General features: G+C 69.1%; 117 protein-coding genes, 1 tRNA gene and 1 pseudogene (1 of these 119 running past the window's edge). 44 read left to right on the forward strand and 75 right to left on the reverse strand.

The annotated features are described in order from the left end of the window. Nucleotides 1-73: 73 nt before the first annotated feature. Nucleotides 74-868: a phosphatase PAP2 family protein gene (locus tag EUA94_RS12005; protein ID WP_129427123.1), complete on the reverse strand. Its 795-nt coding sequence runs from the start codon at nt 866-868 to the stop codon at nt 74-76. Between the two features lie 567 nt (nt 869-1,435). Between EUA94_RS12005 and EUA94_RS12010 the strand changes: the two genes are divergently transcribed. Both EUA94_RS12010 and EUA94_RS12015 read left to right on the forward strand, forming a co-directional pair. Then, a complete protein-coding gene (locus tag EUA94_RS12010) occupies nt 1,436-1,675 on the forward strand; it encodes a helix-turn-helix transcriptional regulator (protein WP_129427124.1) in 240 nt (79 codons plus the stop codon). A 483-nt stretch (nt 1,676-2,158) separates the two neighbouring features. Further along, nucleotides 2,159-3,073, forward strand: a complete 915-nt coding sequence (locus EUA94_RS12015; RefSeq protein WP_165356873.1) for a tyrosine-type recombinase/integrase — start codon at nt 2,159-2,161, stop codon at nt 3,071-3,073. Nucleotides 3,074-3,479: 406 nt separating this feature from the next. Here the strand turns inward: EUA94_RS12015 and EUA94_RS12020 are convergent, their stop codons facing one another. The 3 genes from EUA94_RS12020 to EUA94_RS12030 all read right to left on the reverse strand — a co-directional run bounded on the left by EUA94_RS12020 (nt 3,480) and on the right by EUA94_RS12030 (nt 5,893). Beyond that, complete coding sequence (locus EUA94_RS12020; protein ID WP_129427126.1) at nt 3,480-4,202, reverse strand: SDR family oxidoreductase; 723 nt, start codon at nt 4,200-4,202, stop codon at nt 3,480-3,482. Nucleotides 4,203-4,267: 65 nt separating this feature from the next. Then, a complete protein-coding gene (locus EUA94_RS12025; protein WP_129427127.1) occupies nt 4,268-5,065 on the reverse strand; it encodes an IclR family transcriptional regulator in 798 nt (265 codons plus the stop codon). 9 nt (nt 5,066-5,074) lie between these two features. Next, the gene (locus EUA94_RS12030; RefSeq protein ID WP_129427128.1) at nt 5,075-5,893 is read right to left on the reverse strand and encodes an alpha/beta fold hydrolase; all 819 of its coding nucleotides are present in this window, start codon (nt 5,891-5,893) and stop codon (nt 5,075-5,077) included. Between the two features lie 102 nt (nt 5,894-5,995). Between EUA94_RS12030 and EUA94_RS12035 the strand changes: the two genes are divergently transcribed. Genes EUA94_RS12035 through EUA94_RS12045 form a run of 3 tightly spaced genes read left to right on the forward strand, consistent with a single transcriptional unit; the run spans nt 5,996 to nt 8,510 of the window. Continuing rightward, nucleotides 5,996-6,841: a 2-keto-4-pentenoate hydratase gene (locus EUA94_RS12035; RefSeq protein ID WP_207210519.1), complete on the forward strand. Its 846-nt coding sequence runs from the start codon at nt 5,996-5,998 to the stop codon at nt 6,839-6,841. Further along, on the forward strand, nt 6,841-7,056 hold the full coding sequence (locus tag EUA94_RS12040; RefSeq protein WP_129427129.1) for a 2-hydroxymuconate tautomerase: 216 nt from the start codon (nt 6,841-6,843) through the stop codon (nt 7,054-7,056). Before EUA94_RS12035 ends, EUA94_RS12040 begins: the two co-directional genes overlap by 1 nt. Then, complete coding sequence (locus tag EUA94_RS12045; RefSeq protein WP_129427130.1) at nt 7,053-8,510, forward strand: aldehyde dehydrogenase; 1,458 nt, start codon at nt 7,053-7,055, stop codon at nt 8,508-8,510. The genes EUA94_RS12040 and EUA94_RS12045 overlap by 4 nt, the downstream gene beginning before the upstream one ends. A 2-nt stretch (nt 8,511-8,512) precedes the next feature. On the opposite strand, the gene EUA94_RS12050 is transcribed toward EUA94_RS12045, so the two are convergent. From EUA94_RS12050 to EUA94_RS12090, 9 genes are read right to left on the reverse strand one after another with little or no spacing between them, the layout of a single operon-like run. Then, on the reverse strand, nt 8,513-9,481 hold the full coding sequence (locus EUA94_RS12050) for a PDR/VanB family oxidoreductase (RefSeq protein ID WP_129427131.1): 969 nt from the start codon (nt 9,479-9,481) through the stop codon (nt 8,513-8,515). Continuing rightward, entirely contained in the window at nt 9,474-10,139 is a 666-nt protein-coding gene (locus tag EUA94_RS12055) for an HAD-IA family hydrolase (protein ID WP_129427132.1), read from the reverse strand. Before EUA94_RS12055 ends, EUA94_RS12050 begins: the two co-directional genes overlap by 8 nt. After that, a complete protein-coding gene (locus EUA94_RS12060) occupies nt 10,139-10,435 on the reverse strand; it encodes a hypothetical protein (RefSeq protein WP_207210520.1) in 297 nt (98 codons plus the stop codon). Before EUA94_RS12060 ends, EUA94_RS12055 begins: the two co-directional genes overlap by 1 nt. Next, nucleotides 10,428-11,684 (reverse strand): aromatic ring-hydroxylating oxygenase subunit alpha, encoded by a 1,257-nt coding sequence (locus tag EUA94_RS12065; RefSeq protein ID WP_129427133.1) that lies wholly within the window; start codon nt 11,682-11,684, stop codon nt 10,428-10,430. The genes EUA94_RS12060 and EUA94_RS12065 overlap by 8 nt, the downstream gene beginning before the upstream one ends. Before the next feature lie 59 nt (nt 11,685-11,743). Then, a complete protein-coding gene (locus EUA94_RS12070; RefSeq protein WP_129427134.1) occupies nt 11,744-13,555 on the reverse strand; it encodes a PEP-utilizing enzyme in 1,812 nt (603 codons plus the stop codon). Between the two features lie 45 nt (nt 13,556-13,600). After that, complete coding sequence (locus EUA94_RS12075) at nt 13,601-14,704, reverse strand: PEP/pyruvate-binding domain-containing protein (RefSeq protein WP_129427247.1); 1,104 nt, start codon at nt 14,702-14,704, stop codon at nt 13,601-13,603. Between the two features lie 5 nt (nt 14,705-14,709). Then, nucleotides 14,710-15,759 carry a histidine phosphatase family protein gene (locus EUA94_RS12080; RefSeq protein ID WP_129427135.1) on the reverse strand — a complete coding sequence of 350 codons (1,050 nt, stop codon included), beginning with the start codon at nt 15,757-15,759 and terminating at the stop codon, nt 14,710-14,712. An 8-nt stretch (nt 15,760-15,767) separates the two neighbouring features. Then, nucleotides 15,768-16,679 (reverse strand): catechol 2,3-dioxygenase, encoded by a 912-nt coding sequence (locus EUA94_RS12085; protein WP_129427136.1) that lies wholly within the window; start codon nt 16,677-16,679, stop codon nt 15,768-15,770. Next, nucleotides 16,676-17,758 (reverse strand): catechol 2,3-dioxygenase, encoded by a 1,083-nt coding sequence (locus EUA94_RS12090; protein ID WP_207210522.1) that lies wholly within the window; start codon nt 17,756-17,758, stop codon nt 16,676-16,678. The genes EUA94_RS12085 and EUA94_RS12090 overlap by 4 nt, the downstream gene beginning before the upstream one ends. A gap of 98 nt (nt 17,759-17,856) precedes the next feature. On the opposite strand from EUA94_RS12090, the gene EUA94_RS12095 reads away from it, so the two are divergent. From EUA94_RS12095 to EUA94_RS12105, 3 genes are read left to right on the forward strand one after another with little or no spacing between them, the layout of a single operon-like run. Beyond that, nucleotides 17,857-18,510 (forward strand): hypothetical protein, encoded by a 654-nt coding sequence (locus tag EUA94_RS12095; RefSeq protein ID WP_129427137.1) that lies wholly within the window; start codon nt 17,857-17,859, stop codon nt 18,508-18,510. Then, nucleotides 18,507-19,286, forward strand: coding sequence for an IclR family transcriptional regulator (locus EUA94_RS12100; RefSeq protein WP_129427138.1), 780 nt, complete (start codon nt 18,507-18,509; stop codon nt 19,284-19,286). The genes EUA94_RS12095 and EUA94_RS12100 overlap by 4 nt, the downstream gene beginning before the upstream one ends. Then, nucleotides 19,274-19,669, forward strand: coding sequence for a Rieske (2Fe-2S) protein (locus EUA94_RS12105; protein WP_129427139.1), 396 nt, complete (start codon nt 19,274-19,276; stop codon nt 19,667-19,669). Before EUA94_RS12100 ends, EUA94_RS12105 begins: the two co-directional genes overlap by 13 nt. Here the strand turns inward: EUA94_RS12105 and dmpG are convergent, their stop codons facing one another. From dmpG to EUA94_RS12120, 3 genes are read right to left on the reverse strand one after another with little or no spacing between them, the layout of a single operon-like run. After that, entirely contained in the window at nt 19,670-20,695 is a 1,026-nt protein-coding gene (gene dmpG, locus EUA94_RS12110) for a 4-hydroxy-2-oxovalerate aldolase (protein WP_129427140.1), read from the reverse strand. It lies immediately after the preceding gene. Then, on the reverse strand, nt 20,692-21,666 hold the full coding sequence (locus EUA94_RS12115) for an acetaldehyde dehydrogenase (acetylating) (RefSeq protein WP_129427141.1): 975 nt from the start codon (nt 21,664-21,666) through the stop codon (nt 20,692-20,694). Before EUA94_RS12115 ends, dmpG begins: the two co-directional genes overlap by 4 nt. Nucleotides 21,667-21,670: 4 nt before the next feature. Beyond that, nucleotides 21,671-22,465 (reverse strand): 2-keto-4-pentenoate hydratase, encoded by a 795-nt coding sequence (locus EUA94_RS12120; protein WP_129427142.1) that lies wholly within the window; start codon nt 22,463-22,465, stop codon nt 21,671-21,673. A 69-nt stretch (nt 22,466-22,534) separates the two neighbouring features. On the opposite strand from EUA94_RS12120, the gene EUA94_RS12125 reads away from it, so the two are divergent. Further along, nucleotides 22,535-23,305 (forward strand): IclR family transcriptional regulator, encoded by a 771-nt coding sequence (locus EUA94_RS12125; protein WP_242494828.1) that lies wholly within the window; start codon nt 22,535-22,537, stop codon nt 23,303-23,305. Between the two features lie 28 nt (nt 23,306-23,333). Here the strand turns inward: EUA94_RS12125 and EUA94_RS12130 are convergent, their stop codons facing one another. The 5 genes from EUA94_RS12130 to EUA94_RS12150 all read right to left on the reverse strand — a co-directional run bounded on the left by EUA94_RS12130 (nt 23,334) and on the right by EUA94_RS12150 (nt 28,827). Further along, the gene (locus tag EUA94_RS12130; protein ID WP_129427143.1) at nt 23,334-24,128 is read right to left on the reverse strand and encodes a 2-keto-4-pentenoate hydratase; all 795 of its coding nucleotides are present in this window, start codon (nt 24,126-24,128) and stop codon (nt 23,334-23,336) included. A gap of 69 nt (nt 24,129-24,197) precedes the next feature. Continuing rightward, entirely contained in the window at nt 24,198-24,878 is a 681-nt protein-coding gene (locus EUA94_RS12135) for a GntR family transcriptional regulator (RefSeq protein WP_129427250.1), read from the reverse strand. A gap of 126 nt (nt 24,879-25,004) precedes the next feature. After that, nucleotides 25,005-25,946: a 3-carboxyethylcatechol 2,3-dioxygenase gene (locus tag EUA94_RS12140; protein ID WP_129427144.1), complete on the reverse strand. Its 942-nt coding sequence runs from the start codon at nt 25,944-25,946 to the stop codon at nt 25,005-25,007. After that, nucleotides 25,943-26,923 (reverse strand): alpha/beta fold hydrolase, encoded by a 981-nt coding sequence (locus EUA94_RS12145; RefSeq protein ID WP_165356876.1) that lies wholly within the window; start codon nt 26,921-26,923, stop codon nt 25,943-25,945. Before EUA94_RS12145 ends, EUA94_RS12140 begins: the two co-directional genes overlap by 4 nt. Nucleotides 26,924-26,955: 32 nt before the next feature. Continuing rightward, a complete protein-coding gene (locus EUA94_RS12150) occupies nt 26,956-28,827 on the reverse strand; it encodes an FAD-dependent monooxygenase (RefSeq protein ID WP_129427145.1) in 1,872 nt (623 codons plus the stop codon). 385 nt (nt 28,828-29,212) lie between these two features. On the opposite strand from EUA94_RS12150, the gene EUA94_RS12155 reads away from it, so the two are divergent. Further along, the gene (locus tag EUA94_RS12155; RefSeq protein ID WP_129427146.1) at nt 29,213-29,809 is read left to right on the forward strand and encodes a cysteine hydrolase family protein; all 597 of its coding nucleotides are present in this window, start codon (nt 29,213-29,215) and stop codon (nt 29,807-29,809) included. 112 nt (nt 29,810-29,921) lie between these two features. Then, nucleotides 29,922-31,052, forward strand: a complete 1,131-nt coding sequence (locus EUA94_RS12160; protein WP_129427147.1) for an alcohol dehydrogenase catalytic domain-containing protein — start codon at nt 29,922-29,924, stop codon at nt 31,050-31,052. Nucleotides 31,053-31,250: 198 nt separating this feature from the next. Here the strand turns inward: EUA94_RS12160 and EUA94_RS12165 are convergent, their stop codons facing one another. The 5 genes from EUA94_RS12165 to EUA94_RS12185 all read right to left on the reverse strand — a co-directional run bounded on the left by EUA94_RS12165 (nt 31,251) and on the right by EUA94_RS12185 (nt 36,058). Further along, a complete protein-coding gene (locus EUA94_RS12165; RefSeq protein WP_129427148.1) occupies nt 31,251-33,098 on the reverse strand; it encodes a hypothetical protein in 1,848 nt (615 codons plus the stop codon). A gap of 702 nt (nt 33,099-33,800) precedes the next feature. After that, complete coding sequence (locus EUA94_RS12170) at nt 33,801-34,136, reverse strand: hypothetical protein (protein WP_129427149.1); 336 nt, start codon at nt 34,134-34,136, stop codon at nt 33,801-33,803. Nucleotides 34,137-34,219: 83 nt separating this feature from the next. After that, nucleotides 34,220-35,182 (reverse strand): hypothetical protein, encoded by a 963-nt coding sequence (locus EUA94_RS12175; protein WP_129427150.1) that lies wholly within the window; start codon nt 35,180-35,182, stop codon nt 34,220-34,222. A 16-nt stretch (nt 35,183-35,198) separates the two neighbouring features. Continuing rightward, nucleotides 35,199-35,468, reverse strand: coding sequence for a hypothetical protein (locus EUA94_RS12180; protein WP_129427151.1), 270 nt, complete (start codon nt 35,466-35,468; stop codon nt 35,199-35,201). Continuing rightward, complete coding sequence (locus EUA94_RS12185) at nt 35,468-36,058, reverse strand: hypothetical protein (protein ID WP_129427152.1); 591 nt, start codon at nt 36,056-36,058, stop codon at nt 35,468-35,470. The genes EUA94_RS12180 and EUA94_RS12185 overlap by 1 nt, the downstream gene beginning before the upstream one ends. 61 nt (nt 36,059-36,119) lie before the next feature. Between EUA94_RS12185 and EUA94_RS12190 the strand changes: the two genes are divergently transcribed. From EUA94_RS12190 to EUA94_RS12205, 4 genes are all read left to right on the forward strand, one after another. Beyond that, nucleotides 36,120-36,581, forward strand: a complete 462-nt coding sequence (locus tag EUA94_RS12190; RefSeq protein ID WP_129427153.1) for an excisionase family DNA-binding protein — start codon at nt 36,120-36,122, stop codon at nt 36,579-36,581. Nucleotides 36,582-36,661: 80 nt separating this feature from the next. Further along, complete coding sequence (locus tag EUA94_RS12195; protein ID WP_129427154.1) at nt 36,662-36,955, forward strand: helix-turn-helix transcriptional regulator; 294 nt, start codon at nt 36,662-36,664, stop codon at nt 36,953-36,955. Nucleotides 36,956-37,009: 54 nt separating this feature from the next. Further along, nucleotides 37,010-38,248 carry a tyrosine-type recombinase/integrase gene (locus EUA94_RS12200; RefSeq protein WP_129427155.1) on the forward strand — a complete coding sequence of 413 codons (1,239 nt, stop codon included), beginning with the start codon at nt 37,010-37,012 and terminating at the stop codon, nt 38,246-38,248. Between the two features lie 441 nt (nt 38,249-38,689). Further along, nucleotides 38,690-38,911: a hypothetical protein gene (locus EUA94_RS12205; protein WP_129427156.1), complete on the forward strand. Its 222-nt coding sequence runs from the start codon at nt 38,690-38,692 to the stop codon at nt 38,909-38,911. Nucleotides 38,912-39,216: 305 nt separating this feature from the next. Here EUA94_RS12205 and EUA94_RS12210 read toward each other — a convergent pair whose 3' ends face one another. From EUA94_RS12210 to EUA94_RS12220, 3 genes are read right to left on the reverse strand one after another with little or no spacing between them, the layout of a single operon-like run. Beyond that, nucleotides 39,217-39,663, reverse strand: coding sequence for a ubiquitination-like system serine protease family protein (locus EUA94_RS12210; RefSeq protein ID WP_129427157.1), 447 nt, complete (start codon nt 39,661-39,663; stop codon nt 39,217-39,219). After that, nucleotides 39,660-40,901: a ThiF family adenylyltransferase gene (locus tag EUA94_RS12215; RefSeq protein WP_129427158.1), complete on the reverse strand. Its 1,242-nt coding sequence runs from the start codon at nt 40,899-40,901 to the stop codon at nt 39,660-39,662. Before EUA94_RS12215 ends, EUA94_RS12210 begins: the two co-directional genes overlap by 4 nt. After that, nucleotides 40,876-41,199: a multiubiquitin domain-containing protein gene (locus tag EUA94_RS12220; protein WP_165356877.1), complete on the reverse strand. Its 324-nt coding sequence runs from the start codon at nt 41,197-41,199 to the stop codon at nt 40,876-40,878. The genes EUA94_RS12215 and EUA94_RS12220 overlap by 26 nt, the downstream gene beginning before the upstream one ends. 127 nt (nt 41,200-41,326) lie before the next feature. On the opposite strand from EUA94_RS12220, the gene EUA94_RS12225 reads away from it, so the two are divergent. After that, entirely contained in the window at nt 41,327-41,701 is a 375-nt protein-coding gene (locus EUA94_RS12225; protein WP_129427160.1) for a helix-turn-helix domain-containing protein, read from the forward strand. Nucleotides 41,702-41,723: 22 nt separating this feature from the next. Further along, nucleotides 41,724-42,266 (forward strand): ImmA/IrrE family metallo-endopeptidase, encoded by a 543-nt coding sequence (locus tag EUA94_RS12230; protein ID WP_207210524.1) that lies wholly within the window; start codon nt 41,724-41,726, stop codon nt 42,264-42,266. 488 nt (nt 42,267-42,754) lie between these two features. Here the strand turns inward: EUA94_RS12230 and EUA94_RS12235 are convergent, their stop codons facing one another. From EUA94_RS12235 to EUA94_RS12255, 6 genes are all read right to left on the reverse strand, one after another. Continuing rightward, the gene (locus EUA94_RS12235; RefSeq protein WP_340640861.1) at nt 42,755-44,296 is read right to left on the reverse strand and encodes an anti-phage dCTP deaminase; all 1,542 of its coding nucleotides are present in this window, start codon (nt 44,294-44,296) and stop codon (nt 42,755-42,757) included. Nucleotides 44,297-44,624: 328 nt separating this feature from the next. Continuing rightward, a complete protein-coding gene (locus EUA94_RS12240) occupies nt 44,625-47,591 on the reverse strand; it encodes a type I restriction endonuclease subunit R (protein ID WP_129427163.1) in 2,967 nt (988 codons plus the stop codon). Then, nucleotides 47,588-48,763 (reverse strand): restriction endonuclease subunit S, encoded by a 1,176-nt coding sequence (locus EUA94_RS12245; protein WP_165356878.1) that lies wholly within the window; start codon nt 48,761-48,763, stop codon nt 47,588-47,590. The genes EUA94_RS12240 and EUA94_RS12245 overlap by 4 nt, the downstream gene beginning before the upstream one ends. Nucleotides 48,764-48,810: 47 nt before the next feature. After that, nucleotides 48,811-49,335, reverse strand: coding sequence for a hypothetical protein (locus EUA94_RS22680; RefSeq protein ID WP_242494829.1), 525 nt, complete (start codon nt 49,333-49,335; stop codon nt 48,811-48,813). 18 nt (nt 49,336-49,353) lie between these two features. Then, a complete protein-coding gene (locus tag EUA94_RS12250; protein ID WP_242494830.1) occupies nt 49,354-50,589 on the reverse strand; it encodes a type I restriction-modification system subunit M in 1,236 nt (411 codons plus the stop codon). A 180-nt stretch (nt 50,590-50,769) separates the two neighbouring features. Continuing rightward, nucleotides 50,770-50,842 (reverse strand) — tRNA-Thr (locus tag EUA94_RS12255). A 135-nt stretch (nt 50,843-50,977) separates the two neighbouring features. Here EUA94_RS12255 and EUA94_RS12260 point away from each other — a divergent pair. Next, nucleotides 50,978-51,421: an OsmC family peroxiredoxin gene (locus EUA94_RS12260; RefSeq protein WP_129427165.1), complete on the forward strand. Its 444-nt coding sequence runs from the start codon at nt 50,978-50,980 to the stop codon at nt 51,419-51,421. Between the two features lie 4 nt (nt 51,422-51,425). Here EUA94_RS12260 and EUA94_RS12265 read toward each other — a convergent pair whose 3' ends face one another. From EUA94_RS12265 to topA, 5 genes are all read right to left on the reverse strand, one after another. After that, a complete protein-coding gene (locus EUA94_RS12265) occupies nt 51,426-52,982 on the reverse strand; it encodes an alpha/beta hydrolase (RefSeq protein WP_129427166.1) in 1,557 nt (518 codons plus the stop codon). After that, complete coding sequence (locus EUA94_RS12270; RefSeq protein WP_129427167.1) at nt 52,979-54,154, reverse strand: DNA polymerase III subunit delta'; 1,176 nt, start codon at nt 54,152-54,154, stop codon at nt 52,979-52,981. The genes EUA94_RS12265 and EUA94_RS12270 overlap by 4 nt, the downstream gene beginning before the upstream one ends. Then, nucleotides 54,151-54,789 carry a dTMP kinase gene (gene tmk / locus EUA94_RS12275; RefSeq protein ID WP_129427168.1) on the reverse strand — a complete coding sequence of 213 codons (639 nt, stop codon included), beginning with the start codon at nt 54,787-54,789 and terminating at the stop codon, nt 54,151-54,153. Before tmk ends, EUA94_RS12270 begins: the two co-directional genes overlap by 4 nt. Before the next feature lie 119 nt (nt 54,790-54,908). Then, entirely contained in the window at nt 54,909-55,616 is a 708-nt protein-coding gene (locus EUA94_RS12280) for a hypothetical protein (RefSeq protein ID WP_129427169.1), read from the reverse strand. A 28-nt stretch (nt 55,617-55,644) separates the two neighbouring features. Further along, entirely contained in the window at nt 55,645-58,359 is a 2,715-nt protein-coding gene (gene topA / locus EUA94_RS12285) for a type I DNA topoisomerase (protein WP_242494831.1), read from the reverse strand. 293 nt (nt 58,360-58,652) lie between these two features. Here topA and EUA94_RS12290 point away from each other — a divergent pair, with 293 nt between their 5' ends. Further along, nucleotides 58,653-59,420, forward strand: coding sequence for a hypothetical protein (locus tag EUA94_RS12290; protein ID WP_129427171.1), 768 nt, complete (start codon nt 58,653-58,655; stop codon nt 59,418-59,420). Here EUA94_RS12290 and EUA94_RS12295 read toward each other — a convergent pair. Both EUA94_RS12295 and EUA94_RS12300 read right to left on the reverse strand, forming a co-directional pair. Further along, nucleotides 59,417-60,901: a DUF7059 domain-containing protein gene (locus EUA94_RS12295; protein ID WP_129427172.1), complete on the reverse strand. Its 1,485-nt coding sequence runs from the start codon at nt 60,899-60,901 to the stop codon at nt 59,417-59,419. The genes EUA94_RS12290 and EUA94_RS12295 overlap by 4 nt on opposite strands. Nucleotides 60,902-60,942: 41 nt before the next feature. After that, entirely contained in the window at nt 60,943-61,419 is a 477-nt protein-coding gene (locus EUA94_RS12300; RefSeq protein WP_129427173.1) for a hypothetical protein, read from the reverse strand. Nucleotides 61,420-61,575: 156 nt separating this feature from the next. Between EUA94_RS12300 and EUA94_RS12305 the strand changes: the two genes are divergently transcribed. The 3 genes from EUA94_RS12305 to EUA94_RS12315 all read left to right on the forward strand — a co-directional run bounded on the left by EUA94_RS12305 (nt 61,576) and on the right by EUA94_RS12315 (nt 64,542). After that, nucleotides 61,576-62,259: a response regulator transcription factor gene (locus EUA94_RS12305; RefSeq protein WP_129427174.1), complete on the forward strand. Its 684-nt coding sequence runs from the start codon at nt 61,576-61,578 to the stop codon at nt 62,257-62,259. Beyond that, the gene (locus tag EUA94_RS12310) at nt 62,256-63,575 is read left to right on the forward strand and encodes a sensor histidine kinase (protein ID WP_129427175.1); all 1,320 of its coding nucleotides are present in this window, start codon (nt 62,256-62,258) and stop codon (nt 63,573-63,575) included. The genes EUA94_RS12305 and EUA94_RS12310 overlap by 4 nt, the downstream gene beginning before the upstream one ends. A 73-nt stretch (nt 63,576-63,648) precedes the next feature. After that, the gene (locus EUA94_RS12315) at nt 63,649-64,542 is read left to right on the forward strand and encodes an aminoglycoside phosphotransferase (protein WP_129427176.1); all 894 of its coding nucleotides are present in this window, start codon (nt 63,649-63,651) and stop codon (nt 64,540-64,542) included. Nucleotides 64,543-64,653: 111 nt separating this feature from the next. Here EUA94_RS12315 and EUA94_RS12320 read toward each other — a convergent pair whose 3' ends face one another. Both EUA94_RS12320 and EUA94_RS12325 read right to left on the reverse strand, forming a co-directional pair. Beyond that, nucleotides 64,654-66,990 carry a sodium-translocating pyrophosphatase gene (locus tag EUA94_RS12320; protein ID WP_129427177.1) on the reverse strand — a complete coding sequence of 779 codons (2,337 nt, stop codon included), beginning with the start codon at nt 66,988-66,990 and terminating at the stop codon, nt 64,654-64,656. A 164-nt stretch (nt 66,991-67,154) separates the two neighbouring features. Then, entirely contained in the window at nt 67,155-67,490 is a 336-nt protein-coding gene (locus EUA94_RS12325; protein WP_129427178.1) for an anti-sigma factor antagonist, read from the reverse strand. A gap of 179 nt (nt 67,491-67,669) precedes the next feature. Between EUA94_RS12325 and EUA94_RS12330 the strand changes: the two genes are divergently transcribed. Together EUA94_RS12330 and EUA94_RS12335 are read left to right on the forward strand one after the other, a co-directional pair. Next, on the forward strand, nt 67,670-70,018 hold the full coding sequence (locus EUA94_RS12330) for a DEAD/DEAH box helicase (RefSeq protein ID WP_242494832.1): 2,349 nt from the start codon (nt 67,670-67,672) through the stop codon (nt 70,016-70,018). Between the two features lie 9 nt (nt 70,019-70,027). Further along, nucleotides 70,028-70,342, forward strand: coding sequence for a hypothetical protein (locus tag EUA94_RS12335; RefSeq protein WP_129427180.1), 315 nt, complete (start codon nt 70,028-70,030; stop codon nt 70,340-70,342). A 138-nt stretch (nt 70,343-70,480) separates the two neighbouring features. Here EUA94_RS12335 and EUA94_RS12340 read toward each other — a convergent pair whose 3' ends face one another. From EUA94_RS12340 to ssd, 7 genes are all read right to left on the reverse strand, one after another. Beyond that, nucleotides 70,481-70,837 (reverse strand): Rv3654c family TadE-like protein, encoded by a 357-nt coding sequence (locus tag EUA94_RS12340; RefSeq protein WP_242494833.1) that lies wholly within the window; start codon nt 70,835-70,837, stop codon nt 70,481-70,483. After that, entirely contained in the window at nt 70,834-71,196 is a 363-nt protein-coding gene (locus EUA94_RS22940; RefSeq protein ID WP_129427181.1) for a TadE family protein, read from the reverse strand. The genes EUA94_RS12340 and EUA94_RS22940 overlap by 4 nt, the downstream gene beginning before the upstream one ends. Continuing rightward, nucleotides 71,196-71,381, reverse strand: a complete 186-nt coding sequence (locus tag EUA94_RS12350; RefSeq protein ID WP_129427182.1) for a DUF4244 domain-containing protein — start codon at nt 71,379-71,381, stop codon at nt 71,196-71,198. The genes EUA94_RS22940 and EUA94_RS12350 overlap by 1 nt, the downstream gene beginning before the upstream one ends. 141 nt (nt 71,382-71,522) lie before the next feature. Next, nucleotides 71,523-72,212 (reverse strand): type II secretion system F family protein, encoded by a 690-nt coding sequence (locus EUA94_RS12355; protein WP_242494834.1) that lies wholly within the window; start codon nt 72,210-72,212, stop codon nt 71,523-71,525. Further along, nucleotides 72,209-72,880, reverse strand: a complete 672-nt coding sequence (locus EUA94_RS12360) for a type II secretion system F family protein (protein ID WP_242494835.1) — start codon at nt 72,878-72,880, stop codon at nt 72,209-72,211. Before EUA94_RS12360 ends, EUA94_RS12355 begins: the two co-directional genes overlap by 4 nt. Continuing rightward, nucleotides 72,877-74,037 (reverse strand): TadA family conjugal transfer-associated ATPase, encoded by a 1,161-nt coding sequence (locus EUA94_RS22690; RefSeq protein WP_242494836.1) that lies wholly within the window; start codon nt 74,035-74,037, stop codon nt 72,877-72,879. The genes EUA94_RS12360 and EUA94_RS22690 overlap by 4 nt, the downstream gene beginning before the upstream one ends. Beyond that, nucleotides 74,034-75,044 (reverse strand): septum site-determining protein Ssd, encoded by a 1,011-nt coding sequence (gene ssd, locus EUA94_RS22695; RefSeq protein ID WP_242494837.1) that lies wholly within the window; start codon nt 75,042-75,044, stop codon nt 74,034-74,036. Before ssd ends, EUA94_RS22690 begins: the two co-directional genes overlap by 4 nt. Nucleotides 75,045-75,178: 134 nt before the next feature. On the opposite strand from ssd, the gene EUA94_RS12370 reads away from it, so the two are divergent. Further along, the gene (locus EUA94_RS12370) at nt 75,179-75,970 is read left to right on the forward strand and encodes an HAD family hydrolase (protein WP_129427184.1); all 792 of its coding nucleotides are present in this window, start codon (nt 75,179-75,181) and stop codon (nt 75,968-75,970) included. A gap of 404 nt (nt 75,971-76,374) precedes the next feature. Here the strand turns inward: EUA94_RS12370 and EUA94_RS12375 are convergent, their stop codons facing one another. After that, entirely contained in the window at nt 76,375-77,091 is a 717-nt protein-coding gene (locus EUA94_RS12375; RefSeq protein WP_129427185.1) for a Fic family protein, read from the reverse strand. An 11-nt stretch (nt 77,092-77,102) separates the two neighbouring features. After that, nucleotides 77,103-77,831, reverse strand: coding sequence for a hypothetical protein (locus EUA94_RS12380; protein WP_129427186.1), 729 nt, complete (start codon nt 77,829-77,831; stop codon nt 77,103-77,105). A 52-nt stretch (nt 77,832-77,883) separates the two neighbouring features. Here EUA94_RS12380 and EUA94_RS12385 point away from each other — a divergent pair, with 52 nt between their 5' ends. Genes EUA94_RS12385 through EUA94_RS12410 form a run of 6 tightly spaced genes read left to right on the forward strand, consistent with a single transcriptional unit; the run spans nt 77,884 to nt 83,897 of the window. Beyond that, nucleotides 77,884-78,735, forward strand: coding sequence for a class I SAM-dependent methyltransferase (locus EUA94_RS12385; RefSeq protein WP_129427187.1), 852 nt, complete (start codon nt 77,884-77,886; stop codon nt 78,733-78,735). 20 nt (nt 78,736-78,755) lie between these two features. After that, nucleotides 78,756-80,117, forward strand: coding sequence for a calcium-binding protein (locus EUA94_RS12390; RefSeq protein ID WP_129427188.1), 1,362 nt, complete (start codon nt 78,756-78,758; stop codon nt 80,115-80,117). Nucleotides 80,118-80,150: 33 nt separating this feature from the next. After that, entirely contained in the window at nt 80,151-81,281 is a 1,131-nt protein-coding gene (locus EUA94_RS12395) for a sensor histidine kinase (RefSeq protein WP_129427189.1), read from the forward strand. Beyond that, on the forward strand, nt 81,278-81,997 hold the full coding sequence (locus EUA94_RS12400) for a LytR/AlgR family response regulator transcription factor (RefSeq protein WP_129427190.1): 720 nt from the start codon (nt 81,278-81,280) through the stop codon (nt 81,995-81,997). The genes EUA94_RS12395 and EUA94_RS12400 overlap by 4 nt, the downstream gene beginning before the upstream one ends. Next, entirely contained in the window at nt 81,994-82,386 is a 393-nt protein-coding gene (locus EUA94_RS12405) for a hypothetical protein (RefSeq protein WP_129427191.1), read from the forward strand. Before EUA94_RS12400 ends, EUA94_RS12405 begins: the two co-directional genes overlap by 4 nt. Beyond that, on the forward strand, nt 82,383-83,897 hold the full coding sequence (locus EUA94_RS12410) for a sodium/solute symporter (protein WP_129427192.1): 1,515 nt from the start codon (nt 82,383-82,385) through the stop codon (nt 83,895-83,897). The genes EUA94_RS12405 and EUA94_RS12410 overlap by 4 nt, the downstream gene beginning before the upstream one ends. 296 nt (nt 83,898-84,193) lie before the next feature. Here EUA94_RS12410 and EUA94_RS12415 read toward each other — a convergent pair whose 3' ends face one another. The 4 genes from EUA94_RS12415 to EUA94_RS22420 are packed head-to-tail and all read right to left on the reverse strand — an operon-like array spanning nt 84,194 to nt 87,367. Next, nucleotides 84,194-84,979, reverse strand: a complete 786-nt coding sequence (locus EUA94_RS12415; RefSeq protein ID WP_129427193.1) for a PIG-L deacetylase family protein — start codon at nt 84,977-84,979, stop codon at nt 84,194-84,196. Then, nucleotides 84,973-85,647, reverse strand: a complete 675-nt coding sequence (locus EUA94_RS12420; protein WP_165356880.1) for a VOC family protein — start codon at nt 85,645-85,647, stop codon at nt 84,973-84,975. The genes EUA94_RS12415 and EUA94_RS12420 overlap by 7 nt, the downstream gene beginning before the upstream one ends. Nucleotides 85,648-85,656: 9 nt before the next feature. Beyond that, complete coding sequence (locus EUA94_RS12425) at nt 85,657-86,322, reverse strand: cysteine hydrolase family protein (protein ID WP_129427194.1); 666 nt, start codon at nt 86,320-86,322, stop codon at nt 85,657-85,659. A 58-nt stretch (nt 86,323-86,380) separates the two neighbouring features. Beyond that, the gene (locus tag EUA94_RS22420; protein WP_207210525.1) at nt 86,381-87,367 is read right to left on the reverse strand and encodes a winged helix-turn-helix domain-containing protein; all 987 of its coding nucleotides are present in this window, start codon (nt 87,365-87,367) and stop codon (nt 86,381-86,383) included. Between the two features lie 159 nt (nt 87,368-87,526). On the opposite strand from EUA94_RS22420, the gene EUA94_RS12435 reads away from it, so the two are divergent. Then, nucleotides 87,527-87,802 (forward strand): iron-sulfur cluster assembly accessory protein, encoded by a 276-nt coding sequence (locus EUA94_RS12435; RefSeq protein ID WP_129427195.1) that lies wholly within the window; start codon nt 87,527-87,529, stop codon nt 87,800-87,802. Between the two features lie 66 nt (nt 87,803-87,868). Here EUA94_RS12435 and EUA94_RS12440 read toward each other — a convergent pair whose 3' ends face one another. Next, complete coding sequence (locus EUA94_RS12440) at nt 87,869-88,921, reverse strand: S-adenosylmethionine:tRNA ribosyltransferase-isomerase (RefSeq protein ID WP_129427196.1); 1,053 nt, start codon at nt 88,919-88,921, stop codon at nt 87,869-87,871. Further along, nucleotides 88,921-89,604, reverse strand: a complete 684-nt coding sequence (locus EUA94_RS12445; RefSeq protein ID WP_129427197.1) for an SDR family NAD(P)-dependent oxidoreductase — start codon at nt 89,602-89,604, stop codon at nt 88,921-88,923. Before EUA94_RS12445 ends, EUA94_RS12440 begins: the two co-directional genes overlap by 1 nt. A gap of 70 nt (nt 89,605-89,674) precedes the next feature. Between EUA94_RS12445 and soxR the strand changes: the two genes are divergently transcribed. Beyond that, on the forward strand, nt 89,675-90,130 hold the full coding sequence (gene soxR, locus EUA94_RS12450) for a redox-sensitive transcriptional activator SoxR (RefSeq protein WP_242494838.1): 456 nt from the start codon (nt 89,675-89,677) through the stop codon (nt 90,128-90,130). Between the two features lie 85 nt (nt 90,131-90,215). Here soxR and EUA94_RS12455 read toward each other — a convergent pair whose 3' ends face one another. Then, nucleotides 90,216-90,614 carry a VOC family protein gene (locus tag EUA94_RS12455; RefSeq protein ID WP_129427199.1) on the reverse strand — a complete coding sequence of 133 codons (399 nt, stop codon included), beginning with the start codon at nt 90,612-90,614 and terminating at the stop codon, nt 90,216-90,218. A 726-nt stretch (nt 90,615-91,340) separates the two neighbouring features. Here EUA94_RS12455 and EUA94_RS22945 point away from each other — a divergent pair. From EUA94_RS22945 to EUA94_RS12480, 5 genes are read left to right on the forward strand one after another with little or no spacing between them, the layout of a single operon-like run. Continuing rightward, nucleotides 91,341-92,984, forward strand: a complete 1,644-nt coding sequence (locus EUA94_RS22945) for an NAD(P)/FAD-dependent oxidoreductase (protein WP_129427200.1) — start codon at nt 91,341-91,343, stop codon at nt 92,982-92,984. Next, entirely contained in the window at nt 92,981-94,378 is a 1,398-nt protein-coding gene (locus EUA94_RS12465) for a sensor histidine kinase (RefSeq protein WP_129427201.1), read from the forward strand. Before EUA94_RS22945 ends, EUA94_RS12465 begins: the two co-directional genes overlap by 4 nt. 37 nt (nt 94,379-94,415) lie before the next feature. After that, nucleotides 94,416-94,820 (forward strand): VOC family protein, encoded by a 405-nt coding sequence (locus EUA94_RS12470; RefSeq protein WP_129427202.1) that lies wholly within the window; start codon nt 94,416-94,418, stop codon nt 94,818-94,820. Next, complete coding sequence (locus tag EUA94_RS12475; protein ID WP_129427203.1) at nt 94,817-95,125, forward strand: winged helix-turn-helix transcriptional regulator; 309 nt, start codon at nt 94,817-94,819, stop codon at nt 95,123-95,125. The genes EUA94_RS12470 and EUA94_RS12475 overlap by 4 nt, the downstream gene beginning before the upstream one ends. A 10-nt stretch (nt 95,126-95,135) precedes the next feature. Next, nucleotides 95,136-95,927: an aldo/keto reductase gene (locus EUA94_RS12480; RefSeq protein WP_129427204.1), complete on the forward strand. Its 792-nt coding sequence runs from the start codon at nt 95,136-95,138 to the stop codon at nt 95,925-95,927. Here the strand turns inward: EUA94_RS12480 and EUA94_RS12485 are convergent. Genes EUA94_RS12485 through EUA94_RS12500 form a run of 4 tightly spaced genes read right to left on the reverse strand, consistent with a single transcriptional unit; the run spans nt 95,924 to nt 98,391 of the window. Then, nucleotides 95,924-96,733, reverse strand: coding sequence for an SDR family NAD(P)-dependent oxidoreductase (locus tag EUA94_RS12485; protein ID WP_129427205.1), 810 nt, complete (start codon nt 96,731-96,733; stop codon nt 95,924-95,926). The genes EUA94_RS12480 and EUA94_RS12485 overlap by 4 nt on opposite strands. Before the next feature lie 44 nt (nt 96,734-96,777). Next, nucleotides 96,778-97,656: an alpha/beta fold hydrolase gene (locus EUA94_RS12490; protein ID WP_129427206.1), complete on the reverse strand. Its 879-nt coding sequence runs from the start codon at nt 97,654-97,656 to the stop codon at nt 96,778-96,780. Nucleotides 97,657-97,675: 19 nt separating this feature from the next. Next, nucleotides 97,676-97,981, reverse strand: coding sequence for a hypothetical protein (locus tag EUA94_RS12495; protein WP_129427207.1), 306 nt, complete (start codon nt 97,979-97,981; stop codon nt 97,676-97,678). Next, the gene (locus EUA94_RS12500) at nt 97,978-98,391 is read right to left on the reverse strand and encodes a tetraspanin family protein (protein WP_129427208.1); all 414 of its coding nucleotides are present in this window, start codon (nt 98,389-98,391) and stop codon (nt 97,978-97,980) included. The genes EUA94_RS12495 and EUA94_RS12500 overlap by 4 nt, the downstream gene beginning before the upstream one ends. Before the next feature lie 157 nt (nt 98,392-98,548). Here EUA94_RS12500 and EUA94_RS12505 point away from each other — a divergent pair, with 157 nt between their 5' ends. Together EUA94_RS12505 and EUA94_RS12510 are read left to right on the forward strand one after the other, a co-directional pair. Further along, nucleotides 98,549-99,196 (forward strand): response regulator, encoded by a 648-nt coding sequence (locus tag EUA94_RS12505; RefSeq protein WP_242494839.1) that lies wholly within the window; start codon nt 98,549-98,551, stop codon nt 99,194-99,196. A gap of 3 nt (nt 99,197-99,199) precedes the next feature. After that, nucleotides 99,200-100,942 (forward strand): sensor histidine kinase, encoded by a 1,743-nt coding sequence (locus tag EUA94_RS12510; protein WP_129427210.1) that lies wholly within the window; start codon nt 99,200-99,202, stop codon nt 100,940-100,942. 23 nt (nt 100,943-100,965) lie between these two features. On the opposite strand, the gene EUA94_RS12515 is transcribed toward EUA94_RS12510, so the two are convergent. Further along, complete coding sequence (locus tag EUA94_RS12515; RefSeq protein WP_129427211.1) at nt 100,966-101,244, reverse strand: excalibur calcium-binding domain-containing protein; 279 nt, start codon at nt 101,242-101,244, stop codon at nt 100,966-100,968. Nucleotides 101,245-101,360: 116 nt separating this feature from the next. Here EUA94_RS12515 and EUA94_RS12520 point away from each other — a divergent pair, with 116 nt between their 5' ends. Beyond that, nucleotides 101,361-102,068, forward strand: a complete 708-nt coding sequence (locus EUA94_RS12520) for a thermonuclease family protein (protein ID WP_129427212.1) — start codon at nt 101,361-101,363, stop codon at nt 102,066-102,068. A gap of 10 nt (nt 102,069-102,078) precedes the next feature. On the opposite strand, the gene EUA94_RS12525 is transcribed toward EUA94_RS12520, so the two are convergent. Continuing rightward, nucleotides 102,079-103,005, reverse strand: coding sequence for a sensor histidine kinase (locus EUA94_RS12525; RefSeq protein ID WP_165356881.1), 927 nt, complete (start codon nt 103,003-103,005; stop codon nt 102,079-102,081). After that, nucleotides 103,002-103,724, reverse strand: a complete 723-nt coding sequence (locus tag EUA94_RS12530) for an MEDS domain-containing protein (RefSeq protein ID WP_129427214.1) — start codon at nt 103,722-103,724, stop codon at nt 103,002-103,004. Before EUA94_RS12530 ends, EUA94_RS12525 begins: the two co-directional genes overlap by 4 nt. 77 nt (nt 103,725-103,801) lie before the next feature. Here EUA94_RS12530 and EUA94_RS12535 point away from each other — a divergent pair, with 77 nt between their 5' ends. Continuing rightward, a complete protein-coding gene (locus tag EUA94_RS12535) occupies nt 103,802-104,104 on the forward strand; it encodes a hypothetical protein (protein ID WP_129427215.1) in 303 nt (100 codons plus the stop codon). A 72-nt stretch (nt 104,105-104,176) separates the two neighbouring features. On the opposite strand, the gene EUA94_RS12540 is transcribed toward EUA94_RS12535, so the two are convergent. Beyond that, nucleotides 104,177-104,380: a cold-shock protein gene (locus EUA94_RS12540; protein ID WP_091198989.1), complete on the reverse strand. Its 204-nt coding sequence runs from the start codon at nt 104,378-104,380 to the stop codon at nt 104,177-104,179. A 256-nt stretch (nt 104,381-104,636) separates the two neighbouring features. Between EUA94_RS12540 and EUA94_RS12545 the strand changes: the two genes are divergently transcribed. After that, nucleotides 104,637-105,236 carry a hypothetical protein gene (locus EUA94_RS12545; RefSeq protein ID WP_129427216.1) on the forward strand — a complete coding sequence of 200 codons (600 nt, stop codon included), beginning with the start codon at nt 104,637-104,639 and terminating at the stop codon, nt 105,234-105,236. 29 nt (nt 105,237-105,265) lie between these two features. Here EUA94_RS12545 and EUA94_RS12550 read toward each other — a convergent pair whose 3' ends face one another. After that, complete coding sequence (locus EUA94_RS12550; RefSeq protein ID WP_129427217.1) at nt 105,266-105,721, reverse strand: SRPBCC family protein; 456 nt, start codon at nt 105,719-105,721, stop codon at nt 105,266-105,268. 72 nt (nt 105,722-105,793) lie between these two features. Between EUA94_RS12550 and EUA94_RS12555 the strand changes: the two genes are divergently transcribed. Beyond that, complete coding sequence (locus tag EUA94_RS12555) at nt 105,794-106,201, forward strand: GNAT family N-acetyltransferase (RefSeq protein ID WP_129427218.1); 408 nt, start codon at nt 105,794-105,796, stop codon at nt 106,199-106,201. On the opposite strand, the gene EUA94_RS12560 is transcribed toward EUA94_RS12555, so the two are convergent. From EUA94_RS12560 to EUA94_RS12580, 6 genes and pseudogenes are all read right to left on the reverse strand, one after another. Next, nucleotides 106,191-107,165 carry an aldose epimerase family protein gene (locus EUA94_RS12560; protein ID WP_207210526.1) on the reverse strand — a complete coding sequence of 325 codons (975 nt, stop codon included), beginning with the start codon at nt 107,163-107,165 and terminating at the stop codon, nt 106,191-106,193. The genes EUA94_RS12555 and EUA94_RS12560 overlap by 11 nt on opposite strands. Before the next feature lie 14 nt (nt 107,166-107,179). Beyond that, nucleotides 107,180-108,190, reverse strand: a complete 1,011-nt coding sequence (locus EUA94_RS12565) for an App1 family protein (RefSeq protein WP_129427220.1) — start codon at nt 108,188-108,190, stop codon at nt 107,180-107,182. A gap of 5 nt (nt 108,191-108,195) precedes the next feature. Then, nucleotides 108,196-109,188, reverse strand: a complete 993-nt coding sequence (locus EUA94_RS12570) for an aldo/keto reductase (protein WP_129427221.1) — start codon at nt 109,186-109,188, stop codon at nt 108,196-108,198. A 30-nt stretch (nt 109,189-109,218) separates the two neighbouring features. Beyond that, nucleotides 109,219-109,527 (reverse strand): NAD-dependent epimerase/dehydratase family protein, encoded by a 309-nt coding sequence (locus tag EUA94_RS22710; protein WP_242494840.1) that lies wholly within the window; start codon nt 109,525-109,527, stop codon nt 109,219-109,221. A gap of 142 nt (nt 109,528-109,669) precedes the next feature. Then, nucleotides 109,670-110,131: pseudogene (locus EUA94_RS23130) on the reverse strand (NAD-dependent epimerase/dehydratase family protein); the annotation flags it as partial. Continuing rightward, nucleotides 110,128-110,255 carry the end of a phosphatase PAP2 family protein gene (locus EUA94_RS12580; RefSeq protein ID WP_165356882.1) on the reverse strand. Its footprint extends 532 nt past the window's final position, so only the last 128 of its 660 coding nucleotides appear in the window; the start codon falls outside the window, past its right edge; it ends in the stop codon at nt 110,128-110,130. The gene EUA94_RS12580 and the pseudogene EUA94_RS23130, both read right to left, overlap by 4 nt.

Consider the following 110,255-nt stretch of genomic DNA (forward strand, 5'->3'; position numbering starts at 1 on the left):
CGCAGTGGTCTTTCGAGGCGGCGTCGTCTTGGCCGCGATCATGCTCTGGCTGGCATGACTTCAGAGACACGCCCTAGCTGTCGATCATCCGAGGAATTCGACGAGCTACCTCCGGCGGGTACAGCGCAAGCATCGAGTAGACCCAGATTCCAGCGACGGCATAGCCGGCGACGACGTCGGAGAGGTTGTGCACTCCGAGCAGGATCCGATCCGCGCCCACCATCACGACGAGCACGGCGGCCGCCGCGAGTATCGCGCGACGCACCGAGGTCCGGTGGACGTACAGGGTCACGAGCACGATCAGCACTCCCATGCCGGACGCGATCCCTGAGGCATGACCGGAGGGGAACGAATAGCTCGTCAGCGTGTGGACCGAGTCGTCCCACTGCGGTCGTTGACGGCGGAACAGCAACTTCGACGCGGTGGTGGTGACCGAGGTCCCCACCATCACCGAAGCGCTCCAGACGACTGCCCGGCGGTGCTCGTGGAGCCACAGCACGATCAACAGGACGGACACGTAGAGGACGGTGCCGAGTGTGCCGAACACGGTTTCGATCGCGAGCAGGACTCTCACCGCGACCACGTGCTGGAGGGACCACGCCTCGGCCGGGGCGCCGACATCGCTGTCGACAGCCTGAAGTGGGCTCCAGGCGAGGTGGACCAGGCCGGCAAGAAGCACGAAGACAATGAGGCATGAACCAGCCGCGGCCACAAACAGTCGCCGGCGATCACTGTCCACATGATCGACGAAGTTCGTGAGTCGACCTGCTCCGGTCACGAGGCGAGGCCCCTTCCAGTCACGCGCATGGATGCTCACCACAAGGTTCTGTGCGGGCACCACCGCCTGGGTCGCACGTCGCTCGCGCACCGGGCCGTCGTGCCGCCGCTATTGGACTAATGCTGGCTCCCTTGTGGGCGGCTCGGGAACCGGGGTCCGACGCTAGTAGGCGCTTGCTGTGAGGACGCTGAGAGACGACCGGGGGCTCTTGGTCCGATCGTGACCGGATGCCGGTGGGTCAACGCGCGTGCATCCGATACGCGTCTGTCCAAGCTCGAAGCCACTCCGTGTCTGAGATGCGGTGTCAGCACTTGGCCATAAACGGACGTCGTGACGCACCCGATGTCGCTTTCGCAATCGGCGACACACGCGCTCACTGAATCGCCCTGGGTCTGATGGAGACTCCAACCAACCCAGGGCGATTCAGTCAGCCACGCCGGCAGTTCGACATACTTGCAAAGTCACGTTCTGTTCTGACGCGAGCGGACATCTCATACCGGACGGTCCGCTCCCGAGGCTAGGGGCCGAGGCGTTGCACGGTCCCGGCACAGACTCCATTCGTCGCGCAGGTGCTCGAACCGGTTGCACTTGTCCGGACCGCTGCCGCAGCGGTTGCTAGTCCTTGCGTCACTTTCAGTCGCATCAAGGGAGCCCAGGATGAGTACAGATATCCGCTCGACGCCGGAGCAGACGACGGCGAACGATCCGCTTCTGTCGCCGGAGGACGTCTCGATCATGCTTGGGGGCGTCCCGGTGCGAACGCTCAAGCGATGGAGGACGGAGAGGACCGGCCCCGTTGCAATGCACCTCGGACGGCGTGTGGTCTCCCGGCGGTCGGCGGTCGAGATGTGGCTCGAACAGAAGGACCGCGAGGCCGCGGCCTGGATGGCCTCCTGACCATGCCGCAGCATCGAATCCCCCTCGGCTCCCACGGCGAGGTCAAGGTCGTGCAGCAGAGCGACGGGCGCTGGCTCGCCCATACGCAGGTACGCGACCTCGACGGACGGGTGAGGTCGGTCCGCGCGAAAGACAAGACGAAGGGAGCGGCCGGGCGAAAGCTGGAGCGACGGCTCGAGGACCGGATCGATCCGACAGCCGCGGGGGTGACCGCCGCGACAAGCATCGAGACGCTCGCCCAGGTCTGGCTGCAGCACCGCCGTGACCATGGCAAGTCTCGGTCGCAGGGAGCGCTCGCGCCCCAGACGCTCGCGATCTACAACAACGAGATCCGCACTGTCATCCTCCCCGCGATCGGCGCTGTACGAGTCGGGAGTCAACGTGCCCTTCCTGGATCGGCTCCTCGCCGACATCGAGCACGGCCGACCACACGGCGCCTATCGCGGTCGTGCCGGCGGTCGTTCGACCAAGCAGTTGCGTGTCGTGCTCACCGGGATGCTCGGGCTGGCCGTCTCCCACGGCGCCCTGCCGGCAAACCCGATGCGCGACACCGCAACGTCCGCCCGCGAGTCCAAGAGGGAGGTCCAGTTCCTGACGGTCAGCCAAGCCCAAACCCTGCGTCACCTCGTCCGACGATCGTCCATGCGGGTCGAGGGCAGACGCATGGCGAACGTCGACCTCGAAGAGCTTGTCGACGTCCTGCTCGGGACTGGCTGTCGCGAGGGCGAGGCACTGGCCATCCGGCCCCGGGACCTGATCGATCTCGACGGGACCGTGCCGATGCTGCACGTGTGCGGGACCCTCGTCGAGCCACGCGGGGGGTTCGTCGAGGTCCTGCATCGCCAGGACACGACGAAGTCTCGCGAGGATCGGACTCTGATCCTGCCCGACCGCGTCGTCGAGGTTCTGAAGCGACGGATCGATCGCACTCCCCCAGCCGATCCCGACGCCCCGATCTTTGGCACTCGGTTCGGCACATGGATCTCTCCCAGCAACATGCGCACTCGACTGCGCAGAGCGCTCAGCCGCGCAGAGGCCGCCGACCCCGTGACCGCCGACGATCTCGCCGGGACGACCTTCCACACCCTGCGCCGGACGGTCGGCACCCTCATCGCGCACGAGATCTCGCTCGATGCAGCCCGCGCCCAGCTCGGTCACCGAGACCCCTCGGTCACCTTCCAGCACTATGTCGGTCGGCGCGCGGTTGCTCCCGACGTGCGAACGATCCTCGATCGCCTCCTGGGTGACCTGCCGGCGACTGGGTCAGGCACTCTCCCCTGCCGTGACTCCTCACACAGGGCGCCCGGCGTCACCTTGCCCACCCGACTCCAGCGCTCAGGCGATCCGGAGCGTCACCCGCCGCCGACCGACATGCGTCCCCGCGGCATCGGCCGCTGACGTGGCCCCAGAGGGCCGAAGAGGGCCTGAGAGGGCCTACAACGGCGCGTCCGACCTCTGCGGTCTTGAATCGTGTCGCAAACGTGTCACTCGCCGCGCCGAGGGCAATAAAGATTCCCCCGTGGTCTCGGGTCCACGGGGGAATCAGAGCCGCCTCACGGAATCGAACCGAGGACCTAGTCATGACGAGTGACTTGCGCCTGCCGAGCGGCTTGCAGGCCGCTGACCTGCAGGAATGCCCTTGGATCTCCGCCCAGCCGATCACGTTCGGTCATGGCCAGGCACGCTTGAGCGTGGCCGATCCCGGAGTTTCTGTTGAATTTCTGTTGAGCAGCGGCCGCCGACGGTAGGGATGCGATCCACCGCCTCCAAGCGGCGGCGATGCGGCCCCGCGCAGGCCCAACTCTTACGACAAACCCGGAGTCTTGCTATCCACGGAGACCATCGCCCCGGAGACATACGACGCGGCGGGCGACAAGACGAAGGCGGCCACCCGCCCGAACTCCTCCGACGAAGAGTGCCGCCGCGTTGAGGAGACATCCATCGGGGCGCCATCCCCCTGTCGCGTTCCTTCCGCAGGCAACGGCACTAGCCCGTTGACGCGGATGTTTTGCGGACCGAGCTCGACAGCGAGGTCCATTGCGAACGATGCAAGCCCAGCTTCGACGCCGTTGGCAACGGCCTGTTCCACCAACGGCACACCCGCATCGGGAGACAACACCAACGCCAGCGAGCCGCCGCTCCCCAGGCTTCGCGAGATGCCCCGGATCATGCCGACAGCGTCGAGGAAGACTGACTGGAAAGCAGCAGTCCACTCCTCATCGGCGACCTCAAGGGCGTTTGCCTCGAGTGAGGAGGCGACACCGATCAGGGCACCGTCTAGGCGCTCCCAGGTGTCGAGTGCGGCCGACACAAGGCGCTCGGGCGACACGTCGCCATCCTCGCCGGTCACCACCCGAACTGCAGCGGAGGAGCCAACGTAACTAGCGCTGGCGTCGTTCTCGTGCGCGGGCCGGTCGGCAAGAACCACACGTGCCCCTTCGGCGACTAAGCACCGCGCGGCCGCCCACATCAGGGTTCCGGATCCTCCCGTGACGATGAAGACACGATCGTTGAGACCCAGATCCATGTCCCCACTGTACGAGCGTCAGGGGCAAGCGGCGATGGCTGTCGCCCTGCCGCTGCCGCGCCCGGTCACAGCTGGCGCCCGATGCGGCGGCTCTCGGTCCGGAGCAACTGAGCCAGACGAGGGATCTCAGCGCGGATGCGCACTGTCGGACCCATCAGCGACAACGAGGCCACCGCCACTCCACGCATGTTGCGGATCGGTACGGCGACAGTCGAGACATCGTTGAAGGACTCGCTCTCCGAGGTGGCGAAGCCAGATCGTCGAGCCAGCTCCAGCTCGCGATCCCAGTCCACCTCGGAGCGCACGGTGCGACTCACCCTCGGCGGGAATCCTGCCTCCCGTCGCGCCTCGTCGAGCTCAGCGTTGAAGGCAGCGACGACCTTCCCTGAGCTCGTGACGTGAGCAGGAAGGCGTCGTCCGATGTGCTCGAGATGCTCCTCCAGGCCCGGCTTCTCCAATCGCTCCACGAAGACCATGTCGGCCCCGTCGGGGATTGCCAGGTTGACGGTGAGACCGGTGGTGTCGGAGAGGTAGCGCATGACCGGCAGCGCTGCGTGCCTGAGCGCGTGGCGGGCCTGAGCGAGCTGACCGAGCTCGTAGACGTGGATGCCCAGGCGGTACTTGCCGGTCGCGGGCACCTGCTCGATGTAGCCCCGTTGACCCAGGACGGTGAGCATTCGGTGGGCTGTGCTCTTCGCGACGCCCAGGCGCCGGGCGATATCGGTAACGCCCAGTTCCGCGTCGGTCGAGAAGCACTCGAGGACGTCCAGTGCGATGCCGACCGAACGCAAGGCCGACACAGGCTCGGCTGTCGTACGCCGCGGAGTGCTGACAACCCACAGGTTGTCGTCGGCACCGGCCATGACGTCAGGCTAGACCGGCGGCCCGAGGAAGGAGGTGAGGAGTGCATTGAACTCCGCTGCCTTCTCGATCTGGGACCAGTGCCCGCACTGGCCGAACACGTGGAGCTGCGCATCGGGGATCAGCTCGAACAACGTCTGCGACGTCGATGTGGGGATGACCCGGTCCTCGCGACCGTGAACGATCAGAGCAGGAGCCGTAATCGTGCGAAGCTCGTCGTCGTCGCTTGCCAGTGCATCTATCCAACGCTGACGCGGCTCGGGGAACATCGCTGCGAATCGCAGATCGGCACCGTCCTCGACCGACGCCGCATAGCGCATCTGCGCGAGGTCGTCGGTGATCATGGCGTGGTCGTGAACGAAGGCCTCAAGCACCCGGCGCATCACCTGGACACCAGGCCGGTAGCCCCAGACCGCATCGAGCCCAGAGGTAAGAGGAAACCGAACACCCGCAGATCCCATCAGGACCAGGCGGTCGATCCGGTGCGGGTGCTCGATCGCCAGTCTCAGGGCCAGGGCTCCCCCGAAGGAGTTGCCGACCACCGCGGTCCGCTCGAGGCCAGTCGCGTCCATCACGGCCACGACGTGGTCGATCCAGGAACGCAGGTCATAGACATGGCCGGCGGGCGGCACCGTACGGCCGAACCCGATCAGGTCGGGAGCTACGACCCGGTGCCCGGCCTCGATCAGCGCGGGCATGGTCAGGCGCCAGTTGGCCTCGGCGCTCACACCGGGGCCGGAGCCGTGGAGCAGCAGCACGGGCGCCCCGGTCCCCCGGTCCACCACATGGGTTTCGAGGGAACCGATCCGCAATGTCGGGGTGTCGCTCACGTGGCGACGCTAAAGCCCCGTCCGTTGGCCCGACGGAGCGTTCCTCGTCGCAGAACGCGGGACCGACCCGTTCGCGTACGCAGAACACCGCGGTCGGCAGACGTGCCCCATGCATACGTTCGGGCCCAGTATCCCACTTTTCCGATAGGGGACCTCATGACCACCTGGACCGAAGGCAGCGTTGCCACCGAACTGCTCGCCTGCGAGGCGGAGCGGCGCGACCGCGACTCGTTCGCCGACGAATGGCCGGCGCTCGACGCAACAACCGGCTACCGGATCCAGGCCGAAACCCTGCGCCGGCGGCTCGAGCGCGGCGAGAAGGTCACCGGGGTCAAGCTGGGTCTCACCAGCCGCGCCAAGCAGCAGCGGATGGGGATCGACACCCCGCTGGTGGCCTGGCTGACGGACGCGATGGCACTCGGCGCCGGCGATCCTGTCCCACAACATGCGTTGATCCATCCGCGCATTGAACCCGAGATCGTCTTCGTGATGAAAGAGCGACTCGAGGGGCCCGGCGTAACCGCTGAACAGGCCCTCGCCGCCGTCGGCGAGGTGCGCGGCGGCGCCGAGGTGATCGACAGCCGCTACCGAGACTTCAAGTTCACGGTCGGAGACGTGCTCGCAGACAACGCCTCGTCAGGCGCCTACCTCATCGGCGACGTGGCAGTCCGCCACGACGAGCTCGACCTGGCCGCCGAGGCGGTCGAGGTGGTCGTCGATGGCGACGTCGTACACCGAGCGACCGGTGCCGATGTGCTCGGACATCCCGCGGAGGCACTTGCCCTCGCGGTCAACGACCTAGCCACGCGCGGATCGGCGATCGAGGCCGGCTGGATCGTGCTGACCGGCGGCATGTCCGACGCAGTGTTCGCCACCCCAGGGTCCACCGTCACCTGCCGCTTCGCCCACCTCGGTGACGTGGAGCTCGAGTGCGGAAGGCCCGACTGATGCCCTTCATCGACGTGACCCTGGTCGAGGGCCGCAGCCCTGACCAGCTCCGGGCCCTGGTCACCGCGCTCACAGAAGCAGCAGCCTCCACCGTCGACGCCCCTCGCGAAAGCATCCGCGTCGTCATCCGCGAAGTTCCACCCACCCACTGGGCCGCCGGCGACGTCACCATCGCCGAACGCCGCGGCACCCCATCCGAAGGGCTGACCCCATGACCACCACACTCGAGTTCTTCGGACACGTCATCGGCGGTGTCGAGGTTCCTTCCCTCGACGGCGCCCGCTTCGACACCGTCAACCCGTGGACACGCCAAGCATGGGCGGAGGTGGCGCTGGGCTCGAGGGCCGATGCCGAGGCCGCGGTCACCGCGGCCCGCCAGGCGTTCGACGAGGGGCCCTGGCCACGCATGGGGTACGGCGAGCGGCAGCGGCTGCTGCACCGCCTGGCCGCCGCCATGGAGGACAACGCCGACGAACTGGCCGCCGCGGACTCCCGCGACATGGGCAAGCCCCTCAACCAGTGCCACCACGACGTCGCTCGCGCCGCGATGAACTTCCGCTTCTTCGCCGACCACGCGAAGATGGCGACCGCCGAAGCACTTCCGATGGACACCGGGCACCACGCCTACACGCGCTTCGAGGCCGCTGGCGTCGTAGTGGCGATCGCACCTTGGAACTTCCCGCTCATGCTGGAGTCGTGGAAGGTCGCGCCCGCCCTGGCCTGGGGCAACACGGTCGTCCTCAAGCCGGCGGAGGACACCCCCACCAGCGCGACCATCATGGCCCGACTTGCCCTCGAGGCTGGCCTGCCCCCTGGGGTGCTAAACGTCGTGCACGGCTATGGCGCGGACTCCGTGGGCGCGGCGCTGACCGAGGACCCACGCGTCGACCGGATCACCTTCACCGGCGAGACCGGCACCGGCAAGATCATCAGCCGCGCGGCGTCGGCCAACCTCACGCCCGTGAGCCTCGAGCTGGGCGGCAAGAACTGCAACATCGTCTTCGCCGATGCAGAGCTCGACAATGCAGTCCACTGGTCGATCCAGTCGATCTTCCGCAATGCCGGCCAGATCTGCCTCTCCGGGAGCCGGCTCTTCGTCGAGCGCCCCATCCTGGACGCGTTCCTCGAGAAGTTCGTCGCGTCGGCCGAGGCGATGCGTATCGGTGACCCGCTCAACACCGAGACCGACTTCGGGCCGTTGGCATCCGAGGAGCACTTCCACAAGGTGAAGGGCTACATCGACACCGTGGAGCAGTGGGGCGGTCGCATCCTCAGCGGTGGCGTCGGCGAGGGGTGGCAGGTCAAACCCACCGTTCTGGTCGACATGCCTCTGGACAGCCCGCACGTGACCGAGGAGATCTTCGGGCCGGTGGTCATCATCCACCCCTTCGACACCGAGGACGAGGTGATTGCCCTGGCCAACGAGAGCGACTACGGCCTCGACGCCCAGGTGTTCACCGAGAACCTCCACACGGCCCACCGGGTGTCCGCAAGGCTCCAGGTCGGCACGGTCTGGGTCAACTGCTTCTTCATCCGAGACCTACGTGCACCGTTCGGTGGCGTCGGTTCATCCGGTGTGGGCCGCGAGGGCGGCAACTTCTCGCGCGAGTTCTTCACCGAGCCCAAGGCCGTGGTCATGCAGATCAACGCCCGGCCAGCCGGGAGCTGACCTCAGAGCTCGAGCTCGAGGCGGGAGCAGGTCGGCCGCGAGACGCAGATGAGCATCTTGTCCATCGCGGCCTTCTCGCGCTTGGTGAGAACCAGGTCGCGGTGATCGGCGGTGCCGGACCGGATCGGCGTGATGCACGAACCGCAGATCCCGTCTCGGCAGTCGTTCTCCACGTCGAGCCCCAGCGCAAGCACGACCTCGAGGATGTTGGCCTCCGGCGAGAGGCGCAGAGTGTGTCCCGACTCCGTCAGCACCAGCTCGTAGTTGTCCGCATCGAGCGCAGCGCTCTCCTGCGGCTCCACCCCGGCCCGGCTGAACAGCTCGAAGCGGACGATGTCCTGATCTGCGCCGTGCTCGGCCTCAGCGGCAGCCTCCACGGCCCGCAGCAGACCGACCGGTCCACACACGTAGACCAGCCCGCCGTCGGGCATGTCGCGGATGACGGCCGTGAGGTCGGCGCGGCCATCGGTGTCCTCGGCCACGACTGTCAGCCGGTCACCCAAGGCCTCAAGGCGTTGGCAGAAGGCCATCGACGTGCGCGTGCGCCCGCCGTAGGTCAGGTGGAACGGTCGCCCGGTGCGGGCGAGCTCCTCGGCCATGGCCATCATCGGGGTGATCCCGACTCCTCCCGCGACAAGGGCGTGGAAGGTCGCGCCCTCGAGTGCAAAACTCTGTTTCGGCCTCGTCACCAGCAGCCGGTCGCCGACCCGGAGCTGTTCGTGGATGAAGGCCGACCCACCCCGGCTCTCAGGCTCCCGAAGGACGGCGAACTGCCATGACGACAGGTCACCGGGGTCGCCGCAGAGGGAGTACTGGCGAGTCGTACCGTCCGGCACATAGACGTCGATATGAGCACCTGGTTCCCACGCCGGCAGAGGGTCATTGCTCTCGATCCGGCCCAGCCGGACCGACACCACTCCCTCGGCCTCCCACGTCATCTGCGTGACGCGGACCTCGCGCTGCTCAACCATCGCGGTCCTCCGCTGGCAGTCCGAGCAGGTCTCTCACGGAAGCAAAGGAGGTGTCCGGATCGGTGACGTCGAACCAGACGGACGGAATGCCCAGCACCTCGGCGCCCCGGATGTTGGTCGCTTGGTCGTCGAGGAAGACCATGTCGGCGAACGCCACGTCCAGACGCTCCGACAGCAGCTCGTAGAGCCGTGGATGCGGCTTGAGAAAACCCTCCACGGAGCCATCGACCACGACGTCGACCTCGCCGACGATCTCGATCTGCTCGATCCACTCGTCCTTGTGAAAATGGCCGAGGTCGTTGCTGAGGATCCCGACCCTCATGCCCGCAGCGTGCGCATCCCGGACGAGTGTCCGCGCGCCCTCACGCACCAGGGCCGGCCGCGCGGGTTCGTAGAGGTGCGCGATCATCGACCTGATGTCCGGTCCGTGTCCACCCGACCGATGCCACTCGGCAGCACGCTCGTCCCAGTAGTCACGTTCGGTGATCCTGCCCGCCTGCAGACTCTCCCAGGCCGGGTCCGGGTGCTCGGCCGTGGCCAAGGGACCGCGCTCGTGCAACAGCGACCACGCAGGAGTTCCGGCCCCATCGCGAACGAGCTCGAAGGGCGTGAGGAGGACCGGTCCCCCGAAGTCCAGCACCAGGGCGGGGGCCGTCATCAGTGCTCAGGCTCCTCGATGACGGCCTTGTCGAACAGAACCACGTTGCCGGTCCAGTGACACTCCGCGCACCACGTGAGGAACACGCGGTCTCCGCCGCTCCACCATTCCGAGACCAGTCCGCGATCGAGGGCGGCAGCGCAGCGCGGGCAGAACTTAGGCCGGTCCAAGAGGTGGTGGGCCGCGTCAGAGGCAAACCAATCCCCGGGCGGCGGGAGCCGGTGCGGGTCGGGAGGCAGGTCCGGCATCGGCCCGTGATGGGCTGCGCGCCGCGCCTGCGCGCTGAGGTCACGCACCTGATCCAGCCTTCTCGCGCGCAGTGGCCGCGTCACGGTGCAGAGCGAGAAGCTGCTCGCGGATCGGGCTGTAGCGCATCGACCCGCCGTTGATCCACTGGTCGGTGAAGGCGGTGCCAGCCCCGAACTTGTCCTTCTCGCACGGGAGGTGAATGATCTCGTGCTTCTCGCGGACGACGCCGAGCGGGTCCTGTCCGTCCTCGACGTCCGCCATTGCCTCCTTGAACATCTTGCGCAGCATCGCCACGCCCTGGTCCGAGCGGCCCAGGTGCTCCTGGGAACGGTCGGTGATCGCCCCTTGGGAAACCCACGCCATCACGTCCTGACCCTCGACGTAGTCGGTGACGAAGTCGCCGTTGTCGTCGAAGATCTCGTAGTTGTAGACGACCGGGCGCTCCTGCTTCTCCCATGTCCCACCGTCCGGGTGGTGGAGGGAGTAGAAGAGCTTCCACGTGGTCGTGTCGTCGATCGGAACGCGGATCTGCATCTGGTCGATGAACATCCCCCCCACCCGCATGCCGTAGGGGAACATCATCGGGTGCCCGATGGCCCAGTCGTCATCGCTCTCGGTGTGACCCTCGAGCATCCGGCGCTTGATGATGCCGTACTCGAACTCGTCGAAGGACACCTTCACGTGCTTCTTCTGGAAGGACTTCGGCGCCTCGAACCCCTGGGTCTGCCCCAAGAACTCGAAGTACGCGCCATGCAACCACTCCACGTGGTGCGGGTCGACGGAGTTCTCCATGATCTGGAGCCAGTTGCACGGCAGGGTGGCGACTCCGATGTCGCGGATGCCGTCCTCGACGTAGACATCGAAGCGCGGCAGCTCGGGCACGGGTGCGGGGCCGACGTAGACCCAGACCATGCCACCGAGGGTCTGGGCCGAACCCGCCTTGGCCTTGATCTTCTCGCGGAACGTCGAGTTGTCGCTCTCGGCCGGCTGCTCGACACACTGACCGTCGAAGTCGTACTTCCAGCCGTGGTAGCCACAGCGGATGCCGTCCTCGTGGACGATGCCGTAGGTCAGTGACGCACGACGGTGAGGGCAGGCCTCGCCGATGATGCCGTACTTGCCCGACGGGGTCTTGTATAGCGTCCAGTTCTCACCGAGCAGCCGCACGGTCTTGCTGGGCTTCGTGTCGAAGTCCTGCTCGAACGCGATGGGGTACCAGTAGCGGCGCAGCAGCTCGCCCATGGGTGTGCCGGGTCCGACACTGGTGAGTTCTTCGTTCTGCTCGACAGTCAGCATGAGGATTCTTTCTCGTCTGTGATGGTTGGTGGCCTGCGTCGTGGACTGGGCGATGCACCTCAGTCCAGGATCGTGACCTTGCCGGTGTTGCCGTCGACGCGGAGCATCTGTCCGGTCGTGATGGTCTTGGTCCCGAAGGCCGTGCCGGTGACGGCGGGTAGGCCGTACTCGCGGCACACGATGGCGGCGTGGCTCATCATCCCGCCGACATCGGTGACGGTGGCCTTGATCTTGCCGAACACCGGGGCCCAAGAAGGAGCGGTGAGCGGCGCGACCAGGATCTCGCCGTCCTGGATCTCGCCGATCTGGTCGGCCGAGGAGATCACACGGGCGGGCCCCTCGACGAGGCCCGGGGAGGCGGCGAATCCGCTGAGGACTCCGTCCTCCGCGCCGTCGCCGGAGTTGAGCCATGCCGACACGGAGTCGGAGGTGATGCCCCAGAGCATGACGGTGAAGGGCTCGGTGACCACCTCCGGCGGTATGCCGAGAGCCGGCGGCGGCGACCAGGCCTTCAGCGCCTCGTGGACTGCGCGCCGGTGCTCGATCTCCTTCGGCCAGTACGCCGGGCCGCGTGAGGGTGCACCGATCGACCAACCGGCATAGAGATCGAAGAGGACGTCGGGGAGCTCGGAACGACGGAACATGAAGACGTCATCGACCTCGGCAATGAAGCCAGCATCCTTCAGCACGCCGCCGAGCTCGCGCATCTTGCGCCAGATCACCGAGTGGGCCCAGTGCTCGACGTAGAAGTTGTGGTTCTCGACGTAGGGGAAGACCGTGCGGGACAGCCCGAGCTTGGCGTCGAAGGCCTCGCGGTCCTCGTCGGAGTCGAGCAGCTCGCGGTATTCCGAGACGACCCGGTCACGCTCCTTGTGCAGCGCAGCGACCGGCCGGTTGAGGTCGACGCCCTCGCGGACCTTGACGATGTAGTCGGTGATGTAGCCGAGAGGCACCTCGACGTTCTGGATCCAGATCTTGTCCGAGTGGTAGAAACCGGAGCCGGTGGAGAAGTTGAACCACGGCTCGGCAGCCTTGTCCCATTCGGCAATCCACGCCTGTCCCGGTTGGTCGGTCGCCAACTTGGCCCACACGTCCTCCGGGCTCCCGCCATCGAATCGATCGTCGACACCGCTGCTTACGGCCAACCTGGCGAGGCTCTTGAGGTGGTCGTCGGGCTTGAAGAGGTCGACGTCGACGCCTGCGACCATCTTGGCGATCGCGAGGTCAGGGATCGACGGGAACGCCGCCTTGCAGAAGCCGAAGAAGTCGAGATAGGCGGCATAGCCGAGGTTGAGGAACTCGAAGTGGTACTGCCACAACGTGAAGACGTGGTCCAGCAGTCGGTGGTAGGTCGAGAGCAGCCGGTCCCCCGATCCGCGGCCGGCTCCCGAGGTGATGACGTCCATGTCCTCCATCTGCGGCAGCGGGCTGAAGTCCAGTTCGGTCATCTGCTGAACGAGTGACCGGACCTTGACCAACCAGTCGTCGTAGAGGCGGTCCCAGTTGGCGAAGTAGAATCCGGCGCGCTCGATGAAGTGCGGCACCCGGCCTTCGATGTCCGCCTCCGGAGCGGGCACGGGGCTGAGGAAGGCGTAGCCGTTGAGGATGCGGAGGTCGACGCCGTACGCCGGCGGCACGAGGTAGTGGCGGGTGTTGTACTGGCCGAGGGCCGCGATCGCGACCTCGAACACACCCGCGTCCCAGGGCGTGAGCGCCTCGGGCCAGTGGACCCCGTCGTGGAACCAGAAGCCGCCGTCCTCGTAGTCGCGTCGCTCCTCGGCGAAGACGGCGGAATAGGAGTAGAGACTCTGCCAGCCCTCGGCTCCCTCAGGTGTCTCGATCTCGAACGGGCTCGCAAAGCGGTCGGCCATGGTCGTGGTCCTTCTGTTCGGTGATGCGGATGAGGAGTCCGAGAGTCAGGCGGTCTGCGCGCCCTTGCGGGAGTAGAGGGGATTGACGAGGGTGTCGACGATCGACGACACCAGATCCTTCTTGGCGGAGACTGTGTGTCGCTTCTTGCTCCACACAGTCTCCGGACGTGCCTGGAGGAGGACGATGTCCGAGCCCGGCGGAAGGTCGTCGTCCACGGCCCACTCGATGTCCTGGGCGAAGCCGTAGTGCTTCTCCGCGGTCCGGGCGAGGCGGGCGATTGCGAGGATCTCGTCGTCGTTGAGGGACGGCGCCAGAACCTGGTCCTCGGGCAGCTCGACGCGCACCACCGTCGGGTGTGCGCCCGGGGCTCCGTCGGTCAGGAGATGTGCGTGGGTCTTGGGGCTGATGATGCGCCGGTTGATCGACCACATCACCTTGTCGACGAGGAAGTTGTCCGGGGTGACGTCACCCGACACCACTCCCTCGCCGAAACCCCAGGCCGCGTCGATGCAGATTCCCGAGCGGTCCCCGTTGCTCGGGTCGAGCGTGAACGCCACGCCCGCGGTGCGCGGGCGGACCATCTTCTGGACAGCAACGGCCATGTCGACGTCGGCGTGGTCGTAGCCCATCTCATGGCGATAGACGATGGCGCGGTCGGTGTAGAGGCTGGCCCAGCAGGCGCGGATCTTCTCCAGGACCTCCTCGATGCCGCAGACCCAGAGGTAGGTGTCGTGCTCGCCTGCGAAGGAGGCGTCAGGTGAGTCCTCAGACGTCGCGGAGGAGCGGACGGCGACGGGCACGTCATCGACTCCGCACAGGGTGCAGAGGTCGGCGTACATCTCGCGGATGACCCGCTCGTGCTCCTCCGGCAGCTCCCAGTTGCGGACCAGTTCCCGGCTCCGGATCGCGGCACTCGCCAAGGCCACGTTGTCTGAGGAATCGAGGTCGGCGAGGAGGTCCTTGATCTGCGACATCGTGTCCGCGGCCTTTCGCGCGTCGGCGAAGACCCGCGTGGTGACGGCGAAGCCTGGCGGCACGGGCAGGCCGGCCTGGCTCATCACGCCGAGCGAGGCGCACTTGCCGCCCACCTGGGGGTGAAACTCGGCGGCGAGGGCGCCGAAGGCGATCGCACTGGGGCACTCGGTCATCTCAGTCACTCCTGGAATCGTGGGTCGGAGTTGGGCGGAAGGGCATCGAGGTCGGGGATCACGACCTCCTGCACTCGGTTGCGATAGAGCACGAGAGCTGTCGTGCCACCGGCGACGAGCCGGACGCGGACGAACTCGGTGTTGAAAGGCTCGCCGGGGTCGTAGCCCATCGCCGTGGCTGCGAAGGCCCGGATGGGTCCGGAGTGGGTGGCAACGACGACCGTCTGGGCCGAGGTCGCAGCGCGCGCGGTGAGGATGCCGCGCCAGAATCGGCGAACGCACGACACCGGCGGCTCGAAGTGGAGCATCGGCATGGTCAGCCACTGCGTGATCGGGTCGCCTCCGCCTTTCTGCACGCCCCAGAAGCGATCCATGTCGACCAGCCAGCCGGGGCGCTCGCCGAGGCCGACACGCTCGTACTGCTCCATCTGCCGCTGATAGATCCGGAAGGCGCTGGTGACGTCCCGGGGGCCTTCTGGGGTGGCGACCTCGAAGTTGCGGAAGTTGGTGTCGTCGTGGATCTCGCTGACCTCGGGCTCGCCGCGGCCGAAGAGTCCGATGTTGTCGATCAGGCCTCGCCTCATGTGCTCGGCCGTCTGTCGGGCGCGGTTGGTGGGCGCGCACAGCAGCTCGACCCGCATCCCGTCGGTGACCCGGCGGGCGAGCTCCTGGCCGCGGCGGTGGGCCTGCCACGAGCCAAGTGGAGTCAGACCGGACTCGGAGGAGTAGCCCTGCGTCTCGCCGTGCCGTACGAGGTAGATGTCGCAGTCGATCGTGCCCAGCTGCTCGCGCCGCTCCGGGACGATCTCCTTGGTGCGGGTCACCTCGGCCCAGGCCCGCGACGTCCCGACGACATTGCCGTCGTACATGACCGGGTCGCTGCGATGGTCACGCTGTCGGTGCTGGCGGAGGTAGAGCGGGACGGACTCGTCGGGCTCGCCCACCTCGGGAGGTGTCTCCGAGCGGCGGGCGAGGTGGCGATTGAGGTAGGCGGGAGCGTCGGGGCGCTCGGTCCGCGGCAGGTTCGCGGGGCTCTGCTGCTCGTCGATGGTCATCGTCGGCCTCAGCTGTGGACCGTGAGGAACTGCTGGTTGACGACGCCGTCGTAGTAGAACATCGCGCGGCCCATCTCGGCCTCGGTCCAGGTGATCGGCTCTGCGCCGGGATCGACCCAGTAGCCGCCGGTGAACATCTCGTTGCGGTTGCCGAGCGGGTCGAAGAAGTAGAGGCACTGGCCTCGCGTGACTCCGTGCCGCGTGGGGTTCATCTCGATGCTGACGCCGTGGTAGACGCAGGTGTCCGCCGCGGTGCGCAGGTCGTTCCACCCGTCCACCCAGAAGGCGAAGTGATGCAGGCCCCCGTTGGGACCGGTGATGAACGCAATGTCGTGCGAGCGGTGCGAAACCTCGAGCCAGCTGGCGATCTGGAAGCCGTCATCCCCCATGACCTGCTCGGTCAGACGGAAGTCGAGGTGCTCGACCAAGAACCTGGTGTTGGTGTCGACCTCTTCAGCAGTGAGGAAGAGGTGGTCGACCCGTGGCGGCGCGATGCCGACCAGACCCATCGGCCGCGGGGGCGGGTTGGTCTGAGGGAGGAGGTTGCCCACCTGCTGCATTCCGTAGACGAGCTCCATCTCGTGTCCACTGGGCAGCGTGAACCGAATGGACGTCCCGTGGCCGGGCGCCCACTCGTCCGCTTCGTATCGGCGTACTGCGACCCCGGCCGCCTCGAGGCGCGCCTGGTACTCGTCGAGATCGCCGGCGTCGGTGACCTTGAAGCCGAAGTGGTTGAGACCGTGGGTCGGCTCGAGAGTCAGGACGACGCTGTGGTGTTGGTGCTCGTCCCAACACTTCAGGAAGACCCGGGACGCGTCGCGCCCGGTCTCGATCAGGCCGACCACCTCGGAGTAGTAGGCCGTGGCCAGCTCCAGGTCGGGAACTCGGATCTCCACGTGGGAAAGTCGCAGGATGCTCATGTGTGCACTTTCATGAAGCGGTCGTTGAGCTCGCCCTCGTAGTAGAAGATGGCTCGGCCGATGTTGTCCTCGGTCCAGGTCAGGGTGGGGAAATCGGGATCGGGGCGGTAGCCGCCGGTGAACACCTCGTTACGGGTGCCGAGCGGGTCGAAGAAGTAGATGGTGGAGCCGCGGGTGATGCCGTGCCGGGTGGGACCGACGTCGAGCTGGATGCCGTTGTAGGCCAAGATGTCGGCCGCATCCCGGACGTCGTCCCACTCGTCGAGCCAGTAGGCGAAGTGGTGCAGGCCGCCGTTGGTGCCGTGCACGATGGCGAGGTCGTGAGGGGAGTGCGATCGCTCGAGCCAGGTGCCGAGCTGGTGGCCGTTGCCGTCGAGGAGCTGCTCGGTGATGCGGAACCCGAGCACGTCCATAAAGAACTGCGTGGAGTCCCCCACCTCCTCAGCCGTGATGAGCATGTGGTCCATCCGCGGCGGAGCGATCTGGTCGCGCACCATTCGCCCGAGGTCGCTCGGCTCGGGGGCGAGGGGCTCACGGCGGCGCGAGGTGCCGACCTTCTCGACATCGGCGACGAGTTCCATGACATGTCCGCTCGGGGTCGAGAAGCGGATCGACTCGCCTTGACCGAGGGTCTCGCCCCTGCTGAGACGCTCGACCGGGAACCCGAACCGGGAGACCTTCTTCTCGAGGTCGGCCAAGTCGTCCTCGTGGTGGACCTTGAACGACATCAGGTCCATCCCCACCCGGGACGCGTAGCGCAGCCGCAGCGAGTGGTGGTCCTCCTCGTCCCAGCACTTGAGGTAGACCGAGTCCTCGGTGCGGGCAGTGACCTCCATCCCCATCACCCCGGTGTAGTAGGCGGTAGCTAGGTCGATGTCGGTGACCGTCACGTCCACGTGACCCAGCCGCAGGATGCCGCGCGGCGGACCGGTGACTGTGCTGCGAGTCGCTTGCCGTGAGTCGGACGGATCGAACCGTTGCCCGTCGGGAGGGGCGTCGGGCGCCATGATCCGCGTCGTCCCGGCCGGAGTCCCCTCGGCCAGGTCTACGGGGGGTGTGACTCCGTTCACATCCGTCATGCTCCAGAACCTACGAACGACGCAGCTCCTTCGGGTGGCCTGTTCCGCCATGCAGAACACAAGATGTGGCGCTCGTCACCAGCAGTCATCCTGAGGGCGTGAACGAGTCCCTGAACGACCCTGCGAGCATGCGCGAGCTCGTCCGCGACTACGTCCGGGCCGTCCACACGACGTACCTCGATCACGTCCAGCACCTCCCTCCGGCCGAGCGAGGTGGATTGCCCTTGGTCGCGGCCGGCGACCTCACCGTCGTCGCCGCGGCGGCCCGTCGCCTGCACCTGGTCGCCACGACAGATCCGCTGCCCGCTCCCTCCGGCCCGGAGGTCGAGCTGGTCGACGAGCACCTGGGTGTGCGCTGGCGGGTGAGGTTCTACGACCCGTCGGTGCTGCCCGAGCTGGGTGTCCTTGACGAGGATCCACCCGACGTCGTACGCCGAGTGCTGGGCATCAGCGACACCGTCTACCACCTCACCGTCGCGATCGGTGGCGGCCTCAGCGGCCACCATGCGTCCCACTCGGGGGTAGCCCTGGCCAACCAGCACTCCCAGATGGGCCGCGACCTTGAGCGCATCCGGCGTGCACTCCCCCGCCAGCGCGAGGTGGTCGACGAGCTCGGCATCTGCGCACGCCTCGGTCTCGACCGGGCCGCTGCCCTTCTGGCTGCCGACCTCACCTCCGGGCGCGTCGACGCAGAGTCCGGTGCGCCGGCCGCTGCCAGAATGGACGCCGTCCTACGTGACGTGACTCGATGACCTCCTCCGTCCCGGCAGGCGCTGAACGACTTTCGAGTGTGGCGACGGCGTCTCGCATCTTGCGTGAGTTCGGCAAGCACAGCACCCAGCTGGGGGTCAGCCAGCTTGCTCGCAGCGTCGGCGTGGGCAAGAGCACGGCGCACCGGGTCATCTGGACGCTCGTGGAGGAGGGACTGCTGGAGAAGGTGGAGGAGACCGGTCTCTTCCGTCTCACCTCGGTCATGCGAGGCCTGGGAGCCAGCGCCGAGACCGCCCAGCGCCTGCACGAGGCGGCCACACTCCCTCTCGACAACCTCCGCCCCCACACGACCGGGACGCTCCACGTTGCGATCCTCGACGGCTTTGACGTGCTCTACGTGGAGCGCCGCGAGGGCCGCGGCGCCATCCCGGTCTTCCGCTCCGTCGGCGCGCGCAACGCTTCCTACGTGACCTCGAGCGGCAAGGTTCTGCTGGCCTATCTGCCAGACGACCAACTGCAGTCACTGGTCGCGGGCATGCGTCTCGTTCCCCGGACGCCGCGCACCATCACATCGCGCTCGCTGCTTCTCGCCGAGCTCGCTCTGGTCCGCCGCCAGGGTTTTGCCGAGAACCGCGGCGAGTCCCAGCCGGGCATGTGCTCGATCGCGGCGCCGATCCGCGATCCGCTGGGCCGGGTCGTCGCGTCCGTGTCGGTGGCCGAGCACGTCGCGGACGAGGCAGCCGGGCTGCTACACCTCGTACGCCCGGTCACCGAGACTGCTCAAAGGATCTCTGCGGGCTTGGGATGGCAACCGTGACCGCGGCCTGGGAACGGGTGTGTCGCGTCGAGGAGGCGGCTCATGACACACCAGTGGGCAGGGTGGTGGGGAGTTCCGGGCAGGACCGGGACCGGGTATGTGTCGTGGCGACGAGCGACGGGGAGTACGTCGCCCTGCTGGATCGGTGCCCGCATCGCGACATCGCGCTGTCGGGAGGCGTCGTACGGGACAACACGTTGATCTGTCCGGGCCACTTCTGGCGCTTCGAGCTCCCTTCGGGCACCAGGACCGACCTGCCCGATCGCGGCGCCACGGTCTATCCCACTCGCATCGTCGACGGCTGGGTGGAGGCGCTCCTGCCAGCGCCCGCCGCTCCCCAGTCAATCCGGGAGTGGCTGCTGGCGCAGGCTCGTCAGGACTGATCAAGCGGTCGCCAGGTCACGGGCCCGCAGGAGATCGAGCGCGATGTCGACCAGCATGTCTTCCTGGCCTCCGACGAGTCGGCGCTTGCCGACCTCGACGAGCAGGTCGCGGGTGTCCACGCCGTACTCCTGGGCTGCGTTCTCGGCGTGCCGCAGGAACGAGGAGTAGACACCGGCATAACCGAGCGTGAGGGTCTCGCGGTCCACGCGCACCGGCCGGTCCTGGAGCGGGCGGACGATGTCGTCGGCGGCGTCCTGGAGCTTGAAGACGTCGCAGCGGTGATTCCAGCCCTGCAGGTCGGCGACGGCGACAAACGGCTCGATCGGGCAGTTGCCTGCACCGGCGCCCTGACCGGCGAGCGAGGCATCAACACGGTAGACGCCCTCCTCGACGGCGACGACAGAGTTGGCGACGGAGAGGGAGAGGTTCTCGTGTGCGTGGATTCCGATCTGGGTGCGCGGGTCAAGGACGTCGCGGTAGGCGCGCACCCGCTCCCGGACACCGTCCATGGTCAGACGGCCTCCCGAGTCGGTGACATAGACGCAGTGTGCCCCGTAGGACTCCATCAGCGTGGCCTGCTTCGCCAGGTCTTCAGCCGGCGACATGTGGGACATCATCAAGAACCCGGACACGTCCATACCGATCTCGCGAGCCGTCTCGATGTGCTGCTTGGCAACGTCCGCCTCGGTGCAGTGAGTGGCCACCCGTACTGACCGGACGCCCAAGGAGTAGGCCTCCCTCAGGTGCTCGACGGTGCCGATGCCGGGCACGAGCAAGGAGGTGAGGGTGGCGTTCTGGATGACCGACGCGGCAGCCTCGATCCACTCCCAATCTGTGTGCGACCCCGGCCCGTAGTTGAGCGATCCCCCGCCGAGGCCGTCACCGTGCGTGACCTCGATCGCGTCGACCCCTGCATCGTCGAGGGCGGTCACGATCCGCTTGACGTCCGCGGGGTCGATCCGGTGCCGGATAGCGTGCATGCCGTCGCGCAGAGTGACGTCCTGGATGTAGAGCTCGGTGCTCACGCGGGGACTCCTTCGGTGAGTCGGGCGGCCAGAGCCTCGGCGGTCCGCATCGCGGCCGACGTCATGATGTCGAGGTTGCCGGCATAGGCGGGGAGGTAGTGGGCGGCGCCCTCGACCTCGAGGAAGACCGAGACCTTGTGCGTCACGGTGACCTCACCGACGCCCTTGCCGAGCAAGGTGTGAACGGGTTCACCGGCCGGCAGCCGGCTGAACTGCACGGCTTGCTTGAGGCGGTAGCCGGGGACGTACTCGGCGACCGAGGCGACCATCTCGTCAACCGACGCGCGGATCTGATCCTGCAGCAGCTCCTGCGGGTCGTTGATGAGCGTGAAGACCGTGTCGCGCATGATCATCGGCGGCTCTGCCGGGTTGAGGATGATGATCGCCTTGCCCTTCCAGGCACCGCCGACCGCTTCCACCGCGTGCGCCGTGGTCTCGGTGAACTCGTCGATGTTGGCCCGGGTACCGGGTCCGGCCGACTTGCTCGCCACGGACGCGACGATCTCGGCGTAGGGCACTGCGGTGACGCGCGAGACGGCGGCGACGATCGGGATCGTGGCCTGCCCCCCGCAGGTGACCATGTTGACGTTGCTCACGCCGATGTGTTCGTCGAGGTTGACCGGTGGCACCACGAACGGGCCGATGGCCGCGGGGGTGAGGTCGACCAGGATCTTTCCGTAGGGCGCCAGCTTCGCCGCGTTCGCCCTGTGCGCCCCTGCAGAGGTTGCGTCGAAGACGATGGCGATGTCGTCGAAGCCGTCGAGCGCGATGAGCCCGTCGACGCCGTCCGACGTGATGGGGACGCCGAAGCGCTCGGCTCGGGCGAGTCCGTCGGACGTCGCATCGATGCCGACCATGGCGCCCATCTCCAGGGTCTCCGAGATGCGCAGCACCTTGATCATGAGGTCAGTGCCGATGTTGCCCGGCCCGATGATGGCGACCTTGGTCGCACCAGTTCCTGCCTTGGCCATGTGCCTACTCCTCGGAGAACGTTGCCGTCACCGAGCCGAGGCCGGTGAGGGTGGCGGTGACGACGTCACCCGGGTTGACGGCGACCATCGGCCCCAGGGCGCCCGACAGGATGACCTGCCCGGCACGCAGCGGGTCGCCGAAGTCGCGGGCGGTGCGCGCGAGCCACGCCATCGCGTTGAGCGGGTCGTCCAGGCAGGCAGCGCCGTTGCCGTGCGAGACCTGCTCATCACCACGGACCATGGTCATCGCGACCGACACCGGCTCCACCTCCTCGAGCGTGCGTCGCTCGGACCCGAGGACATAGAGGGCACTGGACCCGTTGTCCGCGACCGTGTCACCGAAGGTGATGTCCCAGTTGGCGACGCGGCTGTCGACGATCTCGATCGCGGCAGTGACGTAGTCCACCGCTCGCCGGATCTGGGCGTCGTCGAGGTCGCCATCTACGAGGTCCTCCTTGAGGACGAATGCCACTTCTGCCTCGGCCTTCGGTTGGAGGAGCCTGGCCATGGGGATGACCTCGTGCTCGCCGTAGGCCATGTCGTCGAAGAGGTAGCCCAGGTCCGGCTGGTCGACCCCGATCTGCTTCTGCACAGCCTTCGACGTGAGTCCGATCTTGCGTCCGACCACCGTCGCTCCGGCCGCCAACCGTGCGGCGGTGCCGCGTGCCTGGACGGCGTAGGCCGCCTCGATGTCGCTCGCGCCGATCAGATCGCGCACGGGCGCGCACGGCACGCCGCTCGCCGCGGCCTCGAGCAGCCGTTCGGATGCGGCGACCACGCTGAGATCTTCAGTGTCCATGTCGCCATCGTGGAGGCCAAGCGGGTGGCGTCCTAGCAATCAGTTCCACTGACTGGAACACTCCTGCTCGTGACCTTCGATCAGAGCAGTGTCCTCGGGAAGGTCATGGTCGTGCTCGAGGCCTTCTCCGCGGACGACACCGGCGTCGGCTTCACGGAGCTCCAACGACGCACCGGCCTGCCCAAGGCCACGCTCCATCGGATCGCAGGCGACCTAGTCTCCGCCCGACTTCTCACCCGTGTCGACGGTGCCTTCCACCTCGGCTCCCACCTCTTCGAGCTCGGCATGCGCGCGTCCGTCGAGCGGACCCTGCTGGAGGTCGCGACTCCGTTCCTCGAAGATCTCTACGAGCGCACGCACGAGACCGTCCACCTGGGCCTTCGAGAGGGCGCGGAGGTGGTCTACGTCGCCAAGGTTGGGGGCCACCGGCAAGCGAGATCTCCTTCACGCGTGGGTGGTCGACTGCCCCTGCACGTGACGGCGATCGGCAAGGCGTTGTTGGCGTGGGCTGACGAGGAGGACCGGATCGCGGTGCTGACGGCGCCCCTCGAGCGACGTACGGCCCGGACGATCACCGCGCCTGGGCGGCTTCGCGAACAGCTCGACCGGGTGCGAGAAGACGGCGTGGCATTCGAGTACGAGGAGGGCGCTCTGGGCCTGGTCTGTGTCGCGGCTCCCGTGCTCGATGCCGCCGACCGACCCGTGGCGGCGATCAGCGTCGCCGGTGCGATCAGCCGCTTCCGCCCTACCGATCACGCCGCCTCTGTCCGCGCGGCCGCAGCCGGTGTCGCCGCAACCCTCGCTCGCCGTCAACTGCTCCACGCTGAGGGCCGCGCCTGACCCCAAGCAGTGGTCCGCGCCGGTCTGGTCACACACATCGCATAGCGCACGATCCGAGCTCAGGAGACGAAACACGGACCGTCAGCCCCGGCGTGAGATCGACGGGCGCAGTGATACCACCGGTGAGCACCACCATGCCCGGCTCAAGAGCGGCTTCTCGAAGATGTAGCTGGCGGACCAGCCACGCCACCGCCTCGGCGGGCGATCCCATGGCCGCCTCGCCGAAGCCGGTGCGAGCAATCAGTCCCGACTCCATGGTGAGGCGCAACGACTTCGGCGGCACGATCGCAGGGTGGAAGTCCCCCAGGACGTAGGCGGCTGCAGAGGAGCCGTCCGCGGTGTTGTCGAGCCAGTCGAAGTCGTAGCTGATCCACCGAGGATCAACCACTTCCAGCGCAACTGCCCACCTCCCCGCTGCCGCGACGGCTTCCGCGTCGACGTCCGCTCCTTGAACGGTTCTGTCAGCCAGGAATGCGAACTCGGGCTCGGCCTTGGGATGGATGAGCCGCGCCAGGTCAAGCACGCCATCGTCCGCATGCATGTAGGCCCAGAGGGTGCCGAAGTTCGGCTCGTCGATCCCGAGGGCGCGGCGCATCGCTTCGGACGTCCAACCCAGCTTGTATCCCATGAGTCTCTCGCCCCGCCGCACCCGCAAGCCATCGCGCGCGACAGCAATGCCCCACGTTTCGACGTTCGTCAGGTCTGGAAACCGCTTGGAAATCGGTTGAAGCCCCGTTCGGTCCTGCTCGGCCCGATCCAGATCGAGGGCCGCAGCGTAGACGAGCTCGTTCCGGACGTCACTTGCGTCCTCAGATCTCGTCACGACGCTCCATCCCCTCCCGCGCGGTCCTGACCACGATACAAACGCACGCGAGGAGAACCGGCTGGAGTTCTACGCGGGCTTATCGAGGTCGTCGCGGAACAGTGCGACCGTCTCGACGATGTGGGACTGCATGGCGACGCGGGCGACCTCGCCGTTTCGGGAGCGAATGGCGCTGCGGATGACGTCGTGGTCGTGGTTGCGGTTGGTCACGGCGTCGGAGAGGTGCTGGGCGCCGCCGATGGTGTTGATGAAGAAGTCACTCATGTCCCACATTCGTTCGCTGAGCTCAGCCATCACACGAGAGTGGGCCATGTGGTGGATGACGAGGTGGAACTCGCGGTTGAGGAACCGGTAGCCGCGTGAGCGTGCCGTGGTGTCGGTAGCGTGCTCGAGGTCGGCGATGCGCTGCCAGGTGTCGTCAAGGTCTTCTAGCTGTGCGTCGGTGCGGCGCGTCGCGGCAGCTGCGGCGATCTCACCCTCGAACCGGCCGAACAGGTTGAAGAAGTCGAGGGTCTCCTGCGAGGTGTAGTGCGCGACGCGGCATCCGCTCTGGGGCACGATCTGGACGATGCCGATGGCCTCGAGGCGGCGCATGGCGTCCATGACGGGCTGCTTGGAGACGCCGAACTCGGCCTTGACCTCCTCGATGGAGATGCGGGACCCGGCCGGGTACTGGCCCGAGAGGAGCCGTTCCTTGAGCTCGTCGAGGACGACGGTGCCCAAGCGCTGGCCCGTGCGGCGCACCGGCATTTCGACCACGTTGGCTCCTTCGCTCTCGACGGTTCTCACTCTAGGTGGTGGGACGCCCGCTCCTGCGGTGCGACGGGGGTGCAGAGCCGCAGGAGCGGGCGAGAGTGGTGTCCCAGTGTGGATGGCTCAGGTGTGGACGACGGTGGTCATGGCGAACCCGGCGATGAGCTCGCGGATGGGCCGGTAGTAGGTGTGCTGGACCTCGTAGGTGCCGACGGCGGCCATGGCGGCGTATCCGGCTATCCAGGTGCGGACCTCGTGGGAGGAGTTGCCGGCGATGCGGGTCATCTCGTCGGGGTCGAACGTATCCACGGGGCTCAGGTCGCCCGAGGCGAGGATGCGGAGCAGCTCGCGGTCCCACTCGGGGGCGAGGTCCTGGATATCAGCGGTGCCGGCGGCGAAGTCGCGGGCGGCGTCGATGACGCGCTGCTGCCTGGCAGCGCGGGCTTCGGCGGGGAGCGGCTGGTTCTCGCCCATGAGCATCGCTCGCTGAGCCGGGGTGGCGGTGGCGAGGCGCGGGACCGGCGGGTCGTGCGAGAGGCCCCCCGACGAGATAAGCAGCACCTTCTCGTCCCACGTGGCCAGGTGCCGGCCCAGTGCTTCGCCGAGCTGGCGGACCCGTTTGACGGGGGTGAAGGGCGGGGCGACGGAGTTGATGAAGATGGGGATGAACGGCTTGGCGGTGATGTCGCCGTAGACGATCTCCATCGGCTGCACGGTGCCGTGGTCGACCTCCATCTCCAGAGACACCGATAGGTCGATGCCTTCGGCGATCACGGCCTCTGCCAAGCTGCGGGCCTTCGCTTCGGGGACGTCAAGGCGGCCGGCCTGGCTGCCGTAGTCGCCGATGCTGGTCGCGGCGTACCCGACGCAGTAGGCGGGCATGAGGTTGTAGAAGAACCCGTTGTAGTGGTCGGGGGCGAGGTTGACCACGATGTCCGGGTCGTAGTCGTGGACGAAGTCCTTCGCCGCGGCGAACGTCTGGTCGAGCTCGGCGGTGACGTCGGCGTCGAGGTCGGCGAACTCGAGAAGCGGGCTGTGGCTCATGGCCAGGAGGGCGAGCGTCATGACGCAGCCTTCTCGTGGCCCTCGGCGTTCGGGGCGTTGGAGGGATGCCCGGCGGCGGACACGCGGCCGAGGAGGTGGTCGAGGTGGATGCGGTTAAACACCTCGGGCTTCTCGTACTGAGGCCAGTGGCCTGCTTCTTCGATGACCTCGAGGTAGCCGTTGGGGATGAGGGATGCGATGCGACGGCCCTCGTCTACCGGACCGGAGGGGTCCTTGGTGGTCCACACGACCAGGGCCTCGGCCTGGATGGCTCGCAGGTCGTCGTCGGAGATCATGTTCCGCTGACGGGTCTCGGGGTCCTGCAGCGCCATGTTCATCTCGCAGGCCTTGAGCCAGTCGGGCTGCTCGAAGATGGCCTGGCGGGTGCGGATGAGGTCGTCGGTGACCATGGTCGGGTCAGCCATCAGCCACGCGAGGCGCGCCTTGACGCGCTCCCACGACGGGTCCTTCGCGGCCTCCATGGACAGCGTGTAGAGCCGCTCCATGACCTGGGGGTTGGCCATGGTGCCGCCCATCGTGTTGAGCACGACGCGGTCGACGCGGTCGGGGTGGTCAGCGGCGTAGCGGGCGGCGACCCAGCCTCCTAGGGACTCACCGGAGAAGTGGGCCCTCTCCGCGCCGAGGGTGTCGAGGACGGCGGTGACCTGGTCGACGTAGTGCGGGATCTCCAACGGGTGGTCGGGCTTGGTCGAGTAGCCGTGGCCGATGAAGTCGATCGCCCACACGGAGAAGTGCTCTGCGTGTGCAGCAAGGTTGCGGACGTACGCCTCGCCGTGGCCAGTGATGCCGTGCAAGAACAGCAGGACCGGCTTCGACTCGTCACCGGCGTGCAGGTAGCGGGTGCGGTACGGGCCGGCCTGGAGGAACCCCTGGGAAAACTCGACCTGGTTCAGGTCGTTCCAGACGCTCGTGTACGGCCGGCGGGTCTCGGCGGTCGCCTCTGTGCTGGTCGCTGAGGTGGTCTGCTGGGAAGACACGGTGGTGCTCCTGTTGAGTCGGGTGTAGGCGGTCAGGCCTGGGGGGCGGGCGCGGGGACGGCGATGTCGACGGGCCGGGTGGAGTACTGCTGACTGCTGCCCGCGTTGGTGCTGCGGGCGTGGGATGCGCCGTTGCGGTCGGGGCGGTCGAGGACGACGCACAGCGCGTCCTCAAGGAGGCTGGTGGCCTCGTCGATGTCCCAGACCTCACTGTTGTGCCGCCAAGCGATGTAGCCGTCGGGGCGTACGAGGAGGGCGCCGGCTTCGGGGATGTCGCGGATTTGCTGCCAGTAGCCGTAGGGGTCGAGGGCGCCGGGCTGCCCGATGACGACGGTCTTGAGGAACGGCAGGTCGAGCTTGTCGGCGGCGTCGGCCCATGCGGCACCGGCGAGGCCAGTGAGCAAAGTCATCTGGCCCTTGCCGGTGACGTCGAGGGTGGACGTGCGGCGGCCGCGGGCGTCGACGAGCCACGCGTGCGGGAGCTTCGAGCCAGGTCGGGTGGTGGCCTGCAGGTACAGCTCGGGGTGGCGGGGCCACTCTTCTTCGCCGAGCGTGGGGTCGGACTGCACGGCGCTCGAGGTGTAGCGCTGGTTGAGCTCGATGCCATGGGCGTTGAACTCGGTGTTCTTGAGTTCGAGCGCCTCGTACAGCCGTGCACGCAGAGCGACCCCTTCGGGAGTCGGGGCCTTGAGCTTCGTCAGGCCAGCAGTGACCGGGTCTGCGTCGTCGTGGTCGAACCACTCACGCAGGCCCGCGTAGTCCTTGCGGGACTGGTTGGCGCGGGCCACGATCTGCTTCCCGACCGGAGCGCGCTCGTCCGAGTACGACTCGAGCAGGCCCTGGCCGGCGTACCCCTTGACCGCGAACGCGACCTTCCAGGCGAGGTTGAACGCGTCCTGCATGGACGTGTTGGACCCCAGGCCGCTGCTCGGGGGGTGGCGGTGAACGGCGTCGCCGCCGCAGAACACCCGGCCTTCGGAGTAGCGGGTGGCGTGTTGCTGGTTCACGTACCAGATCGACTTGGTGACGATCTCGGGCTCGAGGTTCGGGTCGCCGACCAGGGTGCGGATCTGGGCGATGACCTTGTCGTCGGCGAGGTCGGGCTCACCGGCGGCCATGTCGAAGCCCCATCCGGCGATCCATTCCTCCCACGGGCGGATGGCACGCAGCAGGCCCATCCCGATCTCCCCGAAGCCGGCGTGGGAGTTGAAGATCCAGTACAGGATGCTTGGACGATGCTCGACGTACCGGGTGAGGTCAGCGCGGAAGCGGATGTAGGCGGTGCCGGCCCTGGCCAGCTCGCCCTCCATCGGCAGACCGAGCTGCTCGACGATGCGTGAGCGGGCGCCGTCGAAGCCGAGCAGGTAGCGGGCCCGCTGGGTGAACACCTGGCCGGTGCGGCCGTCGCGGAACGTGACGGTGACGCCGTCCTCGTCCTGGGTGTGGTCGAGGTACTCGGTGTTGAAGCTCAACACCGCGCCACGTGACGCAGCAGCGTTGAGCAGGATGGGCTCCATCTGCGGCTGCGGCAGGTCGAGCATCGTGCACGGGCTGCCCTTGAGGTAGTCGCCGTAGCGCAGGTCACCGGTGCCCCAGGTCTGCAACCGTAGGATCTCCTCACCGGCCAGGCTGGTCGTGAAGAGCGTGTCGCCCATCTGGTCCCACGGTGTGGCGTGCTGCCGGGCGGTGTCCTCGAGGCCGAGGTCGCGCAGCACCTCCACGGCCCGCTGGTTGGTGATATGCGCCCGAGGGCCGTTCGCGCCCCAGGGAAACACGGTGGCGGCGTGTACCCGAACGCCGTAGGTGGCCAGTGCGGTGGCGGCGATACCGCCGGCGGGGCCCAGGCCCACAATGACGACGTCGGTGTCGAACCCGTCCTCGTCGGCATGGAAGGGCTCGAACATCGGGGCTGGGTGCCCGTCCGCCTGGACGGCCGCAGCGTCTTCGGTCGGATGGCCTGCGCGGGGTGTGCTCATAAGGACCTCGAGAGTCGGCAGCGTGCGATGCGCTGGGCTGATGAAGAGCCCAATGCGGGGGCTCCCGGCGACGCTAGGGTGATCGGCGTCACGTCAACTAGAATGCTAGTTAGGTACCAAAGAAGTCAACCCTCCCGCGCTCGTTCGTCCTTGTGGCACAGCTGGCATCCCCTTCCGCGGGCGTACGGTGGGCGTTCCCAACTAATCTCACGCAAACTCTTGTGGTCGCCGTCACACCTGTGTCATCGTCCAACTAGAACGCTAGTAGGTCACCAGCCGCCTCGGATCGAACCACGCTCAGGAGAACCCCTTCATGGACCTCAACAAGGCCACCACCGCTTTCCTCGCCTGCCACTGGGAGAACGACGTCGTCGGAGCGGACGGCGCGTTCGCGCCGTTCTTCCGTGCCGAGGTCGAGCGCCGCGACGTCATCGCCGTCGCCAAGCGCGTCCTCGACGCCGCCCGCGGCGCCGGCGCCCAGGTCGTCTACACCCGCGTCGCCTTCAAGGAGGGCCACTCCGACTTGGTCACCAACATCCCGCTCCTCGGCGTCGTCGCCCAGCAAGGCAGCCTTCTCGACGGCACCCCTGCCACCGCGATCATCGACGAGCTCAAGCCCGAGGCCGATGACTGGAACGTCGCCAACCCCAAGGTCTCGGGATTCGCGTCCAGCGACCTCGACGAGCGCCTCCGCGGCGCGGGCATTGACACCGTCGTTCTCCTCGGCGTCGCCACCAACCTCTCCGTGGAGTCCACCGGCCGCTCCGCTGGCGACCTCGGCTACCGCGTCATCGTCGTCGAGGACGCCTGTGCCGCCGCCGACCAAGGCACTCACGACGCCACCATCGCCACGTTCGGCCTCCTCGGCGAGGTCGCCTCCGCCGACGACGTCATCGCCGCCCTGGCCTGACGTACACCCGGGCCTGAACGTTCAGGCCAACCGAAACGCATCGCATCCCGGGGTCCGACGCCCGCGGGCCAGATGAGCACCCCCTCTGCACCACCCGGAATAGGAGACACCCATGTCCGACATGCTCGCCGCCCGCCTGCACAAGATCGGCGACCCGATGCAGCTCGAGCGGGTCCCCACCCCCGAGCCCCGTCCCACCGACGTCGTCGTCCAGGTCACCGCCTGCAACATCGTCCCCAACCTCAAGAACGTGCTTGCCATCTATGCCGAGTGGTTCCCCTACCTCCCGCTGCCCCAACTGCCAGCCATCTTCGGCCTCGACACTTCCGGCGTCGTCTCCCAGGTCGGTGAGATGGTCACCAACGTCAAGGTCGGCGACCGCGTCTACATCAACCCCGGCGTCTCCTGCGGCGGCTGCCGCGCCTGCAAGCGCGGCGAAGGCCCCAACTGCGACCTGTACACGTTCATGGGCTACTTCTCGTTCGGCAAAGACGGTCAGAAGATGTTCGATGCCTACCCCTACGGTGGGCTCGGCGAATACATGACCGCCCCGCAGGAAAACTGCATCAAGCTCCCCGACACCGTCTCCTTCGAGCAAGGTGCGCGGTTCGGCTACCTCGGCACCGCCTACTCCGCCCTCAAGAAGGCTCAGGTCGGCCCAGGCAGGACCGTCCTCATCGACGGCTGCTCCGGCACCCTCGGACTCGGCGGTGTCCTCAACGCCCTCGCCATGGGCGCCACCAAGATCTTCGGCACCGGGCGCAATGCCGAGCTCCTCCAGGATGTGAAGGCCCTGGCCCCGGACCGCATCGAGGTCCACGCCGTTGGCGATGGGTCACTCAAGGACTTCGTGCTCGAGCACAACGGCGGCGAAGGCGTTGACGCCGTGATCTCCACCCTCGGCCCTGGCTCCCCCAAGGAGACACTCCTCGAGGCGCTGTCCACCCTCGCCCGCGGCGGTGTCCTCGTCGACATCGGCGGCATGATGGAGCACCCAGAGCTCGACCTGTTTCACATGATGTGCAGCCAGAACTCGGTCATCGGAAGCCTCTGGTTCACCAACGGCGAAGCACAGGAGATGTCCGACCTCGCCGGCTCCGGAGCCCTGGACCTCTCTGTCCTCGAGCACCACGTGTTCCCGCTGGAGAAGATCAACGAGGCCCTTGACGACGGCCTCCCCGCCCGCCACGGTGGCTTCTCCAACTTCATCATCACGCCCGACCAAGCCCTGCTTGGTTCCTAGGGTTCGACTCGAGGCCCCGACCGGCATCGCTGGTCGGGGCTTCGACGCGTCCGCGACCATGGGCCAAGCCGAGCGCCTAGGTCGTCTCAGTGTCAGCAGGGTCCGCTGCACGATCAGGTGGCAGTTGTCACCGGTCTGTGCAGTAGACCCTTCTCATTTGCCATCACGATGCGGCAGTTCAAAAACGTCACGCGTCTGTCATGCCGTGGAGCGCACCCATGGAAAGCCGGAAGGGGATGTGGTCTCGGTTCGAAGTGCTTCGTCCCAGGCTGCCCTCCGGCGAGGGCGCATGTTGTTGTGGACAAGCCAGCTCAGCTGCGCGCGCGTCAGGTCGTCGTTGGTTCCGTAGAACGCGGCAGCACGGTTGAGGATCTTGGTGGCGCGTTCTGGACCCACCCGCGGTTGCGCGATGAGCAGTTGGAGGAGCTTGATCTTTCGGAGGGGGTTGGTGTGGTTGCCCTGAGCGGCCTGGGTGATGACGTCGGCGACGGACAGGCGACCAGCGGTGACGTGGAGCAGTGCCATCGACCGTTGGCGGGCCGGTGACTCAGCGGACATGCTGCCGAGGAGGTCGCGAACCTGGACCGACAGCGCGTGGACCTCGGGAAGCGCACTCGAGCGAGCAGGGGCTTCGTCGAGACCCTGGAGGCGCGGCGGGATGTCTGTGGATCGGCTGGGCGGCGTGCGGAGCCAGTGCGGGCTCTGGCCGAGGGCTCGGGCGTTCGTGATCACTTCCCGGACGGCCTGCGGGTCGGCGGGCGTGAACGAGACAGATGCTCGGTCGACGAAGTCGGCCGTCTCCCAGTCCTTGATCCTGCCGTAGCTGTCCCACGGACGAAGGCGGTCGGCTCGCAGGGTGAAGAACCCGTCCGAGACGGTGTGCATGCTGGGGAACCACTCGCGCCAGGTCGCGACACCGATTCGTGCCATCGTTGGGTCGAGGCCCATCCCCGGGTGCTTGCGGCACGCACGCAGGATCTCCTTGTAGACCGTGCGGCGAATGGTCTCCCATTCTCCTTCCGTCAGCTCCAGGCTCGGCGCGATCAGGAAGATGACGGTCAAGCCCGTGTGCTCCAACGGCGACTGCGCGAGAAGCTTGACCATCTGCTCGACCTTTCGCTTGAAGTGCGGCGATGTCGTGGCGGTGAGCTCGATGGCGATGCGTAGTCCGTCGTTGCGTACGACCGTCAGGTCCGCGCGAGCGGGGGTGTCGATGCGCTTCCTGCCAGCGCCATCGCCTGCGAGCAGGTTGGCAGTCGAGAATGCCTCTCCCAGGACGGCGCCGGCCAGCGTGTATTCGGCCGCACGCAGCCCGACCTCCGTGGCGAGGACGTTGTGTCGGTCGTGGTGCCCCCGGCCACCGAATGGTTGGCCTCCCGTGATGGCAATCCACTCCGCACTGGTCAGGTCTGGCGTTGCCTGAGAGAACGCCGCACCGGTGGCGGGTCGGTACAGCGCCAGCGCGTCGGCGGCGCGTGTGGTCCACTCGTTGGGAGCCGTGGTGTCGATGAGGTTCGCGCGGATGCACAGTGCGGCCGGGTGGCTCAGGTGGTGACGCAGGCGGGCATCGCCGATGAGCGCGGCCGCTTGCTGTGCGGTGCAGGTCGACCAGCCGTTCACGACACCAAGCAGCGCGACGTGGGTGTTGATCGAGTACGGCGAGTGGTCAAGGGTGGCGCCCAGGATCGCGGCGAGCGCGGCCGAGGAGTCGCCGGCGAGTTGAGCGGGCGGCCGCAGGTAGCCGGCAGCCTGCTGTCGAAGTATCGCTTGGTGCGTGAACCACCGTTCGGAGGAGTGATAGGGCCACAGGTCGGCCCAATAGGGATCCGCACGGTGACCGGCGGACAACGCCGGAGTGCCTCGAGTCGGGATGGCGTTGAAGGCGTACGTCTTCTCGGCGGTTGCAAGCCGTTCGACCGGAACGCCACCTGGCCCCAGCGGACGCAACTTCTGCGGCGCCAGCCGTCCATCGTTCCCGTCGGTGGATTGTGGCGCGGCCAGAAAAGCTCTCGGCATCGGCGCAGGCGGCAGGGGCCCGTCGCGCATGTCGGAGCGCCTGAGGCGCAACGGTCGGCCAGTTCCGCGGGAGGAGGACACGGCGGGAGGGACGATGCTCGGTTCATCCGGCACCGCCGGTGTGCGCCGCCGCTCGACTACTCGTCGCGCGGGGACAGGGCGGTCGTGCTGGTCGATGGACATTGCTGGGTCTGCGTTCTCGTCGGTCACGTGCCGCACCATGCGCAAGCGAGCGAGACCTGAGGCTCCGCTCGCGAGGCCACTCGATGATCGGGTCCGGTGCGACTGAAAGGCGATCGACGGTTGTTGCGCTGAACGCAAAGACTGGGGGGCCAATCCTGCGCCGATCGCGCCTGGAGCTGGAGATTCCAGGCCCCATGCTTCGCCCTTCGGGCGAGGGGTGGTGGCGTGGTGCAGGTTGAGAAGTGCGCAAGCGGGGCGGGACACAACGATACGAAACGAGATCTGGACTACATGACGGCGCATAGGTGATCAGCGAAGAGACAGGTGCGAACCCGGGGAGAAAGAGCACAGACCAGGTGACGTCGAGAGACATGCAGCAGACGAGAGCCGAGCGCAGCGAGGCCTCATCTATATGACCGGTGGTGGCGACGGGACGCACCTGCAGAGCCCTCAGCTCGACCCGGTAGACACGACGCTCAGCGGAGCAGGAGTGGTGGCTGCGATATCGACTGGAGCCTTGCCGTCGGGCCTGTCGGCCCTGCACCGACGTCACGCGTCAGGTGGCGCAGCGGCGCGGCGTACGGCGTTGAACTCCTCAGCACTGAGGTAGCCGTGGATGTAGGCGAAACGCACTTCGTCCCACGTTCCGCGGCGCGCACCCTCGGTCGGGTACGGAGCGCACTCGGTGGCGGTGTACGTCAGGGTCGACAGCGTCGCTACCAGCGCGCTGCAATCGCCCGCCTCGACCGCTGCGCGGACGATCATCTTGGTCGGGCTCACGTCGGTGCCGAGCAACTCGGCGGCGGCCAGGAGCCATCGGGCATCTCGTTGTGTCCTCCCCAGGGCGAGAGCGATGGCGGCGAGCGGTTCACCCTCGTCGTGCATGAGTCACGCCGCACGCCGGTGGTCGATGCGACGCAGGCGTTCACCTGCCGTGCGCACCAGGTCGGCGCTCAGCTGAGGTGGAGTCAAGGGCATGAAGGGCAGGAGGGTGCCCACGAGGTGTGAGGGTCAGGGTGTCCGCCTGTCAGTCCGTCGATGGCGTGCAGCACGATGGACCGAGCGGCCCCCACGTTGTGCAGGGCTTCCGCCACGGGGATGAGCGGCGTGACGTGTCCGGAGAGGTGACAGGCGACCGCGAGGACGGCGCGGTCCTGCACGGTTGCCTCGGTGTCCATCGTCGATAACCGGTTGGCCCAGGTCCAGTCCATACGGCTGGCTCCCTTCGGCGGTAGGACGGCGTCGACGAACCGGTGGTGTTGCAGCCACATCCCGCCGTCGTGAGCACCCAGCAGCCGCAGGGCTGCCACCTCCGGGGAAGATGCAGCGAGGTCCTTGAGGGCTGTCGCGACTTCAGCCTCGACCGACCTGCGATCGACAGGAAGCCACGTGGTCTGGAAGTCACGCAGCATGAGTCGCGAGAGGTCGAGGCCGGTCGACTCGCGGGGTGACTCCGTGGGGGACAGTGGATCGTCATAGTGGAGCACTCCGGTGCCATCGGCCCAGACCTTGAGTCGCTGCGATGGTGTGTGGACCAGGGCGACGCTGGGAGATCGGAGCACTGGGCTGACGTCAGGGTGGTCGCCGAAGCTGACGTCAGCCTGCTGGGCGACTGCGAGCCAGCGAAGGATGTACGGGATGTGGGCAGCATCCGGGCGGTCGTAGCCGCCGACGACGGCGACGACGAGACGGTCAGCGACAAGTTCTCGCGCAGCGTCTTCTTCGATGTGCTGACGTGCCGCGTCGTACACCCTGCCCAGGTCGAGAGGGAGGCCGACGCGAAGACGTGACGACGTGCCACACCAACTCTGAATCCCGATGTACAGGGCGTCACCCTCAAGGAACCAGTCAAAGAAGAGCTCGGGGAACGCGCGCTCCAGCCCCGCGCCGTACATGACGTTGAGCTCCCCGGCTCCGGGATCCACAGTCATCGCAGACCAACGAAGGTCAGGACCCACCGAGCTCGGCGACGCGCAGGTCCAGCCATGCCTCGAGCTCGGCGGTCGAGACGTCGGACGCGCACGCAGGTATCCCGTCGATGTACTCCCGCAGACCCCGCGCGCCGTCCAGGCCGAGCAGCGGACCGGTGCTCGGCTTGCGCATCATGCGGACCAGGACGAGCCCGTCCTCGGTGCGGCCTTCGAAGTGCACCCAGTAGTCCTCTCCGAGGTGCAGCGGGACGTTGCCAGTCTTGGGGTCAACGGAACCGGGAATCATTAGTTGTTCTCCTTCTTGCAGGTCGCACACACGGGCATGTCGTCGTCGTCCAGGGCCACGGCCGGGCGGCCGCAGGTCGTGCACTCGAAGCGGGCCACGAGCCTGGCAAGGCAGCGGTCGATGTGGACGAGGTAGGGGCTGGGATCGCGCGAATCCGCGGCATAGACGTCGAGCCACGCGGCCAACGTGATGCCGTCAACGCCGTCGACGTCGATGCGGATCTGGAGGTCCTCGAGCGACTCCGGCGGACGAGAGTTGGCAAGAGCAACCATCTCGGTGCTGTCCTCGAGCAGTCCCCGGCGCGGGTCGGTCTCGGACATGACCACCCACATCTCCCGTACGCGCCGCCACGCCACCCCTTCCGCCCGCGGACGCACACACGTGCGCCGAAAGTCGCGGCTGTCGAACATCCCGGCATCGGCCAGCAGGGCAATCGCCCGGCGCTCCCCCGGTGTCGGCGCCTTTGCCATCAACCCACTCACGAGCTCTGCCACATCAAAACCTTCGGCCACGGTGACCCCCCTTCCATCGTCATCATTCTTACACAGCCTGACGGATGCATCCAATATTTGTTGATCGCTATTGGTCACGGCCCGAAGGGAGGGGCGTGTCGGGAACCCGGCGGGTGGCTCCCCTTGGCACCATCAACGCATGCCCGACGAGAGCCCTGACGCACGTGACAAGCTGTCGCGCGTCTCCGCCGAAGCTGCTGAGCTTGTCGAGGTCGAGAACCGTCACCGAAGCCAAGCTGCAGCCCTAGCGCAAGCCATGTACGAGGCGAGCAAGGCAGGTCACACGTGGGGGGAGATTGCCCGAGCCGCGGGCCTCGCGAGCCCCAAGACCGCGAGGTCCCGGGCCGAACGGGCGATGGACGCAGCGGACTTGAGCCCATCGGTTCGCTGGCGCCACGCGCACGGAGACGCAGTCCCACGCCCCGCGCCAGAGTCCCCCGGCATCTCCGTTACCGAGGCCGCCCGTCGCCTCGGCATCACCCGCAACACCGTCTACGCCTGGATCAATAACGGAAAGCTTCAGTCCGCCGAGGACCACGCCGGCCGACCGCGAGTGCTCCTCGACGAGGAAACGCCAGGCCAAGAGGCCGCTTCGAACTGAACCGGGCTTCGACACACGCCCCGCCAGTCGACTCAATAGTCCAGAGATCACCTTCGCTCGCCCCCGCACACCGCAGCGACATGACAACTTTCACTGACCAGCCGAGGTTCACGGGCTGCCCATGCGGCACCACGAAGGCTTACATCGAAACTGGTGCCCCGTCCCTCGGCGTCGAGGACTGGCTCACGCCCGAAGATGTGGTCGCCCTGCTCCGCGGCGCCCTGAGCCTCGGCACGCTTCGCAACTACCGCTCGGCACGGGTTGGGCCGGCGTACATCCGCATCGGCCGTGCCGTGTTTTACCCACGCGCCGAAGTGAGCGCCTGGCTCGCTGAACAGGTGCGCGAGTCCGAGGCCCGCTGGAACGACCGCTAGGGAAGCGATGTCACGCCTCTGCCTGTGACCGTATCGACGCGGCACAGGAAGGTCATGAACGAGAACAAGAAGAGTCCTCCCAAGAGCAGCGTGGGACGTCCGGCCCTCCCCCTGGGAACCACCGGTCAGCAGTGGGTCACCCACCGTCCCCAAGGCGGCTACATCGCCGCGGTGTGGGTCCGCACCCCCCGAGGCAAGCACAAGCAGGTCACCGCGTCCGGGCAGACCAAGGGCGCTGCCCGCCGCAAGCTCCAGTCGAAGCTCGACAAGATCGTCGACACGCCGTTCGAGGGCGTGCAGCCGACCTGGACGGTCACGGACCTGGCCGCCCACTGGGAGGAACACAAGGCGCGCGCCGGGCATGCCCGTCGTCGCGTCCCGCTGACCGCCCAGACGCGGTGGGGTTACCACAGCGAGATCGTCCGCATCATCACGCCGGCCATGGGTGACCTGCGGCTCCACGAACTCTCCATCGCGCTGCTCGAGTCCCTATTGGCCGATCTCGAGGACACCGGCCTCTCCACCGTCCGAGCACGCTCGGTGCTGCACGCGATGCTCGAGCTCGCGGTCCGCGACGGAGCCATCGCGTCCAACCCGACCAAGTACGTCGCTCCCCCACTGCGCGAGCCGAAGGAAGTCGAAGCCCTGACGATCCCGATGGCTCGGCACCTGCTCCGGGTCGTGAGCCCCGAGTACCGGCGCAAGCCGGGATTTCGAGGACCCACCCGCGACCTCCATGACTTCTGCATGGTCGCCCTGGGCACCGGGGCGCGCATCAGCGAGATCCTCGCCGTGACCCACGAGCTGGTCGACCTGGACAGCGATCACCCGACCATGACGATCTCCGGGACGATGATCGAGCCTCGCACCGGCTACATCGTGCGCCACCACCGTCAGGAAGCGACCAAGAACAACCAGGTCCGGACGCTGCTGCTCCCCGACGCCGTCGCCGAGATCCTGCGTGAGCGTCGAGACGGATCGCGCTTCACCGCACCCACCGACCCGGTCATCGCATCGAATCAGGGCACCTTCATGTGGGCCTCAAACATCCGCGAGCGGCTTCGCAAGGCCATCGCAGACGAACCCACCTTAATCGGCGTCACTCCTCACGCCTTGCGCAGGACGGTCGCGAGCCTCATCGCGTACGACGCCGGGCTCGACGCCGCTCGCTTGCAGCTCGGCCACAGCCTTGCCGGGTCGACGCCTCTCCGGTCGTACGTCGTCCACCGACAGCAGGTACCCGACCACCGGGCCATCCTCGACTGGTTGTTCCACGACGTCGAACAGTCGTGAACCCGGCGCAGGAGGACCGCTAGACGCCAACTTTCCACTCGACCGACATCAGGTGGCACAGGAAAGAGCATGAATAACTACCGGCAGACGCGTTCCACGAAGCAAGACCTCCAGCACGAGGTACTCATCGAGCTCGAACTCCAGCAGGACGAAAGCGAGAACGACTCCGACCACTGCTACGAGGCCGCGTGCCAGCGTCCCGTGCAGTCCGTGAATCCTGACTGAAGGCACCCCGAGGACCTGCCCCGGGTCCACGCGCAACTCGACGTCGCCGTTCGAGCGCCCAAGTCCCATTCCCGCCGGCCCAGTGGACGCTCACGCTCCCAATGCCGACCTTTGATCAAGGTCTTGGCTGCCCTCGGTCGAAAGTAGGACGCACGGCGAGGCTCACTCGTTGTCACGGCTCTGCCCGACGTGCTCGGCTCGAGGCACAGGAAGGGCATGAACATCAACAGGCACGTCCCCAACGTCGAGTCCAGCGAGTCCATCGAAGCAGTCCTCGAGGAGCTTCGCCGACAAGGCAAGGTGGTCCGCCTCAAGGAGCGTCGCGGCGGATGGGCCGTCTATGTCTTGCCCAAGTACGTCAATGGCCGTCCCACCGACGATCGGGTCGCCCCAGCCACTCTTGTCGACCTTGCCGAGAAGTACTCCCTGCGCGACTGACGTGCGATTCTTCGCTGCCACGGCCGTGCGACGCCCGTAGCAGCGCCACACACGGCCCGCGGCACGGGGGGCGCACGTCGTCACGACCATGGCGTGGAGGCGTCCACGCCCATACTTGGCGTCGCGGTGCCGATCATCTGGCTATACGACCCGACAGCGTCGATAGGCGGCGTGAAGACGCACCAACCATCCCGGCGGATGCGGGATTTGAGGTGCAGCGACCGCATGCAGGGCATCGCCGTGGTCGCAGAGAACAGCACTGCCATCTCACCGCAAGACGGTGGTCTGAGGCCCATAGGAAAGGTTCAACCGCCCCAGATGTGACTCCACATCCGCGTCCAGAAGCGATTGGTCCGCTTATTCTCCTGCTCCTGCGAGATGGCGGCTTCCGAAGCTTCGTGTGCAGCTTCGGGCTCATCCCGGGTCCGAAGTGCGCGGCGATCCCGAGCGCGATTGGCGGCGATCTGTTCCTTCGTGAACTGGTACGACCACGTGACTCGTCCGCGCTCGATGATGTAGTGCGACTGACAAGGGAGCGTCCAGTTGCCGATCGATGGCCGCATCGAGATGTCGCGGCCATTGAAGGCAAACGACCATTGAGCCGGCGACAGAGGCGTGAAGACTTCCTCTCCGCAGCCGCACGCGCACAGGTGAGCGCACGTGGTGAACTCGATGGAGACGTACAAGACACCGGGCTCCAGAGTGCTCGGGAAGCTTTCGACGAACTCCGGAGCGAGGGTCGCGACTCTCATGCCGCGTCCACCGGCCCCTCACTGGCCCCAGACTCGTCCGGCTCGTCTGCCTCGAGGTCGTCGTCGACCGTGCCGCTTTCGTTGGCGATGTGGTTGGTGAACATCGAGTACGTGGCAAAGTCTTCGGACGTGGCGTCGGCGTAAAAGCCGAGGTGCCGCTTCCAACGACCAATAGCGAGAACCGCGTTTAGCGCGTTGAGGTCGGCGACCTGGATGTTGCGTCCATAGTCGTCTCTTTCCTCGGCGGGCTTGGGGATGCGGGCGAGCGCATCCTCGACGTCGGCACCCGGGCCGGCGAACACCATGCGGAGCAGGCCCGAGAGCCTGGAGTCGATCTCTTCGATGCCCATGCCGATGTCGATGAACGCGATGTGGCGCTCGATCAGGTGGGCAGCGATTGCGGGCTTCATGGTCGCGTCGTCCATCGCAAGGAACACGAAGGTTGCGTCGTCGAGAAGGTTGAGGTTGTCGTCAGTGATGTAGGTCTGCTCGGTGTCGATGCCGGTGTGCATGCGCCCGTAGAGGTCGTAGTAGTAGTCGACTTTCGGGGGCCGCGCACGCAGCTGCTCGAGGGTCGGGGCACCAGGGGCGCGGAACGCGTTGTGGTTGTCGAACACGTCACCGTCGATGATCAGGATGCTTGCTACGGGCGTTTTGGCGACCTGGTCGAGGATGTAGGCGCCGGTACCGCCGAGGCCGACGATGGCGATCCGCTGGCTCCAGAAGACCTGCGCCATGACCGAGAGGCCAGCACGGGTGGTGGCGGTGTCGCGGTAGCGGAATGGCACGTTGTCCTCGACCTGTTGCCAGGCTGCGCCCGGGGTGGCGGTCACGGTGTCGTCGAGCGCCATCGCAGGGTGGGCGAGCATGCGAACGTAGGCGGTGACCTTCTCGTACTCGCTCGCATATCCCTCGGGACCGGGCTTGCTTGAGAGCATGAGGTTTGCGTTCAAGTCAGGGGAGATGGCCAGCGCTTCCGCGCTCGCAAAGGTGAACGGCGCTGCGTCCTCGTTGCACGGCGTGGACCCGCCGAACCAGATGCGGTGGTCGCTGCCGTGGACGATGTTGTCGCCGCTGACGGTGACGGGGTAGGCGAGGAACCCGTACGCGACCCCCTTCTCCGTGGTCACGTACGGGACCCGCTTCACGACCAGGTGGCCGTTGACGAGGCTGATGTCGTGTCCGTCGTCGATAAGACGACGGACGTCCGGATCAGGACCGAGAGGTGCGGTAGACATCGAACACCATCTTGTTCTTGACCTTGACGCTGTGCTTCGGGCTGAGCGAACCCTCGTGCTTCTCGTTGGGCCCGCGGGTGTACGCGACGGTGACCGCCTCACCTTCACCGATCGGCTGGCCGGGGTAGGCGAGGTTGACGACCTCCTCGTAGGAAATCGTCTTCTCTGCCCACCGGTGCGGGCGCGTGTTCACGACGATCCTGACCGTCCGGTCCTCGTGCCCGGGCTTCTGAGCCGCGCGCGCTGCGTCAAGTCCTTCGGTGGGCTCTGCCTGGGGTGCTGCGTCGGGTGCCTTCACGGCGACCCTCCTATTCTCTCGAGACTGCTGACCGCACCGTATTTGGCACAGTGCTCGATATGTCGAGCACTGCTAACATAACACACGTGACCGACATGTCGAGCAATGCAGTTTTTGTGGAGCGACCTTGAGCGCCGCGCCCTCGGTGAACGTGAAGGCGTTGCATGCAGCCTTGGATGCGGCCCGCGAGGCAGAGGATTTGTCCTGGCGACAGCTGGCGAAGGAACTTGGGGTGAGCGCCTCGACGATCTCGCGGATGTCGCAGGGGTTGAGACCAGACGTAACGGCCTTCGCGGCCATGACGACCTGGCTGAGGATGTCGGCGGAAGACTTCTACGAGGGCGCAGCGGCCTCGGACGAAGACCCTGATCTCGTTGCGCAACTGGGTCCGTTGCTACGAGCCCGGAAAGATCTGAGCGAGAAGGATGTCTCCTACCTTGAAGAGGTCATCGCAGCAGCCGCCAAAAGGTTCCAGTCCGAGCGCCGGGAAGGGTCGACGTAGGGGCGGCTGGACCCAAGCCAAGATGCGTGAGGTCGCTGCCGAGGAGCGCAGCGAACTGGGCCTCGACGTTCATGACGCGTTCGACCCATACGCGCTGGCAGACGCCCACGGCATCCCGGTCTACTCGCTTACCGATCTACTCGAACGGGGGCTCGGCGCCGAGGCCCATGAGCATTTCCATGCATCAAGCACCCAATCGTGGTCTGCCGCGCTCATCCCGTTGGGCAGCGCCCGTGTCATTGTCGAGAACGATGCCCACGTTTCCGTGCGTCGCCGCAGCAACATCGCACACGAACTCGGGCACCACCTGCTCGAGCACTCCTTCGACAACGTCATCCTCGGCGATGACCACAAACGCCAGTTCGACGCGACCCAAGAGAGGCAGGCGCACTTCATCTCGGGTGAACTTCTCATTCCGGACCAGGCCGCTCGCCGGGCGGCGTTCGCGGACTGGGACAACCTTCGGGTAGCTGAAGCGTTCAACGTCAGCCCTCAGTTCGCACAGATGCGGATGGCCGGTGCCCGCGTGATCGCTAAGAGGTCCGCGACCAAGCGGAGGTACTGACGCCATCATCGCTCGCCAGTTCTCAGACAGATTCACTCGACCCAACGTGAGTCGACGCCCCAACGCAGCAACGAGGCGCTGAGGCACGTGGAGCAGGCGAGCTGCCTGACCGGACAAAGCCGACACCGGGACGGATCGGGACACTCGGATGACCTCAACAAGCGGCTGATTGACCAACACGCACGAGCGCTCCAGAGGACTGGCGGACCCTCGGTCACCTAACGCCGCAACCGCAGCCGTCCTCGCTGGGACCAGTTGCCGAGCGCGTGGGCCGAAGTCCGTTTGCAGCACTGAAGGGCGGGCACCTGCGGTCAGGCACTCGACCTACTGAGTAGCAGCTGGCCGCTCTACCGGTGCTTCAGCGGTGCTGATGGCTGCTTCCGCAACTCGAAGCCGGTACCAGGTCGGTTGATGACGAGTGGGAAGTTCGGCTAACTGGCTGCGTGACTTGGCGCTCAGCTGAAGCAACCACTCGCGATTCGTGTTCGTCATCCCACGCCATCCTCACCCGTTGGCTCGTCTTCGGTCTTACTATGCACTAGCCCTCCGACAGTCTCTAGGACGTCCCCCGTGTCGGACCGGAGCTCCAACGCGATCGGGATCTGCAACTCGGTCTCCTGAGCAACACCGATCGGATCCGCGTCGGCAAGTCGCATACGTGAAGCTGCTGGCGACCAAGAGTCGAACCGACCATCTTGGAGCCGATCGCGATTAATGCTCCTGAACACTTGAGGGTAGATCGTCCAAGACGTACCAACAAAAGGCTCAACCGAGACGCCAACAGTTTGGCCGTGCACCGCATGCGCAAGTTCGGTCGCGTACATGTCTTCGGCAAGGGACTTGGGATAGGGATCGACATACACAATACGGCTAACCCCGCTCGAAATGATGAGCCGCATACACATGTGGCATGGATACGCTGTCGTGTATAGGATCGCGCCCCGAATGGATGTGGAGCCACGCGCAGCCTGCGTTATTGCCGACATCTCGGCATGAACGATTCGTCCGAACTCGATCAAGCTCAGGACGCGCGAGTTCTTAAGTCGACCATCTTTGTCCTCAGAAAGGGCTACTTCCAAGCGATCTTCGCTCAGCTCCTTCTTCATTCGGTCAGACAAATGGCCACTATGCGATAGCGCGTCGAGCACCTCTCGCAGAGCCCGACGAGTTGCTCTCTTGTTAAAGTCATAACCCAACTGGAAGTCACGATTGTCGGTTAGATCGTCGCTCCAATACTCGCCGCCACCCGCCTTCGGTACTTCATTGCAACCGACTGCCAGGACCTCCCCAACTTCGCTAGCTATGACTGCTCCGACCTGACGGCCCGCGTCGGACGACCGTAGAGAAGAGGCGAACGCCAAGAACATCGCGGCTTCATCCTTGGTGGGCGTAATGAAGGGCTTCCCAAAGATGAGACCTACGAAGCGCCCCAACTCTTCGCGCACTGATCCCACTTCCAGTTCAGCGAAGTAGTCCGCCCGGCAGTAGGCGTCGCGAACGTGTTGGCCGTATGGGCGGTCTGGATCGAGTTGATCACGCTCTATCAACCTAGCGACTTCAGCCTCCAGTCCGCCCGAGCCGGGGTCTGCGTCCTGGAGTTCACCCCTTAACCGGGTCCGTCGTTTCTCCACAGGGGCATTGAGTCCCAATAGAACGAACCTGCTTCCGTATGTCGCCCGAAGGAGGTCCACTTCCTCCTCATGCTTCAGCGACCACAGGATCCAAGCTACGCGCTGGGAATGCCCTTCGAAACCCATCCGATCGCGTCGTTCGAGTATCTCAGCGATGGCATATCCTGCGACGGCATCGTTTCCGTATTGCCTACGAAGCCGATCGCCCGCTCCCATTCGAGACTCATAGTATTTCTCGTTGTCGGCGCTGTCGGACAACTCTTCACCGAGAGCCTTTTCCAGGAGTCGGCTGAGCCGCACGATCTCGGTGCCATATCCGTACTGATGCAACTCCTCCTCGAGGAGTTGCGTGGCCCTTTCAAGGTCGGTCCCGATTGGGGAGACGAGGCCTATAACTATTTCGAAACAGTGAACTCTTGGACGTCAATTAGCATCGTTCCCCCATGAACTCTTAAATCGCAAGCCTTCGAGAAACATACCGTGGATGAGACTTGATTGGAGCCAACTGAGCCGCGACCTGCTCTGACGGAGACACGGCGTCTGTGCGAGCACCTCTCGACCCACATTCGTCAAGGCCCCTCCGGCAACTCTGCTTCGCTACGCAACGGCGCTCGGAAGGGCTGAGCCACCCACGTCGCTGAGTCCGCCAGGATCCGCGTGCGCGACTTCCCAGTCTGCATCTGAACGTTCGACGAGTGCGCGGCATTCTGGACAGTTCGACGTGGCATCAACCCACGCCAGCTCTGAACTCGTCGTACGTGTCCGCTAGGTGGTGCAGCAGCATCGACTGGAACTCGGGCTTGGCAAAGAAGAGATCAAAGAGGTGCCCGTTCTTCTCATGTCGGGCAACCATGAGCTCCTTGACCTTGTTCGCTAGGACCAGTTCGTACTGACTGCGGTCGTTGTTGAGCGCGACGGTCTTCATGTCTTCGTCTGCCTTGAGCTCGGCCTTCTGCTGGTCGATCCAGATCTTGTCTGGCTCGCCGAGCTCGGCGCCGTACTTGTCGTTCATCACTGCGATCAAGGCAGACAGCTTGTCGAGGACGGGATCGGCTTGCTTGCCCTTGCCCTCCCCCGGCAGCGCAACGCCGGACTCGTCTGCAGCGGTCAAGGTGATGGCGGTGTCGCCGGTCACGGCGATGCGTAGGTGGGTGAGCTGGACCGATGATGAGAGTTGAGGCATCGGGTCGGAGTCGCTGGCAGGCAGGTCGGCGAGCAGGAGCTTGCCGTAGAGGAAGAGTTCTTCGAGGTCGGTATCGGTGAACGGCATGACTTGGGCAACGAATGAGTAGGCGCGGCAGAAGTGGTTGAGTGTCCCGCGGAAGGGCTCCTGTGCGTCTTCGTCGAGGGAGGCGAACCGGCCCACCGCAGGGTTGAGGTTGGCGTAAATCACTGACTGTTGCGCGGGGTCGTCGGACAGGAGGGCCTGGACCGTGGCGCGGACTTCCTCGGAGGACAACACGCCAGCTATGCGGAGGTCGTGCTCCATCGTGTAGAGCACGTTGGGGTCGGTCGGCGTCGCGAAGGACTCCTCGAAGAACGGCTCGAACGCCTCCTGGATCTCCTCCGCGGTGTTGGCGAAGTCCAGCACGAAGGTGTCTAACTTGCCCGGGTGAGTGCGGTTCAGCCGCGACAGCGTCTGCACGGCTTTGACGCCAGCGAGCTTCTTGTCGACGTACATGGTGTGCAGAAGCGGCTCATCGAACCCGGTCTGATATTTCTCGGCCACGACCAGCACCTGGTACTCGTCGTGGAACCGCTCGGGCAGCTGGGTCTCGCCGAACCCGTTCATGAACGCCTCGGTGTAGCTCAGCTCCGGCGCGTCGGGATTCTTCACCTCTCCGGAGAAGGCGACCAGCGCACGGATCGGTGCCTCGCCAGTGTCGTACCCCTTGCGCTTGATATAGGCGTCGATCGCTTGCTTCGTGCGTACGGCGTGGAGCCGGGACCTAGTCACGACCATCGCTTTCGCGCGGCCGTCGATCTTCGCGGCGGTCTTCTGCCGGAAGTGCTCGACGATCACCTCGGCCTTCTGCTCCAACTGGTAGGGGTGCAGCGAGACGAACCGCGCCAACGCCGCCTTGGCCTTCGACGCTTCCATCTCGGGGTCGTGGCGGGGCTCGGTGTTGGCGAGCTTGTAGTAGGTCGCGTACGTCGCGTAGTTGGCCAGGACGTCAAGAATGAAGCCCTCGTCGATGGCCTGGCGCATGGAGTAAGTGTGGAACGGTCGCCGCTGTCCGTCGGAGTCGAGCTGCCCGAAGGTCTCCAGCGTCTTTGGCTTCGGCGTAGCGGTGAAAGCGAAGAACGAGAGGTTCTGCTGCTTGCCCCGGTTGCGCGCGCTGGCGAGCAACACGTCCTCTGGTTCGTCGGCTGCTTCCGCCGCAGCCTCTGAAGCTTCGGCCGCCTCCAGTGCCGCTGCGCTTGGCACCCCCAACACTTTCTTCAGCTTCGACACCGCTTCACCGGAGGTCGAGGAATGCGCCTCGTCCACGATCACCGCGAACCGGCTGCCCACGACGGCATCAGCAGCCTCAGCGATCACCGGGAACTTCTGCAGCGTCGTGATGATGATCCGGGCGGCGTTGCCTTCCAGCGCCTCGCGCAACTGGCTGGAGTGCTTGTCGACGCGCACGATCGTGCCCGGCGTGTGGTCGAGCCCGGCAACCGTCTCCTGAAGCTGCCGATCGAGCACCTTCCGGTCGGTGATCACCACGACCTTGTCGAAGACCGGCTGGTCATCGGCCCCATGCAGCCGACTCAGCGAATGTGCGGTCCAGGCGATCGTGTTGGACTTCCCCGAACCGGCGGAGTGCTGGATGAGTCGATCAGTACCAGCACCATCCGCCAGCGTCGCGGCGACGATCGACTGCACGGCGTGCCACTGCTGGAAGCGAGGGAACAGCACCCGTCCGTCCCCCTCGTGGACGAACGTTGCGAGCAGATCGAGGAACGCGTCGCGCTGCCAGACTTGCTCCCACAGGTACGCCGTCTGGTAGCCATCGCTTGTCGGGTTCCCCGCGCCCCCGGGCCGCCCCGCTCCGGCCGAGCCGGTGTTGAACGGCAGGAAGACCGTTTCGTCACCCGCGAGTCGGGTTGTCATGGCCACCCGGTGCGGGTCCACGGCGAAGTGGACCAGAGTGCGCTTCGCGAAGATCAGGTCGTGCCGGTTGCGATCGGTGCGGTACTGAGACATCGCGTGCTCGATCGTCTGATGCGTCAGTGGGTTCTTAAGCTCCGCGGTTGCGACGGGGATGCCGTTGACCACGAGAGTCACGTCAAGCGAGTCATGCGGACGCGACTCCGAGTGGTGCAACTGGCGCACGACAGCGAGCCGGTTGGCGGCATAGCGCTCGCCCAGCTCGGGCGTGAGGTTGTTGACGGGTCGGAACCACGACATTCGCACGGTCACCCCGGAGTCCTTTACGACCCCGCGCAGCACGCTGATCGTGCCGCGGTGGTTGAGCTCTCCAGCCAGACGGATCAGGAACTTGCCCTGCGCGTGCTCCTCGCCACCGTGACGCTGGACCAGCTGCTGCCACGCCTTCGGCTGAGACGTCCGGATGAAGGCGATTACCTCGTCTCCGAACAAACCCAGCTGCTGGTCGTACGCCGACGGGCTGGCGCCATGCCAGCCGTTGGCCAGCAAGTGGGCCTCGATGTTGGCCTCGAACGCAGACTCTTGATGGACGCTCACGACGGGATCCCGCTTCCTGCCGTGGTTACGTCTAGTTCGCCAGCCACCGCCGCGGCAATAAGGGAGTACTTGAACTCAAGCAGAAGGTCGATGCATTGGGCCAGGGCGGCAAGTCCCGACTTCCGAGAATCAGCACGCTCCGCAACAACTTCGACGGCGAGGCGCTGGAGCTCAACCTCGGGAACAACGATCGAAAGATCTTGAATGTCCGGAAAGTAGATCGTCTTGTGGGTCGAGCCGGTGGCAAGGAATCCGAGCAGGTAGGGGCGCATCACGCGCAGCGAGTACAGCAGGAACTCAGGGAGCAGTTCAGGTCCACAAGTCCAAGTCACGAAGTCCTGGCTGGTTGCCATGTCGTTGCCCATGATCACGGCGAAGCCCGCCGATGCAGTCCGACTAAGCGCCACGGTTCGGGCCGGATGAACTACTGCCGCACTGTTGGCGAGTCCAAGTTCGCTTATCTGGATGCTGGTCTGATCAATCACGTCGATCTCGTCGCGGCGGAACCGATGAACGTCCCCTGTGGTGAGCCAAGGGATAGTGCAGTTCAACCAATAGTCGGAGATAGACCTGCTGGGGGTATGCCCCGTTCCCATCCGAGCGAGTTGACCCAACCTACGGACTTTGCGCGATGCGCCACCCACACGCGCCCATGGCAACTCAAACTCCGCCTGCCGCTTCTCGTCGAGTCCCAGGATGGCGGCTCGTTGTACGGACTCGAATGCCGCCTGAATGGCTTCCATCTCCTTATGGCGGGCGGCGATGACTCGGTCAATCCGGTCAACTCGATCGTCGAGGAAGGCGGCCACCCGTCGTTGCTCGTTGATGTCAAGCTCTGGCACCGGGATTGCCTTCATGTCATCTTGGGTCAACTTGTCACGTGTCGATCCCGAGATGACGCGACCGTAGTCAGTGGCGTTTAGCGCGTGGGTGAGGAATCGAGGCTCCACTCCACGCGGCCGCAAGACATGCATGTGGTTGTTTACCCAGACTGGCCCGTCGACGTGGAACGCGACGCTCTTGGCTCGGTCGAAAAATGGCGCTCCGTCTTCACCGACAAGCACAAGCTCTTCGTCAAAGAGGTGCTGATCGACCCAGCCGACTACATCGTTGGCGCCCCAGTAGGGTACGTCGCCGGGACGATGCGATCGTTGCTCCGCGCTGAGGGGCACGCGTTGCCCGTCAAGGCACTCGACTAGGCGCCGCAGGGGTACCGGCTTCACAACCCGAGCCCCTTCATCCATGCCTGGATCTCACCCTCGAGACTCTTTATCTCGGATGCGATCTCCTCAACCGGACGGGGCGGGGTGTAGACGTAGAAGTGCCGATTGAATGGAATCTCCCAGCCCAGCTTGGTCTTGGCGTGGTCGATCCAGGCGTCGGGCACGTGGGGCCGGATTTCGTCGATCAGATGCTGCTCGGCCGCATCAATAAGCACCTTGGACCTCTCTCCCTCGCCGAGGTCCAGGAAGCCAGCCGGCAACGGAACGTTCTCCTGATCCCGCAGCTTTGCCTCCGGCTGCGGCTTGCCCTTCTTGAGCACTGGCTCGCCCGTCTCGTCGACGAGTGGCCGTTCGACGGTAATCCGCTGGCACCCGAAGACCTCCCGATCGAGCACCTTCACCCGCGGGTCGCCGGCAAACTCGCCGTGCGCGCCGCCGTACAGCTTCGCGATCTCGCCAATCGCGTCGCTGGTGAGTTCTTTGCGCTTGTCGCCGAGCGACTTCCGCATCTTGGTGCCCATTCCCCGGGCGTCGATAAGCTACACCAGACCTTGTTCTGCCTCCGCCTTGTCGTTGGTGAGGATCCACACGTAGGTGGAGATGCCGGTGTTGTAGAACATCTGGTCCGGCAGCGCGACGATGCCCTCGAGCCAGTCGTTCTCCAAGATCCAGCGGCGGATTTCCGACTCCCCGGATCCCGCCTGACCGGAGAACAACGGCGATCCCGACAGGACGATGCCGACCCGCGAGCCGGTCGGCTTCATGTGCGAGAGCATGTGCTGAAGGAAGAGCAGCGACCCGTCGGAGACCCGTGGCAGCCCGGCGCCGAAGCGACCGTTGAAGCCGAGTTTGGCGTGTTCGTCCTTGATCGGTGGGGCGTAGCCCTTCCAGTCCACGCCGTAGGGCGGGTTGGCGAGGATGAAGTCGAACTTGTCGGTCGCGAATGCGTCGGCTGTGAGGGTGTTGCCCTGCTGCATCCGATCGACCGAGATGCCTTGCATCATGAGGTCGGACTGCGCGATCGCCCACGTCTCGTCGTTGAGCTCCTGGCCTGCGACCTGCACGATTGCACCGGGGTTGAGCTCCTCGATCCGGTGCAGCGCCCCCATAAGCATTCCACCAGTGCCAGCCGCAGGGTCGTAGACGGTGCGGACTGGCTTGGGGTTCTCGATGAGCTCGGCGGCAGCCTTACCAGTCAGCAGCAGGTCGACCATGAGCCGGATGACCTCGCGCGGGGTGTAGTGCTCACCAGCCGTCTCGTTGCTCATCTCGGAGAACTTGCGGAGCAGTTCCTCGAAGACGTAGCCCATCGACTCGTTGCTCACGACCTCCGGACGTAGGTCGAGGTCCGCGAAGTCTGCCACCACGCCGTACAGAATCCCGGCCCGATCCATTCGGGCGATCTTGTCGTCAAAGTTGTAGGCCTCGATCACGGCATAGGCATCGCGCGAGAGCCGGCGAATGTAGCCAGCCAAGTTGTCGGCCAGGTTCTTGTCGTCGTTGAGCATCGTCGCGAATGTCAACGGCGACGTGTTGTAAAAGCCCTGCCCAGACACAGACTTGAGCAGCATGTCCTCGCCAGGACCAATGTCCTTGAAGCCTTTGGACTTCACCAGGACCGCGTCCTTCGTCGGAGCAAGCACTGCGTCCATCCGGCGGAGCACCAGCAAGGGAAGCATCACCGCGCCGTACTCGTGCTGCTTGAAGGTGCCGCGAAGCTTGTCGGCCACCTTCCATACGAATGCGACCTTGTCGGCAAAGCCCTGCGGCGCCATGACTCCCCTTCGTCAACCCGAGTGCGTCCGGCCCACTCTATTTGCACGGAGCCTGGGCATGGGGGTGATGACCGCTTCCCGCTCTGGCCCAGCGGGGAGTTTCTGTTGAATTTCTGTTGAGCTGACCCTCATCCGCACGCAGAAGACTCCCCCGGGGTCTCGGGTCCCCGGGGGAGTCAGAGCCGCCTCACGGAATCGAACCGAGGACCTAGTCATTACGAGTGACTCGCTCTACCGACTGAGCTAAGGCGGCGTGGCCTGCGAGCAGTGCTCGACGGACCGCGGGTAACTATACGGAGAGCGCTGGCGTGGACCGAAATCCGGGGGGTGGGGTGGCGCCGGATAGGTTCGACGAACCATCCCCATCACCGACCCGCAGGAGCCCCCGATGCCCACTCGCACCGCCCGCACCGCCTGGAACGGCGGCCTCCAGGACGGATCCGGCCAGGTCGAGCTCTCGAGCTCCGGCGCCGGCACCTTCGACGTCTCGTTCCCCCAGCGCGCGGCCGACGACGCCGACGGCACCACCAGCCCCGAGGAGCTCGTCGCAGCCGCGCACTCGGCCTGCTACGCCATGTCGCTGTCCGACCTCGCGACCGAGGCAGGAGGCACCGTGCAGTCGCTCGACGTCAAGGCCGACGTCACCCTCGGCCCCGACAAGGAGGCCGGCGGCTTCAAGCTGACCGGCATCACCCTGACGGTGCGTGGTGAGGTCGACGGCCTCGACGACGCCGCCTTCAAGGACGCGGCCGACACGGCCAAGGCCGGCTGCCCGATCAGCAAGGCGCTCACCGGCGTCGAGATCACCCTCGACGCCGCCCTGGAGAGCTGAGCTCTCAGCAGGTCGTGCCGTCGTCGGGGACTGCCCCGTCCAGCAGGTAGTCCTCGACGATGGTGTCGATGCACTCGTTGCCCGAGTTGTACGCCGTGTGGCCGTCGCCGTCGCGCTCGACCAGCACGCCCGACTCGAGCTGCGCCGACAGGGCCTCGGCCCACTTCATCGGCGTCGCCGGGTCGCGGCTCGTGCCGAGGACCAGGATCGGCGCGGCGCCCGCGCCGCGGATGTCGAGCGGCGCCTCGCTCGAGGTCACCTCGATGCCTCGGCAGCCGGTCATCGACCAGGCGAAGATCCGGCCGAAGGTCGGCGACGCCTCCTCGAAGTCCGCGAAGAGCGACGGCACCTTCGCGAAGGGCACCGACGTCGGGTCGTCGAGGCAGTTGATCGAGTAGTTCGCCTCGATCGAGTTGTCGAGGTAGGTGCCGTCCTGGCTGCGGGAGGCGTACGCGTCCGCCAGCTGCATCAGGGCAGTGCCCTTCCCGTCCAGGGCGGAGGTCAGCGCGGCGCTCAGCAGGTACCAGTAGTCGCGGTTGTAGAGCGGCGTGATGATGCCGTAGAACGCGTTGCCCACCTGCAGCTCGCGGTCTCCGGCCGGCAGCGGCTGCTCCTCGATCGAGTCGACGAGGTCGCTGATGGTGGCCAGTCCCTCGTCGACGGTGTCGCCCAGGAAGCAGTTGTCGGTCGAGTCGAGGCAGTTCTGCACGTAGGCGCGGAGTGCGGTCTCGAAGCCGGTGGCCTGGTCGATCGCCGCCGACTGCGGGTCGAGCGAGACGTCGACCGCCCCGTCGAGCACGAAGCGGCCCACCCGGTCCGGGAACAGCTCCGCGTAGGTCGCGCCCAGCTTGGTGCCGTACGACGCCCCGAGGTAGGTCAGCTTGTCCTCGCCGAGCGCCGAGCGCAGGACGTCCATGTCGCGGGCTGCCTCGATCGTGGTGACGTGGCCCAGGACCGGGCCGGATCCCGCCACGCACCTGGCGCCGAACGACAGGACGGAGCGCTTGTAGGACTGCTCCTCCGCCACGGTGTCCGGCGTCGGGTCACCCGCGAGGTAGGCATCGAGCTCGCTGTCGCTGAGGCAGTCGACCGGCGCCGACGTGCCAGTCCCCCGCGGGTCGAAGCCCACGATGTCGAACCCCTGCAGCAGCGGCTCGCGGAACACGCGGCCGGCCGCGGCGGCGTACGACGTCCCGGGCGCGCCCGGACCGCCGGGGTTCACCACCATCGAGCCGACGCGCGAGCCGGTGGCGGGCACCCGCAGCAGCGCCAGGTCGATGGTCTCGCCGGCGGGCTCGGCGTAGTCGACGGGAACGGTGAGGGTGCCGCAGTCGTAGTCGGCGTAGTCGTCGCACGGCGACCAGTCGACGCGCTGGGCGTAGAGGTCGGTGAGCGCGTCCTCCGGGGCCTGCGTCACCGACGAGGGAGGCGGCGTGTTCGGTGACGGGGTGGGGCTGGCCTGTGGCGGGTCGGGCGTGGAGCCCTGGATCGCGAGCCCGACCGCGACGAACGCGGTCAGCGCGAGGGCGAACACGGCGAGCACCGCGAGGAACTTCTTCACGGACGACCTCCGGGCAGTCGCAGGGCGACCGTCATCGACTCGAGTGCCAGCTGCGGCGGCACGTTGAACTCCAGCATCTGCTCGCGGGCGGTGAAGATCGCGTCGATCATCCTCAGCAGCTCGTCGGGCGTGGCCGCGCGGGCGAGTGTGGCCACGTCGCCGCGGAGCTCCTCGTTGACCATCATCCCGGGCGCGCAGACGCTGAGGGCGATGGCGTCGCGGTAGACCGAGACGAGGTCCATCAGCGCGCGGTCGATCACGTCGAGCACGCGACGTTTGGCCTTCTGCTTCTGCAGCTTCTCCAGGCCGCTGAGGGCCGCGCGGTAGGACCGGCTGGCGAGGTCCTTGCGCTCGCTGCCGAAGATCGCCTGGAGCTCCCCGAGCTCGCGCTTCTCGGCGTCGGCCGTGATCGCCTCGGTCTCCTCCTTGGCGAGCTCGGCGAGGTTGGTCGCCGCGGTCATGCACGACCCGAGCGACGTCAGCCGGGCCGGGATGCTGACCACCTCGCGGCGACGTGACCGGGTCTCCTCGTCGAGCGCGAGGGCGCGCGCCCGGCCGATGTGGCCCTGGCTGGCGCGGGCGGCGAAGCTGGCGACCGTCTCCGAGATCCCGTCGTGGCTCGCGAGGAACCGCGCGACGTCCTCGGTGCCGGGGGTGTTGAGGGTCAGCGTGCGGCAGCGCGAGCGGATCGTGGGGAGCACGTCACGGACCGTCGGAGCGCACAGCAGCCACAGGGTCTTGGGCGTCGGCTCCTCGATCGCCTTGAGCAGCGCGTTGCCGGTGCGCGGGTTCTCCGGGGTGCCGAGGCGGTCGGCGTCCTCGATGACGACGACCTGCCAGCGGCCGATCGAGGGGAACTTCGCCGCCGACTGCACCAGGCCGCGCATGTCGTCGACGTAGAGCACCGACGTCTCGGACTTCACCCACGTGATGTCGGGGTGCGAGCCGGCCATGCCGAGCCGGCACGCCTCGCACGCGCCGCAGCCCGTACGCAGCTCGCACTGCAGGGCGGTCGCGAACGCCCGCGCCACGTTGGAGCGGCCGGAGCCCGGCGGCCCGGTGATCAGCCAGGCGTGGGTCATGCCCTGCCCGGCCGCGGCCTGCTGCAGCACCTCGATCGTGGGGCGCTGGCCGACGAGGTCGTCCCAGACGGTCCGGGTCGCAGTGGTCATCGGTGCTCCAGCAGGGGTTCGAGGCGAGCCCGGATGGCGGTGGAGATCACGTCGATCGGCGCGCGGGCGTCGAGGACGACGTAGTGGTCGGGGTCGGCGGCCGCGAGGTCGAGGAACCCCTGCCGCACCCGCTGGTGGAACTCGAGCGACTGGCCCTCGATCCGGTCGCGCTCGTCGAACCGGCCGAGGCCCGCCTCCGGCGCCAGGTCGAGCACGACGGTGAGGTGCGGGCGCAGGTCGCCGGTGGCCCACCGGGCGACGGCCTCCACCTCGGCGACGTCGAGCGTACGGCCGGCGCCCTGGTAGGCCAGCGTCGAGTCGACGTAGCGGTCGGTGATCACGACCTCGCCGCGGTCGAGGGCGGGCAGCACGACGTGGTCGACGTGCTCCGCCTTGTCGGCGGCATACAGCAGCGCCTCGGTGCGGTCCGACAGCTCGCCGGTGGCCGGGTCGAGGACGATCCGCCGCAGCTCCTTGCCGACCCCGGTGTCGCCGGGCTCGAAGGTCAGCAGCACGGTCTGACCACGCTCGACCAGCCAGTCGCGCAGTAGCCGCGACTGGGTGGACTTGCCGGCCCCCTCGCCCCCCTCGAAGCAGACGAAGAGCCCGTGCTCTGAGAAGACTCCGGCGCTCACGCGCACACCCTACGGGCGCGGTGCGACACCTCTGCGGGCGAACGGACCGAACGCGCCCCGACCGGGATCGCGTACGCCTGCCAGCGGCCGGCGGCGACGCGTTCGGTCCGACGGTCGGCTCAGGCGGCGTTGCTTCCGCTGAAGAAGAACATCGCGACCACGAAGGCCCAGCCCCCTGTGAGCCGACGATGTCCGGCGCGGGGTCGCGCCACGCCCAGGGGCCCACCGAGCAGGAGGTACGCCACGCACCCGAGCGGGCCGGCGAGGAGCACGAACCATGCCCACGCCCATCGGGTGGCGCGCCACGGCTCGGGACCGCCCACCAGCAGGAGCAGGATCCCCAGCCACGTGGCCAGCACGAGAAGGACGACGGCACCCGGCGCCCTCCACCCGTGGACCGAGGTGGAAGGGGCGTCGAGGGACGACCCGGAGGTGAGGGTGATTCCCGAGTTGATGCCGCGCAACGTGTCGCGCGGGTCGACCGCGCTGACGAACACGCTCTCGTCCCACGCGTTGTAGCCGCGGCTGTCGTCGACCTGCACCACCGCGTACTGGTCGAGAAGCCCGTTCCAGACACTCCACCGCAGCTCGACGCGGTCACCCTTCGCAGGCGGCTCGTCGCCGACCACCTGCACCTCGCTGACCTTGCTGCTGGCCACGTCGGCGAGGAGGTCGCCGTACGTCGCGGGCCGCATTCCGGTCGTCACCAGCAACGCCGCCGCGACGAGGGCAAGCAGGCCGAACAGCGCACCCGTCAGCCGCCAGCGGCGATCGAGCCACTCGTCGTGCGTGGCCCGCGCCTGCTGCGGCGTCGTGGTCAACGTCATGCCTCACCCCCTGCGAGGAGAGTAAGGGTCAGGACTTCTTGGCGGCAGCCTTCTTGGTCGTCTTCTTCGCAGCCGTCTTCTTGGCGGTCGTCTTCTTGGCAGCGGACTTCTTGGCCGGAGCCTTCTTCGCGCCCTTCTTGACTGCCTTCTTGGCGGGACCGCGCTCGCGGCGCTCGGCGAGCAGCTCGGCCGCGCGCTCGAGGGTGATCGCGTCGACGGTGTCGTCCTTGCGCAGGGTCGCGTTGTACTCGCCGTCGGTGACGTACTCGCCGAAGCGACCGGCCTTCACGACGACCGGCTGGCCGGAGACGGGGTCGTTGCCGAGCTCCTTGAGCGGCGGGGTGGCCGCACCGCGGCCGCGCTGCTTGGGCTGGGCGTAGATCGCCTTGGCCTGGTCGAGGGTGATGTCGAAGATCTGGTCCTCGGTGGTGAGCGAGCGCGAGTCGGTGCCCTTCTTGAGGTAGGGCCCGTAGCGACCGTTCTGCGCGGTGATCTCGGTGCCGTCCTCGTCGCTGCCGACGACGCGGGGCAGGTCGAGCAGCTTGACCGCCTGCTCGACGGTGACCGTGTCGAGGGTCATCGACGCGAAGAGCGAGCCCGTGCGCGGCTTGGCGCTCTTCGGCGCGTCCTCGGGCAGCACCTCGGTGACGTACGGTCCGAAGCGGCCGTTCTTCGCCACGATCTGCAGGCCGGTGTCGGGGTGGTTGCCGACGACCTGCTCCTCGCCGGCCGGGTTGGCCAGCAGCTCCTTCGCCAGTGCGACGGTCAGCTCGTCGGGCGGGAGGTCGTCGGGGACGTTGGCACGCACGGGTGCGCCGTCGCCGTCCTCGGCCGGCGGACCCTCGACGTACGGTCCGTAGCGGCCGACGCGGAGGTTGATCTGGTCCTCCGGCGTGCCGATCGGGAAGGTCGCCATCTCCTTGGCGTCGATGTCGCCGAGCTCGGTGACGAGCGTCTTGAGGCCGACAACGTCGCCGGCACCGTAGTAGAACTCGCCGAGCTCGGTGGCGCGGTCCTTGCGGCCGCCGGCGATCTCGTCGAGGACGTCCTCCATCGAGGCGGTGAACTCGTAGGACACCTGGCGCGGGAAGTGCTCCTCGAGCAGCCGGATGACCGAGAACGCCAACCACGCGGGGACGAGCGCGGTGCCCTTCTTGTAGACGTAGCCGCGGTTGAGGATGGTGCCGATGATCGAGGCGTACGTCGACGGGCGGCCGATGAGCCGGTCCTCGAGCTCCTTGATCAGGGTCGCCTCGGTGTAGCGCGCCGGCGGCTTCGTCTCGTGGCCCTCGGGGGTCAGCGTCGCGGCCGACACCGCAGCACCCTGGCTGAGGTTGGGCAGCCGGGTCTCCGCGTCGTCCTTGCGCTTGGACGCGTCGTCGATGTCCTCGACGTAGGCCTTGAGGAAGCCGTGGAAGGTGATCGTGCGACCACTCGAGCTGAAGACCGCGTCGCGACCGTCGGAGGCGGCGCCGCCGATGCGGATCGTCACCGAGTTGCCGACGGCGTCCTTCATCTGGGAGGCGACGGTGCGCATCCAGATCAGCTCGTAGAGCCGGAACTGCTCGCCGGAGAGCCCGGTCTGGGCAGGCGTACGGAACGACTCGCCAGCGGGCCGGATCGCCTCGTGCGCCTCCTGGGCGTTCTTGACCTTCGAGGCGTACGTGCGCGGCGAGTCGGGAAGGTACTCGGCGCCGTACAGCTCACGCACCTGGTCGCGTGCCGCGCCGACCGCGCCGCCCGAGAGCGTCGTGGAGTCGGTGCGCATGTAGGTGATGAAGCCGTTCTCGTAGAGCCGCTGCGCAACCGACATCGTCACGCTCGCGCTCATGCCGAGCTTGCGGCTCGCCTCCTGCTGGAGCGTGGTGGTGCGGAAGGGGGCGTACGGCGAGCGGCGGTAGGGCTTGGACTCGACCGAGCGGACGTCGTACGTCGTGTCGGCGAGGCCGGTGGCCAGCGACTCGGCGTCGGCGCGCGAGAGGTGGACGCGCTCGCCCTTGCCCTTCGGGACGCCGGTGTTGTCGAAGTCGGAGCCGCGGGCGACGCGGACGCCGTCGACGCTGTAGAGCTTGGCGGGGAACATCCGCGGGTCGTGGCCGCTGCCGGCGTCGAACGTGGCGTCGATGTCCCAGTAGGACGCGACGCGGAACTTCATCCGCTCGCGCTCCTTGTCGACCACCAGGCGGGTCGCCACCGACTGCACGCGGCCGGCGGAGAGGCCGGACATGACCTTCTTCCACAGCACGGGCGAGACCTCGTAGCCGTAGAGGCGGTCGAGGATGCGGCGCGCCTCCTGGGCCTCGACGAGGTCGTCGTTGATCTCGCGGGGGTTCTCGACCGCGGCGAGGATGGCGGCCTTGGTGATCTCGTGGAAGACCATCCGGTGGACCGGCAAGCCCTTCGGCGGCTTGAGCTCGTCGAGGAGGTGCCAGGCGATCGCCTCGCCCTCGCGGTCCTCGTCGGTGGCGAGGTAGAGGGCGTCGGCTTCCTTGACCAGCTTCTTCAGCTTGGCGATGTGGCTCTTCTTGTCGCGCGGCACGACGTAGTAGGGCTCGAAGCCGTTGTCGACGTCGACCGCCAGGCGGCCCCACGGCTTGTCCTTGATCTTGGCCGGCGTGTCCGCGGCGTTGTTGGGCAGGTCGCGGATGTGACCGATCGAGGACTCGACGACGTAGTCCGAGCCCAGGTAGCCGCCGATGGTGCGGGCCTTGGCCGGTGACTCGACGATGACGAGCTTTGCCACTTCAGATTGCTCCCTCAGATTCCAGCTGCTGTCGTGCTCAGCGCGGCAACGGTAGCGCCACATCCGGACTTCGCCACTCCGGGCGGCGATCGGTGCCTCCCGTGGACGACGTCCACCGCCGTGCCGGGTCCGGTCTGGACCGGGCGTGTCGGACGCAGTCGCTGGCCACTTTCGCACCCCGCGGCTGTGGACGACGGGCCTCGGGGCCTCGCCTGTGGACAAGCCGGCCGCAGTGTCGGAGGACGTCCCGATCGTGGTGGGACGCCCATCCGACCGACCTCCAGGAGGACCCGATGCTCGACCACCGCTACTACGAAGACATGCTCTGGCGCGAGCCGCGCGAGAGGCTCGACGACCAGGGCCGGCTCAGCCACCTCGTCTTCGTCGACGGCCGGCTGGTCGACGCCTGGAGCGAGCAGGTGGAGACCAGCTCGTACGCCGACGTGGCGCGCCGCCACGACGAGGACGCCCGCACGCGCGTCGTGCAGAGCCCGCCGCCCCTGCCTCGGCACGTGCAGGCGCTGCACTGGCTCGACTGCATCGCCGGGAGCCGCGAGGAGCTGCTGGCGATGACGACCTCGCCGGTGGCCCTCCCCCGCCTGCGCGACCACCTCGACCCGGTCGCGGACGAGGCGTGGCTGGTCGCCGACGAGCTGCTCACCGACCTGCGCGAGGCGCTGCTGCCCGCCGACCTCGCCGCACCGCTGCGCGAGTGCCTCCTGCTGGTGCGCGAGCGGCTGCCCGAGCTCGCCGAGCGGATGACGCCGCCGCGGCTGGCGGCCGGTGTCGCGTGGGTCGTCGGCAAGGCCAACGCCGCGATCGGCCCGGAGGGTCCGGTCACCCAGGTGCGGATCGCCGACCACCTGGGCACGACGTCGCTCAACGCCTGCGGCACCCAGGTGCTCGGACACGTACGCCGCCTCGGCTGGGTGAGCGCCCGGCCGTGGGCGTCGAACGCGCCGGCGCTCACGGCGGTCGGGCGGGTGGAGCTGCTGTCCGCGAGCGTGCGCCGCGACCTCGTGGACCTCCGCGACCGCTCGATCGCGGAGGAGGGTGTCTAGGAGTCGATCTCGAGGAACCCCTCGCCGACGAGCTCGCGCACCACCGGGAGATAGGTCGTCCGCAGGTCGGACTCGTCGCGCTCGAGCAACGAGCCCAGCGCGCCCAGGAGCTGACCGACGGTGAGGTCGCCGTCGCAGGCCCCGAGGAACGCGGCCTCGACCGTGTCGGCCGTACGCGCCCGGCGGAAGCCCCGCTGCTGGCGGAGCACGATCGCCTCCGGGTCCTCGGCGCCGGGACGCCCGACCGTCTCCTGCTGCACGTCGTTGCGGGCGCGCAGGGTCCGGCCGAGCAGCTGCTCCTCGGTGACGCCGCGCAGGTCGGCGACCGCCTCGCCCCAGGCGTGGATCGCCGGACCGATGGGCTGCTCGACGTCGTACGGCCACTCGAGGAGGTCGTGGCGGCCTCCGCCACCCAGGCGCACGTTGATCCAGCCGAAGCCGACGCCCTCGATGCCCTGATCCTCGAGCCAGGAGAGCCACGTGTCGTAGCGCTGGACGTACTCCGGCCCGCCGTGGTGGCCGCTGTCCTTCAGCCACAGCTCGACGTACGCCGCCGGGTCGAGGGTCTCGCGCTGCACGACGAGCGCGTCGCAGTCGTCGCGCAACCACGAGCCGAGCCGCTCGTCCCAAGGCCGACCCTCGACGATCGACCAGTTCGCGAGCACCTGGAGCCAGCCACCGTCGGTGAGGTGGTCGGGGCCGGTGCGGACGATGTGCTCGACGACCCGGTCGCCGGGCAGGCCCGAGTCGCGGTAGACGAGTCGCTCCCCGGTGGCGGGCGAGATCACGAAGGGCGGGTTCGTCGCGATGAGGTCGAAGCGCTCGCCGGCCACCGGCTCGAAGAACGAGCCGTCGCGCACCTCGACCTCGACGCCGTTGAGCTCGGCGTTGAGCTGCGTCATCCAGAGGGCGCGGCTGTTGACGTCGGTCGCTACGACGCGTCCGGCGTGGCGGGCGAGGTGCAGGGCCTGGACGCCACAGCCGGTGCCGAGGTCGAGGGCCGAGCCGACCGGCTCGCGCATCGTCAGCTGGGCCAGGCTCGTCGACGCGCTCGAGATGCCGAGCACGTGGTCGCGACCGACGGCGACCGGCGTGCCGTCGAGACCGGGCGTCAGGTCGGAGACGACCCAGAGGTCGCGGTCCAGGCCGGCCTCGGAGGCGGCGTAGGGGCGGCAGTCCATCCGCGCCGCGACCTCGCTGACGCTCTGCTCGAGCAGCCCGGCGTTGCAGAGCCGGTCGACCAGGCCGGGCAGGGCTCGATCAGCTTCCTCCCGACTGACGGTGGCCTGCAGCAGGAAGAGCCGGACCAGGGTGTCGAGCGGCCCGCCCGACGTCGTACGCCGCAGCGCGGGCAGGGTCTCGTTGCGACCGAGCGCGCGGTGCGCCTCCTCCCCGATCGCCTCCGCCACCCGGTCGTACGTGAAGCCGGCCGTGTGCAGGGCGTCGCGCAGCGCCGCGGTGAAGTCCAGACCTGAAGGCATGGCGCCAGCGTCCCAGACCACCGCGGCCGCGCGCACGGCCGTCACCCCGGCAGGCAGGCCTCGCGCCGCTCCTGCACCTTCACCGCGACCTCCTGCACCCGGTCGCCGTACTCCCCGGCGAGCGCTCCGGCGCGGATCTCGCGGTAGGCCTCGAGCCGGTCCTCGCCGGTGAGCCGGCGCGCCTCGTGGAGGTCCGCCTTCATCTCGTCCGGCAGGGCGCCACGGATGGCGCGGATCCGCTCGTCGCGGCGCTCGGCGAAGCGCTGCACCCGCGCGCCGTAGTCACCGTCGAGGGCGTCGCGGCGGATCTCGCGCAGGGCCTCGGGCTTCTGTCCGACAGGAAGCGCACGTACGGCCTTGAGGTCGGCCTGCAGGTCCGCGGGGAGCTGCGACCAGACGGCGCCGCACGGGACCTGCAGTCCGTCGTCGGAGGTGGTGGTCGGGACGGCGCCCGTGAAGAGGCCGGAGGTGGCGAGGAGCCCGGCCGCGAACAGCCCGGCGGTCTGGATGAGTGGCATGTCGATCTCCTTGTCGGGTGGGCCGACCTTCGTGCCGGCACCTGGTGACGACCGTGGTCGGCGCGGGTGGCGGCCGGGTCAGCGTGGTGTTCGGGTTCGGTAAGGACGCGGTGCGAGCCCCGTACGGCGACCGCCGCGCGCACTAGCGTTCGTGTCGTGGACCAGACGCGTGGGCTCGTGCTCGTCGTGGAGGACGAGCCCGCGATCAGCGACCTCGTCCGCCGCTACCTCACCGCGGCCGGGTTCGGGGTGCACCTCGAGACCCGGGTCGCCGGCGCGCTGGAGGCCGTACGCCGGCTGCGACCCGCCGTCGTGCTGCTCGATGTCGGCCTGCCGGACGGCGAGGGGACCGAGGTCTGCCGGGCGATGCGCGACGCGGGCGACTGGACGCCCGTCCTCTTCGTCACCGCCCGTGACGACGAGGTCGAGCGGGTGCTGGGCCTCGAGCTCGGCGCAGACGACTACGTCACCAAACCGTTCTCGCCGCGCGAGCTCGTCGCGCGCGTGAAGACGGTCATCCGGCGCAGCAGCGCGCCGATCGGGCCGAAGGTGGCCCGCGACGGGGATGTCGCCCTCGACCCTGGCTCGCGGACTCTCACCGTCGACGGCGAGGTCCGCCACCTGACGACCACCGAGTTCAACCTGCTGGAGGTGCTGATGACCGCGCCGGGCAAGGTGTTCGACCGCGCCGAGCTGATGTCGCGGGCCTGGGGCCAGGCCGACTATGGCTCCAGCCGCACCGTCGACGTCCACGTGGCGCAGCTGCGCGCCAAGCTCGGCGACCACTGCCCGGTCGAGACCGTGCGCGGCATCGGCTACCGGGCCCGGAAGCGGACATGAGGGCCACCGGGCTGACCGCACGGCTGGCGCTCGCGATGGCCGCGGTCGCTGTCGTGTCGGCGCTGCTCGCCGGCGTCCTCGTCGCGCCGCTGCTCTCCGGAGCGCGTGAGGAGGCCGTCCGCGCCCCCCTCGCCCGTCAGGCCGACCTGCTCGCCCGGCTCCCCCGCCTCGCCCTGACGTCCGACCGGCTCGACCGGGTGACCGAGGTGTCAGGCCTCACCATCGGCGTCGTCACCGCCGCGCGCGTCTCCGGAGCCGGCGCCGCCCTGACCCCGGACCAGGTGGCCCGGCTGCGGGCCGGCGACCCCGTCTCGACGAGCGGCGAGCTCGACGGCGTACCCGTCCTCGTCGAGGCCCGCCCCTCCCGCGGCGGCGGCGCTGTCGTGCTGGCCGCCGACGTGGCCAGCGCCGACGACGCGCTCACGTCCGTACGTCGCCGCGTGGTGCTCGCGCTCGGCCTCGGGTCGCTCGTCGCGCTCGCCCTCGCCGCGTGGCTCGCGCGACGGCTGGCTGCCCCCCTGACCCAGACCGCGACCGCGGCCCGGCGCCTCGCGGCCGGCGAGCGCGGGGTCGCCGTGCCGACGTCCGGCCCGGCCGAGGTCGTCGCGGTGGCCGAGGCCCTGGGGCAGCTCGATGCGGCGCTGGCCTCGAGCGAGGAGCGGCAACGGCGTTTCCTGCTGACGGTGTCCCACGAGCTGCGTACGCCGCTCACCGCGGTCCGCGGCTACGCCGAGGGCCTCGCCGACGGGACGGTGCCGCCCGAGGACGTGCGCGAGGTCGGCGCGACACTCGTCGGGGAGGCCGACCGGATGGCCGGCTACGTCGCCGACCTGCTCGCCCTGGCCCGGCTCGAGGCCGACGACTTCCGGATCGCCATGGTGGACGTGGACCTGGCGGCGCTGGTCACCGCGACCTCCGAGGCCTGGCAGGCCCGTGCCAGCACGGCCGGGATCACCGTCACCGCACGGCCCGAGCCCGCGGTCGTGCGAGCCGACCCGGACCGGCTGCGGCAGGTCCTCGACGCCCTCCTCGACAACGCGCTGCGGGTGACGCCTCGCGGCGGCACGGTCGTGCTGGCCTCACGCGCCGGCGCGGTCGAGGTCAGCGACTCGGGCCCCGGACTGGCGCCCGATGACCTCGCCGTCGCCTTCGACCCCGGCGTGCTGCACGAGCGCTACCGCGGGTCCCGGCCCTCGGGTGGACAGGGGCTGGGGCTCGCCATCGCGGCGGGGCTCGTACGCCGGATGGGCGGCAGGATCGCCGCCGGAGTCGCGCCGGGGGGCGGGGCGGTGTTCACCATCACCCTCGATACCTGAGGACGTGGCGGACGTCCGACGGGCCTGATCCCGTTCCCCACGTCCTGAGACATCGCCGTGCCACGATGAGCCGGTGCTCGAGCGACCACCCGACGTGACCGACGACGAGATCCTCGAGACCCTCCGCACCCACTGGGAGCCGCTGGCCACGGCCGTCGAGCACCTGCCGGTCGGCTGGGGCGCGCACCACTGGCGCGTCGACGTCGGCGGCAAGCCCGTACTCTTCGCGACGCTCGACCCCGACCTGCCGCGGCACACGCGCGCGAGCCTGGAGGCGGCGTACGCCTCGGCGGCCGCGCTCGACCTCGACTTCGTCTGGCCGTCACTGCCTCGCCTCGACGATGGCTACGTCGTCCCCGTCGGCGTCCGCACACTGAGCGTCACCGGCTGGCTGGAGGGCGAGCGACCGGAGGAGTCGGTCGCGGAGCTGCCCGACCTGCTCGCCGTCCTCCACGCAGCGCCGACACCGACGACCGCCCGCACCTGGACGACCGAGATCTCACCGGACCTCCCCCACCTGCTGCGCGACCTGCTGCAGCAGCCGTGGACCGGACCGCTCGGCCCGGCTGCCCGCGAGCTCGTCGTCGAGCGCCTCGCACAGGTGGGCGGGTGGGCCCGCGAGCACGCGCGGCTCGTCGCCCTCGCCGACCCGGCGGCGTACGTCGTCACGCACGGCGAGCCGCACCGGCGCAACCAGTGGCTCGCGCGCGGGCGCACCTGGCTCATCGACTGGGAGTCGCTGCTGCTCGCGCCGCGCGAGCGCGACCTCGCGACGCTGGTGCACGAGGGCCGCGACGTCGACCACGACCCGCAGATGGTGCGGCTCTTCGATCTCGAGTGGCGGCTCTCGGAGATCTGGTCGTTCGCCGAGTGGCTCCAGGGTCCGCACGTCGGCGACACCGACGACCACACCGCGCTCGGCGGTCTCACCTCGGAGCTGACCCGCCCGCACTTCGACGAGCGCTGAGCTTCCGTACCAAAACTGGAGCCTCACCCGCGAAGTTTCGGGGGTGAGGCTCCAGTTTCCCCGGGTACCCGGGGATCGCGACCGACGCAGAGCTTCCTGCGCCGGACGCGGTCAGACGTTGTGCGGGTCGGGCGCGTGCGGGGTGAACGACGACGAGCCGGTGTTGTCACCGTCGTCGGAGATCGTGACCTCGCGACGCTTGGAGATGATCACCGCGACCGCGATGATCGCGACCGCGACGAGCGCGATCACGACGCGCAGCACGTCGTTCTGGTCCTGGCCGACGCTCAGGGAGACGACCGCGCTCGCGATGAGCAGCGAGACGAGGTTCATCACCTTGATCAGCGGGTTGATGGCCGGGCCGGCGGTGTCCTTGAACGGGTCACCGACGGTGTCACCGATGATCGTCGCCTCGTGGGCGGCCGAGCCCTTGCCACCGTGGTGGCCGTCCTCGACCAGCTTCTTGGCGTTGTCCCACGCGCCACCTGCGTTGGCCAGGAAGACGGCCATGAGCGTGCCCGTGCCGATCGCACCGGCCAGGAAGCCGGCGAGAGCGGTCGCGCCGAGGCCGAAGCCCACCGCGATCGGGGCGAGCACCGCGAGGATGCCGGGCGTCACGAGCTCGCGCAGCGAGTCCTTGGTGACGATGTCGACGACCTTGCCGTACTCCGGGCGACCGGTGCCCTCCATGATCCCGGGGATCTCGCGGAACTGGCGGCGGACCTCCATCACGACCGCACCGGCAGCGCGGGCGACCGCGTTGATGGCGAGACCGGAGAAGAGGAACACCACGGCCGCACCGAGCAGCACGCCGACGATGACCGCCGGGTTGAAGACGCTGAAGTCCAGCAGGTACGCCTCGTCGGGGCGGACGTTGGCCTCGGCGAGCGACTCGAACACCGACGTCGCGTACGAGCCGAACAGGGCCGTCGCCGCGAGCACAGCGGTGGCGATCGCGATGCCCTTGGTGATCGCCTTGGTCGTGTTGCCGACGGCATCGAGCTCGGTGAGGATCTGCGCGCCCTCGGGGCTGACGTCGCCCGACATCTCAGCGATGCCCTGCGCGTTGTCGGAGACCGGGCCGAAGGTGTCCATCGCGACGATGACGCCGACGGTGGTCAGCAGGCCACAGCCGGCCAGTGCCACGGCGAAGAGCGACACCGTGAGGGCCGCGCCGCCGAGCAGGTAGGCGCCGAACACTGCGGCACCGATCACCAGCGTGGTGTAGACCGCCGACTCGAAGCCGACCGACAGTCCGGACAGGATGACGGTGGCCGGGCCGGTCAACGAGGTCTTGCCGACGTCCTTGACCGGGCGGTACTCCGTGCCGGTGTAGTAGCCGGTCAGGGCCAGGATGCCCGCGGACATCACGATGCCGATGACCACCGCGGAGGCGGCGATGAAGCGGGGGTCGCCCTCGGCGCCGGCGAGGTCGGTCGCGATGTTGGTGAACTCCGCGAAGCTGCTCGGCAGGTAGAGGTAGGACAGCACGACGCTCGCGATGGCGGCGATGCCGGAGGAGAGGTAGAACGACTTGTTGATCGTCGCCAGGCCGTTCTCGCCCGCCTTGGGCTTGGTCAGGTAGACGCCCGCGACCGCGGTGAGAGCACCGATGGCGGGGATCAGCAGCGGGAAGACGAGGCCCTTGTCACCGAAGGCCTGCGAGCCGAGGATCAGCGCGGCGACCAGCGTGACGGCGTACGACTCGAAGAGGTCGGCGGCCATGCCGGCGCAGTCACCGACGTTGTCGCCGACGTTGTCGGCGATCGTGGCGGCGTTGCGCGGGTCGTCCTCGGGGATGCCCTGCTCGACCTTGCCGACCAGGTCGGCGCCCACGTCGGCGGCCTTGGTGAAGATGCCGCCACCGACTCGCATGAACATCGCGAGCAGGGCCGCACCGAAGCCGAAGCCCTCGAGCACGTCGGGCGCCTCGTCCTGGAAGAACAGGACGACGAGGCTGGCACCGAGCAGGCCGAGGCCGACCGTCAGCATGCCCACCATGGCGCCGGTGCGGAGACCGATCGTCATGGCCGGCTCGCGACCCGTGGTCTCGGCGGCTGCGGCGACGCGCAGGTTGGCGCGCACCGCGAGGTTCATGCCGAGGTAGCCCACCGCTGCCGAGAAGCCTGCGCCGACGACGAAGAACACCGAGCGGAAGATGCGCACGGTGGTGTCGTCGGCCGGCAGCACGAGCAGCGCGAAGAACGCGATCGCCGCGAAGATGGCCAAGGTCCGGAACTGCCGAGTCAGATAGGCGTTGGCGCCCTCCTGGACTGCGAGGGCGATGGTCTTCATGTTGTCGGTGCCCTCGCCTGCGGCCAAGACCTGTGACCTGAACATCGCAGCCATCCCGAGCGCGCCGAGCGCGATCAGGGCGACGACGACGACCAGGATCAGGTTTCCACCTTCGAGCTCCGGCTTCACGACCGCGGGCAAGATCCCCGTCATGCGTGTCCTCCTAGGACGTCAAGTTGATCCGCGAACGCGCCGGAGTCTACGCAGAGGTGATCCAGATCACGGTCCGGGGTGACCTACGCCACACCGCCGTGTGGACGGCAGGCGTGAAAAGCCCCTCCGAGCCCGGCTCGGAGGGGTGATGACGGTGCGGCCGATCAGGCGCCGGGGGCGAGCCCGACCGAGTCGTGGATGACGAAGACCTTCGCCAGCCCGGTGATCCGGAAGATCTTGAGCAGCCGCTCCTGGGTGCAGACCAGGTCGAGCGAGCCGTCGTGGGCGCGGACCTTCTTCAGGCCCCCGACCAGCACGCCGAGGCCCGTGGAGTCGAGGAACTCGACCGCCTCGAGGTCGATCACGATGTCGTAGGTGCCGGCGCCGACGAGCTCGGTGATGCAGTCACGGAGCTTGGGCGCGGTGTAGACGTCGATCTCGCCACCGACCGCAACGACGGCGCGACCATCCACCTCGCGTGTGGCAAGGGTGAGATCCACAACTGCTCCCCGGTCCCCGAATGCTCGGCCAGTACGACGTGCGGGACACACCGCGTGTCCCCTTGTCCGTTCCGGGTCGTATCAAACCACGAGTCCCACCGGTCGCGCAGGTGTCCCCAGCACTTCTCGTGTCCGTCGGCCGTACCGCCAGTGTCGGGGTCGTTTGCCAGACTCGGCCCGTGAGTCCCTCCCGTCCCGACGTGCTGCCTCCGGTGGAGCAGCTGATCGGTCGGCTGACGGGCGTCCCGGGGCGCGAGGACCGGCTCCGGCACCTCGAGGTGCTGCCCGCCCGCGACGCAGTGCACGAGGATTGGCCCACGTGGGTTCCCGACGACGTACGGGGGGCCTTCGCGGCCCAGGGCGTCGCCCGTCCCTGGCGCCACCAGGTCGTCGCCGCCGACGCCGCGCACGCGGGCGACCACGTCATCGTCGCCACCGGCACGGCCTCGGGGAAGTCGCTGGCCTACCAGCTCCCGGCGCTCTCCGCGATCCGCGCCGCCCGCGGTCCGCGTGGGGAGCGGGGGGCCTCGGTGCTCTACCTCGCACCCACCAAGGCGCTGGCCCACGACCAGCTCGCCGGGCTCGCGTCGCTGCGCCTCGACGTGCGCCTCGCCGCCCACGACGGAGACAGCTCCCGCGAGGAGCGCGACTGGACCCGCGACTACGGCGAGTACGTGCTCACCAACCCCGACATGCTCCACCGCTCGCTGCTGCCGTCGCACCACCGGTGGGCGCGGCTGCTGGGGTCGCTGCAGTACGTCGTGGTCGACGAGTGCCACCACTACCGCGGCGTCTTCGGGGCGCACGTCTCCCACGTGCTGCGCCGGCTGCGCCGGGTGTGCGCGATGTACGGCGCGCACCCCACCTTCGTGCTCGCCTCGGCGACTGTCGCGGAGCCCCAGGTGACCGCATCGCGCCTGACCGGCCTCGACGTGGTCGCGCTGACCCGCGACGACTCGCCGCGGGGGCGGGTCTCGCTACTGCTGTGGGAACCGCCCTTCACGTCGTACGCCGGCGAGAACGGCGCGCCCGTGCGCCGGGCCGCGTCGTCGGAGGTCGCCGACCTCCTCGCCGACCTGGTCGCCGAGGACGTCCGCACGCTGGCGTTCATCCGCTCCCGCCGCGGTGCCGAGCATGTGGCCGCGACCGCGGCTGAGCTGCTCGCCGAGGTCGACCCGTCGCTGCCCAGCCGGGTCGCGGCCTACCGCGGGGGCTACCTCCCCGAGGAGCGCCGTGCCCTCGAGGCCGCGCTGCGCCGGGGCGACCTGATGGGGCTGGCCGCCACCAACGCCCTCGAGCTCGGCATCGACATCAGCGGCCTCGACGCGGTGCTCATCGCCGGCTTCCCGGGCACCCGGGCGGCGTTCTGGCAGCAGGTCGGGCGGGCCGGGCGCGGCGCGCAGGACGCGCTCGGCATCCTCGTCGCCAAGGACGACCCGCTCGACACCTACCTGGTCACCCACCCCGAGATGCTCATCGGCGCCCCGGTCGAGGCGTCGGTCTTCGACCCGTCGAACCCCCACGTCATGGGTCCGCACCTGTGCGCGGCGGCCCAGGAGTCGCCGCTCGCCGAGCCGGACCTGCCGCTCTTCGGACCGACAGCACGCGAGGTGCTCGACCAGCTCGTCGACCTCGGCCTGCTGCGGCGGCGGCCGCGCGGCTGGTTCTGGACCGACCGCGGCCGGGCGGCCGACCTGGCCGACATCCGCTCGGCCGGCGGCTCACCCGTCCAGCTGATCGAGGCGGACACCGGTCGGGTGGTCGGCACCGTCGACGCCGGCGGCGCGCACAACCAGGCCCACCCCGGCGCGGTGTACGTCCACCAGGGCGAGACCTGGCTCGTCGAGGACCTCGACCTCGAGCACCACGTCGCGACCATGCGGCGCGACGAACCGGCGTACAGCACGACGGCCCGCGAGATCACCGACATCAGCATCGTCAGCACCCGCGAGCGCCGCTCGTGGGGAGGCTGCGAGCTCTCGCTCGGTGAGGTCGACGTCTCCCACCAGGTCGTGTCCTTCCTCCGGCGGCGCCAGCCGGGCGGCGAGGTGCTGTCGGAGGAACCGCTCGACCTGCCCGAGCGCACCCTGCGTACGACGGCGGTGTGGTGGACCGTGCCCGACGACGTGGTCGCCGAGGCCGGCCTGGGCGCGCTCGACGTGCCGGGTGCTGCCCACGCCGCGGAGCACTGCTCGATCGGGCTCCTCCCCCTCTTCGCGACCTGCGACCGCTGGGACATCGGCGGCGTCTCGACCGCGCGTCATGCAGACACCGACGTGCTGACCGTCTTCGTCTACGACGGCCACCCCGGCGGGGCAGGCTTCTCCGAGCGCGGCTTCCACACCGCCGTCGCCTGGCTGTCCGCGACCCGCGACGCGATCGCCAGCTGCGAGTGCACCAGCGGCTGCCCGTCGTGCATCCAGTCGCCGAAGTGCGGCAACCAGAACAACCCGCTCGACAAGGCCGGCGCGATCCTGCTGCTCGACGCCCTCCTCGCGGGTGCACCGGTTGCGGCCGCGGGGGGCTAGATTCTGGCCATGGTGTTCCTCGGTCTTGCCCTCATCATCCTCGGCGGCATCGCCGTCCTGTCGGCGATCTTCGTCAGCGAGCCCGGCTCCGGCGGCGAGCTGCTCGGATTCGGAGTCACGACCCTGGAGTCGTTCCTCGTCGGCGTGGCGGCCGGTGCCGCGATCCTCTGGGGCTTCTCGATCCTCAAGTGGGGCACCCGACGCGGCCTCGCGCACCGCAAGGAGCGCAAGGAGCTCACGAAGCTCAACGAGAAGCTCGAGCGCGTCGAGGCCGAGCGCCGCGCGGACGGCGACACCACCGTCAGCGACCACGACAAGATCTGACCCGCACCCCACCGTCAGCGGTCCCTGAGGCGGATTTCTCGGCCCTCGAATCCCCCTGGCGCACCGCTGGAAGCGTGTCTCCGTACGACGCGCCGCCGGGCGGTGGCTCAGGAGGATCTCCGCGCCGGGACATCCTCCTCACGCACCGCTCGGCGGGCGCGAGCCGGGCCCGGCTCGCGCCTCGGCCGTCACCCGTACGTCGCGCCACGGCACCCGCGGACCCGGCACAGACACCGCGACCCTGACGGCCCTCCCCTCGACCCGGCACGCGTCGAGAGTGGCCGCGTTGGCCGCCGCGACCTCCCGGGCCGCGGCGCACGCGTCCACCGGTGCCGTGGCGCCTGCGAGGGCAGCGAGGTCGGCGGCAGCCTGCGCGCGGCGCTGGGCGGTGACGAGCCCTCCCGCGGCCGCGAGGCCCGTCATCACGAACATCAGCACGCCGGCCATCGCCACGACGAGGACCGTGGCGGCGCCCCGCTCGCTGCGCCGCGTCACGACGACTCCACCAGGGCCACGGCCTCGGAGGAGACCGTCACCCCCGGCAGCGATGCCAGCAGCCCACCCGGCCCGGAGACCCGCGCGCTGGTCGTGACGAGGACCCGGGCCTCGCCGACCTCGACGCGGACCCGGGCTCCGTCCGGCGCGATCCGCAGCGCCACCTCCTCCGCGGAGGCGACGTCGTCGCCCCTGGCCACGGCGCGGGCCGCTTCCCGCGAGGCGTCGATGACGCGGACCTGGGCCGCACCGACCGCCAGCATCCAGACGAGGCCCGCCGTCAGCGCGACGAGGAGCGGGATGCCCAGGGCGAGCTCCGCGGTGGCAGCGCCCGCGTGGCCTCGTCGACGAGCAGGCATCAGCCGATGCCGAGCAGGCCCATGACGTGGTCGAACAGCCGACCGAGCAGCTGGTCGCCGAAGCTGCCGGTCAGCAGCTTGTAGAGCAGGCCGGCGAACCCGGCCCCTGCAGCCGTGCCGACGGCGTACTCCGCCGTGGTGATGCCCCTCTCGTCGTGACGGCCGTGTGTCGTCGAGATCCTCATCTGCGCCCCTGTCCTTGCGGAGCTCCCGATGAGCCCCGTCGTGGAACCACCTTCGGAGGATCCGTACGGACCTGCATCCGAGCCCCTCTCGCCCTGTGGACGACCCGTCGTTCGACGTCGCTGTGGACGTCTGGCGGTCCGTCACGGCACCACCGAGCCGAACAACGAGGCAACGGTGGGCACCACGCCGAGCAGCAGGAACGCGGGCAGCAGGCACAGGCCAAGGGGGACGGCGGCCGCGACACCCACCCGACGGGCCGCGTCCTCGGCACGGGCCGCCGACTCGCGGGCGAGCTCGTCGGCGAGCCGCTCCACCGTCTGGACGACCGAGGCACCGGACGTGAGCGACCGCACCATGGCGCGCGCGAGGGGCGCGAGCTCGTCGTCGCCCGACAGGACCTGCCACGCCTCGAGGCCGCCCGCACCCCAGCGGGCCCGCTCGACGACCGGCGCCAACCGGTCGGCGGCCGGGCCGGGCAACGCGGCGCACACCTGCGCCAGCCCGGCGACCGGTTCCGCTCCGGACCGCAACGTCGAGGCGAACAGGTCGATGAGGTGCGGCAGCGTCCGCAGCACCTCCTCACGCTCCCGCCTGCGCGAGGGCGACTCGGCTCTGGCCAGCACCCACCACGCTGCGGCAGCAGCGGCTGCCCCCGCCACCGGCCCCGTCGGACCGCCCACGAAAAGCCAGGCGGCCGCCCCCACCCCCACAGCCGCCACGGGCCGTAGGCCGGGCCCGGAACGACGCCGCGGTCGTGGCACGGCGGCGCGTACGTCGGCCGGCAGCCACACGAAGACCGCCAGGGCTGCGCACGCACCGGCCCAGGTCACGGTGCGCTCGCCCGGTCGGCCAACCGTTCGATCCACCACAGCCCCAGCGCGATGAGCGCGAGCCCGCCGGCCAGGCAGGTCCAGCCGACCGGCGTGACGAGCAGGAAGGTCCACGGGTCCGAACCGGCGCCCGCGCCCATCACCAGCACGGCGAGCGGCAGGCAGGCGACGAGCCGGGCGGTGGCGCGGGCGGACGCCAGCTCGGAGTCGACGAGACGGCGGGTGCTGCGCCGCGCGCGCAGTCCCTCCGCGGTCCGCTCGAGCGCGGAGGCGAGGCCGTGGCCCGAACGCTGCGCAACCTGCCAAGCACCGGCCACCCAGCGCAGGTCGGCAGCGCCGGGATGCTGCTCGGCCAGCCGGCGCAGCGCGTCGGGCACGTCCACCCCGAGGCGTACGGCCTCCACTGCTGCCACGAGTGGCGGCCATCGCTCGGCCGCAGCCGCCAGCGCTGACCCCGGAGGCCGCCCGGCCGCGAGCTCGGCGGCGAGGAGGTCGCACACCTCCAGCACCGCCGCCCGGTCGTCCGCCGCCCGCCGTCGCCCCGGTCCCGGCAGCCGTCCCCACGACGGCACCGGGATCCTCGACGTCGCACGCGGAGCCAGCGTCGAGGGTGGCCACCACACGGCCGCCGCCGCACCCAGTAGGACGGCCGCCACCCAGCCGCTCACCACGCCACCGACCCCAGCCGCGCCGCCAGCGCACCGGCCGCCGGCCCGCGGACCACCCGGTCCGCCTCGAAGCTCGCCGCGATCCGCAGCGAGACCAGACCGGAGCCCTCGCGCTCCGGCACCGCGAGCTCCAGCACCCGCCGGCGCCCGTCGCGCCCGCGGCCGAGGTGGACCACGACGTCCAGCGCCGCCGCGAGCTGGCTGTGCGCCGCCTCCCGCGGGAGCCCGGCAGCCAACGACAGGGCCTCGATCCGGGCCGGGACGTCGGCGGCGGAGTTGGCGTGCAGGGTGCCGCACCCGCCGCGATGACCGGTGTTGAGCGCCGCGAGCAGGTCGACCACCTCGGCGCCGCGCACCTCCCCCACGACCAGGCGGTCCGGCCGCATCCGAAGCGCCTGCCGGACCAGCGTCTGCAGGCTGATCTCGCCCGCGCCCTCGATGTTGGGCGGTCGCGCCTCGAGAGCGACGACATGGGGATGCTCGGGCCGCAGCTCGCTCGCGTCCTCCACCAGGACGATCCGCTCGCGGGGATCAACGAGGGAGAGGAGTGCCGACAACACCGAGGTCTTGCCCGTGCCGGTGCCGCCGGTCACCAGGAAGGCGCACCGCGAGTCGACCACCTCCTCCAGCAGGAAGGCGCCGTCGGGAGGCAGCGCACCCGCAGCCACCAGCTCGGGCAGGGTCCACACGCGATGTCGCGGGACCCGCAGCGACAGGACCGTCCCCGCGCGAGCGACCGGCGCCAGCACGGCATGGAGCCGGGTGCCGTCCGGGAGGCGTACGTCGGCGTGCGGGGTCGCGTCGTCCAGCCGCCGTCCGGCCGAGGCGGCGAGCCGCTGGGCGAGCCGGCGCACCGACGCATCGTCGGGGAAGCCGACGGACGCCCGCTCCAGTCCGCCGCCCCTGTCGATCCAGACGTCGTCGGGTCCGTTGACCAGGACGTCCGTGACGTCGGGCAGCCGCAACAGCTCCTCCAGCGGACCCGCGCCGAGCACGTCGCGCCGCAGCAGGTCGTGCACCGCCAGCACGGTCGCGTCGCCAACTGGTGATCCGGACGCCCGCAGCGCCTCGGCGACGCGGTGCGGAGTCAGGTCACCGGAGTCGCCCGCCAGCCGGCGGCGTACGTCGTCGAGGACAGCCGGTGGCACGGTGTTCACGCCGCATCCAGGAGGTCGCGGGCGGCGCGGGCCAGCGGCCCCCGGCGGGTCAACGGACCGAGGCCACGATCGACCGACGCCGCCAGCCCACGCTGCTCCCCCACTGCAGCGACCACCGACAGCCCGGTCACCGCTGCGGCATCGGCGTCGCTGAGCCCACCCGGCCGGACGACGAGCCCGGCGCGGCCCTCGCGGCCGAGGTCGGCGACCAATCGCGCCGTCGCGGCCAGTCCCGGCACGGTCGCCGGCGTCACCACCAGCAGGTCGTCGCACCGGTCGACGAGCTCGGCCAGGGCCGCGCCGCCCTGCCGGGCCAGGTCGATCACGACGAGGTCGTGACCGCGCACCGCCGCCTCGAGGATCCGCCGGGCGGCCGGCACGTCGAGCCGCCGCCTGGCTTCGCCCCACGTCAGCACACCCAGGCCTCCCTCGCGCGGCACGCCCTCCCGCAGTGCCCGCGCACCCAGCCGGCCCGAGGTCTCGACCAGGCCCTCCCACCTCACCCCGGCGCGGTCCTCCATGCCGAGCAGCCGGTCGACCCCGGGGCCGAGCGGGTCGGCGTCGACCAGCAGCGTGGGTCCTCGTGCGGCGTGCCACTGGGCCAGCGCACACGCCAGCGTCGTCGCACCCGCACCACCCGCGCCCCCGACCACCCCGACGATGCGCCCCGGGGAGGCCCGCTCGCCCACGTCGGCCAGGGCGTCGGCCAGCCACGGCGACCCTTCCGGCAGGTCGACCACGGACGCCGCCCCCAGCGCGACGGCGTACCGGAAGACGCCATCTCCGGGCGACAGCCCGACCACGTGGATGCCCGGCCGTCGCGGCGGCGCCACCCGTACGACCTCGTCGACCAGGTCGACGCCCACCAGCACCAGGTCGGCGCCGCTCCACGAGGCCAGCGCCAGCTCGGGACTGGCGCAGACGTCGGCCGCCACTCCCGCCGCCGCACACAGCGGGACGACCGCGTCGTGGACGGCGGAGGATCGGGTGAGGAGGAGAACGGCCATGCCCACGAGCCTCCGCGCGACCACCGACGACGGACAACCAGACCATCTGGACCCTGTGGACGACAGTCGAAAGAAGGTGCTTGTGGACGGCTGGTGGCCCCGGATTCGCGTCCCGGGGCCCCTACGATGACGGCATGACCCGCCCCACCGCGGCCTTCTTCGACCTCGACAAGACGATCATCGCCAAGTCGAGCACGCTGGCCTTCAGCCGCGAGTTCCAGGCGGGCGGCCTCATCTCACGACGCGCGATGCTGCGCTCGGCGTACGCCCAGTTCGTCTTCACCGGCGGTGCCGACCATGACCAGATGGACAAGATGCGCGAGTTCATGTCGCAGCTCTGTGCCGGCTGGGACGTCGCAACCGTGCGCGAGATCGTCCACGACACCCTCAACAACATCGTCGAGCCGCTCGTCTACGCCGAGGCGGTCACGCTGATGGAGGAGCACCGCGAGGCCGGTCGCGACATCGTGATCGTCTCCGCCAGCGGCTCCGAGGTCGTCGAGCCGATCGGCCAGATGCTCGGTGCCGACCGGGTCGTCGCGACGCGGATGGAGATCGCGGACGGCAAGTACACCGGCAACATCGACTACTACGCGTACGCCGAGGAGAAGGCGCGCGCGATCGAACACCTCGCCGAGACCGTCGGCTACGACCTCGCCGAGTCCTACGCCTACAGCGACTCCGTCACCGACGTGCACATGCTGAAGGTCGTCGGGCACCCCTTCGCCGTCAACCCCGACCGCGAGCTGCGCCGCATCGCGACCGCGAACGACTGGCCGGTCCTCAGCTTCGTACGCCCCGTCGCCCTGCGTCGCCACGTGCCGCTGCCGCCCGCGAAGCCGACCCTGGCCGCCCTCGCCGTCGGTGGAGCGGTCGCGGCGGGCGGCGTGATGTGGGCCAACCGGCGCCGTCGCGGAGCCGTCTGAGACGACCTACCGACGAGTTCCCCGCGCACCCACCGGGCGGGGTCAAAGTCAACCCTTGTAGGTCCGGTGGGGCAGGACTAGAACTGAAGACACAACTCCACAGTCAGCACGTGAACCGGGTACCCACGCGGCGATCCACCCATCCGATGGGGTGCTAGCCATTCGAGATCTTCTCGAGGGCGGCGACTAGAGAATGCACGCTTGGTAGCCCAGGCATCACGTGTCAGCGGCGGCACCCGATCCTCGCGAGCGGGTGCCGCTCGCATGCGGTGACGTGGGTGAGCCCGCCTGACTGCCCGGATAGTCCAGTGAGAATTGGCTGCGATCCCGGCCGATCGACAGTCATTTGTCACTGGACTACCCAACCTCGGCAGCCACAAGTCACTGGACTACCCCGGAGAGGGTCAGCTGACGAGCGGCGAGGCCTCGGCACCCGCGGCGAACGACTCCGCGCCGTACAGCGCCCAGGCGTGCACCCCGCTGGGACCGCCGTCGCGGTAGGCCCGCAGGTTGGACTCGTACGCCGCCCGGTGGGCGAGGTGCCCGGCCTCGGGCACGACCAGCGACTTGGCGTCGACCCCGCGCGAGACCAGCACCAGCCGCTCCAGCGCCCGGGCGACGATGCCGTTGTGCGAGGCGAACGGCGCGGCGGTCGCCACGTCGGCGTGGGCGATCGCGGCGACCAGGAGCGCCGGCGCCTCGGTGCCGGAGAGCAGGAGCTCGGACACGCCCCGCAGCCGGTCGGCGGACGCCGCGTCGCGCGGCCGGCCGAGCTCGTCGGGTCCCAACGCTCCCGAGCCGACGACGGCGTGCAGCCGGGCGATCGCCTGCAGGGGTGCGGTCTTGAGCAGCGGCGCCAGCGCGAGCATCGAGGCGGAGAGGCGTACGGCGTCGGTCGCGACCTCGTCGGCCTCCCCCGCGCGGACCTCGTCCAGCGACGAGGCAGACCCCTCGAGCACGGCGCTCGCGTGGGCGCCGCGCAGCAGCGACTCGGCGGTCATCTCCGGCGACGTACGCCGCAGCCCGCGGTCGCGCAGCAGCACGTCGATGCCGTCGCGGGTGCCGGCATAGGCCGAGCGGACGCCCTCGAGGTCGGTGAGCCAGGCGAGCGGGTCGGTCATGGCGAGCAACGTTAGTCGGCCACCGGCGGCACCGATTCGCGGGGCAGCAGCGAGATCTTCTGCCAGATCTTGCGCGACATCCCGGTGGTCAGCGTCTCGAGATCACTGACGGTCGTGAGCACCAGCGAGTCCTGCGACTCCTCCGCACACAGCGCGGCGACCTTGCCGATGAGCGAGAGCAGCTCCGAGCAGTACTCGAGGTAGTGCTCCATCTGGCTGCGGTCGAGGTTCCCGATGTCGACCGTGGCGCTGGTCGGGACGAAGTCCGCCCGCAGCCGCTCGGGGTCCTTGGTGAGCTGGTGCATGTCGACGATGTGCGCGAGCGACCGCAACCGGTGCAACAGGTCGAGGAGGTGGCCGCGCTCGAGCCGCTGCGGCAGGGCGTAGAGGAACCAGAGCGCCAGCCCGGCGAAGACGAGGTCATTGATGGTCGACTCGATGAGCGGCACCCACTCGAAGGACCGGTCCGGGCCGGCGCGTACGGCGTCGCGCGAGGCGAGCACGAAGACGAGCACGGTGGCGGCCAGGACGAGCACGGCCGCGACACGCGAGCCGAGTCGTACCCACCGCAGCCGGCTGCGGATGGCGCTCGCACCGTCCTCGACGTCGGATGTCAGCACCTTCAGCTCGCCCGCCACCTTCAGCAGTCCGCGGGCAGGGAAGCGGGCCGCGATGCGCGCCTCGAGCCGCGCGACCGTGTCCTGCACCGACGCCGCATCGAGGCGTTCCAACGAGCTCACGCGCCCAGAGTAGGTGCGCCGGGACGCCCGACCGCGGGATACGGTGAGGTCGATGAGCGACGAACTCCCCGAGACCCCGGCCACGGTCGACCGTGCACGGTCGTTCGGGGCCGTCGCCGAGGCGTACGACCGTGGCCGCCCGGCGTACCCGGCCGAGGCCGTCGCCTGGCTGACCGGCGGTGAGGCCAAGGTCGTCCTCGAGCTCGGCGCCGGCACGGGCAAGCTGACCCGCCAGCTCGTCGACGCGGGCCACGCAGTGTTCGCGACCGACCCCGACGAGGCGATGCTCGAGGTGCTGCGCGAGCGGGTGCCGGAGGTCAGCGCCAGGACCGCGACCGCCGAGGACATCCCGGCCAACGACCGCTCGGTCGACGTGGTCGTGGTGGCGCAGGCGTTCCACTGGTTCGACCACGAGGTCGCCCTCCCGGAGATCGCGCGCGTGCTCAAGCCCGGCGGCCACGTCGCGCTGGTGTGGAACAGCCGCGACGAGCGGATCCCGTGGGTGCGCAAGATGGGCGACCTCCTCGGCCGGCAGGACCTCGACACCAGCTCGGCGCAGCAGCTCGTGCAGAGCGACCTCTTCGGCTTCATGGAGGAGACGACCTTCAAGCACTGGCAGGAGGTCAACCGCGAGACGGTCATCGACCTGGCGCGCTCGCGGTCCAGCTTCGCGATGATGGACGACGCCGGACAGCACGAGCACCTCGACGAGGTGCGTGCCTTCTACGCGGACTACGGCCGCGGCATGGACGGCATGCAGATCCCCTACGTCACCCGCTGCTACCGAGCCGTCGTGATCGATCGCGACGAGCAGACAACTTCCGACGACGGGGACCCGTCACAGGAGGGACCGGTCGTGAGCGACGGCACTGACACGGACATGTTGCTCATCGACTTCCGCTGACTCAGCTCTCTGGGGGAACCATGCGTCGTGCGACGCCACTGACCGCTGCCGGCCTGCTCGGACTGGCCCTGCTGGCACCGACGTCCGCCGTCAGTGCCGCGGCCGAGACCTGTCGCGGCGAGGCCGCGACAGTCGTGGGGACGACACCCACGGTGACCGGCACTGAGGGCCGCGACGTCATCGTGACCGGGCGCGCCACCCAGGTGCTCGCGCTCGGTGGTGACGACCTGGTCTGCGTCGTTCCCGACGGCACCAACTACAACGTGCTCTCTGTCGACGCCGGCGCCGGCAACGACGTCGTCGACACCACCGGGAGCTCGAGCACCTACTACATCGACACGGACCTCGGTGCGGGCGCCGACGTCCTGGAGGGTGGGGCGGCCAGCGACGCCGTGATCGCGGGCGACCCGTACTTCAGCGCTGCAGACGTCGACACGGTGCGTACGGGCTCGGGCAACGACGCGGTGACCACCGCCGGCGAATCCGACGTCGTCGACCTCGGGCCCGGCACGGACCGGCTCACGCTCCTGGGCGGGCGCACGGCGCCGGACGGCCTGCTCGCAGGCGGTGACGGCGAGGACACGCTGAAGACCACCGTCCGCGCCGGCTACGGGGACACCTTCGACCTGGCCGCCGGCGTCTATCGGCACGATGGCGGCGCCACCACCGCGCACTTCTCCTCCTTCGAGGGCCTGGAGCTCGACAGCTACAGCGCCGACATCGGCTTCCACGGCACCGAGGGTGCCGACCGCCTCACTGTCAGCGTCCTGGGCGTCGGTCCGACGACCCTCGCCGCCTTCATGCTCGGCGGGCACGACGACGTCGTCCTGAGCGAGGCCCTCCTGGGCGGCGGCAGCCGCATCGACGCCGGCGCCGGCGAGGACCGGCTCGTGGGGGCCCGCTCGTCCGGGAGCCTCGCCCTCGACCTCAAGCAGCAGCAGTTGCGGGTCAACGACGTTCCGTTCCCTGCCTCCGGTGTCGAGAACGCGTTCCTCATGGCGCCCGACGTCCTGATGGCGGGAGACGCGCAGGACAACACGCTCATCGCCCTCGCCTGCACGACGACGATCACCGGCGGCCACGGCGACGACGAGCTCATCTGGGACCCCGACTACTACTTCGAGGCGTACTCCTTCAGCTGCACGAAGTCCGCGGAGATGCGGGGCGGGCCGGGCAACGACTCCTTCTACGGGAGTCCGGGCAACGACCGCCTCCACGGCGACGGCGACCGCGACACGATCCGCGGCGGCGCGGGCAACGACCGGATCCACGGCGGCAGGGGTGCGGACCGGCTCCTCGGGGAGGGCGGCCGCGACACGGCCGACGGCAACGCCGGCCGCGACCGCTGCGTCGCCGAGCGCGAGCGCCGCTGCGAGCGGTAGCGGCACCGCGACCCGGCACCTAGGGTCTGCTGCGTGGCGAGATGGCGGTGGCGGCGTACGTCCTTGGGCGGCGAGGCCGACCGCGCCGCCTTCCGCGCGCTGCACAACGCCTCGCTCGCCAGCCCGGCCCTGCGCGAGGGCCTGACGAGCTCGAGCGCCGAGCGGTCCGTACGCCACCTGCGCGCGCTTCTCGGCACGCCGGCCGCCGGCCTCGGTGACACCAGCGGCCTGCTCGCGTGGGACGGCGTCGGTGGCCACCACCAGAGCCAGCTCGCGGGCACGATCAGCCAGGTCGCGGAGACGGGTCGCACGATGATCGTCGACGAGCGCACGCTGGTCTGCGACGCCAGCGGCTGCCAGGTCACGCAGGCAATCGTCAGCCCGCTCGTCGTCGAGGACACGCTCGTCGGGGCGCTCGTCGTCGGCACGCCGCACACCACCGGCGGGCTCGTCCGCGCGGCCGACGAGGTCGCGTCGTGGGTCAGCGGCCAGCTCGAGCTGGCCGAGCTCGACCTCTCGAGGAACCGGCTGATGGAGGCCGAGGTGCGGGCGCTGCGGGCTCAGATCAGTCCGCACTTCGTCTACAACTCGCTCGGCGCGATCGCCAGCTTCGTGCGTACGGACCCCGACCGCGCCCGCGAGCTGCTGCTGGAGTTCGCCGACTTCACGCGCTACTCCTTCCGCCGTCACGGGGAGTACACGACGCTCGCCGAGGAGCTGCGCTCCGTCGAGCGCTACCTCCTGCTCGAGCAGGCACGGTTCGGCGAGCGGCTCCAGGTGACGCTGCAGGTCGCGCCCGAGGTGCTACCCGTGGCGGTGCCGTTCCTCTGCATCCAGCCGCTCGTCGAGAACGCCGTACGCCACGGGCTCGAGGCCAGCGCCGACAAGGAGGACGGCGTCGGCCGGCTGTCGATCACCGCGCGCGACCTCGACCAGGAGTGCGTCATCGAGGTCGAGGACGACGGCACCGGCGAGGACCCCGAGCGGGTCCGCCAGGCGCTGGCCGGCGACGCGTCGATGGACTCGGTCGGGCTCGGCAATGTCGATGCGCGGCTGCGCAACGCCTACGGCGACGACTACGGTCTGGTGGTCGAGACCGCACCCGGCGCCGGCACCAAGGTCATCGTGCGGGTGCCGAAGTTCGCCCCGGGAGTCCAGGTATGAACCCCTTACGCGTCCTCGTCATCGACGACGAGCGCCCCGCCCTCGACGAGCTGACCTTCCTGCTCGGCCGCGACCCGCGCATCGGCGAGGTGATGGGCAGCGACTCCGCCACCGAGGCGCTGCGGGTGCTGCAGGCCGAGGACGTCGACGCGGTCTTCCTCGACATCCAGATGCCCGGCCTGACCGGCCTCGACCTCGCGCAGGTCCTGTCGCGCTTCAAGTCCCCGCCGCCGGTGGTCTTCGTGACCGCGCACGAGGAGCACGCCGTGGCCGCCTTCGAGCTGCGCGCGGTCGACTACGTCCTCAAGCCGGTGCGCGAGGAGCGCCTCGCCGAGGCCGTACGCCGGGTGGTCGAGGCCGGCGGCCCGTCGCCGTCCGGTGACGTGCAGATCCCGGTCGAGCGCGGCGGCGTCACCCGTTTCATCAACCGCTCCGAGATCACCCATGTCGAGGCGCAGGGCGACTACGCCCGGCTGCACACCGCGGAGGGCTCACACCTGGTGCGGACTCCCCTGTCGTCGCTCGCCGAGCAGTGGGCGGCGGCCGGCTTCGTGCGGATCCACCGCTCGGTCCTCGTCGCCCTCCCCCACGTCAAGGAGGTGCGCAGCGAGGCCGGTCGGGTGAGCGTCGTCATCGGCGGCACCGAGCTGCCGGTCAGCCGGAGGCACACCCGCGAGCTGCGCTCGGTCCTGGTGCGGCGCGAGCCGCCGTCGTGAGCGACCAGCCGCCGCCCCGCGTCCGGGTGACCGGACCGCCTCGGCGTCGCGCCGACGTCGTACGCCCTGCCGGGACGCGCGAGATCGACGCCGAGACCGCGCTGGGCGAGGTCTTCATGCGCTCGCTGCTGCGCGAGCAGCTGGTGCTCGCTCTGCAGGTGCTCGCGGCACTGGCCCTGACGGTCGGGCTGCTGCCGCTGCTGTTCCACCTCGTCCCGTCGCTCGGCGCCGTGCGCGTCGGGCCGGTGCCGCTGGCGTGGCTGCTGCTCGGGGTGTTTACCTATCCGTGGCTGGTCCTGCTCGGCTGGCTCTACATCCGCCGCGTCGAGAGCAACGAGCGCGACTTCGCCGACCTCGTCACGACGGTGCTGCCGGAGGACGAGATATGAACACCGACGTCGTCCCGGGCGTCGTCGCGGTGGTGCTGGTCTCGATCGCCACGCTGGCGATCGGCACCTTCGGGCTGCGGATCTCGCGCACCACGAGCGACTTCCTCGTCGCCTCGCGGACGGTGCGGCCGCGGCTCAACGCCAGCGCGATCGGTGGGGAGTACCTCTCCGCCGCGTCCTTCCTCGGCGTCGCCGGGCTGCTGCTGACGTTCGGCGCGGAGATGCTCTGGTACCCCGTCGGCTGGACCGCCGGTTACCTCGTCCTGCTGGTGCTCGTCGCCGCGCCGCTGCGGCGGTCGGGGGCGTACACGCTGCCCGACTTCGCCGAGGCACGACTCGGCTCGCGCGGCGTGCGCAAGCTCTGCTCGGTGCTCGTCGTGGCGATCGGGTGGCTCTACCTGCTGCCGCAGTTCCAGGGCGCCGGCGTCACGTTGCGCGCCACGATCGGCGCCCCGCAGTGGGCCGGCTCGCTCGTGGTCGCGCTGGTGGTGCTGGCGTCGGTGAGCCCCGGCGGGATGCGGTCGATCACCTTCGTGCAGGCCTTCCAGTACTGGCTGAAGCTCACCGCGCTCCTCATCCCGGTCTTCATCCTGCTGGCCGTCTGGATGGCCGACGGCGCCACCGACCCGGCCGCCGCAGCGCCCGCGTCGTGGTCGATCCCCCTGGCGACGCCCGGCGGCGGCATCGGGCTCTACACGACGTACTCCCTCATCGTCGCGACGTTCCTCGGCACGATGGGCCTGCCGCACGTGGTCGTGCGGTTCTACACCAACCCCGATGGCCGCGCTGCCCGTCGTACGACGCTCGCCGTGCTCGGGCTGCTGGGCATCTTCTACGTCCTGCCACCCGTGTACGGCGCGCTCGGCCGCATCTACGCCCCCGACCTCGTCGCCAGCCGGTCGGACGTGCTCGTGCTCGAGCTGCCGTCGCTGATGGTGGGCGGCGTGCTCGGCGCGTTCCTCACCGGGCTGGTGACCGCCGGCGCCTTCGCGGCCTTCCTCTCGACCAGCTCGGGGCTGACGATCGCCGTCGCGGGGGTGCTTTCCCAGGACGTGACCGGCCGGCGCTGGGGCACCCGCCGGCTCGGCGGCGTCGCTGCCTTCCGCGTCGCGGCGGTCATCGCCGTCGTCGTACCGCTGCTGATGTCACTGCCGGCCCAGGACGTTGCAGTGGCCCGCACCGTCGGGCTCGCGTTCGCGGTCACTGCGTCAACGTTCGCGCCCCTGCTGATGCTCGGCATCTGGTGGCGCGGGCTGACGCCGACCGGCGCGGTGGCAGGGCTGCTGGTCGGTGGCCTGGGCTCCGGCGCTGCCGTCGCCTGGACGCTGGGCACGTCGTCGGCCTCCGGCTGGACCGCCGCCCTGCTGGGCCAGCCCGCTGCCTGGTCGGTCCCGGCGTCGTTCCTGACGATGGTCGTCGTCTCCCGCCTCACCGCGGCCTCGGTCCCCGCCCACGCCGGCCGCTTCATGGTCCGCCTCCACACCCCCGAGGCCGTCGACCTCCAGCGGTGACAACCATGGGGTGGTCTCGTATCGAGACCCAGCCCACTGTGCGGTGATCCTGACGTGCCATCCGCACCACAGACACCGCACTATCAGTTCATGTCGAGCGACACCGTGAGCTTCCGGCTCTGGCCGCGTACGCCGCTGGCTGTGATGCCGACCCGCACACCATGAAGGCAGTTCGCGCCTCAGCCGGGGATCCGCACGCTCAACGACCGACCTCTGGCCGCCAACTGCCTTCCTGGTGTCCCGGGCCGCGCTAGCCGGGGTCGATGGTGAGGTGTCGAGGCTGAGGTTCACCCGACCTACTCGAGCCCCTCGAACACGTCCCCCAGCGTGGCCGCACCCGGCTCGCGCGGCGGCCAGGCGATGACGTGCCACTCGCGGGTGACGATGCGTTCCCAGCGGGCCACGTCGTCCGCGTCGTCGATGAAGACGTGGTGCTGGCTGCGGTGTTCTCGCAACCCGGCCACGATGCGGCTCGCCACCGGACGGCAGTCGACGGCGACCCCGATCTCCGCGTCCGGGACGCCACGCATGTGGTAGGTCGCCGTCGGGTCGAACACCCACCGCCCCTGGGCGGCGCGCTGCTCGTTCCACCGGGAGAAGGCCGACTCGGGGACGGCGCCGTGCAGCAGGCGTCGGAAGGCGGTGCCGCTCGACGAGGCCGCCCGCGCGAACGCCGCGTCGGTCGCGGCGCCGATCGCGATGTGGTCGGGATGGCCGAAGATCCCGTCGGGGCCGAAGGTGAACACGACGGTCGGCTGCTCCTCCTCGAGGACCGACCACACCGCCTCGACCAGCTCGTCGAAGGGCACCCGGCCGACCTCGCCGTCGGGATACCCGAGCCACACGTGGCGGTCCGGCGCGCGACCCACTGCGCGCCACCCCGCCTCGTCCTCAGCGCGGCGTACGGCCCCGAGCGTCTCGGGAGTCGCCGGGAAGCCGGGACGGATGTCGCCACCCTCGCCGTCCGTGGCATGGACGAGCACGAAGCGGAACTCCTCGTCGTCCAGGTGCAGCGCTACGGTCCCCGCGATGCCGTAAGCATCGTCGTCCGGGTGGGCGACCACGACGGCCAGGGTCAGCACGCGGCCACCGTCGCTACCCGGCCCGCAGGACGAGCTCGTTGCCGTCCCGGGTCCGCCATCTCGACCTGGTCGCCCCGACGCTCCACCACGGACGCCCCGAGCGACACCAGCCGCTCGACCTCGGCTCCCAGGTCTGAGGTCGCCAGCACCAGGTGCATCCGGTTGCGCGGAGCGCGCTCGTTGAGCGGCGGCCCACCCCAGGCGATCTTGAACCCACCCCCCGGCGGCGCGATCGCGGTCTCGCCGTCCTCGTCGTGCACCAGCGGCCAGTCGAGCGCGGCGGCCCAGAACACGCCGACCTCGCGCGTCCCGTCGGCCGCGAGCTCGCCGAGGAACCCGGTCCCCGCGAGCCAGTTGTTGGTCTCCTCGATGATGCAGAACTCGTTGCCCTCCGGGTCGGCGAGGACCACGTGGTCCTCCTCGGGCAGCTGCCCGACATCGAGGTGGGTCGCACCGAGCGACACCGCGCGCTCGACGTTCGCATCCTGCGACGCGGTGTAGCTCGTCAGGTGGAAGTGCATCTGGTTCAGCCCGGACCTCGGCAGGTCCGCCTTCTCGAAGACCAGCGGCAGCGGCACGTCCGCGTCGCCGAGCAGCTTGCTCCAGAAGAGCGCGAGGGCATCGGGGTCCGAGGCGAGGATGGTGAGCGCGTACAGACGAGAGGTCATGCGGCCACGCTAGACAGCCGGACCGAGCACCCGCGAACGCATTTCAGCGCCTGCATCGGTCTGTGCGACGAACTGCGACGTCGTCATGGTCTGACCGAAGAGGTAGCGGAACCTTGCGAGAGCGAACTCGTGCGCATCCTGTGCCGAGAACCCCTCGAACGACTGCGAGGCGCAGGCGTCCTCCAGGATGACCACCTTGATCCCGGCCATGCTGAGCGCGTCGGACGTCGTCCCTACGCAGATCGGGGTGGTGAGCCCGCCCATCACGACCGTGTCCCAGCCGTTGTCGGTGAGGATCTCGATCAGGTTGCCGTCCGCCACCGCGGAAAAGCCGGTCTTGCGCATCACGACGTCATCGGCCCCGACGAGATCAGGATAGAACTCGGCATTGTCGCGACCCGACATCAGCGGGTGGTGGGCCACGACCTCCGGGATGGGCTGACCGTCAGGCCCCGGATAGTCCTCGGGGTAGTAGATCTCCCGACACAGGACCACGCGGCCACCGGCGGCTCGCCAGGCGGCAGCCGCGGCACGGAAGTTCGCGACCGCGGCGGGCGCGTCCGGCGTGTGCTCCCACCCGCCGTCGCTGAAGCCCTGCTGCAGGTCGACGCCGAGCAGGACCGTGTGGTCGGGCCCGAGGTCGTACGGCTCCTCGACACGAGGGTTGTTGCCCATCTCGACTCCCGGCGCTCGGCGTGGGTGCTACGGCTCGGCACCATCTAACTCTGCCGGGTCAGGGATGTCCCACCGCGAGCCGATATCCCCGCTTCACGACCGTGAGCACGGCCTTGGTGCCGATCGCGGCCCGGAGACGTGCGACCGCCATCTCGACGGCGTGCTCCGAGCCCGCCTGGCCCGACGGGAGCGCGGCCAGCAGGGCGCGCCGCGGGACCACGAAGCCCGGGTTCACCAGCAGGGCCAGCAGCACCGACAGGGGCGCGGGCGAGAGCTCGACCGGTACGCCGTCCAGCAGCAGGGAGTCTGCGTGCACGATCAGCGTGCGCCCGTCGGAGAGGCGTACGTCGACCCCGTCGCGCCGGGTCGGGAGCTCGGTCTCGAGCTGCTTGACCATCCCGGCGAGGCGCGAGCGGTCCGGGAAGATCGTCGGCACGCCCCACATCTCGAAGGCGGCGGCGGTGACCGGGCCGACGCAGGAAGCGACGACGTCGGACTGGAAGGCGGAGATCACGTCGTCGCGGCGGCCGACGGAGAAGGCCGCCTCCATCAGCGCGCCCTTGCGGTCGGAGGGGTAGAAGAAGTTGATGTTGGCCATGGACGACGCGAAGTTGCCGCCGCCGACGCCGGCGGTCGCGGCGATCAGGCAGAAGGCCCAGTAGGGCGTCGACGGGTCCTGGACGGCGTACGCGAAGAGCAGCGTCGGCACCAGCAGCATCGCGCCGCTGGCGATCGTCCAGTTGCGACCACCGAACCGCGGCACCGCGAAGGTGTACTGCAGCCGGAGCAGCGACCCGACCAGGTTGGGCAGTGCCACCAGCAGGAAGAGCTGCTGCGGCGTGAACGCAAAGCCCTGCGCCAGCAGGAACGCCGACGAGACGCTCCAGATCAGCCAGACGGAGAAGCCGACGTGCTCGGCGAAGATCGACCAGACCAGGTTGCGCCGGGCGACCGACGCCCCGGTGGTCTCCCAGAAGTCGGCGTCCTCGGGACGCCAGTCCTCGATCCAGCGACGGCTCCGGCGGGTGGGGGTCTCCATGCTCATGCCCTGAGCGTGGTCGCGGACTGTGACGTGAGGACTGTCGCTGCAGTGGCAGTGCCGTCACATTCTCCTCACGGCCTCACGCCCGTCCGTCGTTTTGACCCTGACGAGGGTCCGGGCAATGGTGGAGGTGACACATTCGCTAGTCGGAAGGAGAGCCAGATGCTTGCTCTCACCGAGAACGTGACCGAGATCGTGAAGAAGCTCAGCGGCGAGGTGCCGGCCATCTCCGGCCTCCGCATCGCGGCGGAGCCCGACGGGCAGTCCCTGTCGGTCAGCCCCGCGGACCAGGCCGCCCCGGACGACCAGGTCATCGAGCAGGACGGCGCGACCGTCTACGTCGACGGCCCGGCCGCCGAGATGCTCGACGACAAGATCCTGGACGGCGGCGTGGACGAGGAAGGCAACATCCAGTTCGCGCTGGGCCAGCAGGCCTGACCCACGGGCAACGAGCAACAGTGGAGCCCCGGGACGCACCTAGCGTCCCGGGGCTCCACTCATTCCTCAGCGCCGCAGCAGCAGGGCCGAGTCGCCGAACTCGTGCCAGAGGTAGCCCTCGACCACCGCAGCGTCGTACGCCGCCTGTGTGAGGCGCTGGCCCGCGACGGCCTCGACGAGCAGCAGGTGCGACGCCATCGGGTCGTGCCAGCCGGTGATCAGCCCGTCGATGACCCGCGGCGGCTGCGCGGGCGTGACCACGCGTGAGGTCCAGCCGCGGCTGGCGACGACGTACCGGCCCTGCACGGACGACTCGACCGCCCGGGTCGCGGTCGTGCCCACGGCGATCACCCGTCCGCCGTTGTCGCACGCGCCGTTGATCAGCCGCGCGCTCGTCGGCGGCACCTCGAACCACTCCGGCCCGGGCGCCTCACCCGCTTCCTGCGACGAGACACCGGTGTGCAGCGTGACCGGCGCGAACTGGACTCCGGCCGTCACCAGCCGGGTCACCAGCTCGGGCGTGAACGGCCGTCCGGCCGAGGCCATCTCGGCGCTGCCAGGACGGCGACCGAAGACGGTCTGGTAGTCCGCGAGCGGGTAGCGCCCATCGAGGTAGCCGTACGCGATCGGCCGACCGTTCCAGTCGAGCTGCCGGTCGAGGTTACCCCGCACCGACACCCGCCAGAGCCGGTTGCCGACGCCGGTGGGCGACGACGGGGCGTACGACGGCCACGGCGCGCGCAGCACCAGGCGTACGTCGCCCACCTCGACGACGTCGCCGACCGACGCGTCGAGCAGGGCGCGGGCGGCGTCGGGCGCGCTGCGCAGCTCGACGACGCGGTCGCCGTCCTCGAGATGGTGGGCCACGTGCACGACGACCGGCGCACCATCGAGGGTCGCGTCCGCCTCGGCAGGCACGGTCGCGGAGGTGTTGACCACGAGCACGTCGCCAGCGCCGAGGTGATCGGGCAGGTCGCGGAACCGCTGGTGGGACAACCCATCCGGCGTCGCCACCAGCAGGCGCACCTCGTCGCGCGCCAGTCCACGTGCCTCGGCCGGCTGTGGCGCGAAGGCCGACGACTCGAAGTGGGTGTGCGGCGTCTCGGTCAGCAGCGTCATCAGAAGTCCTCCGCCCGGTAGCGGCCGCTCTCGGGCCTGGCGTCGAGCAGCGCGAGCAGGTGCGGGACGACCGTCTCCGGCTGCGGCCGGTCCGAGATGTCCTCGCCGGGGAACGCGTCCTGGTGCATCGCGGTGCGCATGTCGCCGGGGTCGACGGCGTACGCCGTGAGGCCGGTCTCGGCCCCATAGGTCAGCGTGACGTGGTCGAGGCCGGCCTTGCTCGCGCCGTAGAGGCCCCACCCCTCGTAGTGGTTGACCGCGGCGTCCGAGCTGATCGACAGGAGCACGCCGTCCGCCTCGCGCAGCCACGGCAGCATCGTGGACGTCAGCACGAGCGGACCGCCGACGTTCGTTCGCCAGACGTGCGCGAGGTCGGGGACGTCGACCTCGGCCAGCGGCCGCATCGGCAGCGCGCCGAGGGTGCTGGCGTTGTGGACCAGCAGGTCCAACCGGCCGTACGCCGTCACGTGCGCGACCAGCTCGGCGCGGTGGTCGGCGTCGGTGAGGTCGCCGACCACCACCGTCACCCCGTCCGCCAGGTCCGCCTCCTTGAACTTCTCCGCGCTGCGTCCGTCGGTGATCACGCGCCACCCGGCCTCCGCGAGCGCCCTGCTCAGGGCCAGTCCCAGACCGGCCGATCCCCCGGTGACGAGCGCCACCCGTGCATTCGTTGCTATGTTCATGGCACCATGGTTCAAGTTCAAGTGAACTTGAGTTCAAGAGGTGAGAATGGATTCGCGCGATCTTCTTCCGATGGGCGAGATCTCCCACCGCAGCGGTTTCGCTGCATCCGCCATCCGCTACTACGAGGCCGAGGGACTGATCGAGGCACATCGCTCGGGCGGCGGACAGCGGCGGTTCGAGCGCAGCGTCCTCCGGCGACTGGCGTTCATCAGGGCCGCGTCCAACGTCGGTCTCTCGATCGAGGAGATCCGCGACGAGCTCGGCCGGTTGCCGGGTAACCGCACCCCCACCAAGGCCGACTGGCACCGCATCTCGAAGCACTGGGGCGCCCGGCTCGACGAGCAGATCGCCGCGCTTCAACGACTCAAGGGCGGACTCGACAGCTGCATCGGGTGCGGGTGCCTCAGCCTCCGGTCGTGCGCCTTCTCCAACGCCGGTGACTGGGCGGCACAGGAAGGCCCTGGCGCGCAGCTGCTGCCCGACTCGCTCCGCAAGCCACACCCGGCCCGGCGTACGTCGGGGTAGTCCAGTGAGGGATGGCTGTCACGTCGGGGTAGTCCAGTGAGATCTGGTCGTCAGGGACGGGTTCCGACAGCCAAACGTTACTGGACTACCCCGCGTTGCCGAGCGTGAACAACGTCAGCTGCATGCCGTCCGGCGCAGCGACCCGCGCATTGCGATCACCCCAGGGCGTGCGTACGGCGTCCGCCACCACAGTGGCCCCGACGTCGACCAGCGACGCGGCCGTTGTGTCGGCGTCCGGCACCTGGAGCGCGAACCGCACCTTGCCCGACACCCGTCGACCCACCTCGAGCTGGTCGACCATCGCGGCCTGTCGCTCGTCGAAGAGCTCGAGCGTTGCCCGACCCGCGTCGAGCAGCAGCACGCGCCCCTCGTCGCTGCTCCAATCGGCCACCTCCGGCAGGCCGAGCGCGTCGCGATAGAGGCGTACGGCCGCGTCGAAGTCGTCGACGGTCAGCGTGATCCGGAACTCCTGGACATCGGTCATGCTCCGATCGTCGTCCTTGAGGTGCACCTGAGGTCAAGACCGTTCAGCGCGCCCGCCGCTTGCCGCCGACCGGCTTGCCCCTGGAGCCGGAACCAGACCGCTGCCGCGGTACGTGGATCCACGGCATGCCGCCATGCCGCTCCACGCGGCGGACGGCCCAGAGGATGAACACGATCACCGCCGCGATGAGGATCCACAACCATTCCATGAACCAGCCCTTTCCGGTCCGGGACCTTACTCACGGACGGCCCACAGACCGGTGACTGGACCAGACCGCCACGCCCCGCTGTGAGGCAGAATCCGCGGAAAGTGCGTTGGTCACCGCCCACCGCGAGCGATCAGTGGTCACTGACGCACCCCGAGGAGTCCCGTTGACCGCACTGCCGCACCCGCCCGGCATCGACCCGGCCTGCTCCCGGCGCTCGACCTCGCCGCGGGGTTGGTCGGTCTCTCCGGAGTCGTCGTTCTGGTTCTCCTCAGACGCGAGCCGTGAATGCATGTCCACCGAGGAGTCGGGGTACCGGTCCGCGTGAACTCGTCCTACGTCCGCTCGTTCGCCCAGGTCGTCGGCATGCTGACCGGCACCGTCCTCCACACGGCGGCGACCGCTGTGCAGGTCACCCGGCGTACGAGCTAGCCCCCCGAGTGGTCTCGACCACCTGTCGAAAGCCGCCCGACCGGCAGTAACGTCCGAGCCACGGCGACTGACGACGGGGAGGTGCGCCGATGGCGAAGCCCGCCATCCTCGCGGTCGACGACGACGTCGCGGTGGTCGCCGCGGTGGTGCGCGACCTCCGCCAGCGCTACGGCGAGGACTACCGCGTCCTGCGCGCCACGTCCGGGTCCGAGGCGTTGGAGATCCTCGCCGACCAGCTCCTCAAGGACCGTCCGATCGCGGCGGTCGTGAGCGACCAGCGGATGCCCGGGATGAGCGGCATCGACGTGCTGCGACAGGTGCGCGAGCAGTCGCCCGACACCAAGATCCTGCTGCTGACGGCGTATGCCGACACCGAGGTCGCGATCCAGGCGATCAACGACATCGCGCTCGACTACTACCTGTTGAAGCCGTGGGACCCGCCCGAGGATCGGCTCTACCCCGTGCTCGACGAGCTGCTGCGCGACTGGGCGCACGGCCACCCCGACCGCGACTCCGAGGTGCGCGTCGTCGGCCACCGCTGGTCCGACCGGACCCACGAGGTCAAGACGTTCCTCGCCCACAACCACGTGCCCTACCGCTGGCTCGAGGTCGACGCATCCGACGAAGCGACGCGGTTGCTCGAGGTCGCGGGCGAGGGCAAGCTCCCGGTGGTGGCCCTCCCCGACGGGTCGGTGCTCCGCTCCCCCACCACGATCGAGCTCGCCGACGCGCTCGGCCTGAGCACGCGCGCGACCCAGACTCTCTACGACCTCTGCGTCGTGGGCGCCGGGCCTGCCGGCCTCGCGGCTGCGGTGTACGCCGCCTCGGAGGGGTTGCAGGTCGTCGTCGTGGAGCGCGACGCACCGGGCGGCCAGGCCGGGCAGAGCGCGTCGATCGAGAACTATCTCGGCTTCCCCAAGGGCCTCTCCGGCGCCGACCTCACCCACCGCGCGGTGGCGCAGGCAGCACGCTTCGGCGCCGAGATGGTGCTGGCGCGCGACGTCGTTGGCTTCGAGACCCGCGGCCCGGTGCGCGCGGTGCTGCTCGAGGGCTCGGCCGACATCGAGGCGCGTGCGGTCCTGGTGGCCAGCGGGGTGTCGTACCGCCGCCTCGATGCACCCGGGCTCGACGACTACGTCGGCCGCGGGATCTACTACGGCGCCAGCGCGAGCGAGGCGACGCAGACCGTCGGCGAGGACGTGTACGTCGTGGGCGCGGCCAACTCGGCCGGTCAGGCCGTGCTGAACTTCGCGAAGTACGCGAAGAAGGTCGTGCTCGTCGTGCGCGGCGCCTCGCTCGAGGCGTCGATGTCGCAGTACCTCGTCACCCGGATCCTCACCACGCCCAACGTCGAGGTCCGCCTGCACACCGAGATCGTCGGCACCCGCGGCGACGGCCACCTCGAGGGCATCACGCTGTGCGACCAGTCGGCCGGCAGCGTCGACGAGGTCGCCACCAGCTCGGTCTACATCTTCATCGGTGCAGCACCGCGTACGGAGTGGCTCGGCGACTCCGTCGCACGCGACGACCGTGGCTTCGTGCTCACCGGCCCCGACCTGCCCACCGACCTCGCGTGGCCGCTGGAGCGCGGCCCGTTCGCACTGGAAACCAGCGTGCCGGGTGTCTTCGCCGCGGGCGACGTACGCCGTGACTCGATGAAGCGCGTCGCCTCCGCCGTCGGCGAGGGCGCGATGTCGGTCTATCTCGTCCACCGCTACCTGGCCGCGACATGACCCTCGCCGACGAGCTCCGGGCCGTCCCGATCCTCGACGGCTTCACCGACGAGCAGGTCGCGGAACTCGCCGCGGCCGGCGAGGAAGTGTCGTACGACGCCGGGGTGCGGCTGTTCGACGAGGGCCGCCCCGCCGACGACTGGTGGGTGCTGCTGTCCGGGCGCATCGACCTGGTCCGCCGGATCGGGCACGAGGAAGCGGTCATGGCGACCATGGAGAACGCCGGCCAGTGGGCCGGCGGCTTCAAGGCGTGGGACGAGAACGGCATCTACATGGGGTCGGCGAAGGTCGTGGCACCGAGCCGCTTCTTCCGGCTTCCCGCGGCGGAGCTGGGCCGGCTGGGCGAGGCGTGGTTCCCCTTCGCGGTCCACCTGCTGCGCGGCCTGATCGGTACGGCGCGGCGCATCGAGGTCAACGCCCGCCAGCGCGAAGCCCTCGTCGCCCTCGGCACTCTCGCCGCCGGGCTGGCACACGAGATCAACAACCCCGCCTCGGCTGCCGTGCGATCCGTTGGTGCGCTCCAGCAGTCGAGCGACGACGTCTTCGCCTCGCTCCAGCGGCTCGCGGGGGCGGGGATAGACGCGTCCCAGTTCACGGCCCTGGACGACCTCCGCCGCTCGATCGACCCGTCGTCTGCCCCGACCGGCGTTGCGCTGTCGGATCTCGAGGAGTCGCTCACCGACTGGCTCGAGGATCACTCGATCGACCGCTCGTGGACGATTGCCCCCTCTCTGGCGGCCGCTGGGGTCTCGACCGCTTGGCTCGAGGGCGCGGCTGCTGCGTTGTCGGGTGCGGGCCTCCAGGCCGGCCTCGAGTGGGTGGCCGCGGCCGTCACGACGACCGCGCTCATCAATGAGGCGCAGGACTCGACCCGCCGCATCTCCGACCTCGTCTCGGCGGTGAAGTCGTACTCACAGATGGACCGCGCCGCCGTGCAGGAGGTGCGCGTCGTCGACGGCCTCGAGAGCACGCTGATCATGCTCGGCCACAAGCTGAGGGAGAGCGGCATCACCGTCGTCCGCGAGCACGACGACTCCGTCCCCACCATCACTGCCAACCCCGGCGAGCTCAACCAGGTCTGGACGAACCTCATCGACAACGCCGTCGACGCCATGGACGGCGGCGGCACCCTCACCGTCAGGACGTACGCCGACGCGAGCCACGTCGTCGTCGAGACCTGCGACACCGGCCCCGGCATGTCCGACGAGGTCGCCGCCCACGCCTTCGAGCCGTTCTTCACGACCAAGGAGGTCGGCAAGGGGACGGGCCTCGGCCTCGACATCTCCCGCCGGATCGTCGTCGAGCACCACGGCGGAGAGATCGACGTGGCCTCGGAGCCGGGAGCGACCGTCGTACGGGTGCGGTTGCCGCTCGCGCAGTCTGCCCACCCATGACTTGACGACCCACTTGCATTTTGCAAGTATCGCCACCATGAGCCTCTTCATCACCTGCCCCGTCGAGAGCGTCGAGCGCGCGACTGCCTTCTACAGCGCCCTCGGCTGGACCCTCAACCCCGAGATGTCCGACCACAACGTGTCGTGCTTCGCGATCGCGCCGGAGCAGTACGTCATGCTCGGCAGCCGCGAGATGTACGCCAGCGTGGGCGCATCCGAAGATCTGGTCGGCGGACCTGACACTCCCTCCAAGGTCACGGTCTCGTTCGACCTCGGCAGCCGTGAGGCGGTCGACGCGCTCATCGAGAGCGCCGAGCGCGCCGGCGGGCGGATCGGCGACACCGACGACTACCCCTTCATGTACCAGCGCCAGTTCGACGACCCCGACGGCTACCACTACTCGCCGTTCTGGATGAAGCCGGACGCCGAACCGACGGCGTGAGCGACCTCGCCGCGGCACTCGACGTCCTCGGAGCGCGGTGGGCGCTGCTCATCGTGGGGCGGCTGCTCGACGGGCCACAGCGCTACGGCGATCTGCAGCGCGACCTTGGGACCCCGACGAACATGCTTGCGACCCGGCTCCGTGAACTCGAAGCGGCCGGCGTACTGACCCGACTGCCCCTCAAGCACAACACTCGGGCGTACGCACTGACCGATCGCGGACTCGCCCTGCGCGAGGCGATCGAAGCGCTCGAACGCTGGGGCGCCGGGAAGGCACAGCTCGGTCCCTCACCCAGCCGTGGCTAGCATCGAAAGCATGACCGACGACGCCCCCCAGCTCCCGGACCAGACGCTGACCCTCGCCGGTGGTGCACGCATCCCGCTCCTCGGGTTCGGCACCTGGCAGATCACGGGCGACGACGCCGTCCGCGCGACCGCAAGCGCCCTGGAGAGCGGCTACCGCCACCTCGACACGGCCACGATCTACGGCAACGAGGCGGAGGTCGGCCGGGCGCTGGCCGAAAGCGGCGTACCGCGCGACGAGGTGTTCGTGACGACCAAGTGCCCGCCGGACGACGCAGGCCGGGCGCTCGACACCCTCCGCACGAGCCTCGACCTGCTGCAGGTCGACCACGTCGACCTCTGGCTCATCCACTGGCCGGGGTCGGCCAACACCGACATGTGGCGCGCCTTCGTCGAGGCCCGCGACGCCGGCCTGACGAAGGAGATCGGCGTCAGCAACTTCGACGCGTCCCTCCTCGACGAGGTCACCGAGGCGACCGGGGTGGCGCCGGCGATCAACCAGATCCGGTGGAGCCCGCTGCTCTTCGACGCCGGGGTCGTGGAGGAGCACCGTGCCCGCGGCATCGCACTCGAGGGCTACAGCGCCCTCCGCGGCGGAACCCTCGAGCACCCGGCGATCGTCGAGATCGCCGAGCGCGCGGGTCGTACGCCGGCGCAGGTGATCGTCCGCTGGCACCTTCAGCACGAGATCGTCGTCATCCCGAAGTCGGTCAACGCTGACCGCATTCGTTCCAACGCGGACGTCGGCGGCTTCTCCCTCAGCGATGAGGACATGGCGACTCTCGACGCCCTCGGCAGTCGTTAGCCCCGCTCCTCGGCGATGCTGTTGCCGCCGTCGACGACGAGGCACTGACCCGTCACGTACGACGAGCCGGGGGCGCACAGGAACGCGATGGTCGCCGCCACCTCGTCCGGCATCGCACTCCGACCGATCGGGGACAGACGCCCCTGCCTCACCTCGTCGGCCGTCTGGCTGCCTGTCGCGATCCAACCCGGCGCCACCGCGTTGGCCGTGACGCCGTCGGCGGCGTAGTCGACCGCCACCGACCGCGCGAGGCCGACCATCCCAGCCTTCGCAGCGGCGTACGCCGCCTCGTCCCGCATCGCCATGACGGGCCCGGTCACCGAGGTCACCATCACGACGCGACCCCATCGCTGCTCGCGCATGCCCGGCAGGACGGCGCGGGTCGCCAGGAACGCGGTGCCGAGGTTGCGCGACAGCGACGTCCGCCACTGGTCGTACGACAGTCGCTCGACGGCACCCGTCTCGTCGCCGCTGCCGGACCCGGTGCTGAAGGCGGGGGCGCTCACGCTGGTCATGCCGGCGTTGTTCACCAGGATCGTCGGCGGGCCGAGCTGGTCGACCACCTGCGCATGGGCATCGTGCACCTGCGCCTCGACCGTCAGGTCGGCCACCACTCCGACGGCGCGGATGCCCCGCTCCTCGAGATCCGCGGCACGGTCGAAGGCCCGGGCGGTCGTCGCCGCGACCGCGACGTCCGCACCGAGGGCACCTAGGAGCGCCGCCGTGGCGAAGCCGATCCCGTCGGGCGAACCGGCCCCGGTCACCCACGCGACACGTCCGGCGAGGTTGAAGGCGTCAGGCAGCATGCGCGAACCCTCACGGCTCCCCGTCGTCGGGTCAAGCACCCGCCTCAGCGGATCTGGGCTAGGGAGAGCACGTCGTCGATGGCAGCCTGGACCTCTTCCGTGGCGTCGGCGTAGATCTCGTGCGAGGCCCTCACCTCGGTGTACTCGCCCATCGCCCACTGCCCAGCGACGCGCTTCATGATCGACTCGTAGGCGGCGTAGGTGCGTCCGCACACGTCTTCGGGGCTGAAGCATTGGTCCACGGTCGAGATCACCAGGCTGAACGGGGTGTCCTGCGGCACGGGTTGGTCCTCGATCTGCCCGCTGATGCTCCGGTAGTCCAAGGACTCGCCGTTCGCGCCCTCCATGTACTCGGCCTCGCCTCGCCGCTCCCCCGCAGTCATGATCCTCATCCCCGAGGTGGACCACGGCTTCCACGGCGGCACGGGATTGAGTGCCACGACGCCGCCGACCTCGTCGGGGAAGGTCGCTGCGTACGCCTGGACCAGCAGCCCGCCGGCAGAATGGCCCACCAGCACGTACGGTCCCGGCACCTCCGCGGCCTCGAGAAGGCCGTGCAGGTCACTGACCAGGTCCTCGCCGGTGCGCGGGGTCGGCGCTGAGCCGCTCCTCCCCTTGTTCGCCCGGTCGTAGGAACACACCCGCCGCTGCGAGTCGAAGGCCGCCCGCAGCACGTCGAGGTCGCTGAGCAGACGACCCTCACCGACCTCCAGCACGATCGTCGGCTCGCCCTCACCCCAGCACTCGAGGTAGAGGTCCCGCCCGTTCACGGGGAAGGTCCCGCCCAGCGACGGCTCGGCCGAGCCCGTGGTCGTGGCGCTGACCTGCGGCTCCGCAGAGCCGGGCGGGTCGGAGGCGCACGCGCCCAGCGCGGCCACCGCCAGGACCAGCGGGGCTATCAGTCCGATCCGCAGCGCGTTCATCTGACTGTCGCAGTCCTGCTCAGTGCGCTGCCCGGGAGCCCACCAGGGCACGCTCCCGACGAGCACTGCCGAGCCGGTGGCCGAGCTGCACCAGGCCGATGCCGACAACGAGGATCGCCAGCGACACCAGTCCGTAGGACAACGGGAACTCCGAGGGCTCGAACGCCGGACTCGTGGCCCCGTTGAGGGAGTCGAGCATCAGGTAGATGCCCTGGAAGACGAACGCCCACAGGTAGGCGATGGCGTACGTCGTGGTGGCGGCGAGCCGGTTGGCCAGGAAGTAGCCGAGCGGGAACGCGCTGAGGACCGTGACGACGGCGATCATCGGGCGCCGACCTCAGTCGAGACCGGCACGGGACGCCGGTCCGTCGAGAACATCAGGACCACGGCCAGCACGGTCAGGAGCACCGAGAACCCGACCAGGGCCTTGATGAACATCGGCACGTCGACGAAGAACGCCGGCAGCCCGGTGAGCGTGATGACGATCATCGAACCTGCAGCGACACGCAGCGCAACCCGGTTGCCGCGCCACGCCAGGACCGAGGCCACGAGTCCGATCACCCCCAGGATGCTGCCGACAACCAGGATGGCCATCGGCGGGCCCTCGACGCCGGGGTCAGGTGCCGTGAGGAACCCGGGGATGTTCGTCAGCGAGTACACGCCGGCGATGGCGATGCCGACCTTCTGCTTCGTCGTGGTGATGCCCCGAGCGGGGGCCAAGGTGGTGCTGGACATGTCTCCTCCAAAGGATGTGGGAACTTGTTGGCTCCACAGTCCGGTCCCGAGCACTCCCTCCCCCAGAGCATCGCCTCCCGCGACCGTCCCGACCAGTCCTGCAAGGAGGGAACTTCTTCCCGAGCGCCGGGAGGTCGGCAACCTCCATAGTGGTGGTGTGCCGATCCGAGTGCTGCTGGCAGACGACCACCCGGTGGTCCGGCGCGGCCTGGCCGCGCTGCTCGGCACGCTCGACGAGTTCGAGGTCGTCGCCGAGGCGGAGGACGGGGAGGGCGCCGTCCGCGAGGCCCAGCTGTGCCGGCCGGACGTCGTGCTCATGGACGTACGCATGCCTGGGATGGACGGCGTCGAGGCGACCCGGCGGATCCGCCAGGCGGTGCCGGACGTCGCGGTGCTGGTGCTGACGATGTACGACGACGATGCGACCGTCTTCACGGCGATGCAGGCCGGAGCCCGGGGATACCTGCTCAAGGGCGCCGAGCAGGACGAGATCGCCGACGGGATCAAGGCGGTCGCGCGCGGCCAGGCGATCTTCGGCCCCGGCATCGCGACGCGCCTGCTGCAGCACTTCGCCAACCCCCCGGTCGAGGTCGCGGCCGACGAGCCGTTCCCGGAGCTCACCGCTCGCGAACGCGAGATCCTGGGCCTCCTCTCACAGGGACGACGGACCGCCCAGATCGCCGAGACGCTGCACCTGTCGCCGAAGACGGTGAGCAACAACCTGACCACGATCTTCGCCAAGCTCGAGGTCACCGACCGCACGGCGGCAGTGCTGCGGGCGCGCGAACGCGGGTTGGGCGCCTAGGCCGTGGACGCCTTCGCCGTCGCCTTCGGCTTCGTCGCCGTCTCGACCGCCGTGTCGGGAGGCGCACTGCTGTTGACGCACCGAGCCACGCTGTCGGCCGTCCTGCTCGTCTGCGCCGGTGCGGCGGGCCTCGTCGCTGATGCGCTCCTCGCCGCTGACCGCGATCGCTCGGGCGCGGTCGCCCTCGCCGCCGCCGTGTCGCTCTTCGGGCCCGCTGCGCTCGTGACGTTCCCCAGGCCGCGCTGGCGGCACCCGGTCGACTTCGTCGGCGTCGTGGTCGTCGTCGGCGGCGGGGCGATCGGGACCGCGTACGCCGGCGTCGACGTGGGCGTCGTCGGGCTGATGGGACTGCTGCAGGGATGCGCCGTGCTGGCCCACACGTGGTGGCGCATCGAGGTGTCCGCGGATCGCGAGCGCCGAGCCGTGATCTGGATGGCGCTGGCCCTCCTCCTGGCCACGATCTTCTACTTCTTCGCCTCCTTCTCCGCGGAAGGGTTCGACAGCGGAACGCTGCCCTCGATCGGGACCGCCGCGTTCGCGCTGGTCGCTCCGGCCATGTACGTCGGGGCAACACTGCCCGACCTCGTCGACGTACGTGCGCTCGTGGTGCGGACGGTGGTGCACTCCGTCGCCCTCGTCACCGTGATGGCCGTCTTCGTGCTTGCACTGGGCCTGCTCGAGGCGGTCGGCGCGACGGAGCTGAACGTCGGCGCGCAGGCCCTCCTCGCAGCCCTCTGCTCGACCATCCATCACCCCACCTGCGTCGTGCTGCGCGGCGTTGTGGACCAGCTGCTGTTCGGCCAGCGTCCCGACCCGCTGGGCGCCGCGTCGGCGGTGGCGGACCGCATCGGCGCCGGGCCGGTGATGGCGCTGCGCGCGATCCGGGACGCCCTCGTCATCCCGTACGCCGCCCTCCTCGTCGACGGCGTCCTTCTCGCATCGACCGGCACCGCGACCACCCACACCCGTTCCCTCGACCTGGACGGTGCGGGCGAGCTGGTGGTGGGGTTGCGCCCAGGCGACCTGGGGTTCTCCCGCGGTGACGAGCAGGTGCTCGGGCTGACCGTCCCCCTGCTGGCACAGACCGTTCGCGCGCGGGCGCTCGCCGAGCAGCTCATCGAGTCCCGCGGTCACACCATCGCAGCCGTCGAGGAGGAGCGGCGTCGGCTCCGTCGCGAGCTGCACGATGGGCTGGGCCCCCGGCTGTCCGGGGTCGCGTTCACCTCCGACGCGGCGCGCAACCTCATCCGCACCGATCCGGCGGCAGCCGAGGAGATGGTGACCCAGCTGCGGGCCGACACCGTGATCGCGATCGAGGAGATCCGGCGAATGGTCTATGCGATGCGGCCACCGGCGCTCGACGAGCTCGGCCTGGTGCCGGCCCTGCGGCAACAGGCCGTCGGGCTGCGCAACCGCGAGGGTCTCTCCGTCACGGTGGACGTGTCGGCGCCTGCACACTTCCCCGACCTCCCGGCGGCGGTCGAGGTGGCGGCCTATCGCATCGTCACCGAAGCACTCACCAACGTGGCCCGGCACAGCACTAGCGCCTCCGCATCAGTACGGCTGCACCCTGCCGCGGACGGTCTGCGCCTCGAGGTGACCGACCACGGCGGCCACACCGACAGCTGGCGCCCCGGCGTCGGCATGGCGTCGATGCGCGAGCGCGCCACCGAGCTGGGCGGCTCGCTCGAGGCGGGTCCCGGCCCGTCAGGCGGCCGGGTGTCGGCGCTGTTGCCGCTGACCTGAGGCTGACGCACCAGGCGGCAGGTTCAGCCGTTCTCGCAGGCGGTGCCGTCCTTGTCGCGGTCGAGGTTGGCGTTGTTCATCCAGTAGACCTGCACGGCAAGAGCGGTGGTGGCCGGCCGCGAGTAGCCGTCGCGAACTGCCTTGGCGGCCGCCACAGGCCCCTTTGCCACACCGTGGGGCCACTTGGCGGTCAGGGCCGCACACGACGGGAACTTGGGGACCGCGGCCTCCGCCGGAGTCGTGGTGAGCAGGGGCGCGGCGAGCGCGAGAGCGGCAACAACCGCACGAGAGGTCTTGGTCATGGCCGGACCGTACGTCGGCCTCCGAGCCGCCCGCAGGCAAAGACTCGAAGTGCCCACAAGATGCACGGATCGGTGACACCGTGGCGCGATCACCCGCACCACCACCCCCGGAATCCATGACCACGCACCTCGCCCGGGCCGTCGCCCTGGCACTCGCAGCCTTCGGCCTCACCAGCATCGTTCCGGCACAGGCGACCGCGATCATCGACCGCGACTGCGGCGACTTCGCCACCCAGGCCGCGGCTCAGGCGTTCATGCTCGCTTCCGGTCCGGGAGACCCTCATGGCCTCGACGGCAGCGACAACGACGGTCGGGCGTGCGAGTCCAACCCGTGCCCGTGCGGCACGACCGCTCCCCAGCCGTTCGTCGGCGGCACCAGCACTCAGAACAATCCGCCGCCCGCGCCCGTCGTACGCCGCAACCGCGGCAACGTCGTGAAGGTCACCGACGGCGACACCCTGAAGGTCCGCATCCGCGGCGTCGGCGTACGCGACGTCCGCATCATCGGCATCGACACACCGGAGGTGTACGGCGGCACGGAGTGTGGTGGCAAGGACGCCAGCGAGCGCATGCGCGAGCTAGCGCCGGTCGGCTCGACCGTCAGACTGATCAGTGACCTGAGCCAGGCGGATCGCGACCGCTACGGCCGGCTGCTCCGCTACGTGGAGCGCAAGGGCAAGGACGTCGGTCGCGCACAGGTCAACCTCGGGCAGGCGAAGGTCTACGTCTACAACCACCAACCGTTCCGCCGCACCTCGAACTATCAGCGCGTGAAGCGGAATGCTCGCCAGAACGCACGAGGCAGCTGGAACACCTGCTGGTAGCCGGCCCTCGTCAGGCGGCAGTCGTACGGATGTGCAGCCGGACGTGCGTGCCCGAGTCGTCGGTGCCGACGTCGACGGCCGAGCAGAGCTGGCGCGCCAGCCACAGGCCGTACCCGTGGTCAGATGGCATGGCCGGTGGGAGCAGGCCGACGAGGGGATCGAGCGCGTCGCGACCGCTGTCCTGCACGTGGCAGACCCACGTGGGACCGGACTCGTAGATGTGCAGCATGGCCGGCGGCCCACCGTGCAGCAGGGCGTTCGTCAGCACCTCGGTGACCGCCAGTGCCATGTCGGCGACCACGTCGGGGTCGAGCCGGAGGTCGGCGCCGAGGTCGCGCACCATCCGCCGCGCGGTGGAGACGTCGGCCGGGGACGAGCAGTCGACGGTGATCGAGTCGCGCGGTGCAGCAACGACCGCAGACAGGCCGGCGAGCATGGCCATGGGTTCGTCATAGCCGGCGTTCTGCGACATCGCACCGCCGGTGCGCAGGGCATCGTGGGTGTGCCGGCCGATGTCGAGCAGGTGTGACGGGAGCGTCCCGGCGTCATAGGGGCAGAGCAGGTCGACGTCGTGGTCCGCGAAGACGAGGTTGATCGCCGCCTCGAGCCGCTGGTAGTCGAGCACCTCGGCCGGCGTCCGCGCCGACAGCGTCTGCTCGGCGATCGCACACGTGCGTACGCCCTTCGCCTTGGCCGCGAAGTCGAGGAGCACGCGGTAGACGTTCCACTGCGGGGCGTAGGCCACGGTGTCCTCGACGAAGGTGACCTCGTCGGCGTCGCGACCGAGGGCCGAGCGCAGCGCGTCCACGCGGCGAGCGGGTGCCATCACGAGACCGCGGTGCCCGCGCAGGAGTGCATCGCGGAGAACCCCGCCGACCTCGTCGGCGTACTGCCGCGGGCCGTCGTAGAACAGTGTGCTGTGCGTGGCTGTGGTCATGGCTCGAGCCTCAGGCGTTCGTGATGGAGTCCCGAGAGTGACAAGGTACGCCGGATCGCGTCCGGCACGCGCCTGAGAATCAGCGCACCGTTCTCCGGCAGGCTCGCCGCGACCGCCCTGATCCGGGCGAGGCTGCCGACATCGGCGAAGGTGAGGTCCTCGATGTCGACGTGGATCCGGTGCGTCACGGCCGCGCGCGCCTGCAGCACCGGCAGGAGCTCGTCGCGGTGGTCGTGGCTGTAGAGGCATACCGAGCTGACACCGATCTCGCGCTGCAGCGCGGTCGACATCCGCTCCCAGGTGAGGACCTCCTCGGGCGAACCGAGGAGCGGAGCCAGGTTGTCCACCTGCGCCGCCACCCGGAGCCCGCGGAAGCCGTCCTTGCGCGACTGCGCGGCGGCCGCCCGGAACCCGACCGCGACGGCGCCGAGGCCGTCGGGACGGCGGGTGCCGTACGCCTCGGAGAAGCTTCGGACCAGGAGCTGACCGGCGCTGATGGCGTCTCCAGCGTGTACGTGGCCGGGCATCGCCCGGAGGACCGCCTCGGCGTGCTCGTCGGACGTGACGTAGAGCACCCGGTCGCCCGCGGCGAGGCCGTGGCCGATGAACGTCGACGCGATCCGGGACAGCTGGCCGAGGCTGCGGTGGAACGCGCAGAGGTGGGTTCCGGGCTCGAGGGCGTCAAGGCTCGCCACCTCGTACTCCGTCCCCACGGTCATGGGGCAACTGTAAGTGAGCCCGGGGCAACCGAATAGAGATCGTGGGGGTGAGTGGCGGTGGCGCCTACGCTGCGGTGATGACCTCGGAAGAGGTAGGCACCTACGTCGAGTCGCTCCCGCTGGTCAAGCGCAAGGGGACCTCGTCGCGTCCGGCGTGGTACGTCCACGACCGCTTGATCGTACGCCTGCACGACCCGAACACGCTGGTGATCCGCGTGCCGCTGAACAAGCGGGAGTCGCTCATCGAGAGCCATCCGGAGACGTTCGGCGTGCCGCCTCGCATGGAGGCGCACCACAAGGTCGAGGCCTACCTCGATCGCGCCGAGCCTGGTGCGGTGCAGACCGCGATCGACCTCGCGTGGCAGATGCAACGCCGCTGATCGGTGTCTGGCCGGGCCGAAACGCACGAGAGCCCCGACCGCCGAAGCGGTCGGGGCTCTCAGTGAGTCAGATCAGGAGACGCGAACGTTCTCGGCCTGGGGACCCTTGGGGCCCTGGGCGAGGTCGAACTCGACCTTCTGGTTCTCGTCGAGCGACTTGTAGCCACCGGACTGGATCGCGGAGAAGTGAACGAACACGTCCTCGCCGCCGCCGTCCTGGGCGATGAAGCCGAAGCCCTTGTCAGCGTTGAACCACTTGACAGTTCCTGAAGCCATGATGATTTCCTTTGTTTCGCTCGCGGGCTGTGTGCCGGCGATCTGCTGAAGACATCCACCTGATGGAGTCCAGCGAACCGAAAACCAGGAGTACGAGATACGAGCCGCACGTCTTGTGCGGCCAGGACGACCCGGGGGTCGTCCCTTCAACAGCCTCAACAGTAGGGCATCGGGCAACACTTCGGCGTTTCGGCGCCTGTCGGGGCGCGAAATCGCGAAACCCGACTACGCCCGCCGGTCGGCCTATGGTTCGCGCATGACGTCCCGCATGAGGTCTCGGCTGTTCGCCCTTGCTGTCCTGGCGACTCTGACGGCCCCGCTGGCCGCACACGCGGAGACAGTGACGGTTCGCGACACCGTCGGCGATGTCGAAGCGTTCTACCTCAACGAGGACCAGGACACCCTGCCTGCACCGCACTACGCCGCAAGCGACATCACGCGGACGGTGACCGCGTACGGCATGGAGCGGCTGAAGGTCACGGTCCACCTCCGCGACCTGCGCCATGCCTCAGCACTGCGCACTGATGTCCTGATCCGGACACCTGATGGCCGCTACTTCGGGTCGGTCGTGCGCGGTCTGCGTAAGGTGCGGACCGTCTTCGGCCATCCGCGCAGAGGCGAGGTCGAGTGCGAGGGGTTCACCGGCACGTACGAAGGCGGGAAGGACCGAGTCACCGTGGTGGTGCCGGTCGCCTGCATCGACTCGCCCCGCTGGGTGCGGGTCGGTGTGACAACCACCGGCATAGAGCTCGAGGACACCGACACAGAGGACTTCCCGTTCCACGTCGACGACGGTGGTCGTGATGGCGATGGCGGGCAGTGGGCTCGCCTCGGACAGCGCATCCGACGCGGCTGACCCACCGTCAACGGCTTCGACGACGCGACCTAGCCGAACGACTTCTCCAGCGCATCGAGCACGGCCGTGCGCTCCCGCAGCGCGATGCGCTTCATGATCGGTGTCGCCGGCCCGTAGAGCCCATACGTCTTGAGCCGCGCGTAGTGGCGTACGAGCGTCTCGCCCTCACCCACGGACTCGAGCGTGTAGCCCGGCCAGCCCTCGGCGAGCATCGCGCCCCAGGGCGCCTTCTGCTGCCAGTGGTACTCGAGCTCGCGAGGACTGTCGAAGGCCGACACCTCGCCCGGCGCCTTGCCGAACAGCGTCGAGTCCTCGTACGTCGTGCCGAGGCCGACCGGGCCGGGCGAGGTCTTGCGCGAGCCGCGGCGGATGCTGCCCTTGCGGGGCTGCCACTCGTTGATGCTCTCGATGTCGGCCAGCCGGTCGAAGACGGCGCCGATCGGTGCCTTGATCAGGCGTTCGAGGTCGAGCTCCGCGTCACCCATCTCCCTATCGTCGGCGCCCCCAGGACGGGCGACAACCCCGGTCTAGCAAGGAGAACTGCGAGGATCGGCGCCATGACCGAGGGCTACGAGATCCGCACCGAGCTCGCCGAGATGGACTTCGACCGCATCCACCCGTGGCTCAGCACCGACGCCTACTGGGCGATGGGCCGTACCCGCGACAACATCGAGACGGCCGCGCGGCACTCGCTCAATTTCGGCGTCTTCACCGATGGGGAGCAGGTGGCGTACGCCCGCGTGCTCACCGACCACGCCAACTTCGGCTGGCTCGCCGACGTGTACGTCCACCGCGACCACCGCGGTCGCGGCGTCGGACGGATGCTGATGGACGCCGTCGTGGCGCGCCTCGAGCCGATGGGGCTGAGCCGCGTCCTGCTCGCCACCCGCGACGCGCACGAGGTCTACGCGCGGATCGGCTTCGAGCCGCTGCCGCACCCTGAGAGGTTCATGATCAAGAGCTGAAGCGCCACTCGATCGTCGATCGGTAGGTCTCCCCCGGCTCCAGGACCGGCGAGGGCCACTCGGGATGGTTCGGGGAGTCGGGGAAGAGCTGCGGTTCGAGCGCGACGCCGGCGCGGCGCTGGTAGCGGGGACCGTCGAGCATGTCGCCCGTGTAGACCTGCAGCCCCGGCTGGTCGCTCCACATCTCGACCGTCATAGCGGTCCGGGGTGATGAGAGGGACGCGTGGCGACGCAACCCCTCGCCGCGTACGACGAAGTTGTGGTCGAACCCCGCGCGGAGCGGTGCCGGCGAGCGGAGGTCGAACGGCGTGCCTGCCACCGACTTGTGCTCGCCCAGCGGGATCCCGGTGGCACCCACGGGCGTGTACTCGTCGGCGTCGACGGCGAGCAGGTGGTCGTCGATCGGGCCGGCGCCCTCGCCGTCGAGGTTCCAGTAGGCATGGTTGGTCAGACCCACCACGGTGGTGGCGTCGGTCGTCGCCGACATCTCCACCGCCACGGCATTTCCAGTGACGCGATAGCGGACCTTGACGGAGACGACACCCGGGAAGCCTTGGTCCCCGTCGGGACTCACCAGCGACAGCACGAGCTCGTCGGCGGCGTGCGAGACCACGTCCCAGAGGCGTACGTCGAAGCCATCCGGCCCACCGTGCAGGCTGTTGCCGCCGTCGTGGGTCCGCACCTCGACGGTCCGACCACCGAGCTCGAAGTGGCCGCCGGCGATGCGGTTGGCGTAGCGCCCGATGGTCCCGCCGATGTAGTCGCTGCTCGCCAGTCTCTCGGCGACGTCGGGATGACCGAGCACGACGTTGCGGCGTACGCCGTCCCCGCCCCGAACGAACAACCGGTGGACCGTCGCACCCAGGGTGAGCACCTCGACGACGGGGCCGGGCTCGGAACCGATCGTCAGGAGCTGTACGTCGCGCCCGTCGGGCAGCTGGCCGAAGACGGCGTGGGTGGTCACGCGCCCATTCTCGATCACAGCAGGCCGAGGCTCGTCGCGTGCCGGCGGATGACGTCGGAGTCCGCGGCGAGGACGAACGGCACGGCCGTGCCCCAGGCATCGGACACCTTCTCCACGCGCCCGTCGCCGGGGTCGAGCCGGACCTCGCGGATGTAGACCGCGAGGATGCGATCCGGGTGGTCGCGCACGATGTCGGCGTAGATCTCGGGGTCCTTCTCACCGGAGTCGCCGAGGAGCACGAACGACAGGTGAGGGTGGAGGTCCAGGACCTCCCGGATCCTGGCGTGCTTCTGCTCGCGCCCGGCCCGGTTGCCGAGCAGGTCGCGCAGCAGGATCGGTCCGAGCGGGAAGCCGCGGTGCCGCAGGAAAGCCAGCAGGAAGGCGTGGAGGTTCCACGGGCTCGACGAGACGTAGAAGACGGGGTTCACGTCCGCCGCCAGGTCGCGGTAGAGCTCCGGCGCCCCGGGGAACGCCGTCCGCGTGAGGGCCGAGCCGGTGAAGGTCTGGACGACCATCCGTAGCGCCCGCTGCACGCCGGTCTCGAGGATCGTGTCGTCGACGTCGGAGATCACCCCGAACCGCGCATCGGCGGAAGGCACCCGCACCTCCACCTCGGCCTGCGCAGAGGTGACGCCGCGGTAGTCGCCGCGGAGCTCGATCGTCCCCGTGGTCCAGGGCGAGACAAGCGCAGCGGCCGGCAGCTGGACGCGGAAGTAGCCCTCGCCGTCGGTCTCGGTGTCGACGCTCGCCCCCGCCACCGTGACCCGGAGCGGCACACTCGGCAGCTCGGTCGTCACGAAGTGCCCGAGCGTACGGAGGGCCGCGGCGCGGACGCCCTCGCCCTCCTCGGCCTCCGTCCCGAGCCGGTTGTCGAGCACCCTGCCACGTACGACGACACCGGCCGGACCGCCGTGGCCGATGTAGGCCTCGATCCGGAAGTGCGCAGGGGGCTTGGCCTCGGAGCGCCGCAGCCGGGCGGCGTCCCACTTCCGTTCGGCCGCGACGACCCACCCCTGGACGTTCATCGCGCCTACCAGCGCCCGTGCACCTGCGCGCGGATGCGCTCGTCGTACAACGACGCGACACCCTCGAGCAGGGACTCCGGCAGCGCGCCGACCGAGCCGGCGGCGGCGTTGGACCGCGCCTGCTCCTCGTTGCGCGCGCCGGGGATGACCGTGGTGACGCCCGGCAGCTGGCAGATCCAGGCGATCGCGGCCTGCGCCGGCGTCACGTCGGAGAGGTCGCGGTCGACGAGCCGGGCGAACTCCTGCGCGGCCTCCACGCCGGTCGCGTAGTCGACGCCGGAGAAGGTCTCGCCGACGTCGAACGCGCTGCCGTCGCGGTTGTAGGTGCGGTGGTCGTCCGCGGCGAAGGTCGTGTCGAGGCCGTACTTCCCCGACAACAGGCCCGAGGCCAGGGGCACGCGGGCGATGATGCCGACGCCCGCAGCGGCGGCGGCCGGGAGCACCTCGTCGAGGGGCTTCATCCGGAAGGCGTTGAGGATGATCTGGACGCTCGCGACGTGGGGGCGGGCGATGGCGCTCAGCGCCTGGTCGGCGGTCTCGACGCTGACGCCGTACGCCGCGATGACCTGCTCGTCGACGAGGCGGTCGAGCACGTCGTACGTCGCGTCGTCGTCGATGACCTCGCTCGGCGGGCAGTGCAGCTGGACGAGGTCGATGGTGTCGACGCCGAGGTTGCGGCGCGAGCGGTCGAGCCAGGCGCGGAAGTTGGCCTCGACGTAGTTCGCCGGCACCTGCTCCTCACGCCGGCCCATCTTGGTCGCGACGGTGAAGCCGGCATCGGCGTGGTCGGCGACGAAGCGGCCGACGATCTGCTCGCTGCGGCCGTCGCCGTAGACGTCGGCGGTGTCGTAGAACGTCACGCCGGCCTCGGCCGACGCCTCGAGCACGGCGCGCGCGTCGTCCTCGCTCACGTCACCCCAGTCGGCGCCGAGCTGCCAGGTGCCGAGGCCGACGACGGAGGCGGAGAAGGGGGTGCGGGGGAAGCGGCGTGACTCCATGGAGGCTCCAGGGATGGTGGTGGGGGATGGTCAGGAGCGCAGGCCGGCGCGGAGCTCGGCGAGCGCGTCGTCGAGCGAGACCTGCGGCGTCCAGCCCCAGCCGCGGGCCCGGTCGGCGCGGATCTGCCCGGTCCAGGCGGGCTTGTCGTCCCAGGTCGGCTCGAGGCCGAGGGTGTCGGTGATCGCGCCGAGGTAGTCGCGCTGCGTGGCGGCGTCGCCACTGGCCACGTTGACCGGCGTGCACCCGCCGATGACCGGACCCGCAGACACGTCGTCGCGCACCGGGATCGCCCCGGTGGCCACGTCCGCGATGATCGCGGCCAGGTCGTCGGCGTGCACCCAGGCGAACGTCTGGTCGGCGATCGAGTGGCGCCGCGACTCGTCCTCGGCGACGGCCGCCGGCCGCCGGCCGCACGGTGTTCCACACCGAGGACTCGCCCGGCCCGAGGATCGCCGGCGGGCGCACCAGGACACGGGTCGTGCCGCCGAGCCGTTCGAGCGCCGCGTCGATGTCGCGCTTGACCACCCCGTAGTCGGGCGAGTCGTCGGCGACCAGCGCGGAGTCCTCGGCGATGTCGCCGGCCTCGGGACTGCGGTCGTACACACCTGCAGTGGAGACGTGCACGATCAGCGGGACGCCTGCTTCACCGGCTGCCTCGGCGATGACGAGCGTGCCGTCGAGGCCGATGCGGCGCTGCTCGTCGCGGTCGCCGCCGAGCGGGTGGACGGTCGTCACGAGGACGTCGGTGCCCGCCACGACCTCGGCCGCGAAGGCCGGGTCGCCGAAGTCACCGACGTGCTCCTCGACCCCGCCCAGCTGCGGCGCGGCCCCGGCGCGGCGTACGACCGCGCGCACGGTCGCGCCCCTCGCGCTGAGCGCGGCCACGGCGTGGCTGCCCACGAGTCCGTTGGCTCCGGTCACGACGACGATGGGTGCAGTCATGCCTCCACCCTGTCAGGGCGGGGCACGACGACGTACGCCACCACCGCCACCCACAGCGGCGCGAAGACCAGGCTGGTGAACACGTCGGTCGGGTGGTGGGCGCCCTCGTAGAGCCGCGACGGCG

The sequence above is a fragment of the Nocardioides zhouii genome (assembly GCF_004137345.1).
Classification (GTDB): Bacteria; Actinomycetota; Actinomycetes; order Propionibacteriales; family Nocardioidaceae; genus Nocardioides; species Nocardioides zhouii.

Excerpts from the sequence above, each read along its gene's own strand:
- EUA94_RS12010 (WP_129427124.1), top strand. The coding sequence starts at position 1,436 with ATGAGTACAGATATCCGCTCGACGCCGGAGCAGACGACGGCGAACGAT.
- EUA94_RS12120 (WP_129427142.1), bottom strand. The coding sequence starts at position 22,465 with ATGGACACTGAAGATCTCAGCGTGGTCGCCGCATCCGAACGGCTGCTC.
- EUA94_RS12175 (WP_129427150.1), bottom strand. The coding sequence starts at position 35,182 with ATGACTGTGGATCCCGGAGCCGGGGAGCTCAACGTCATGTACGGCGCG.
- EUA94_RS12310 (WP_129427175.1), top strand. The coding sequence starts at position 62,256 with ATGAGGGCCACCGGGCTGACCGCACGGCTGGCGCTCGCGATGGCCGCG.
- EUA94_RS12535 (WP_129427215.1), top strand. The coding sequence starts at position 103,802 with ATGACCTCGGAAGAGGTAGGCACCTACGTCGAGTCGCTCCCGCTGGTC.
- EUA94_RS12230 (WP_207210524.1), top strand. The coding sequence starts at position 41,724 with ATGCGTGAGGTCGCTGCCGAGGAGCGCAGCGAACTGGGCCTCGACGTT.
- EUA94_RS22945 (WP_129427200.1), top strand. The coding sequence starts at position 91,341 with ATGGCGAAGCCCGCCATCCTCGCGGTCGACGACGACGTCGCGGTGGTC.
- EUA94_RS12195 (WP_129427154.1), top strand. The coding sequence starts at position 36,662 with ATGACAACTTTCACTGACCAGCCGAGGTTCACGGGCTGCCCATGCGGC.
- EUA94_RS12260 (WP_129427165.1), top strand. The coding sequence starts at position 50,978 with ATGCCCACTCGCACCGCCCGCACCGCCTGGAACGGCGGCCTCCAGGAC.
- EUA94_RS12080 (WP_129427135.1), bottom strand. The coding sequence starts at position 15,759 with ATGACCATCGACGAGCAGCAGAGCCCCGCGAACCTGCCGCGGACCGAG.
- EUA94_RS12385 (WP_129427187.1), top strand. The coding sequence starts at position 77,884 with ATGAGCGACGAACTCCCCGAGACCCCGGCCACGGTCGACCGTGCACGG.
- EUA94_RS12160 (WP_129427147.1), top strand. The coding sequence starts at position 29,922 with ATGTCCGACATGCTCGCCGCCCGCCTGCACAAGATCGGCGACCCGATG.
- EUA94_RS12335 (WP_129427180.1), top strand. The coding sequence starts at position 70,028 with ATGGTGTTCCTCGGTCTTGCCCTCATCATCCTCGGCGGCATCGCCGTC.
- EUA94_RS12490 (WP_129427206.1), bottom strand. The coding sequence starts at position 97,656 with ATGAACGCGCTGCGGATCGGACTGATAGCCCCGCTGGTCCTGGCGGTG.
- EUA94_RS12480 (WP_129427204.1), top strand. The coding sequence starts at position 95,136 with ATGACCGACGACGCCCCCCAGCTCCCGGACCAGACGCTGACCCTCGCC.
- EUA94_RS12280 (WP_129427169.1), bottom strand. The coding sequence starts at position 55,616 with ATGACGTTGACCACGACGCCGCAGCAGGCGCGGGCCACGCACGACGAG.
- EUA94_RS12390 (WP_129427188.1), top strand. The coding sequence starts at position 78,756 with ATGCGTCGTGCGACGCCACTGACCGCTGCCGGCCTGCTCGGACTGGCC.
- EUA94_RS12290 (WP_129427171.1), top strand. The coding sequence starts at position 58,653 with ATGCTCGACCACCGCTACTACGAAGACATGCTCTGGCGCGAGCCGCGC.
- EUA94_RS22680 (WP_242494829.1), bottom strand. The coding sequence starts at position 49,335 with ATGGGCACCAAGATGCGGAAGTCGCTCGGCGACAAGCGCAAAGAACTC.
- soxR (WP_242494838.1), top strand. The coding sequence starts at position 89,675 with ATGGGCGAGATCTCCCACCGCAGCGGTTTCGCTGCATCCGCCATCCGC.
- EUA94_RS12045 (WP_129427130.1), top strand. The coding sequence starts at position 7,053 with ATGACCACCACACTCGAGTTCTTCGGACACGTCATCGGCGGTGTCGAG.
- EUA94_RS12410 (WP_129427192.1), top strand. The coding sequence starts at position 82,383 with ATGAACACCGACGTCGTCCCGGGCGTCGTCGCGGTGGTGCTGGTCTCG.
- EUA94_RS12545 (WP_129427216.1), top strand. The coding sequence starts at position 104,637 with ATGACGTCCCGCATGAGGTCTCGGCTGTTCGCCCTTGCTGTCCTGGCG.
- EUA94_RS12375 (WP_129427185.1), bottom strand. The coding sequence starts at position 77,091 with ATGACCGACCCGCTCGCCTGGCTCACCGACCTCGAGGGCGTCCGCTCG.
- EUA94_RS12105 (WP_129427139.1), top strand. The coding sequence starts at position 19,274 with ATGGCAACCGTGACCGCGGCCTGGGAACGGGTGTGTCGCGTCGAGGAG.
- EUA94_RS22420 (WP_207210525.1), bottom strand. The coding sequence starts at position 87,367 with ATGAGCATGGAGACCCCCACCCGCCGGAGCCGTCGCTGGATCGAGGAC.
- EUA94_RS12165 (WP_129427148.1), bottom strand. The coding sequence starts at position 33,098 with ATGCGCGACGGGCCCCTGCCGCCTGCGCCGATGCCGAGAGCTTTTCTG.
- EUA94_RS12270 (WP_129427167.1), bottom strand. The coding sequence starts at position 54,154 with ATGACCACTGCGACCCGGACCGTCTGGGACGACCTCGTCGGCCAGCGC.
- EUA94_RS12515 (WP_129427211.1), bottom strand. The coding sequence starts at position 101,244 with ATGACCAAGACCTCTCGTGCGGTTGTTGCCGCTCTCGCGCTCGCCGCG.
- EUA94_RS12200 (WP_129427155.1), top strand. The coding sequence starts at position 37,010 with ATGAACGAGAACAAGAAGAGTCCTCCCAAGAGCAGCGTGGGACGTCCG.
- EUA94_RS12025 (WP_129427127.1), bottom strand. The coding sequence starts at position 5,065 with ATGGCCGGTGCCGACGACAACCTGTGGGTTGTCAGCACTCCGCGGCGT.
- EUA94_RS12065 (WP_129427133.1), bottom strand. The coding sequence starts at position 11,684 with ATGCTGACTGTCGAGCAGAACGAAGAACTCACCAGTGTCGGACCCGGC.
- EUA94_RS12190 (WP_129427153.1), top strand. The coding sequence starts at position 36,120 with ATGCCCGACGAGAGCCCTGACGCACGTGACAAGCTGTCGCGCGTCTCC.
- EUA94_RS12485 (WP_129427205.1), bottom strand. The coding sequence starts at position 96,733 with ATGCTGCCTGACGCCTTCAACCTCGCCGGACGTGTCGCGTGGGTGACC.
- EUA94_RS12055 (WP_129427132.1), bottom strand. The coding sequence starts at position 10,139 with ATGACGGCCCCCGCCCTGGTGCTGGACTTCGGGGGACCGGTCCTCCTC.
- EUA94_RS12150 (WP_129427145.1), bottom strand. The coding sequence starts at position 28,827 with ATGTTCGAGCCCTTCCATGCCGACGAGGACGGGTTCGACACCGACGTC.
- EUA94_RS12550 (WP_129427217.1), bottom strand. The coding sequence starts at position 105,721 with ATGGGTGACGCGGAGCTCGACCTCGAACGCCTGATCAAGGCACCGATC.
- EUA94_RS12180 (WP_129427151.1), bottom strand. The coding sequence starts at position 35,468 with ATGATTCCCGGTTCCGTTGACCCCAAGACTGGCAACGTCCCGCTGCAC.
- EUA94_RS12205 (WP_129427156.1), top strand. The coding sequence starts at position 38,690 with ATGAACATCAACAGGCACGTCCCCAACGTCGAGTCCAGCGAGTCCATC.
- EUA94_RS12170 (WP_129427149.1), bottom strand. The coding sequence starts at position 34,136 with ATGCACGACGAGGGTGAACCGCTCGCCGCCATCGCTCTCGCCCTGGGG.
- EUA94_RS22940 (WP_129427181.1), bottom strand. The coding sequence starts at position 71,196 with ATGCCTGCTCGTCGACGAGGCCACGCGGGCGCTGCCACCGCGGAGCTC.
- EUA94_RS12500 (WP_129427208.1), bottom strand. The coding sequence starts at position 98,391 with ATGTCCAGCACCACCTTGGCCCCCGCTCGGGGCATCACCACGACGAAG.
- EUA94_RS12300 (WP_129427173.1), bottom strand. The coding sequence starts at position 61,419 with ATGCCACTCATCCAGACCGCCGGGCTGTTCGCGGCCGGGCTCCTCGCC.
- EUA94_RS12495 (WP_129427207.1), bottom strand. The coding sequence starts at position 97,981 with ATGATCGCCGTCGTCACGGTCCTCAGCGCGTTCCCGCTCGGCTACTTC.
- EUA94_RS12370 (WP_129427184.1), top strand. The coding sequence starts at position 75,179 with ATGACCCGCCCCACCGCGGCCTTCTTCGACCTCGACAAGACGATCATC.
- EUA94_RS12075 (WP_129427247.1), bottom strand. The coding sequence starts at position 14,704 with ATGACCGAGTGCCCCAGTGCGATCGCCTTCGGCGCCCTCGCCGCCGAG.
- EUA94_RS12115 (WP_129427141.1), bottom strand. The coding sequence starts at position 21,666 with ATGGCCAAGGCAGGAACTGGTGCGACCAAGGTCGCCATCATCGGGCCG.
- EUA94_RS12400 (WP_129427190.1), top strand. The coding sequence starts at position 81,278 with ATGAACCCCTTACGCGTCCTCGTCATCGACGACGAGCGCCCCGCCCTC.
- EUA94_RS12445 (WP_129427197.1), bottom strand. The coding sequence starts at position 89,604 with ATGAACATAGCAACGAATGCACGGGTGGCGCTCGTCACCGGGGGATCG.
- EUA94_RS12020 (WP_129427126.1), bottom strand. The coding sequence starts at position 4,202 with ATGGATCTGGGTCTCAACGATCGTGTCTTCATCGTCACGGGAGGATCC.
- EUA94_RS12470 (WP_129427202.1), top strand. The coding sequence starts at position 94,416 with ATGAGCCTCTTCATCACCTGCCCCGTCGAGAGCGTCGAGCGCGCGACT.
- EUA94_RS12250 (WP_242494830.1), bottom strand. The coding sequence starts at position 50,589 with ATGGCGCCGCAGGGCTTTGCCGACAAGGTCGCATTCGTATGGAAGGTG.
- EUA94_RS12525 (WP_165356881.1), bottom strand. The coding sequence starts at position 103,005 with ATGACCACAGCCACGCACAGCACACTGTTCTACGACGGCCCGCGGCAG.
- EUA94_RS12210 (WP_129427157.1), bottom strand. The coding sequence starts at position 39,663 with ATGAGAGTCGCGACCCTCGCTCCGGAGTTCGTCGAAAGCTTCCCGAGC.
- EUA94_RS12455 (WP_129427199.1), bottom strand. The coding sequence starts at position 90,614 with ATGACCGATGTCCAGGAGTTCCGGATCACGCTGACCGTCGACGACTTC.
- EUA94_RS12090 (WP_207210522.1), bottom strand. The coding sequence starts at position 17,758 with ATGACGGATGTGAACGGAGTCACACCCCCCGTAGACCTGGCCGAGGGG.
- EUA94_RS12530 (WP_129427214.1), bottom strand. The coding sequence starts at position 103,724 with ATGACCGTGGGGACGGAGTACGAGGTGGCGAGCCTTGACGCCCTCGAG.
- ssd (WP_242494837.1), bottom strand. The coding sequence starts at position 75,044 with ATGGCCGTTCTCCTCCTCACCCGATCCTCCGCCGTCCACGACGCGGTC.
- EUA94_RS12540 (WP_091198989.1), bottom strand. The coding sequence starts at position 104,380 with ATGGCTTCAGGAACTGTCAAGTGGTTCAACGCTGACAAGGGCTTCGGC.
- EUA94_RS12420 (WP_165356880.1), bottom strand. The coding sequence starts at position 85,647 with ATGACCTCTCGTCTGTACGCGCTCACCATCCTCGCCTCGGACCCCGAT.
- EUA94_RS12155 (WP_129427146.1), top strand. The coding sequence starts at position 29,213 with ATGGACCTCAACAAGGCCACCACCGCTTTCCTCGCCTGCCACTGGGAG.
- EUA94_RS12520 (WP_129427212.1), top strand. The coding sequence starts at position 101,361 with ATGACCACGCACCTCGCCCGGGCCGTCGCCCTGGCACTCGCAGCCTTC.
- EUA94_RS12135 (WP_129427250.1), bottom strand. The coding sequence starts at position 24,878 with ATGCCGGTGCGCCGCACGGGCCAGCGCTTGGGCACCGTCGTCCTCGAC.
- EUA94_RS12295 (WP_129427172.1), bottom strand. The coding sequence starts at position 60,901 with ATGCCTTCAGGTCTGGACTTCACCGCGGCGCTGCGCGACGCCCTGCAC.
- EUA94_RS12555 (WP_129427218.1), top strand. The coding sequence starts at position 105,794 with ATGACCGAGGGCTACGAGATCCGCACCGAGCTCGCCGAGATGGACTTC.
- EUA94_RS12100 (WP_129427138.1), top strand. The coding sequence starts at position 18,507 with ATGACCTCCTCCGTCCCGGCAGGCGCTGAACGACTTTCGAGTGTGGCG.
- EUA94_RS12085 (WP_129427136.1), bottom strand. The coding sequence starts at position 16,679 with ATGAGCATCCTGCGACTTTCCCACGTGGAGATCCGAGTTCCCGACCTG.
- EUA94_RS12320 (WP_129427177.1), bottom strand. The coding sequence starts at position 66,990 with ATGACGGGGATCTTGCCCGCGGTCGTGAAGCCGGAGCTCGAAGGTGGA.
- EUA94_RS12425 (WP_129427194.1), bottom strand. The coding sequence starts at position 86,322 with ATGGGCAACAACCCTCGTGTCGAGGAGCCGTACGACCTCGGGCCCGAC.
- EUA94_RS12350 (WP_129427182.1), bottom strand. The coding sequence starts at position 71,381 with ATGAGGATCTCGACGACACACGGCCGTCACGACGAGAGGGGCATCACC.
- EUA94_RS12050 (WP_129427131.1), bottom strand. The coding sequence starts at position 9,481 with ATGGTTGAGCAGCGCGAGGTCCGCGTCACGCAGATGACGTGGGAGGCC.
- EUA94_RS12465 (WP_129427201.1), top strand. The coding sequence starts at position 92,981 with ATGACCCTCGCCGACGAGCTCCGGGCCGTCCCGATCCTCGACGGCTTC.
- EUA94_RS12570 (WP_129427221.1), bottom strand. The coding sequence starts at position 109,188 with ATGGAGTCACGCCGCTTCCCCCGCACCCCCTTCTCCGCCTCCGTCGTC.
- EUA94_RS12565 (WP_129427220.1), bottom strand. The coding sequence starts at position 108,190 with ATGAACGTCCAGGGGTGGGTCGTCGCGGCCGAACGGAAGTGGGACGCC.
- EUA94_RS12040 (WP_129427129.1), top strand. The coding sequence starts at position 6,841 with ATGCCCTTCATCGACGTGACCCTGGTCGAGGGCCGCAGCCCTGACCAG.
- EUA94_RS12070 (WP_129427134.1), bottom strand. The coding sequence starts at position 13,555 with ATGGCCGACCGCTTTGCGAGCCCGTTCGAGATCGAGACACCTGAGGGA.
- EUA94_RS12215 (WP_129427158.1), bottom strand. The coding sequence starts at position 40,901 with ATGTCTACCGCACCTCTCGGTCCTGATCCGGACGTCCGTCGTCTTATC.
- EUA94_RS12440 (WP_129427196.1), bottom strand. The coding sequence starts at position 88,921 with ATGACGCTGCTGACCGAGACGCCGCACACCCACTTCGAGTCGTCGGCC.
- EUA94_RS12140 (WP_129427144.1), bottom strand. The coding sequence starts at position 25,946 with ATGACGCTCGCCCTCCTGGCCATGAGCCACAGCCCGCTTCTCGAGTTC.
- EUA94_RS12435 (WP_129427195.1), top strand. The coding sequence starts at position 87,527 with ATGCTTGCTCTCACCGAGAACGTGACCGAGATCGTGAAGAAGCTCAGC.